This is a genomic window from Enterococcus sp. DIV0660C (genome assembly GCF_017316125.1).
Classification (GTDB): domain Bacteria; phylum Bacillota; class Bacilli; order Lactobacillales; family Enterococcaceae; genus Enterococcus_B.
The window spans coordinates 1-111,729 of record NZ_JAFLWA010000018.1 but is presented as its reverse complement, the minus strand read 5'-3'; the positions used below and the strand labels follow the sequence as shown (position 1 = coordinate 111,729).

95 protein-coding genes, 2 tRNA genes and 1 riboswitch are annotated in these 111,729 nt (G+C 36.8%); of the genes, 14 read left to right on the top strand and 83 right to left on the bottom strand.

All coding sequences use genetic code 11. The annotated features are described in order from the left end of the window. Positions 1-107: 107 nt before the first annotated feature. The 5 genes from DOK81_RS05055 to DOK81_RS05035 form a co-directional block, all read right to left on the bottom strand. On the bottom strand, positions 108-1,673 hold the full coding sequence (locus tag DOK81_RS05055) for a phosphatase PAP2/LCP family protein (protein WP_206909023.1): 1,566 nt from the start codon (positions 1,671-1,673) through the stop codon (positions 108-110). A 43-nt stretch (positions 1,674-1,716) separates the two neighbouring features. Beyond that, complete coding sequence (locus DOK81_RS05050) at positions 1,717-2,868, bottom strand: FtsW/RodA/SpoVE family cell cycle protein (RefSeq protein ID WP_206909022.1); 1,152 nt, start codon at positions 2,866-2,868, stop codon at positions 1,717-1,719. Beyond that, a complete protein-coding gene (locus DOK81_RS05045; RefSeq protein WP_347401435.1) occupies positions 2,846-3,988 on the bottom strand; it encodes an FtsW/RodA/SpoVE family cell cycle protein in 1,143 nt (380 codons plus the stop codon). Before DOK81_RS05045 ends, DOK81_RS05050 begins: the two co-directional genes overlap by 23 nt. A gap of 114 nt (positions 3,989-4,102) precedes the next feature. Then, positions 4,103-4,270, bottom strand: a riboswitch (M-box (ykoK) riboswitch). 328 nt (positions 4,271-4,598) lie between these two features. After that, positions 4,599-7,337, bottom strand: a complete 2,739-nt coding sequence (locus DOK81_RS05040; RefSeq protein ID WP_206909020.1) for an ABC transporter permease — start codon at positions 7,335-7,337, stop codon at positions 4,599-4,601. 10 nt (positions 7,338-7,347) lie between these two features. Then, complete coding sequence (locus DOK81_RS05035; protein WP_206909017.1) at positions 7,348-8,049, bottom strand: ABC transporter ATP-binding protein; 702 nt, start codon at positions 8,047-8,049, stop codon at positions 7,348-7,350. Between the two features lie 159 nt (positions 8,050-8,208). Between DOK81_RS05035 and DOK81_RS05030 the strand changes: the two genes are divergently transcribed. The 3 genes from DOK81_RS05030 (at position 8,209) to DOK81_RS05020 (ending at position 10,163) form a co-directional block, all read left to right on the top strand. Continuing rightward, on the top strand, positions 8,209-8,760 hold the full coding sequence (locus DOK81_RS05030; RefSeq protein WP_206909015.1) for a TetR/AcrR family transcriptional regulator: 552 nt from the start codon (positions 8,209-8,211) through the stop codon (positions 8,758-8,760). A 464-nt stretch (positions 8,761-9,224) separates the two neighbouring features. Further along, positions 9,225-9,839, top strand: a complete 615-nt coding sequence (locus DOK81_RS05025; RefSeq protein WP_206909013.1) for a type II CAAX endopeptidase family protein — start codon at positions 9,225-9,227, stop codon at positions 9,837-9,839. Positions 9,840-9,956: 117 nt separating this feature from the next. Further along, on the top strand, positions 9,957-10,163 hold the full coding sequence (locus tag DOK81_RS05020) for a DUF3955 domain-containing protein (protein WP_206909010.1): 207 nt from the start codon (positions 9,957-9,959) through the stop codon (positions 10,161-10,163). A 490-nt stretch (positions 10,164-10,653) separates the two neighbouring features. Here the strand turns inward: DOK81_RS05020 and DOK81_RS05015 are convergent, their stop codons facing one another. The 3 genes from DOK81_RS05015 to DOK81_RS05005 form a co-directional block, all read right to left on the bottom strand. Further along, positions 10,654-10,836: a hypothetical protein gene (locus tag DOK81_RS05015; RefSeq protein ID WP_206909007.1), complete on the bottom strand. Its 183-nt coding sequence runs from the start codon at positions 10,834-10,836 to the stop codon at positions 10,654-10,656. A 771-nt stretch (positions 10,837-11,607) separates the two neighbouring features. Next, positions 11,608-13,059, bottom strand: coding sequence for a catalase (locus tag DOK81_RS05010; RefSeq protein ID WP_206909005.1), 1,452 nt, complete (start codon positions 13,057-13,059; stop codon positions 11,608-11,610). A 151-nt stretch (positions 13,060-13,210) separates the two neighbouring features. Next, positions 13,211-14,164 carry an alpha/beta hydrolase gene (locus DOK81_RS05005; RefSeq protein ID WP_206909003.1) on the bottom strand — a complete coding sequence of 318 codons (954 nt, stop codon included), beginning with the start codon at positions 14,162-14,164 and terminating at the stop codon, positions 13,211-13,213. A 1,784-nt stretch (positions 14,165-15,948) separates the two neighbouring features. On the opposite strand from DOK81_RS05005, the gene DOK81_RS05000 reads away from it, so the two are divergent. After that, positions 15,949-16,107 (top strand): hypothetical protein, encoded by a 159-nt coding sequence (locus DOK81_RS05000; protein ID WP_206909001.1) that lies wholly within the window; start codon positions 15,949-15,951, stop codon positions 16,105-16,107. A gap of 41 nt (positions 16,108-16,148) precedes the next feature. Here the strand turns inward: DOK81_RS05000 and DOK81_RS04995 are convergent. The 7 genes from DOK81_RS04995 to DOK81_RS04965 form a co-directional block, all read right to left on the bottom strand. Next, positions 16,149-16,222, bottom strand: a tRNA-Ile gene (locus DOK81_RS04995). Between the two features lie 999 nt (positions 16,223-17,221). After that, positions 17,222-18,076 (bottom strand): aldo/keto reductase, encoded by an 855-nt coding sequence (locus tag DOK81_RS04990; protein WP_206908999.1) that lies wholly within the window; start codon positions 18,074-18,076, stop codon positions 17,222-17,224. 170 nt (positions 18,077-18,246) lie between these two features. Then, the gene (locus DOK81_RS04985; RefSeq protein ID WP_206908997.1) at positions 18,247-18,561 is read right to left on the bottom strand and encodes a carboxymuconolactone decarboxylase family protein; all 315 of its coding nucleotides are present in this window, start codon (positions 18,559-18,561) and stop codon (positions 18,247-18,249) included. Between the two features lie 15 nt (positions 18,562-18,576). After that, complete coding sequence (locus DOK81_RS04980) at positions 18,577-18,990, bottom strand: cupin domain-containing protein (RefSeq protein ID WP_206908994.1); 414 nt, start codon at positions 18,988-18,990, stop codon at positions 18,577-18,579. Between the two features lie 31 nt (positions 18,991-19,021). Then, a complete protein-coding gene (locus DOK81_RS04975; protein WP_242589904.1) occupies positions 19,022-19,585 on the bottom strand; it encodes a flavodoxin in 564 nt (187 codons plus the stop codon). A 46-nt stretch (positions 19,586-19,631) separates the two neighbouring features. Next, complete coding sequence (locus DOK81_RS04970) at positions 19,632-20,513, bottom strand: LysR family transcriptional regulator (RefSeq protein WP_206908991.1); 882 nt, start codon at positions 20,511-20,513, stop codon at positions 19,632-19,634. A 246-nt stretch (positions 20,514-20,759) separates the two neighbouring features. Then, positions 20,760-21,974, bottom strand: a complete 1,215-nt coding sequence (locus DOK81_RS04965; RefSeq protein ID WP_206908989.1) for an MFS transporter — start codon at positions 21,972-21,974, stop codon at positions 20,760-20,762. A gap of 280 nt (positions 21,975-22,254) precedes the next feature. On the opposite strand from DOK81_RS04965, the gene DOK81_RS04960 reads away from it, so the two are divergent. After that, the gene (locus tag DOK81_RS04960; RefSeq protein WP_206908987.1) at positions 22,255-23,007 is read left to right on the top strand and encodes a MerR family transcriptional regulator; all 753 of its coding nucleotides are present in this window, start codon (positions 22,255-22,257) and stop codon (positions 23,005-23,007) included. Positions 23,008-23,874: 867 nt separating this feature from the next. On the opposite strand, the gene DOK81_RS04955 is transcribed toward DOK81_RS04960, so the two are convergent. The 6 genes from DOK81_RS04955 to lepA all read right to left on the bottom strand — a co-directional run bounded on the left by DOK81_RS04955 (position 23,875) and on the right by lepA (position 27,904). Continuing rightward, positions 23,875-24,207, bottom strand: coding sequence for a putative quinol monooxygenase (locus DOK81_RS04955; protein ID WP_206908985.1), 333 nt, complete (start codon positions 24,205-24,207; stop codon positions 23,875-23,877). Between the two features lie 31 nt (positions 24,208-24,238). Next, positions 24,239-24,312, bottom strand: a tRNA-Ile gene (locus DOK81_RS04950). A gap of 542 nt (positions 24,313-24,854) precedes the next feature. Continuing rightward, complete coding sequence (locus DOK81_RS04945; protein WP_206908983.1) at positions 24,855-25,310, bottom strand: hypothetical protein; 456 nt, start codon at positions 25,308-25,310, stop codon at positions 24,855-24,857. A 117-nt stretch (positions 25,311-25,427) separates the two neighbouring features. Further along, on the bottom strand, positions 25,428-25,580 hold the full coding sequence (locus DOK81_RS12260) for an N-acetylmuramoyl-L-alanine amidase (protein ID WP_242589903.1): 153 nt from the start codon (positions 25,578-25,580) through the stop codon (positions 25,428-25,430). 112 nt (positions 25,581-25,692) lie between these two features. Next, positions 25,693-25,968, bottom strand: a complete 276-nt coding sequence (locus DOK81_RS04935) for a phage holin family protein (protein ID WP_347401436.1) — start codon at positions 25,966-25,968, stop codon at positions 25,693-25,695. Positions 25,969-26,068: 100 nt separating this feature from the next. Beyond that, a complete protein-coding gene (gene lepA / locus DOK81_RS04930; RefSeq protein WP_206908979.1) occupies positions 26,069-27,904 on the bottom strand; it encodes a translation elongation factor 4 in 1,836 nt (611 codons plus the stop codon). 147 nt (positions 27,905-28,051) lie between these two features. Between lepA and DOK81_RS04925 the strand changes: the two genes are divergently transcribed. The 3 genes from DOK81_RS04925 to DOK81_RS04915 are packed head-to-tail and all read left to right on the top strand — an operon-like array spanning position 28,052 to position 30,457. After that, entirely contained in the window at positions 28,052-29,272 is a 1,221-nt protein-coding gene (locus DOK81_RS04925) for a GNAT family N-acetyltransferase (RefSeq protein WP_206908977.1), read from the top strand. A gap of 25 nt (positions 29,273-29,297) precedes the next feature. Continuing rightward, positions 29,298-29,789 (top strand): nucleoside 2-deoxyribosyltransferase, encoded by a 492-nt coding sequence (locus tag DOK81_RS04920; RefSeq protein ID WP_206908975.1) that lies wholly within the window; start codon positions 29,298-29,300, stop codon positions 29,787-29,789. Further along, positions 29,789-30,457, top strand: a complete 669-nt coding sequence (locus DOK81_RS04915; RefSeq protein WP_206909027.1) for a hypothetical protein — start codon at positions 29,789-29,791, stop codon at positions 30,455-30,457. The genes DOK81_RS04920 and DOK81_RS04915 overlap by 1 nt, the downstream gene beginning before the upstream one ends. A 75-nt stretch (positions 30,458-30,532) precedes the next feature. Here the strand turns inward: DOK81_RS04915 and clpB are convergent, their stop codons facing one another. The 39 genes from clpB to pcrA all read right to left on the bottom strand — a co-directional run bounded on the left by clpB (position 30,533) and on the right by pcrA (position 73,996). Further along, positions 30,533-33,142, bottom strand: coding sequence for an ATP-dependent chaperone ClpB (gene clpB / locus DOK81_RS04910; RefSeq protein WP_206908973.1), 2,610 nt, complete (start codon positions 33,140-33,142; stop codon positions 30,533-30,535). A gap of 172 nt (positions 33,143-33,314) precedes the next feature. After that, entirely contained in the window at positions 33,315-34,373 is a 1,059-nt protein-coding gene (locus DOK81_RS04905) for a lysylphosphatidylglycerol synthase transmembrane domain-containing protein (RefSeq protein ID WP_206908971.1), read from the bottom strand. 10 nt (positions 34,374-34,383) lie between these two features. Then, positions 34,384-34,656 (bottom strand): DUF1294 domain-containing protein, encoded by a 273-nt coding sequence (locus DOK81_RS04900; RefSeq protein WP_206908968.1) that lies wholly within the window; start codon positions 34,654-34,656, stop codon positions 34,384-34,386. Positions 34,657-34,717: 61 nt separating this feature from the next. Then, positions 34,718-35,614, bottom strand: a complete 897-nt coding sequence (locus tag DOK81_RS04895; RefSeq protein ID WP_206908965.1) for a YegS/Rv2252/BmrU family lipid kinase — start codon at positions 35,612-35,614, stop codon at positions 34,718-34,720. A 202-nt stretch (positions 35,615-35,816) separates the two neighbouring features. Then, entirely contained in the window at positions 35,817-37,049 is a 1,233-nt protein-coding gene (gene pepT, locus DOK81_RS04890) for a peptidase T (protein ID WP_206908963.1), read from the bottom strand. A gap of 15 nt (positions 37,050-37,064) precedes the next feature. Continuing rightward, positions 37,065-38,186, bottom strand: a complete 1,122-nt coding sequence (locus DOK81_RS04885) for a Nif3-like dinuclear metal center hexameric protein (protein WP_206908962.1) — start codon at positions 38,184-38,186, stop codon at positions 37,065-37,067. After that, positions 38,183-38,884 (bottom strand): tRNA (adenine(22)-N(1))-methyltransferase TrmK, encoded by a 702-nt coding sequence (locus tag DOK81_RS04880; protein WP_206908952.1) that lies wholly within the window; start codon positions 38,882-38,884, stop codon positions 38,183-38,185. The genes DOK81_RS04885 and DOK81_RS04880 overlap by 4 nt, the downstream gene beginning before the upstream one ends. A 292-nt stretch (positions 38,885-39,176) precedes the next feature. Next, positions 39,177-39,596, bottom strand: coding sequence for a hypothetical protein (locus DOK81_RS04875; protein WP_206908950.1), 420 nt, complete (start codon positions 39,594-39,596; stop codon positions 39,177-39,179). A 30-nt stretch (positions 39,597-39,626) separates the two neighbouring features. Continuing rightward, entirely contained in the window at positions 39,627-40,553 is a 927-nt protein-coding gene (dnaI, locus tag DOK81_RS04870; RefSeq protein ID WP_206908949.1) for a primosomal protein DnaI, read from the bottom strand. Beyond that, positions 40,553-41,935: a DnaD domain protein gene (locus tag DOK81_RS04865; RefSeq protein ID WP_206908947.1), complete on the bottom strand. Its 1,383-nt coding sequence runs from the start codon at positions 41,933-41,935 to the stop codon at positions 40,553-40,555. Before DOK81_RS04865 ends, dnaI begins: the two co-directional genes overlap by 1 nt. 13 nt (positions 41,936-41,948) lie before the next feature. Further along, complete coding sequence (gene nrdR, locus DOK81_RS04860) at positions 41,949-42,449, bottom strand: transcriptional regulator NrdR (RefSeq protein WP_206897794.1); 501 nt, start codon at positions 42,447-42,449, stop codon at positions 41,949-41,951. Positions 42,450-42,717: 268 nt separating this feature from the next. Continuing rightward, positions 42,718-43,050, bottom strand: a complete 333-nt coding sequence (locus DOK81_RS04855; RefSeq protein WP_206908945.1) for a CsbD family protein — start codon at positions 43,048-43,050, stop codon at positions 42,718-42,720. A 201-nt stretch (positions 43,051-43,251) separates the two neighbouring features. Then, on the bottom strand, positions 43,252-43,878 hold the full coding sequence (coaE, locus tag DOK81_RS04850; protein ID WP_206908943.1) for a dephospho-CoA kinase: 627 nt from the start codon (positions 43,876-43,878) through the stop codon (positions 43,252-43,254). Beyond that, positions 43,842-44,678, bottom strand: coding sequence for a DNA-formamidopyrimidine glycosylase (gene mutM, locus DOK81_RS04845; RefSeq protein ID WP_206908941.1), 837 nt, complete (start codon positions 44,676-44,678; stop codon positions 43,842-43,844). Before mutM ends, coaE begins: the two co-directional genes overlap by 37 nt. Positions 44,679-44,702: 24 nt before the next feature. Next, positions 44,703-47,348 (bottom strand): DNA polymerase I, encoded by a 2,646-nt coding sequence (gene polA / locus DOK81_RS04840; RefSeq protein WP_206908939.1) that lies wholly within the window; start codon positions 47,346-47,348, stop codon positions 44,703-44,705. 119 nt (positions 47,349-47,467) lie between these two features. Beyond that, positions 47,468-48,151, bottom strand: coding sequence for a Bax inhibitor-1/YccA family protein (locus DOK81_RS04835; RefSeq protein ID WP_206908937.1), 684 nt, complete (start codon positions 48,149-48,151; stop codon positions 47,468-47,470). Then, a complete protein-coding gene (locus tag DOK81_RS04830) occupies positions 48,144-48,629 on the bottom strand; it encodes a MaoC/PaaZ C-terminal domain-containing protein (RefSeq protein WP_206908935.1) in 486 nt (161 codons plus the stop codon). The genes DOK81_RS04835 and DOK81_RS04830 overlap by 8 nt, the downstream gene beginning before the upstream one ends. A gap of 157 nt (positions 48,630-48,786) precedes the next feature. Further along, the gene (gene murC, locus DOK81_RS04825) at positions 48,787-50,121 is read right to left on the bottom strand and encodes a UDP-N-acetylmuramate--L-alanine ligase (protein WP_206908934.1); all 1,335 of its coding nucleotides are present in this window, start codon (positions 50,119-50,121) and stop codon (positions 48,787-48,789) included. Positions 50,122-50,250: 129 nt separating this feature from the next. After that, positions 50,251-51,012: a YdcF family protein gene (locus DOK81_RS04820; protein WP_206908931.1), complete on the bottom strand. Its 762-nt coding sequence runs from the start codon at positions 51,010-51,012 to the stop codon at positions 50,251-50,253. A 27-nt stretch (positions 51,013-51,039) separates the two neighbouring features. Next, positions 51,040-51,510: a SprT family protein gene (locus tag DOK81_RS04815; RefSeq protein WP_206908929.1), complete on the bottom strand. Its 471-nt coding sequence runs from the start codon at positions 51,508-51,510 to the stop codon at positions 51,040-51,042. A 3-nt stretch (positions 51,511-51,513) separates the two neighbouring features. After that, positions 51,514-53,694 carry a Tex family protein gene (locus DOK81_RS04810; protein WP_206908927.1) on the bottom strand — a complete coding sequence of 727 codons (2,181 nt, stop codon included), beginning with the start codon at positions 53,692-53,694 and terminating at the stop codon, positions 51,514-51,516. A 155-nt stretch (positions 53,695-53,849) separates the two neighbouring features. After that, positions 53,850-54,584, bottom strand: coding sequence for a metallophosphoesterase (locus tag DOK81_RS04805; protein WP_206908925.1), 735 nt, complete (start codon positions 54,582-54,584; stop codon positions 53,850-53,852). Between the two features lie 159 nt (positions 54,585-54,743). Further along, positions 54,744-55,685, bottom strand: a complete 942-nt coding sequence (locus DOK81_RS04800) for a rhodanese-related sulfurtransferase (protein WP_206908923.1) — start codon at positions 55,683-55,685, stop codon at positions 54,744-54,746. A gap of 190 nt (positions 55,686-55,875) precedes the next feature. After that, positions 55,876-56,247, bottom strand: coding sequence for a VOC family protein (locus DOK81_RS04795; RefSeq protein WP_206908920.1), 372 nt, complete (start codon positions 56,245-56,247; stop codon positions 55,876-55,878). Between the two features lie 198 nt (positions 56,248-56,445). After that, complete coding sequence (locus DOK81_RS04790) at positions 56,446-57,837, bottom strand: L-cystine transporter (protein ID WP_206908918.1); 1,392 nt, start codon at positions 57,835-57,837, stop codon at positions 56,446-56,448. 216 nt (positions 57,838-58,053) lie between these two features. Next, on the bottom strand, positions 58,054-58,440 hold the full coding sequence (locus DOK81_RS04785; protein ID WP_067481756.1) for a DUF1149 family protein: 387 nt from the start codon (positions 58,438-58,440) through the stop codon (positions 58,054-58,056). Between the two features lie 55 nt (positions 58,441-58,495). After that, entirely contained in the window at positions 58,496-59,113 is a 618-nt protein-coding gene (locus DOK81_RS04780) for an HAD-IA family hydrolase (protein WP_206909025.1), read from the bottom strand. A gap of 45 nt (positions 59,114-59,158) precedes the next feature. Then, the gene (locus DOK81_RS04775) at positions 59,159-59,827 is read right to left on the bottom strand and encodes a 2,3-bisphosphoglycerate-dependent phosphoglycerate mutase (RefSeq protein ID WP_206908916.1); all 669 of its coding nucleotides are present in this window, start codon (positions 59,825-59,827) and stop codon (positions 59,159-59,161) included. 12 nt (positions 59,828-59,839) lie between these two features. Then, a complete protein-coding gene (locus DOK81_RS04770) occupies positions 59,840-60,289 on the bottom strand; it encodes a hypothetical protein (RefSeq protein WP_206908914.1) in 450 nt (149 codons plus the stop codon). Positions 60,290-60,340: 51 nt separating this feature from the next. Continuing rightward, positions 60,341-61,012, bottom strand: a complete 672-nt coding sequence (locus tag DOK81_RS04765) for a hypothetical protein (RefSeq protein ID WP_206908913.1) — start codon at positions 61,010-61,012, stop codon at positions 60,341-60,343. Between the two features lie 615 nt (positions 61,013-61,627). After that, positions 61,628-61,756: a hypothetical protein gene (locus DOK81_RS12380; RefSeq protein ID WP_067481724.1), complete on the bottom strand. Its 129-nt coding sequence runs from the start codon at positions 61,754-61,756 to the stop codon at positions 61,628-61,630. 274 nt (positions 61,757-62,030) lie between these two features. Then, positions 62,031-62,789: an ETX/MTX2 family pore-forming toxin gene (locus tag DOK81_RS04760; protein ID WP_206908911.1), complete on the bottom strand. Its 759-nt coding sequence runs from the start codon at positions 62,787-62,789 to the stop codon at positions 62,031-62,033. A gap of 1,062 nt (positions 62,790-63,851) precedes the next feature. After that, the gene (rlmD, locus tag DOK81_RS04755; RefSeq protein WP_206908908.1) at positions 63,852-65,219 is read right to left on the bottom strand and encodes a 23S rRNA (uracil(1939)-C(5))-methyltransferase RlmD; all 1,368 of its coding nucleotides are present in this window, start codon (positions 65,217-65,219) and stop codon (positions 63,852-63,854) included. Between the two features lie 119 nt (positions 65,220-65,338). After that, positions 65,339-66,382 (bottom strand): diacylglycerol kinase, encoded by a 1,044-nt coding sequence (locus DOK81_RS04750; RefSeq protein ID WP_206908906.1) that lies wholly within the window; start codon positions 66,380-66,382, stop codon positions 65,339-65,341. Between the two features lie 10 nt (positions 66,383-66,392). Next, entirely contained in the window at positions 66,393-67,823 is a 1,431-nt protein-coding gene (gene gatB / locus DOK81_RS04745) for an Asp-tRNA(Asn)/Glu-tRNA(Gln) amidotransferase subunit GatB (RefSeq protein WP_206897771.1), read from the bottom strand. Continuing rightward, positions 67,820-69,292, bottom strand: a complete 1,473-nt coding sequence (gatA, locus tag DOK81_RS04740; RefSeq protein WP_206908904.1) for an Asp-tRNA(Asn)/Glu-tRNA(Gln) amidotransferase subunit GatA — start codon at positions 69,290-69,292, stop codon at positions 67,820-67,822. Before gatA ends, gatB begins: the two co-directional genes overlap by 4 nt. Beyond that, the gene (gene gatC, locus DOK81_RS04735; protein ID WP_067484390.1) at positions 69,292-69,597 is read right to left on the bottom strand and encodes an Asp-tRNA(Asn)/Glu-tRNA(Gln) amidotransferase subunit GatC; all 306 of its coding nucleotides are present in this window, start codon (positions 69,595-69,597) and stop codon (positions 69,292-69,294) included. Before gatC ends, gatA begins: the two co-directional genes overlap by 1 nt. 99 nt (positions 69,598-69,696) lie before the next feature. After that, entirely contained in the window at positions 69,697-71,739 is a 2,043-nt protein-coding gene (ligA, locus tag DOK81_RS04730; protein ID WP_206908902.1) for an NAD-dependent DNA ligase LigA, read from the bottom strand. 19 nt (positions 71,740-71,758) lie between these two features. Next, entirely contained in the window at positions 71,759-73,996 is a 2,238-nt protein-coding gene (gene pcrA / locus DOK81_RS04725) for a DNA helicase PcrA (protein WP_206908900.1), read from the bottom strand. A gap of 164 nt (positions 73,997-74,160) precedes the next feature. Here pcrA and DOK81_RS04720 point away from each other — a divergent pair, with 164 nt between their 5' ends. Further along, positions 74,161-75,696 (top strand): ClC family H(+)/Cl(-) exchange transporter, encoded by a 1,536-nt coding sequence (locus tag DOK81_RS04720; protein WP_206908898.1) that lies wholly within the window; start codon positions 74,161-74,163, stop codon positions 75,694-75,696. A gap of 377 nt (positions 75,697-76,073) precedes the next feature. Here the strand turns inward: DOK81_RS04720 and DOK81_RS04715 are convergent, their stop codons facing one another. The 5 genes from DOK81_RS04715 to DOK81_RS04695 form a co-directional block, all read right to left on the bottom strand. Next, complete coding sequence (locus tag DOK81_RS04715) at positions 76,074-78,005, bottom strand: fructose-specific PTS transporter subunit EIIC (RefSeq protein ID WP_206908896.1); 1,932 nt, start codon at positions 78,003-78,005, stop codon at positions 76,074-76,076. A gap of 18 nt (positions 78,006-78,023) precedes the next feature. After that, positions 78,024-78,938: a 1-phosphofructokinase gene (pfkB, locus tag DOK81_RS04710; protein ID WP_206908894.1), complete on the bottom strand. Its 915-nt coding sequence runs from the start codon at positions 78,936-78,938 to the stop codon at positions 78,024-78,026. Beyond that, positions 78,935-79,687 carry a DeoR/GlpR family DNA-binding transcription regulator gene (locus tag DOK81_RS04705; RefSeq protein WP_206908892.1) on the bottom strand — a complete coding sequence of 251 codons (753 nt, stop codon included), beginning with the start codon at positions 79,685-79,687 and terminating at the stop codon, positions 78,935-78,937. The genes pfkB and DOK81_RS04705 overlap by 4 nt, the downstream gene beginning before the upstream one ends. Before the next feature lie 166 nt (positions 79,688-79,853). Then, entirely contained in the window at positions 79,854-80,042 is a 189-nt protein-coding gene (locus DOK81_RS04700; protein WP_206908890.1) for a hypothetical protein, read from the bottom strand. Positions 80,043-80,052: 10 nt separating this feature from the next. Then, on the bottom strand, positions 80,053-81,381 hold the full coding sequence (locus DOK81_RS04695) for a hypothetical protein (protein ID WP_206908888.1): 1,329 nt from the start codon (positions 81,379-81,381) through the stop codon (positions 80,053-80,055). A 133-nt stretch (positions 81,382-81,514) separates the two neighbouring features. Between DOK81_RS04695 and DOK81_RS04690 the strand changes: the two genes are divergently transcribed. Further along, positions 81,515-81,679 (top strand): SPJ_0845 family protein, encoded by a 165-nt coding sequence (locus DOK81_RS04690; protein WP_206908886.1) that lies wholly within the window; start codon positions 81,515-81,517, stop codon positions 81,677-81,679. Positions 81,680-81,722: 43 nt separating this feature from the next. On the opposite strand, the gene yihA is transcribed toward DOK81_RS04690, so the two are convergent. From yihA to DOK81_RS04655, 7 genes are all read right to left on the bottom strand, one after another. Then, entirely contained in the window at positions 81,723-82,316 is a 594-nt protein-coding gene (gene yihA / locus DOK81_RS04685) for a ribosome biogenesis GTP-binding protein YihA/YsxC (RefSeq protein ID WP_206897760.1), read from the bottom strand. A 64-nt stretch (positions 82,317-82,380) separates the two neighbouring features. After that, the gene (clpX, locus tag DOK81_RS04680; RefSeq protein ID WP_206908884.1) at positions 82,381-83,631 is read right to left on the bottom strand and encodes an ATP-dependent Clp protease ATP-binding subunit ClpX; all 1,251 of its coding nucleotides are present in this window, start codon (positions 83,629-83,631) and stop codon (positions 82,381-82,383) included. 235 nt (positions 83,632-83,866) lie between these two features. Next, positions 83,867-85,153: a trigger factor gene (gene tig, locus DOK81_RS04675; protein WP_206908883.1), complete on the bottom strand. Its 1,287-nt coding sequence runs from the start codon at positions 85,151-85,153 to the stop codon at positions 83,867-83,869. 161 nt (positions 85,154-85,314) lie between these two features. Beyond that, complete coding sequence (locus DOK81_RS04670) at positions 85,315-86,250, bottom strand: hypothetical protein (RefSeq protein ID WP_206908881.1); 936 nt, start codon at positions 86,248-86,250, stop codon at positions 85,315-85,317. Between the two features lie 253 nt (positions 86,251-86,503). After that, complete coding sequence (locus DOK81_RS04665) at positions 86,504-87,184, bottom strand: RDD family protein (RefSeq protein WP_206908879.1); 681 nt, start codon at positions 87,182-87,184, stop codon at positions 86,504-86,506. A 1-nt stretch (position 87,185) separates the two neighbouring features. Continuing rightward, entirely contained in the window at positions 87,186-88,214 is a 1,029-nt protein-coding gene (sppA, locus tag DOK81_RS04660; RefSeq protein ID WP_206908876.1) for a signal peptide peptidase SppA, read from the bottom strand. Positions 88,215-88,237: 23 nt separating this feature from the next. After that, on the bottom strand, positions 88,238-88,528 hold the full coding sequence (locus DOK81_RS04655) for a hypothetical protein (protein WP_206908874.1): 291 nt from the start codon (positions 88,526-88,528) through the stop codon (positions 88,238-88,240). Positions 88,529-88,941: 413 nt separating this feature from the next. Between DOK81_RS04655 and glmS the strand changes: the two genes are divergently transcribed. Beyond that, a complete protein-coding gene (gene glmS / locus DOK81_RS04650; protein WP_206908872.1) occupies positions 88,942-90,750 on the top strand; it encodes a glutamine--fructose-6-phosphate transaminase (isomerizing) in 1,809 nt (602 codons plus the stop codon). Between the two features lie 189 nt (positions 90,751-90,939). Here the strand turns inward: glmS and glmM are convergent, their stop codons facing one another. The 4 genes from glmM to nifJ all read right to left on the bottom strand — a co-directional run bounded on the left by glmM (position 90,940) and on the right by nifJ (position 98,262). Next, the gene (glmM, locus tag DOK81_RS04645; RefSeq protein ID WP_206908869.1) at positions 90,940-92,295 is read right to left on the bottom strand and encodes a phosphoglucosamine mutase; all 1,356 of its coding nucleotides are present in this window, start codon (positions 92,293-92,295) and stop codon (positions 90,940-90,942) included. Between the two features lie 69 nt (positions 92,296-92,364). Then, on the bottom strand, positions 92,365-93,504 hold the full coding sequence (locus DOK81_RS04640) for a CdaR family protein (protein ID WP_206908867.1): 1,140 nt from the start codon (positions 93,502-93,504) through the stop codon (positions 92,365-92,367). Next, entirely contained in the window at positions 93,501-94,388 is an 888-nt protein-coding gene (gene cdaA, locus DOK81_RS04635) for a diadenylate cyclase CdaA (protein WP_067484300.1), read from the bottom strand. The genes DOK81_RS04640 and cdaA overlap by 4 nt, the downstream gene beginning before the upstream one ends. Positions 94,389-94,578: 190 nt before the next feature. Beyond that, complete coding sequence (gene nifJ, locus DOK81_RS04630) at positions 94,579-98,262, bottom strand: pyruvate:ferredoxin (flavodoxin) oxidoreductase (protein WP_206908865.1); 3,684 nt, start codon at positions 98,260-98,262, stop codon at positions 94,579-94,581. A gap of 204 nt (positions 98,263-98,466) precedes the next feature. Here nifJ and DOK81_RS04625 point away from each other — a divergent pair, with 204 nt between their 5' ends. After that, entirely contained in the window at positions 98,467-98,982 is a 516-nt protein-coding gene (locus DOK81_RS04625) for a DsbA family protein (protein ID WP_206908863.1), read from the top strand. An 80-nt stretch (positions 98,983-99,062) separates the two neighbouring features. Here the strand turns inward: DOK81_RS04625 and whiA are convergent, their stop codons facing one another. The 7 genes from whiA to uvrB all read right to left on the bottom strand — a co-directional run bounded on the left by whiA (position 99,063) and on the right by uvrB (position 109,188). After that, a complete protein-coding gene (gene whiA, locus DOK81_RS04620; RefSeq protein ID WP_206897742.1) occupies positions 99,063-99,998 on the bottom strand; it encodes a DNA-binding protein WhiA in 936 nt (311 codons plus the stop codon). A gap of 32 nt (positions 99,999-100,030) precedes the next feature. Next, on the bottom strand, positions 100,031-101,029 hold the full coding sequence (locus DOK81_RS04615) for a YvcK family protein (protein WP_206908861.1): 999 nt from the start codon (positions 101,027-101,029) through the stop codon (positions 100,031-100,033). After that, positions 101,026-101,910 carry an RNase adapter RapZ gene (gene rapZ / locus DOK81_RS04610; RefSeq protein WP_206908859.1) on the bottom strand — a complete coding sequence of 295 codons (885 nt, stop codon included), beginning with the start codon at positions 101,908-101,910 and terminating at the stop codon, positions 101,026-101,028. The genes DOK81_RS04615 and rapZ overlap by 4 nt, the downstream gene beginning before the upstream one ends. Positions 101,911-102,100: 190 nt before the next feature. Continuing rightward, positions 102,101-102,820: an amino acid racemase gene (locus tag DOK81_RS04605; RefSeq protein ID WP_206908857.1), complete on the bottom strand. Its 720-nt coding sequence runs from the start codon at positions 102,818-102,820 to the stop codon at positions 102,101-102,103. A 2-nt stretch (positions 102,821-102,822) separates the two neighbouring features. After that, on the bottom strand, positions 102,823-104,088 hold the full coding sequence (locus DOK81_RS04600; protein WP_206908856.1) for a D-aspartate ligase: 1,266 nt from the start codon (positions 104,086-104,088) through the stop codon (positions 102,823-102,825). Positions 104,089-104,351: 263 nt separating this feature from the next. Further along, positions 104,352-107,177, bottom strand: coding sequence for an excinuclease ABC subunit UvrA (gene uvrA / locus DOK81_RS04595; protein ID WP_206908853.1), 2,826 nt, complete (start codon positions 107,175-107,177; stop codon positions 104,352-104,354). A 16-nt stretch (positions 107,178-107,193) separates the two neighbouring features. Beyond that, the gene (gene uvrB, locus DOK81_RS04590) at positions 107,194-109,188 is read right to left on the bottom strand and encodes an excinuclease ABC subunit UvrB (RefSeq protein WP_206908851.1); all 1,995 of its coding nucleotides are present in this window, start codon (positions 109,186-109,188) and stop codon (positions 107,194-107,196) included. Positions 109,189-109,446: 258 nt separating this feature from the next. Between uvrB and DOK81_RS04585 the strand changes: the two genes are divergently transcribed. After that, positions 109,447-110,940, top strand: a complete 1,494-nt coding sequence (locus DOK81_RS04585) for an amino acid ABC transporter substrate-binding protein/permease (RefSeq protein WP_206908849.1) — start codon at positions 109,447-109,449, stop codon at positions 110,938-110,940. Position 110,941: 1 nt separating this feature from the next. Then, positions 110,942-111,679, top strand: a complete 738-nt coding sequence (locus tag DOK81_RS04580) for an amino acid ABC transporter ATP-binding protein (protein WP_206908847.1) — start codon at positions 110,942-110,944, stop codon at positions 111,677-111,679. Positions 111,680-111,729: the final 50 nt, after the last annotated feature.

Genomic DNA, 111,729 nt, shown 5'->3' with positions numbered 1-111,729 from the left:
GTCTTTATGCGTTTTATACGTGAATAAATTTTATCTCTTCAATTAATTATTTGTTCCTAATACACCGCGCATTCGTTTTTAATTTGTCTCCTGACTAGGCTCCTTCGTCACAAGTGTAGTTGTTTATGCAATAAATCTTTCACTCTTTGGACTTCTTCTACCGGTATTCTTTGGTAAGATATTCCATCTTGTCCAGTAATTCCATCTCCCGTAAAACCTTCACCTTGGACTTGTTCACTGTCAATGGTTGTTAAACAAGAATAATAACCTGTTAAGATTTTTTGCATTTGGTCGAAGGTCAGATCCGTCTTCCCATTCTCTCCAATGCCATCCATAATTTTCTGATAACTAAAAACACTTTTCGTTGATAGCATTTTATCTATCAGCAATTCCATTACTTCTCGTTGTCTACCTTGACGACCATAATCACCTTTAGGATCTTCATAACGCATTCGCGAATATTGTAATGCTTCCCAACCATCCAAATGTTGCTTCCCTTTTGGAAAATCAATTCCTTCAGCTGAAAAAGCAAAATCATTATCTACAGTGACTCCACCTACTGCGTCTACCAGTGTCTGCAACCCGTCCATATTGACCGACACATAATGATGAATTGGGATATCTAAAAATGTTTCAACAGTATTCATAATCATTTCTGGCCCACCAATCGAATGTGCGTGATTGATTTTATCTTCGTAATCTGCCCCAACGATTTCTACAAACGAATCTCGTGGAATACTTACTAAAGTTGTTTTCTTCGTCTGATTATTCAAAGTTGCCACCATAATCGTATTTGCTCTGTAGTCCGTTTTTCTTTTTGAATCATTTGCAATGCCCAATAGTAAAATGCTCATTGGTTCTGAAGCTTCCGGCGCTTTCGTATTTCCTTTTCGTTCAACGGGTGAATACATTGAGTCTGCCATTTTTTGACTACTGTGGTAAAAGCGCAAAGCAAAAACACTCAAACCAGAAACAATGATAACAAGCACAGTAACTAGACTTAGTAAAACTTTTTGTCCTGTTGAAAAACGACTTTTTCTAGTTTGCAGAATAGTGAATGTTTCTTGTCGTAAGTGTGGATAAAAAAGACCAGCTGTTCCAAAAGTCGTCCCATACCCAAGCAACAATCCAGTAAAAACATCACTGAAATAATGGACACCTAAGTAAATGCGACCACCAGCAATCACAGCTAATAAGAAACAGAAAACCAGTTTGATTGGTAAAGAAATCTTTTGATTGCTGAAAGCATAAATCACAACCATGGAACAAACAAATGTCATGATCAATACGGAGTGCCCACTTGGAAAACTGTAGGACGAACGTGCAAGATATTGCAATTGATCTGGGCGTGTTCGTTGGATCAAATGCTTTAAGACATAGCCAATACCACTAACAAATAGGAGATTCCCCAAACACCAAATTGCTAAAGATTTTCGATTCTTTCTTAGTAAAAAAATTGCTATTACGCCAAAAATAAGTAACATTGTACCAATCGTCGCTACCTTCGCTACCAAACCTATCAAAACAGTTATATTGGCATTATCGGGTACCCGATGTTGGATGAAAATTTGATCCACATGATGAAGCCATGGCGCATCCGTCATAACACCACTTGTAACTACGAGTAGTAAGAACAAAGCAGCAGCACTGTTCAAAAACAATTTCTTTCGCATAAAGTATCCTCACTTTTTATTCTTTTATTTTGTTCATAACAAGCTATTTTTTCTTGAATCCCATCGTGACACCTAACCCAATTCCTAACACAATCAGTGAAGTACCTCCTTGACTTAAAAAGGGTAATGGAATACCGGTTAGTGGCAATATGCCAATTGCTGCACCAATATTTTCAAAAATTTGAAACATCAGCCCAAAAACAAACGCTACTGCAAGATACAGATTCGCTTTGTTATTTGTCTTCAGCGCTGCAGAAAGTATTTGATAAAACAAATAAAAATATAGAAAAATAACAAATGCCGCGCCCATAAAGCCAAAGCCCTCACCAACTACGGTAAAGATCATATCTGATTCTCGAACTGGCACGTACACAGAGATCCCGCTAATCCCACGTCCAAATAATCCCCCGCTACCAATTGCATAAAGACTTTGAACTTGCTGATACGCAATCGTGTCACGATATTGAAATGGATCGATCCACGCGCGAACACGATCTAATTGATAGGTCTTAAAATGTAAGGAGTAGAGCAACTTGTTTCCCCATTCGCTGAACACCAGAACTAACAATGTACTACCTAACATTGCACCGATGCTTGTGATGATCGTCAAGATTTTCCAATGTACCCCAGCAATAATAAACAGCGCACCTAGAATCGCAATAAAAACTAAACTTGTCCCAAAGTCTCGCTGCAGAAACATCAACAAAAAGGTAGGTAAACTGTACATGCCAATTTTTCCTAAATAACCTAAGTCACTTTTCAAATCTCTTGCTAATTTTTTTTGAGGCCATTCCATTTCAAAACGAACTGTCAGACGTACCATAAAAAGAATAAAACTTAGTTTCATCAACTCAGAAGGCTGGAAAGAAAATGAGCCGATTCGCAACCACCGTTTTGTGTTTGTTAAAACATACATTGATGGATCATAAAACCAATATAAGAGAGCCATCAATCCCAGTGACAGCATATACAAAATTGGTGCATATCTTAGTAAAGTTGCTGCAGGAATTCTACTAGTCGCAACTAGCAAGATAAATGAAACTAGACAAAAAATCGTTTGTTTGAAGACAATACGCCTAACATCGACCCCATCCAAATCAGCAGCTATTGCTTGCACGCCGATACTCATCAAATAAAAAAGGAAAATTGGCAAAAACAGAGAATAATTTAACTCATTGCTCAAACGTTTGACCATTTACGCTTACCTCCGAAGAGAATTTTAGACAGATTCCTAAAGCAATCGATAAGAACAAATAACTTGTTCCTCCATAACTGATGAATGGTAATGGAATTCCCGTCATTGGAATCATTCCTAAGATACTTGCAATATTAATACTTGTTTGTAAGAGCAACAAAGTCCCGACACCAAAATAAATCAGGCTAATTTGTTGACTAGTTTCTTTTGCAGCTAACATAAATAATCGAAGAATGATTAAAAAAAGAAGTGCTAACACGATTAGTCCGACGATCATTCCCAATTCTTCTACTAAAATCGAATAAATAAAATCTGTTTCTGCTACTGGTAAATATCCTTTTTTTGTAATACTATTTCCTAACCCGCGGCCAAAAAAACCACCATTATATAACGCATAATAGGAATGACTCATCTGAAATCCTTTTCCATAAGGATCTAAAAAAGGATCTCTCACTAACTGAATACGGTCATAGGTATGCATGAATAAATTTGGCAAAAGATCATGATTACCTAGAAAAAGGATTGTTCCTCCTACCACAGCAACTCCTGCAATTGTTGCGAAAAAAATGGCAATTGAAAACTGATAAGGCAACTGTGCTGTCGTAATGATGACTAGTGCGATTCCCCAAAGAATGATTGCACCTGTCACTTTCGGTTGAAATAAAATCAGCAACCCACTAAATAAAACGAGAGCATAAGGTACCCACATTTCCTCCTTCCTTCGTTCCACCCGAAAAAAATACGCTAGATAAAGAATCAATGCAACGTTTGTTATTTCAGAAGGCTGAAATTGAATACCAACTAACGAAACCCATCGTTGTGCACCGTTGATATTTACACCAATGACATAAACCAAAATCAAACTAACGATTCCCAAACCCAGCAGACTTTTGGCAAGGAGTCCTTTTAATAAAATTTTCTTTTTTAGCCGATAAATGCCAGCAATCACCAACCAACTCATTCCTATAAAAATGGCTTGCTTATAAAACAGCGATAATGCATTCTGACCCTCAACTGTCAGTCTGTACGAACTTGCGCTGAACACAAGTAAGAGACCGACTACGCTTACGCCTAAATATGGTAATAATAATAGCCAGTCGATCGATTTTCTTTTTCTCACAATGTTCTCTCCCCTTTTTAAGCACCTGTTTAAGACGGGAGAGAAACAGTAAATAGCCTCAAAAAAAGGACACCAAACGTTAGCAAAAAAACTAACAAATCTGGTGTCCCACACAATTAATCTCATCGTCTGAGTTTTAGCACTAAACAACGTAAAGAATTACTCTTAGCTATTTTATGAAAAGCCTTAATCCGACAATTCCTATTTTACACATTGGCGTCTTTCGACGTTTCTGCGCAATAGCCTGTGTTTGTTTAGGAGCCTCACCTAACAAGTTTACTTATATTTAATTTCATAAAAATATTACTTTTTTTCTCGAAGAATATCAAAATAAATCGTAAAAAACCGAATCTTCTTTAGAGTTGCTTATGAAATCATTTAGAAAAAATTTATATTTGGCCAAAAATAAGCCAAATTCAGAAGTGAGAGTAAATAATGATAGAGCAGTTTGTTGAAAAATCTGTTTATGTAAAAAGACACAGGTCTATTCTTACCTCGCCATCAGACTAGCTAATCTTGTACTCTTTTTAAGAACTAGGTCAGTACATTCAACTCTAACGTAAAAAAGTTTTGTCAGGCACTTAACAGTGACAGACAAAACTTTTTTGTTTTACTCATTCGATTTCAAAGCACTAATCATATCAATTTCTTTTAACTTTTTGTGCGTGATGAACATCACGATAGCAGAAAAGATAATCGTCAAAGCGCCTGAAACTAAATAGCCCATTTTCGGAATCAAAAGTGGAAAAGCCATATTGTCGGCGCTAGCCATCGTAATAATGAACCATGTCAAGACCTTACCAATACCACAGCCCAATAAGATCCCTACCAAAGTAAAGATGACGTTTTCCCGAATGATATACATCGTGACCTCTCCGTCAAAGAATCCTAAAACTTTGATTGTCGCTAATTCTCGTTCCCGCTCTGATACATTGATATTCGTCAGATTAAACAAAACGACAAAGGCTAACGTGCCTGATAAAACAATAAAAATCAAAACGACTGGACGTAAATTATCACTAGCAAAAGCTTGTTTACTTGCTTGAGTACTCATAAAAGTCGTTGTTGTCACTTGATTGGTAGCTTGTAATTGATTCGCTAATTTCGTTTCATCTTGAGAAGACATTTCATGACTTTTGAAGAAGATCGTATTTTCAGTGAAATCTTTATCCATGACTTGTTGATAGTAGTTTTGATCCATATAAATTGTATTACCTAAGTAATTTTCAACGATTCCACTAATCTTTATTTTTACTTTTTTACCCTCATTATCTTGAATCGTCAGATTACTTCCGACCTTCGCGTTGTAAGCTTTCGCTACACCTTCCGTGACAACTGCTCCACCATTGGGGATCTCTACGGTTGTTTTTTTGTCTGTTTTTTTCAAAGTGAAATAATCTTTAGCACGATCCGTATCCTTAAAAGCATACAACGATGCACTTAAATCACTGACCCCATCTTTTTTGAATTTCACTTGATCAGCAAAAACATTCATACTACCTTTGACTTGGTCATGAGCCCTCAGCACTTCATTCACTTTTTGGACATCTCCCTCATCTTTCATCGTAACGATTCCTTGAAAGTGATTCAATTGCTTGAACTGAACATCCACCACCCCACCAATGGAATCTTGTAACCCGAACCCAGCTACCATTAAGCCCATACAGCCTGCTATCCCAAGAATCGTCAAAATTGCTCGAGCTTTATAGCGAAAAAGATTTCTGTACGTCACTTTTTGATTAAAACTCAATCGGCTCCATAAAGGTGTAATGTATTCTAACAAAATTCTTTTTCCAGGTTTTGGTGCTTTAGGCATCAAAAGCGCCATGGGTTTTTCCCGTAAATCTTTAACCAAGATATAAATAGTAGATACAACAGTTGCAAAAAGTGCCGCAAGTATTGCCACTAAAATCGGCCAAAACCAAAAATCCGTCGGGTAATTTTCAAAAACATAATTTTTTTTCAGCATGGTAAAAACTACAGGTGGCAGTCCTTTGGTTCCGATGATAACGCCCAAAACAGTTCCAACAGTTCCTGTCAATAGAGCATACAATAGATATTTTTGAGCGATTTCACTGTTTCGATAACCCAATGCTTTCAACGTACCAATCTCTTTTCGATCTTCTTCAACCATACGTGTAATGGTAGTAAATGTAATCAAGATGCCAATCAAAAAGAAAAAAACTGGAAAGACATTCCCAATTGCATCGATCCGGTCTGATAAACTAGTAAACTCTGTAAAACCAGGATTTGAACTTCGTTGAGTCAGAAGGTAATTTGGCGTTTTGATAGACTCCACATCTTTTTTTGATTGGTCAATCTTCTCTTGCGCTTTTGATAACGTTTGTTGGTTTTCCATGAGCTCTGTCTGTTTTTCAGCAAGCCCTGTGGTAGCTTTTTCTAACTCACCTTGTGCTGACGCCAATTGTTCTTTCGCGATAGTTGGACCGTAAATCGTTTCAAGTTGCGCTTTTTGTTGTTCCAACTGTTGTTGTTGACTCTTCAATTGTTCTTTCGCTGTATTCAGTTCATTCTGCCCATCAGTCAGCTTTTGTTGGTTTTCTTGTAATTCTTGTTCTCCTTTGATGATTTCTTGATTAGCTATCGCTTGCAACTCCGTTTTTCGTTGCTCTTTACGCTCATCAAAAAGTTTTTGTAATTTTTCCTCGTGAACGATCATTTGATCTTTATACACATCAGACATAATATCTTTCTCTTGTAAATCAGAGAAACGCAAATACAAAATAGAATAGGTTTCACTGGCAAAGGCAGTTTCAGGCAAGTAAACATATCCATCTATTGTCCCATCCCCTACGGTCGTCACACCACGTTCTTTTTTATCAACATATATAGGTGAAGACACATAACCCGTGACTGTAAAGTTCTCATCTTTTAATTGGCTATCTTTGATGGTGATTTTACTGTTGATGGGGTATTGTTCTTTTAAGCTCTCATCTATCAACAACTGTTGATTATTTTCTGGATAATTTCCTTGTAATAGTGTCAATTTATTTTGCTTTTTATCCTCAGCATAAGAATAAACTTGTAAATTACGATCTTGTTGCTCTTCCACATAAGGAAAACTATAACCTAATTCTCCCTTGGCACCAGCTATTTTTTCAGCAATAGCCAAATCTTCATTTGTCAGACCAGCAGTTCCTTGAATTTGTATATCTGAAACGTTATGGTTAGTAACAAATTCTTGGACAGTTTTTTCAAGATTTGGCCCGATGGATTTGATTCCTACAAACAATAAAACACCCATGAAGATAATTAAAATGATTGCGATAAATCGTCCTAAACTTTGTCGAATATCGCGAAATACACTACGAATATAGAGATTTTTCATTTTTGTTCCCTCACCACTCAATCTCTGCCACAGGCAACGGGGTCTTGTTGATTTCTACCGAACGTACTTTGGCATCATTGATGTGAATGATCCGATCTGCCATTGGTGCGATTGCCGAATTGTGAGTAATTAAAAGTACTGTCCGTCCTTGTTTTTTAGCTACATTTTGTAATAACGTCAAGACTTGCTTTCCTGTTTCGTAATCAAGCGCTCCTGTCGGTTCATCACAGAGTAAAATTTTAGGATTTTTTGCTAACGCACGGGCAATTGCCACTCGTTGTTGTTCCCCACCAGAAAGTTGAGCTGGAAAGTTCTTCATCCGTTCGCCAAGACCAACTTGACGTAAGGTTTCCTCTACGCCTAAGGCATCTGGGGATACAGCAGTGGCTAACTCCACATTTTCTTTTGCAGTCAAGTTAGGAACTAAATTATAAAATTGAAAAACAAAACCTACATCCGTTCGTCGAAACTCCGTTAATTGTCGGTTATTGAAATTTGCAATATCCACCCCATCAATGATAATCTGCCCCTCATCAGGTGTATCCATCCCACCCAAGATATTCAATACTGTTGATTTACCGGCACCACTAGGACCTAAAATCACAGCTAACTCCCCTTCTTCAACTGAGAAATTGATGTCGTTATTCGCTGTAATGGTTGTGTCCCCCATTTGATATCGTTTAAACTCATTCTTCACTTCAATATAGCTCATGTTTATTCACCTCGTCATGTTTTCAACACCCTGTTGATTATATACTCTGTTGTTAGTATAATCATTTCAATCACTCATGGCAATAAGCAAAGAACTTGAAGTTGTCATTGAGTAGACAAAATTTATTAATCTGTTCATTAAATGAAAGGAAGCTTACTCATGGCTGGAATCAAAAATAATCGTCGAACTATTTATACAAAAAAAATAATCAATGAAGCTTTTTTAAATTTGTTGTCTGAAAAGGAGCTCCAAAAAATAACTGTTACAGATATATGTAAATTAGCCGATGTCAATCGTGGTACTTTCTACAATTACTATACAGATACCATGGATCTGTTTCACCAAATCGAAGCACAACTTATCGAAAGAATTCTTCCCTTAATCAGAATCGACAGTGACGAAGAGTTGGCCTCATGGCTAAGTCGCCTAATTTCTATTTTAAAAGAAGCACAACCTCTTTCTTCTATTTTGACCCGCAATTACCAAGATAGTCACCTAATCAAAACTATTTTTCAAGAAGTACACGAGGTAGCCATTGAAAGCTTTGCTGCTCGATATCAAGAAGACGATCCCCGATTGCTCGAATATTATTTCACTTATTTTGTCCGAGGTGTTCTAGGAACAGTGGATGAATGGTTGACCAATGATGATGGAACCAGTGCCGATGAGTTGAGCCGAGTGTTAGCTCAAGTCTTACCATCAGAAGACTAAAAATTTTTTTTAGTCTGTTCAATGCTTAACTGCCAATTGTTTAGTATCTTTTTAGTCGCTAAAATCGTTTTATCGATCACGCTATTCATTTGTGTATGAAAATAGCTATCTTTTTTGACTATTCAATTAACGCACATAGGTGAAGAAACATGATACTAATTTAAAAAATAAAGAATCACCATAAAAAGGGCACGAGTAACACTCGGGTCCTTTTTTCTTTTAAAAATTTTATTTAAAGGTTTATTTATGACTAACTAATTCTCCTAAATATCTGATGGAATAAAGTGATCTTTTGTTTTTTACTTTGATCATAACTTGCAATCGATGTACGACCATTCTTGCGCTTTCCCAAAAGTTTAAACAACTAATCCAATTCAATTCTTAGCAAAAATATTTATATTGATTTTTTGTTGTTTATCTATATACTTACTTTATTCTTAATAATTTAAAAAGGTGTGATGCTTATGAAAAAAAAATCTTCTACTTTTCTTTTCTTTACCACGATAATTATTGGTCTGTCTTATTCATTTCTACCCTATTCAGGACTTAACAACACTGTTTTATCTGTACTGGGAACCTTTTGGAATTTATTGTTTGCTGGATTAGCGGGCTATTACTTGTTAAAAAATGATTTTTTATCACAGTTTAAACATTTTAGCTTTAAAGCTCTGCTTTGGGGGATCCCTCTGATATTTGTTTCAGGGACTTTATTTTCATTGGTTTATTCTTACTTTTTTGGTAAAGCAACAACAAACTCTATTGGAGAAACGATTTCATTCGTGATGATTTTTTTTCAAGTACCTTTCATGCTTATGGGAGAAGAATTATTAAGTACAAATATCCTAATTTCTCTTCAAAAAAAAGGCATCTCATTCTTATGGTCAACAATTATTTGTAGTTTTCTTTTTGCTATGTGGCATATCCCGGCCTATGGATTCCATCCTTTACAGCTATTGATAACTTTGATGCCCGCTCGAATCGCTTTAAACTATATATGGAAAAAATCAAACAGTATTTGGGTTAGTTGGATTTGCCATTTTATATACGATTGTATAGGATTTCTGCCCTTCTTTTTTTAATAAACAATCTAAGGTCTTAGCTTTATTCTTGCTAATCAAATGATTCTAACATATTTGTCACTTCTATTTATTCTTAATATTTATCACCTATAATTCAAAAATAAGGAGGAGATATTTATGAAAAAGTATAGCATTTCGATTTTATTTCTTATTGTATCTGTTCTATTGTTTATGACATCTGCAATTGTTGGCTCACATCTTGATGCAAATGGTTGGTTGATTGAGCCTGCATTCTTCTGTATTCCACTTGGCTATTTGTCATTTGCTGTTTCATTTATCACAGCACTCTATGTTTTCTTTAAAAGAAAAATAGTTCGTAGCTAATAGTTTTAGGTAAAAGAACGATCATGTGGTCGTTCTTTTTTTGAACAGTAAAGTTGATTCAACAAACTCTATTGTTCAATCTGGAAGTGAGTACTTTCCAATAAAGAACAAAAAATTTTACAAATAAAAGGTATATAGACCAGACATCTATATACCTAAAAAAATGACTATACTAACTTTTTTTTATTATAAACTGGAAACTTACAAGTTTTGAGCAATTATCACCATCTTTATATCCACTTTCTGAATAGAGTCGACTAGAAGGAGATTCTCTCTTGACAAATTCATGTCCATACTAGACTTACTTATATATCGATTAATTATTCCACCTCTTCATAAAAATTGTACTAAGGTTTGATATATCTACAGTCACTCCTTTATTGTTACGTCCTAAACGAGCTAACTCTGTTAAAACGATGATATCTCCTTGTATAAAAAATACTGAGCGTGAAAAAAAATCCCGACTTACACATTTTATTTAACAATCCCTTTAATCATTCTTTTCTTGTAATCCAATTAAAATATCTGTATATGTTTTATCTTCTATTTGTGTTACAAAATAAAATGGCGGGGTTGACAATTCTGCATCTATTGCGACTATTTCTTCAATAAGTGCCCCGACTCCTTCTGCAAAATCTAATTCATTTTCTCCTGCTACTCTTACACCAATCATATTTTTTACTTCATAAAAAAAATTATGAATCCCTTCTCTTTAATTGTTAAAAAGAGATTGAAATGATCTATTGTACATAATCCTTTGTATTTTTTTGTTAAGTCATTTCAAGTTTCCCAGTCATACATATTTTCAAAATAAAAATACTTTTCTTTCTCATAAAGTTCTCTTTCAAAACAATCAGAAATTATAATATCTGATTGTTCACGATTATCTATGAATGTAATGGAACTTCCAAAGAAATTGGTGAGTGTCTTTCGTATTAACCTATTAGATATATAATTTTTAGTATAATCAATATTTACTTTAATAGGACTAATTGGAAGTTTCCTATATAAAAGTAAAACTAAAACATAGACTAAATTCTTATGATTAGTTTTCTTAACTATCGGAAAAGAATAACCGGATAGTTCTTTCCTAAGAAGTTCTTCTAGTTACTATTCAAGTTTATCAATTCTTCTGTCTTATCTTTAGCATTTATCATCAAAAGATTTTCAAAAAAAATTGGTGTTGAAATACCCATAGACTCTTCTGAAAATACCTACTAATGAGAATTCAGGTTATATGTAATTTACTAAGCAATACTTACCTTATTACTAATAATACAACTGATTTGAATAGAACAGGTCATTCCATTCTTTTATCCTATGCAATTTCATTTTCTTCTGGGATCTCAAAAAATAAATGCATTAAAAAAATAGTTTCAATAAATACTTAATGATGATCTTACATCATATAATATTTTTTATTGAAACTATTTCTTTATATTTTTTAGTTCACAATTTTATCTATTGGTATGTTTAGTACTTCCGCAACTCGGGTACCATACTCTGGGTCTGCTTGATAGAAATGCTTTGTTTGCATAATTTTTATGCTTTCTTTAGAAACTTGTCCCAAATTCAAACCAATTGTCTCAATCAATCTATCTTTTTCTTCATCAGGTAACAAGCGATATAATTTACCTGCTGCACTATAGTAGTCGGGTTTAGGATAAGAGTAGTTTCCACTAATCCCTGTTACCTTATCTCCTTGAATCTTCGCTGATGGCACTTCTTTAGGTCCGTTCTCGCCATTTGGTTCATAGTTCACTTGATCATCCTGACCTTGAACCATTGCACCATCTCTTTCATAACTGTGAACTGGGACAATTGGTCTGTTAACTGGTAGTTGCTCATAGTTTGCACCTATTCTATACCGTGCTGCATCCTTATATGCAAATAGACGTCCTTGTAGTAATTTATCTAAAGATGCTTCTACGCCGGGAACTAAATTAGCAGGTGAAAACGCTAGTTGCTCCATATCTTCAAAATAGTTTTCAGGATTTTTATTTAATGTAAATTTACCTATTTCAATCAATGGAAAATCTTTTTGTGAAACAACTTGAGTAACATCAAAAATATCATGTTTATATGCTAGCCCTTCTTCATACGGCAAAATTTGAACAAACACTGACCAAGATGGAAATTCTCCTTGCTCAATCGCATTAAACAAATCATTCTGCGCATAATCAAAATCTTTTCCAGACAACTCAGTTGCTAACTTATTAGTTAAATTTTTGATACCTTGATCAGTTCTAAAATGATACTTAACCCAAAATTGTTCATTTTTATTGTTAACCCATTTGTAAGTATGACTCCCATAACCATGCATATACCGGTAACTTAATGGAATCCCTCTATCCGCCATCAAAATAGTAACTTGATGTGTGGCTTCAGGTGAATGAGCCCAAAAATCCCATTGCATATCTTGACTACGTGCGTGTGTTTTCGGATTTCTTTTTTGTGAATGAATAAAATCTGGAAATTTTAAGGGGTCATTAATGAAAAACACCGGTGTATTATTTCCCACTATGTCATAGTTTCCTTCTTGAGTATAAAATTTCAAAGCAAATCCGCGTACATCCCTATAAGTATCGGGATGACCTGACTCTCCTGCTACAACTGAAAATCGAGCAATCATTGGTGTTTTTTTTCCAACACCATTGAATATGTCAGCTTTTGTATATTCGCTCATGTCCTTAGTTAATTCAAAAACACCCTTTGCTCCAGCGCCCTTTGCATGTACTACTCTTTCAGGTATACGTTCTCGATTAAAATGTGCGAGTTTTTCTAAAAGCGCGTAGTCTTGTATTAATAGCGGACCTCTTTCTCCTGCAGACAATGAATGCTGATTATCAGCCCAAGGTTGACCTTCTTTTGTTGTCAAATTTTTATCATAATTCATAAACTTACACTCCTTTCATTGCGGGTCATACATTTTAACTTACTAAAAAGTATATTAGGCAGTAAAAAATGATAATATTATCATTTCGCTAATATCACTTGACAAAAAATCTTGTACTATTCTTTGAATGTGTCAGATTACCGATGATTGATTATAAATTATTTCTACGGTTAATCCATTCCGTAGACAACGTCATAGCGGCTCTTGCGGCTTTTGTTTGATCCAATACATTGATCATTACGAAATCGTGAATCATTCCTTGGAATTGGACTTGTGTGACGTCAACTCCAGCTTCACGTAATTTCCGTGCATAAGCTTCACCTTCATCACGTAAAACATCTGCTTCACCATTTAAGATCATTGCTGCTGGTAGTCCCTTCAATTCATCAAGAGTTGCTCGTAAAGGAGACGCAGTGATTTCTGCACGTTGTTTTTCATCAGTCGTATATTGATCCCAGAACCATTTCATGCCTTCTTTTGTTAAATAATAATCTTCTGCAAATTCGTTATAAGATTCCGTGTTAAAATTCGCGTCTGTTACAGGATAATACAATAATTGCTGGTTGATTGTCAGGCCATTACGTTGTTTTGTCATAATCGTCATTACTGTGGCCATATTTCCACCAACAGAATCACCTGCTACAGTTAAACGGGAAATGTCCATTTTTTTTGCTTCTGAAATTGTTGGTAATTGTTGTAAAATTGCGTAGTTTTGTTCAATGGCTGTTGGGTATTTTGCTTCTGGAGATAATGTATACTCTGGAAATACCACAACTGAATTCGTTCGAACAGCTAATTCTCGCACTAATTTATCATGTGTTTTGGCACTACCAAATACCCAACCGGCACCATGGATATAAAAAATTACAGGTAGAGTAGTATAATTGCCAGCTGGTCGAATAAACCGGACATTGATTGAGCCATATTTTCCAGTATCCATCAGTTGATCTTCGATATCTACATTATATTTATTAACAGGAGATTCTTGTACCTCTTCGAGTAATGCACGTCCATCTTTTGGCTCTAATTCATAGATACGTGGATGAGGGGCATTTGCCTCACTGAAATCAACTGCTGCTTTTTCTAATGAAATTCGTTTTGTCATTTTGAGTCACTCCTAAATGTTCTAGTTTTTCATTCAAGGAGTAAAGTATATCAAGTAAAAATTTAGCTAGAAATAAAAAAATGGACAAAATATATACAATTAAATATTTTATTCTTGCGTTATATTAAAAATAATTATTTTAGATATGCATTTTCTAATCATTTAATATTAATTTAACTAAATATTTTGTTTTTTAGTAGCACGGTTTGAAAAATACTTCAAAATAAAGGACGTATCAATTTTTTCTTAATTGATGACATCTGTAGCTGTAGAAGTCACAATGCCAAGCCATTGTCTGGATTTCCATTCTCTTCGGTCATCAAATTTTCTACCTCTTATGCCACTGATTATGCAGAGCCTTCGATTCCCATTTCGTTGCATGATACATCGAATTTCCAGTAAGGTAACCTGTCAACCATAACTAGAAATTTGAATAATTCGTCCTTGTTCTTGTCCTCACATAATGGGAATGACAGAACGAATTAATTAAATCGAGCCAGTCAAATTTGTTACCAAAATATGATTGACTTTTGCATCTGTTAATTCTTTTGCAACTTTCAAAAATTACGCTTTTGGATCAGCTTGATCTAATCCTTTGTCTTTTGCCTACGATTCTACTTTATTGATTCGTTCATTCATTTTAAAAATTTTTTTTAAGTTCAGTTCATTTCTCTAGACTGTTTTTAATAATTTCAACCACAATACGATATGTTTTTGCGTACTTGTTTTCCTCATGTGTTTCTTTCACTGCTAATTCAAATTCCTCTAAAGAGCCTTCGAAACAACCGCGTGTCACTGAAATGCTTCCTTCTTTATCTTTGAATGCTGTTAAAATGCCATTTTCACTACCGATCGGGTAAATAACTATAAAATCAGCATTACCGTAGGCCTTTGCATCACCGTAAACCTTTGAATCGTTGTAGACCCATGCATTACCATAAACGCTTAAATTACCTTCTTTTTCGATATATCCGCCTTTATCACCTTTTCGAACAGTCGAAAAATCCTTCAGTTACACATCATCTACAAAAGGATTAATATCCATGAATATCCATTTTCGGTTATCAATTACTATGGACACTTACACTGATGTTACAAAAAATGAAAAAAGATACAGTAGATCTATTTGAAAGGATGTAAAAAAACAGCATGCTTTAATTTTCCCCATATAGTTGTGGGAAAGTCGTGAGAAAACACAACAAAAAAGACTAGCCAAATGGCTAGTCCTTTGCTACTTCTTAAGCACATCCTCATCCATTTTCAGGACAGCCATGAAGACCTCTTTTCGCTAAATAAACTTTCAGTTCTTCTTAGCTTATTTCAAAATTCCCTTCAATATCCGTCAGTATCTCAAATGGTTGTTTATGCCCTTAAATCGACTTATCTCTCCTGATCATCTGAAAAATCCTTCGCCACTGATGGCAAATCGGCGACTAAATAAAAGTATCTTTATATTCAAAAGTACCTATTTCTCTTTTTGCTAAGTCTTGTATTTTGGGAACCTTAACATACTTTTTTAATTTTAATAGCTATGTTCTTTTTAGCTTGATTAGATATATTCTATTTCTTGTAAAAATCCTATAATACCAGCTTTTTACTATGTATTTTAGAGACAATTTACTACTACTATTTTACAATTCTTTAAAACATTTGCCTCTTTTTCTCCCCTTTATATGACCTCCACGCTCATCAACTCTGGTGGGTTTTTGTTTTATTATATTTTATACATATGATATAGTTTTTTTTAGAACCAAAAAGTAAATCATTTATTGGAGGAATTTATAATGCATACAGAACGTGACGGAGCAAAAGAAAATAGACGCTCTTTTGAAGAAGCCAGAAACAAACGAGATTTTGAATCTAACATTGACAAGGCCGAAGAAAAAGTGAATGAAGAAAAAGAGAAAAAGAAAGAAAAACGCTTTTTACGTGAACACAAATAATAAGATAAAAAAACTAGCTCATCACGAGCTAGTTTTTTTAATGTACCCTGTAGGACTCGAACCTACGACCGGACGGTTATGAGCCATCTGCTCTGACCAACTGAGCTAAGGGTACGTGTGCTGCCGTGGATGAGTCATTCATAAGCTAATGGACAATAAAGATAGAGCCCACGACAACATACCTATTTTACTTGAGTTAAAGTAATATGTCTATAGAAGCAAAAAAGCCTCCGCCAAGGATGATTTGCTGGGATTTTTGAAAATATTTTAACTCTAAAAATAACTAGTTATCATATGGTCATAATATATAGATATAACTATACAGAAATAGTGGACAGGCTATCCAGTTACAGTTTAAACATTGCTGCGAAAAAATCACTTAAAAAAATAAGCCAACTACGAATATCAACAAAATTGCAACTATCCCAACTAAAACGACATATATAAAGTTAGCTTTCAAAAGTTGATTCTACTTTTCTTTTCCCTTACTATCCCAGCTTCTTTATTTAATATCAGTTTATAAATATTCTCAATTTCTTGATTCATTTCTTTCCTAAAAAACATCATACTGTTCCTCATCCATTTATCTTACTTAGTTAGTTTGTCTTCTAAAACTTGTAGCTTTTTCTTAAATTATCATAAAAACTTTTATCTCTAGTTCTAAAGAAGAGAGACTCCTGTTTAACAATATTGAGTATATTAGTCAACTCATCAATTTCTTCAATTTTTCCGCTCTGCGTCCTTTGAATACAAAAACTGCCAAACGCGTGTCGAATGTGGGTTTCCTATGAGTCGCCCAAAAATTCTCCTACTAAAAAATTCATTCAACTCTTTTTGCTTCTATCCCTTTCCATTATTACTGCAATCTAGGAGTGAGCATTTTTCGAAAAAAATAAAAAAGGCATACAGACAAAAATGTCTATACGCCTCACAAACGGTTAAGGCCAATATATTTATCTTACTTTTCATAGATATGTTATATATATCTATGAATGACGATTAACAAACACATGCATAATGATTTTGATTGAACAACTGCCTATAGATTTAACAGCTCGAGCTGATAATTATGATGAAATTCATCATGATTATTCGTAAATAGCAAATAAGTAAATTATTTGCTATAAACGGGAAACGAACTAGAGTCTCCATAATTATCGATTCTTTCCATCTTTATCAACAGCTGTAAATCATCATTTGATACATTAAAATCAAGTTCTCCATTAGCTTTAATATGCTTTTTATTTGCTGATTTTGGTAAAGGTAACAATCCAAGTTCCAAGCAATAGCGAATCGCAAGCTGAGGAACGGAAACGCCGTATTTTTCAGCAATCTCTTTTATTTCTTCATTTTTCATTAACTCCCCATGTCCAACGGGTGAATAAGCTTCTACTAAAATGCCGTTTTCCTTACAAAAATCAATTAGTTCAAATGGCGTGTTGGAAATGTGTGCTAGAATTTGATTGACTGCTGGTTTGATAGTGGCATGTTCCAAGATATTTTCGACATCATGCTGATTAAAATTGGATAATCCAATCGCACGAACTTTGCCTTCTTTCACTGCCTCCTCTAATGCCTGCCAAGCTGCCACATTTCCTTCATCATAATTGGCTTCTCTAAATTCATCCCAAGGTTGGGGAGCATGGATAATCATCAAATCAATTGTCTCTAACCCAAGTTTTTCCAATGATTCATCAATCGATTTTGCTGCTGTCTCATAAGTTTTATGTTCCGCAGCTACTTTACTTGTCAAAAAGATTTCTGAACGGTCAATTCCAGAATTCCGAATAGCCTCACCAACCCCACGCTCGTTTCCGTAAGCTTGAGCTGTATCGATATGACGGTAGCCAATTTCTAAAGCATCCTTAACTGCTTGAACGACTGTGTCATCATCAATCATCCATGTTCCAAAGCCTACTTTTGGAATCAACATTCCATTATTCAATGAATAATTTTCTTGTAAAATCATATTTATTTCTCCTTTGAATTCTTTGTTTAATTTCTAGCTAAAAAATGTTACAAAATCTTGTGAATCGAATGAATTCATCCTATAACCATACAGTGTTCCTTTGATAAATTCTATTCTTTTATTTTAATCCTATTCAAAGTAATAAGATAACCAGCTTCTATCTCCAAAAGCTACTCTGCAAATATTTCTTTCGCCATTGAGAATCCACTCCAAGCTTTAGGCCAACCAGCATAGAAAGCCAAATGCGTAATCAAAGCAGTGATTTCTTCTTTGGTAACACCATTTTCTTTCGCAATTTTCAGATGTGCCTCAAGCTGAGGAGCACCCATCGCTAAAAGTGCGGAACAAGTAATCATACTCCGATCATGTGCAGACAATTCATTTTCTTTCGCCCACACTTCTCCAAAAAGCACATCATCATTTAATGCCGCAAATTGTGGTGCAAACTCACCTAACTGTTCTCTTCCTGCTGTTTGTTTTTTCATCAATATTCTCCTCCTTTATTTTTTTAAATTTTCATACCATTGCTCATCTACAGGTTCCAACCATTCCGGAGTGCCGGCAGTAATCGCAATATGTTCAAACCAACTGTCTTTGGTAGCACCATGCCAATGTTTCACCCCGTCATGTGTGGTAATCACATCACCTGCTTTTAAGAATTCGGCAGATTTTCCTTCTTCTTGATACCAACCTTCGCCCCCTGTTACAAGTAATAATTGAAAACCATCATGATGAATATGCCAGTTATTGCGACAGCCTGGTTCAAAAGTCACATTAGCTACACCCACATTAATTTTTGGATCAGAAATCAAACCTTGTAAGTAACTTTGTCCAATAAAATATTGCGCATAGGCATCATTTCTTTCTCCGATTGGAAAGATCACACCATTTTTTACTTCTTCATTTTTTGCCATTTTACATTCCTCCATGGATTTGATATTTTTTCTATTTATAGGCAAGCAACCAATTTTCAATTGCTACATCAGCTCGTTCAACTCGTGAACCGCGAACAGGAAGTCCACTACGAATATCTGCATTCGGACACTGAGTTTTAAGCTCATTCATGCTACTGCCAAACGCACTACCTTCATGGGTACAAAAGGGATAAATGGCTAGCCCATCTGTATCAAAATCTTCTAAAAATGTTGCGACAATCCTTGGATAACTTCCCCACCAATTGGGATAACCAAGAAAGAGTGTATCTATTTTTGAACGATCCAGTTCGATTTTCTGATAGGCAACTCGCCTATTTTCTTTTTTCTCATATTCGGCACACTTCACGGTTTCGTCGTAACTCTCTGGATAGCATGCCATTTCCTTTAACTGAATCAAAGGGCAATTAAGCCGGTTGACAATTTTATGGGCCAGCACTTCTGTATTACCCATGCTAACTTTTTTTGAAATCCCATTGATGAAATTTTCACCGGCATGGGAGAAGTAGACCACAACTGGATTCAATTTGATTCCTCCTTGACAAATAAAAATGGGTCGTACGATTGATGTCCTCATCGTACAACCCATTTTTATTTACGTCTAATGCTTATTCCATATACCACTATGCTCCAAAAGCATGTTTGAAACGAGTAATAAATTCTTGAACGACTGGTGTTTGAATCCGTTCTTTCCATACTAACATACAGTTCGTTTTGACCTCTGGTTCCATCGGAATAAATGTTGAATTTTTTAATTGCCGTTTGGACACTGCACCTTCAATCGTGAGGGCAGCACCTACTTTGTTTTCCACTAATGAAAAAATATTAAAGATTAAGTTGAAATTGCCGATAATATTTAGTTGATCCAAGGGTTTGCCACTCCAAGAAGTTAATAATTTCTGTACTTCTATCCGATTCGAACATAATAACGGGAAGCCGATAATATCTTTCGGTGTAAGTTTATCCTTTTTTGCTATAAACAATTCATTTGAAACTAAAAATCCCCATCTTTCTTCTCTAGGTAATTTCAAAACATTCACATCATTAAGTGTAATGGGGTCTAATAAAACGACTAAATCAAGGAGCCCCTTCTCCAAGCGATCACTGATATCATCGCTAGTTCCAGTCACAATATTAAAGCGCACATCGGGATAATCACTCACCATCTCTTCTAACATCATCGCCATGGTATCTGAGTTATCGGCCTCCACACACCCTATGACAATCGTTCCTTGCAACTGTTTTTTTCTCTTGTTAGAAAAATCTTGTTCTAACTTATCATTTAACTGAAGAATCTCGGCAGCTCGTTCCTTTAAAAAAATTCCCTCTGGCAAAAGAAAAAGCTGATTTTTTTCTCTATGAAATAATGGCATTCCCACTTGTTCTTCTAATTCACGAATCTGCCGACTTAAAGTTGGTTGAGTGATATTCAATAGTTTAGCTGCTCTTGAAATATTCCCTTCTTGAGCAACTGTCCAGAAATATCTTAATAACCTAATTTCCATATAAAATTGATTCACACCCTTTCGTTTTCATTCTATCTGATTAAAAGTATAACCTAACATCTATTCTTAAAACAAAAACATTTCTTCAGATATACTAATGCTACTTACTTGGGGAAGTTATCTATGCAAAACTACTCATTAACATCAGAATATCCTTAGCAGTGAAATCCAACACCATCATACCAATAAAAAAGCCGTTCGTAAGTAGCTATTGTCTTTCACTTTTGAGTTATATAGTATTCATTTCTATAGCTTTTTCATCAAAATATACAGTCCAAGTAATAGAATCAATCCAGCACAAGCAATCACCATCCACTGGATTTTGAGCACATCAGCCAATGGTCCAAACAACGCCGTTCCTAAGGGCATGAAGCCGCTGTACATAACTCCCAGTAATCCAAAAACCCTTCCCTGCCTTTCTTCTGGTACATTTTCCTGTAGCATTGTTGTGATTGCCGATTGCACCATTGGGATGAAAAAGCTCATCAGAAATATGAATGTCGCAAACAGCCAAAAGGTATACGTGAAGCCGATAGCCAACGAAAATAGCCCAAAACCCAACAGACCTAATGAGAGTACCTTCCTTTTATCCTGAATGCCACCCCAAATACCCAATGAAATACCTCCCAACGCCATCCCCACAAAGCCCACCATTTCGTTCACTGTCAGATACATATAGCTTTCACCAAAAGTTCTCTCAATCATGAGTACCGTCAAAAAACTAGAGGGTACACTGAGGAAGATAAAGGTGCCAAAGGTAAGCAGTCCCTCTCTTACTAGTCGGTCGCTTCCCGCATAGGAAATGCCTGCTTTCATATCGTCAAAAAAGCTATCCTTTTGTTCCTGCCTCAAGTTCTTCTGTACTGGGATAGATACAAACCACAGGATGAAAATACCAATGATAGCCGTTGCCACATCAAACAGCAGTATCCAGTGAAAGGAACCAAGAGATAGTAAAGCTCCAGCTACTGCCGGGGCGGCAAACTGCACAATGGACATCATGCTACTGTTGATGCCGTTGTAGCGCATCAAATGTTCTTCCGGCACGATTTGTGGGATGACCGCGCTAACCACCGGCGTTTGAATACCTGCACCGAGGGAGCGTAGCACCGATACCAAAATAAGCGGCATCAGAACGTTTGAGGTCCCTCCAAGCAAAAATATCAACGCCAGCAAAAGGGTTACCATTGCGATCCCAGCATCGGCTATAATAATCAGTCGTTTGCGGGGATAACGGTCTGCCCATACACCCGCGAAAAATGATATCATCGTTTGTGGGATAGTGGATGCTAGAGTAAGCAAGGTTACCCATAATCCAGAAGATGTTTCCAATGCCACTTGCCAAATAATGGCCATCTGTACAATAGATGATCCAAACAAAGTGATTCCTTGGCTGATAATAAACAGGACAGTATTACACCACCATGTCTGTGACTGTTTTTCGATTTTATTTTGTTTCATTTGTAACCTCCTCATATTTTAATTTCAAAGAGTTCTCTGCTAAAATACCAATTGCTGAAGCATATTTGTGATGTATAAACTTCATACTCATCGAATCATTCATCAACACTGTATAATTTCCAAATGTTTATATTTAGCTCTAAATTTCTTGAATCATAGTCTGTAAACATGCTCATTCCTTCCACATTTCATCCCCTACCTTGATTCTAGCAATCTTGAAAAAGCTGGTGGTATAGTGTAGGGTTGTTTTTAGCAAAAATGTTTAAAGGAGCTACCTTTTATGAATACCTACCGCACATCAGAGGTTGCAAAAATCATTGGCCTTCATCCCAACACCATTCGTAAATATGAAGAATGGGCACTAATTCCGCAGCCTCAGAGATTGCCAAATGGTTATCGCGTATATACAGATTTTCATGTAGACTTAATCAAACTATCCAGAAAAGCTTTTCAAATTGAGTTGCTTCATTCAAACTTACGCAAAACCATGATTGAAATGATCAAAGCTGCCGCTAAGAAAGAATTTTTCGAAGCACACCATCAGCTACTTTGCTACCAGCAAATTATTGATGAAGAACTAAAAAAAGCACAAAAAGCCGCTGAAATCAGCGGTGAACTACTGTTACATATGAATTATCACCTTTCAATAAAATCATTCTCTCGCAAAGAAATCTCTGAACTTTTAGGTGTTTCGGTGGACTCACTACGAAATTGGGAACTAAATGGCTTGCTACGATCACAACGACTAAGCAATGGTCATCGCTACTACACAAATCTAGATGTAAACATTATTCGAATCATCAAAACTCTACGAGATGCGAAATATTCATTAGAAGCCATTCTACGTATGTTAAACGAGGTAAATAAAAATTCAGAAATATCGATTGTAGATACCCTTGATCAACCAGATGAACAAACCGAAATCATCTCTGTTTGTGATCAGTTAATTACTTCTCTTGGGACAGGAAAGAAGAATGCGAGAGAGATCAAAACAATGCTAAATGACTTGGAAAATAGATATTCTTGTGATTAAGTATTAAACGGTTGTCCTTGCTGTTGCACTATCTTAAGCTCCTTTACTCTTCATTCAAAGAGCAAAAAAAGTTGCTAAATGAAGAATTAAATAAGTGTTTTTCAAAGCAGGCACTTTCTGTTATATAATATAAAAGGTATATTGAATTAAGGTTTCCAAATCCTCTCTTCTGCTATATCTCAAAGTGATTCGTTTTACCTACCTGTGACAATAAGTTTTCAAACGGATTTTCGGCGTGTTGAAATCTGTGGTTTGATGTGACAGATATAGACTTCGATAAAAAAATCGAACTGTTGAGTTATGGTTCAAGATGGAAAAGACTTTGGATTAAGAACGCCGAAAACAAAGGTTTCCTATAAGTTGTCGTTATTCACAAAGTTCTATGGTTATCCAATAATATCTATAAATACTATTATATTGAGAACCATTTTCCCTATAAATACTTATAGATACTAGAAAAGTTGTTCTCATCTTTTTTTATTTAGGCGAAAAAATGGTGAAATAAAGATGACTAAAAATAAACAAACTGAAGCTAACAAACGTTGGTAATAAAAAAATAAAGAGTGCAATAAATATCTTAGTCATCGTTCGCACATGCGCTCATTTATTAGAAAACAAGCTATTATAGAAGATATTCAAGAACTAGAACAGTTAATTGCAGAACAAAAAAAGCCCTCAGCCAGGGTTGATTGGTTGAGGTCTTTTAGTAGATTCAAATATCAGTTAATAATGTAACTTTTTACCGTGAAGGTGAATAAAATGCAATAGATAATATATATGTACTGCCCCTCAAAAAATGATGTGCACCCCAAAAGATTAGACTAAAAATCTAATTTAAAGAGGTGCTTTTTTAGTGAAATAAACGCCTTATTTTCTTATAAATGCGGAGTCTTTTGTAGAAATATCGTTTATATCTGTCACATATCTTTCGACTCTCATATGCAAATCATATTTTTCTCTAAGTTTAGTAATATGAGTCATCATTGGAGAATCATGATGTTTGTCTAATGCTTTCTGATCTGTCCAACTATCAATTAGAAGAATTGTTTCCTCATCATCCATTGGAAAAAAGTATTCGTATTTAATATTACCATCTTCTCCACGTATATCATCTACAATTCCAGTTAAAATCATTTCTTTTGCAAATCTTTTTGCATTTCCATTTGTGCCACTATAATAAATATTTACAGTAATAGCCATTCCTCTACCTCCTTAAATATATTTCCATTTATGTCCCCTGTAGGACTCGAACCTACGACCGGACGGTTATGAGCCGTCTGCTCTGACCAACTGAGCTAAGAGTACTTGGGAGTCGCTGCGAGAGACTAGAATTTTTTTGGAATTAGATGATGTGAAAAAGGTTCCCACGGCAACGTCTTTATTTTACTGAACTTCAACTAGAATGTCTACGCCAAGTAAAAAATAGTCAAAACACGGTTAACAGGCTGTTGGCTAGTGGTTATACGACACAAGAAGTTGCTGAAAAACTCTCTGTTTCTGTCGGGACAGTCAATAATTTAACTGTTTATCTAAAAGGTGATTACAATAGAAATAAATAATAGATATACAATCCCTCAGTGAGGGGTTATTTTTTATCGTTTTGGGAATATTTAAATACCAATTGCTTACCTAAGAATTTTTTGAACTTATTTTGTGTTACTTATCAGCTAATTCACTGACACTCTCATCACTTAAAAATTCTTTTAAGGGCTTTATTTTTTGTGATTTTATAGCCTCTCTTTTTTATTTTTCCATGTATCGTCGTATTGATTCTATCGGAAATACCATCCGCTTGCTAAATTCTTTTCCTTCCACATTTAGATATATAATTTCTAAGGTCATTTTTCTTAAATATTTAATCCTTTTAGTACGCTTATATAAATATGAAAGGTGATCATATAGTAATTCACTTTAACTTTCTCTATTTTGGTTCTTTCTTTTGGTCCTAGTGTTTGATACTCAGGAGGTCGTTCTTCGAATGGATTACTTAAAATCAGTTGAGTCTCCGGTATTTTGAAAAATAGTTTATCCAAAATATTTTTCTTAGGTCTGATAGTATAAAAATATACTGAATCTGGATTTTTCGAGAAACTCACTGCGTAAAATTCATAAAATAAAGGTTGTGTAGAGCCAAAGGTTATTCCTTTTTTCTCGTTATTATATAGTGGATATATTACTATTCTAAATTCTCTTCTATTATCATTTAAATAGTATTTAACTGTAAAAAAAATGGTAAGAGCAGTTACAAATATACCTACCCAATCCGCAACAGTACCCATATATTCGGGGTTATACCAATTCATTTCATCACCTCGTTACAATTATACCAAAATATAATGACCAGGAGTTCCCCTCTACTCTTATGTACTGCCCCTCAATGAGTTTTTTATAACGTCAAATAAATATCATCAATACGAACATCATTTAAGGTAACTATTATTACCATCTGAATTCGCCACATGCCATGCACGATTGAACGTGTCTTCTGTGCGAACGATTGTGTTTTCATCTGCATAGTAATGTGCAAATCCAGCTTCTAATTGTTTACCTGACATACAAGCTAAACGATTCATTTCTTGTTCAGCGGTTGTGTTTGTTCAAGTGTTGTGAATAACAACACCTGAACATTTCCCACACGTTTACCTGCTACACCACGACAAACAGAATTATTGATAATTTTAACCATTATTTTTCCCCTCCATTTTCTTCGCCTTGTTTTTCAGATGTGTCTTTTAATTTACTAAAACGGCTTTTCAAAAACTCTGGTACTGGGATTCCCAATTGTCCTAGATTTTCAATGACAGAAATGCCGTACACCGCAATATAAGAAAATACGAATGCTGTTGCTACTCCTTCAAATCCCATAATTTTCAGAGATGGATAAGCAAGCACAACCCAAACAAAAATCTGAATGTATAAATTACTCAATAAACCTCTAAATTCTCTCAAAAATTTCGAAATAACTCTTAAAAATTGCCACCAAAAAAGCCACCGGTAGCAATCCGGTGGCAAACTGATGTAAACTTGCTCTATTTTTTGCAGTATTTTCAAACAACCCTTGCTATTTCTTAGGTTCATCCTCATCCATTTTCAGGACAGCCATGAAGGCTTCCTGAGGGACTTCGACACTACCGATTTGTTTCATTCGTTTCTTACCTTCTTTTTGTTTTTCAAGAAGCTTACGCTTACGTGAAACATCTCCACCATAACATTTAGCCAAAACATTTTTACGCAAGGCTTTGATGTCTGAGCGAGCCACGATTTTTTGGCCAATTGCAGCTTGGATTGGAACTTCGAATTGTTGTCTTGGAATCAGTTTCTTCAGTTTTTCAACAATCGCTTTTCCACGTTCATAAGCAAAATCTCGGTGAACTATGAATCCAAGTGCGTCAACCTTCTCACCATTCAACAAGATATCCATTTTCACTAGCTTGCTCTTTTGATAGCCTGACATTTCGTAATCAAGTGACGCGTAACCTTTTGTACTTGATTTTAATTTATCAAAGAAATCAAAAACAATTTCAGACAATGGGATGTTATAGACAACATTCACACGATAATCATCAAGATAATCCATTGTAATAAACTCACCACGTTTACGCTGAGACAATTCCATAACTGCACCAACAAATTCGTTTGGAACCATGATTTGTGCTTTTACAAAAGGTTCTTCAACATCTTGGATTGTGACAGGTTCCGGGAAATCAGCTGGATTGTCTACTACGATTGTTGACCCATCGGTTTTATTTACATGATAGATTACTGAAGGAGCTGTTGTAATCAATTCTAAATTAAATTCACGTTCCAAACGTTCTTGCACCACATCCATGTGTAACAATCCTAAGAACCCACAACGGAAACCAAATCCAAGTGCTTGTGACGTTTCTGGTTCGAATTGTAACGCAGCATCATTTAATTGTAATTTTTCCAAAGCCTCACGTAAATCATTATAACGAGAAGTTTCAATCGGATACAAACCGCAATAAACCATTGGATTCATTTTACGATAACCAGGGAGAGCTTCTTCAGCCGGATTGTCGGCAAGCGTAACGGTATCCCCAACTCGTGTATCTTGTACAGTTTTGATGCTGGCAGTAATATAGCCTACATCCCCTACCATCAAATAATCTCTGGCAACTGCTTTTGGTGAAAACACGCCGACTTCTGTGACATCAAAAGTTTTGCCGTTACTCATCATTTGAATTTTGTCACCAGGTTTTACTACCCCGTCAGTGATTCGGACATTTAGAACGACACCACGATAACTGTCGTAAACAGAGTCAAAAATCAATGCTTTCAGTGGCGCATCTAAGTCACCAGTTGGTGCAGGAACATATTCTACGATTTGTTCAAGAATATCTTCAATCCCAATTCCAGCCTTCGCACTAGCAAGTACAGCTTCGCTAGCATCAATACCGATCACGTCTTCGATTTCTTTACGCACACGTTCTGGATCTGCCGCAGGTAAATCAATTTTATTAATGACTGGTAAAATTTCTAAATCGTTATCTAAAGCTAAATAAACATTGGCTAATGTTTGTGCTTCGATTCCTTGCGCTGCATCTACAACCAAAACTGCCCCTTCACATGCAGCTAAGCTACGTGAAACTTCATAAGTAAAATCGACGTGTCCAGGTGTATCAATTAAGTGGAAAATATACGTCTCGCCATTTTTTGCTGTATAGTTTAATTCAACAGCATTTAGTTTTATCGTGATACCACGTTCACGTTCGAGATCCATTGAGTCTAACAGCTGATCTTGCATTTCACGAGACGTCACAGTGTGCGTCATTTCTAAAATACGATCGGCCAACGTTGATTTTCCATGGTCGATGTGAGCAATAATCGAGAAATTACGAATTTGCTCTTGGCGTTGCTTCATTTTATTTATATCCATAGCGTCTCCTCTTTTCATTTAATCAGCACTTTCCATTATACCAACGAAATACAGGAATTTAAAGCCTTTTTCATTAGTGAGCGTTTAGAAGTTTTTTTCCCTAACTTTTGTTATACTTATAACAATCAAATAATTGGAGATGAAAGAATGGATCAAAAAGATTTCAGAGAAAATCTTGAATTAAAACCAGTTACAGAAGAAAACGTAGATCAATTTAACGAACTATTGTCTTACGTTTTTCAAGTGACAGAATCTGATATCGAGGAAAGTGGTTTTGAAAGTAAACGAGAATTTATCAAATCAAAACGCCCTATCTTAGAACTATCAGAAGTATTTGGTTGGTTTTATGACAACCAATTAATTTCACAAATCGCTATCTATCCATGTGAAGTCAACATTCATGGTACACCTTATTTGATGGGTGGTGTCACAGGAGTCGGTACGTATCCAGAGTATGCGAACCATGGGTTAATGCAAGACTTGATTGTCGTTGCTTTAGATAATATGAGAAAAAAGAAACAATGGATTTCTTATCTTTACCCTTATAATATTCCGTACTATCGTCGTAAAGGTTGGGAAATCATGTCCGATAAACTTTCCTTTAAAATACGTGATACCCAATTGCCTAAACAAGTACCCGTTAACGGAATGATTGAACGTTTACCAGTTGATCATGAAGATGTTTATGCCGTCTATGAAAAATTTGCACGTCAAAATCACGGTGCCCTTTTTCGCAGTGGTTTTCATTGGGAAGAATATTGGCGCTTTGAAAATGAAGAAGAACGAACTGCTGCTGTTTACTATGGTGCCAATCAAGAACCTCTTGGTGTCTTGTTTTACTGGGTAGCAGAAGAAGTATTCCATGTAAAAGAAATGTTTTACTTGAATCAAGAAGCACGCAACGGCTTATGGAATTTTATTTCTGCACATTTTTCCATGATTTATTGGGTTAAAGGTGATATTTATAAAAACGAGCCACTGGCCTTTTTACTTGAAGATAGTCAAATTACGGAACAAATCGAACCCTATTTTATGGCAAGAATCGTTGATGTCAAAGAATTCTTGCAAGCATTTCCTTTTGCTAGCACGGCCAAACCTTTCCATTTTGTTTTGACAGATCCGATTGCACCTTGGAACAATGGTATCTTTGGCTTGATTTGGGATGAAGAAGATCAAGTACAGGTTCTTGATGAACCTATTGGTGAAGCTGTTTACTTAGATATCCAAACGTTAACTTGTTTGATGATGAATTACCGCCGAGCTGCGTACCTTTCTCGAATCGAACGAATCACAACTGACAAAGAAACTTTACGATCACTTGAGCGGATCATTCCAGATACCGAAGCTTACTTTAGTGATTATTTCTAAAATCTAAAATTAAGGATGATAAACAATGAACATTTATTTTGCTGGACCTATGTTCGCTAAAAGCGACCTTTTATACAACGCTAATCTTGTTGCTCAAATTCGCGAGATTTCACCAAAAATTGCTGTTTATTTACCACAAGAAAATGAAGCAATCAACGATAAAACAGCTTATGCCAATAGTCAAATGATTGCATTGGCAGATACTGAAAAAGTTTTGGAAAGTCAGTTGATGGTTGCATTACTTGATGGATTAACGATTGATGCTGGAGTGGCATCTGAAATTGGTGTTGCTTATGCAAAAGGAATTCCCGTGATTGGTCTATATACAGATACCCGTCAACAAGGTGGAACACATCCTAAAAAAATTGCTGCTTTACAAGAAGTTGCAGAAAACCAATTTCATTATCTGAACCTTTATACCGTCGGCTTAATCAAATTGAATGGTGAAGTGGTCGCTTCAGAAACCGAATTATTGGAAAAAATTAAAGAGTACTTAACTGAGGAGGTCTCACAATGATTATTAATGAGTTAAAAAAAGTGCAAATTGCTCTACTAGCTTTTGGAGTTTTTGTTGTTAGTTACAATATTTTTGAATTTGTTACGCAAAAATATTCTACTACCCAAGGAATCACCTTCATTGTCGAATCTTTAGCTGGTATCGTCTTGATTTTCCTACCACAAATTATTTTCAAACTATTTAAAATAAAAATCCCTGCTGCGATTGTTTTGTTTTATTGGTTCTTTCTTTTCATTTCTGTCTTTTTAGGCACAGGGTTGCATTTGATCAGCATCATTCCCTTTTGGGACAAAATCCTTCATGCTGTTAGCCCAATGGTTCTAACAGCATTAGGTTATGGTTTGATTGGTTATTTAATGAAAGACGCGACGATTGAAAAAACTAGTCCTTGGTTATTTCTATTATTTGGTTTTGCTTTTGCTGGAACCTGTGGTGTTTTTTGGGAATTCTGGGAGTTTCTTTGTGATCAATTCTTAGGAATGAATTTACAACGATTTGCCGCTTCTAACGGAACGTTATTTATCGGGCGAGCTGCTTTGATGGACACAATGGGCGATTTATTTACGAATACAATGGGCGCCCTATTCATGGGAATCTTTGCTTGGGCAAACAGCCGAAAGAATTTAGCTTACTTCAAAAGTTATCGTTTAGAAAAAGTAAAGAAATAACCCTTGTTTACTTGCGCTGATACCATAATAAAAACACTTCAATCATTTCGATTGAAGTGTTTTTATTTCATCCATTTATTCTTCTTCTGGCAATTCTTCTGTTGAAAAGTGAAGTTTTCCAGCAAGAAAGTCAATCGTTACTTTTGATTTTGGTAAAACATGACCAGCAACGATTTCTTTTGCTAAAGGTGTTTCCACTTCTTTTGTGATAAAACGTTTCAATGGACGTGCACCATAAGCTGGTTCATATGCCGTTTCGGCAATCCATGTTCTTGCGGCTTCGCTAATCTCTAACTGAATTTCTTGATGTTCTAAACGACGAGCTAATTGAGCAACCATTTTATTGACGATTCCTTTAACATTTTCCAAACTTAATGGTGTGAATAGAATCGTATCGTCAATTCTGTTCAAGAACTCTGGTTTAAAGTTTCCACGCAAAATCGTGCGTACTTGTTCTTCCACTGCTTCTGGAATCGTGCCTTCCGCTGTCACACCTTCTAACAATAGTTGTGAACCAATGTTACTTGTCATAATCAACACGGTATTTTTAAAATCAACCACTCGCCCTTTGGAATCTGTTAAGCGCCCATCATCTAGCACTTGTAATAAAATATTAAAGACATCTGGATGTGCTTTTTCGATTTCATCAAGTAAAACAATCGTATATGGATTGCGACGAACGGCTTCAGTTAATTGACCGCCTTCTTCATAGCCAACATAACCTGGAGGCGCTCCAACTAATCGTGACACAGAATGTTTTTCCATATATTCACTCATATCGATTCGAACCATATGGTCTTCGGAATCAAACAAGTTTTCTGCCAGTGCTTTAGCTAATTCGGTCTTACCTACCCCAGTTGGTCCTAAGAATAAGAACGAGCCAAGTGGACGGTTTGGATCTTGCAATCCAGCACGTGAACGAATAACTGCATCACTTACAGCATCCACTGCTTCATCTTGACCAATCACACGTTTATGCAATGTTTCATTTAGTTTGATTAGTTTTTCACGTTCACCTTCAACCAATTTGGTTACTGGAATACCTGTCAACCGACCAACCACTTGTGCGATTTCATTTTCAGTCACGGATTCTTGAACCATTTTGATATCATCATTTTTAGCTTTAGCTTCTAGTTCTTTTAATTCTTTTTCTAGTTGAGGAATTGTTCCATGACGTAAGACAGCCGCACGTTCTAAATCATAATTATTTTCTGCGTCTTCTAATTCGTGTTTGGCTTTGTCGATTTCCGCACGCTTTGTTGAAACAGTATTTACTTCTTCTTTTTCTGTTTCCCATTGCATCTTCATCGCATTTGCTTCTTCACGTAAGTCCGCTAGTTCTTCTTGAAGATTTTTCAAACGTTTTTTACTTGCATCATCTGATTCTTTTTTCAAAGCTGCCTCTTCGATTTCTAATTGCATTAATCGACGAGTGACTTGGTCAAGTTCCGTAGGCATTGAGTTCATTTCAACACGAATCGTAGCACTTGCTTCATCAATTAAATCGATTGCTTTATCTGGTAAAAAACGATCTGTTATATAACGATCCGATAAAGTAGCAGCTGCAACCAGAGCATTGTCATGGATATTGACCCCATGGTGTATTTCAAATCGTTCTTTTAAACCACGTAAAATACTAATGGTGTCTTCAACAGTTGGTTCTTTCACCAACACTTTTTGGAAACGACGTTCCAAAGCTTTATCTTTTTCCATATATTGACGATATTCATCTAAAGTTGTTGCGCCGATCAAATGTAGTTCACCACGAGCAAGCATTGGTTTTAGTAAATTTCCAGCGTCCATACTGCCTTCTGTTTTACCAGCCCCTACAATGTTATGAATTTCATCAATAAATAGGATGATTCTGCCTTCACTTTTTGTTACTTCTTTCAAAACAGCTTTCAATCGTTCTTCAAATTCACCGCGGAATTTTGCTCCTGCAATCAATGCGCCCATATCTAATGAAAAAATGGTTTTATCTTTCAAGTTTTCTGGAACATCTTTACGAACGATTCGTTGTGCTAAGCCTTCGACGATCGCAGTTTTACCAACCCCAGGCTCCCCAATCAAAACGGGGTTATTCTTTGTTTTTCGCGAAAGAATTCGGACCACATCTCGAATTTCTTCATCACGTCCGATGATTGGATCCATTTTGCCACTACGGACTTGTTGTACTAAGTCCACACCGTACTTTTCTAATGCTTTGTATTGTTCTTCTTGATTTTTTGAGGTCACTTTTTCCCCTCCTCGCATGTCTTCAATGTTTTTCCGAAGTTCTTTTTCTGTGATTCCTTGTTTAACTAAATAAGTTGTTAAAGGATAATGTTTTAATTTCATCAATGCTAGGATAACGATTTCTGTTGATAGAAATTCATCTCCAAAGCTTTCTTTTAATTGGTCTGCTTCATTTAACAAGCTAAATAAATTTTGACTTAAATTTTGACCATACTGAATATTCCCACCTGAAACACTTGGATATTCATCTAATAAGCGGTCAACTTCGCGGTCAAATTGATCAACGTCAACTCCCGCATCCGTATAGAAATTCCGTCCAAAATGACTTGGTTGTAAAAAGATCTTCCAAAGATGCGCAATATCAATTTCTTGATGTTTTCGCGTCACAGCAACTTGCTGTGCTTCTGCAATCGCTTCTTGAAGCGTAGTTGTCATTTTTTCAATATTCATATAAACTACCTCCTATATTGAAAGTTCAAGGATAATTGTTTCTTACTTATCAATCCTACAACAAACATTATACTCTTTTGGTCAACATTGGTCAAAGAATAAACTCTGACTTTTCAAAAAAAAATCTAAAAGTAAAAGAACAACTGAAACAGGTTCTCTACCTTTAGATTTTTTATATTTCTTCTCGGCTAGACTCACTGACTTTTTTTCGTCTAACCTCATTAATTTCTTGTTTGATGACTGCTCGTCGTTCAACTAGAACGTAGAACATGCCATAGATAAATGGTAATACAAATGAACTAAAGCGATACAACAATAACGAAGATACCGCATCAACGGTTCCAACAAGTGGACGGAATAATAACAAATACACAAATTCAAATGAACCAATCCCACCTGGAGTTGGCAAGACTCCTGCTAAGACTACAGAAAAACTAACAAAAGAAAATGTGAGTAAAAAGTCCACTGATGGGTGATTCTCAACTAGAGTCAAATAAGGAATAATGTACCAAAAGAGTAACTTAACTAAATTCCAAAAATAAATCCAGCCCAATGCTGTCCGATCTTTTACGATTGTTTGAACTGTTTCGCGTAACGAATAAATCTGGATATTCCAATTATCAACTAATGCTCGTGTCTTGTTTCGTTTACACAGTCGATTAGCTAGTTTTACAAACAATACTTGGACATTGAGACTTATTGATAAAACTAACAAAGCACTCACAATAACAATTGTTAAAATGATTCCTGCTAAAATAAAAGGGATCATTTTTGGTGCTTTCGTATAAAACAATGAAAATTGGATCAATAAGCCGATTACTGCGTAGGTGATGACTGCCATCTTGTACATAATCATGTGTAAAGCTGTTACCCCTACCCCTTGCGAAAACCGCATCCCTTTTTTGTTATAAAAATAGACTTCAGAAATCAAGGTTCCTGTACCAAAAGAAACAATTCGATAAAATGCCACGTAGCAGGAAGTCCAAAAACCATCCTTCGTTGAAAACTCTGGAGCAAAAGGCCTCGCAATTTCTTTAATGGAACGACCTTCCGCTATCTGGTAAATTGTTCCCAACAAAAGAACACCAAGTAATACAACAAAACTTGTTGATAATAATTCTGCTAAAATGTCTGCTAATGAATGTTGAATCAAATAGTAGATGATACCAAGAATCAATAATAATAATAGTAAGTTTAAAAATAATTTCGTTTTTGTTCGTTTATTCGACATCCGTTACTCCTTAATGGAAAAAATAAATCAAAATTACATCAACAATCACACCTGCAGTAAAACCAATCGTGAATTTTTTCTTTAATGTCTTATGGTGAAAAACTTTACGAGCAATCAATCCACCCAATCCACCACCAAGCAGGCTAACAAAAATCAAATTGCTTTCAGGAACGCGCCATGCGCCAACTCTTGCTTGGTGTTTATCATAGCCCATCAAACAAAACAAATACAAATTAACAATAATCAAATAGAACCATAAAGGGTTGTGTATCAAAACTTCCATCTTTTCTCCTTTTCAAATCGTACTTTTTAAGATTACCCTAAACTACTATTGAATGTAAAGGCTATTTATTGATTGGTACATAAACAGTCAACCCTTTTGGTACCACTGTCATCTTAATTGGTAAATCATCTGTCGTGTCTCCATCTGTTCGCGTGCCTACTTTCTTTTCACTGTCAAGCTGTAATTCACTCGTTGTGTAATAATCAATTCCCGGAACAGTGTAGAATTTTCCTCGAATAATCCGTGGTAAGTAAAAGATGTAAGAAAAGAAATTCAATTTAGGAATGATCGTCACGTGAAATTTCCCATCATCAGGGCTTGCTAAATCATCAAAATTTGTATATCCACCTACTGAGTTCGTCATGGTAACCGTTAGTAGTTGCGCTTTTTGTTCCCATTTTTTGTCATCTGTTTGGATTTTTAAACGGTAGCGACGTTTTTGCACGACCAGTTTAATGAATCGTTTAGCAAATGCCCACGGCCCAAATTTTTGCTTTTCTTCTTGGCTCACACGCATTGCTGTATCAGCTAATAAGCCAACTGTTAACGTTGAGATAATGACTGAATCATTGACCGTTCCGTAATCTATAGCTCTCGTCTGTGCTGCTAAAATGACAGCAGCAGCTGCTTCTTTTTCTAAAGGAATTTCTAATACGCGAGCGAGATTGTTCACCGTTCCTCCTGGTAACAAACCAATATGATAATTTCCGATCGTTTTTTTAAAAGCTTTAACAATATGATGAATCGTTCCGTCACCACCAATGATAACCAATGTATCTGCATCAAAAGATTCAGCTTTTTCAATCAATGTTTCATCACGAATTTCAGGTCCAGTTTGAGTTAACCGAACGTCTAAATCGGGCTGTTTGTTCTTCGCATATTGTTGAAACCATTTAGCCAACTCCTCTCCTTCATCTTTTCCTGAACTTTTGTTATAAAAAACTAGTAAATTTTTCATAGTTATCCCCACCTTCTACTCTATTTTACTTTTTTTTGCCAAAAATGAAAAAAATTGCGATTGTTGATGTGATTTTTATTAACAAACTTGAATAAGGTAGCTTCAACAGCACACAAAAAAGGTTGGGACAAATGATTCACTCACTTGTCTCAACCTTTTAAAAAAATTTTTGATGTCTTCAATTGATATCAAAAATTGTTTGTTACTTTTTTGTATTCAACTCAGCAATTTTTACAATTACATCAGTTGCTTTTTCCATCACTTGTAACGAAACAAATTCGAAACGTCCGTGCATATTTTCGCCACCGGCAAAAATATTTGGTGTTGGGATACCCATATAAGAAATTTTTGAGCCATCTGTTCCACCACGAACGGGTTCAATCACAGGCTTGATGTCTAAATCCAACATTGCTTGTTTAGCTAGTTCAACAATACTCATATCTTTTTCGATGATTTCTTTCATATTGTAGTATTGATCAAACATGTCCACCTTGATTCGTTCTTGATCAAATGCTTGATTCATTTTTTCTTGAATGCTTGAAATCAAAGCTTTACGTGCTTCAAATTTTTCACGATTGTGGTCGCGGATAATATAACTCATTGTAGCTTCTTCTGGGTTACCAGTTAGTGCCATTAAGTGGAAGAAACCTTCATAACCATCTGTTTTTTCAGGAACTTCATCTGCAGGAAGCTGGTTGTGAAAATCAATAGCTAATTGTAAAGCATTGATCATTGTATCTTTCGCTGTTCCAGGGTGAACATTTTTCCCAAGAATCGTTAAGTTCGCTTGAGCTGCACTAAATGTTTCATATTGCAATTCCCCCAATGGACCTCCGTCAATCGTATAAGCAAAATCTACATTAAACTGATCAACATCAAACTTATCTGCGCCGACACCAATTTCTTCGTCAGGACCAAATGCTACTTTGATTTCGCCATGTGGAATCGTCGGATTTTTAAGCAAGATTTCCATAGCTGTCATGATTTCAGCAATCCCTGCTTTATCATCCGCACCAAGCAATGTACTGCCGTCTGTTGTAATCAATGTCTGTCCTTCATAATTTTTCAAGTTGGGAAAATCTTTGGTATTCAACGTGTATTGTCCTGCTTCGTCCAAAACGATCGTTGACTCACCATCATAATTTTCAATGATTTGTGGATTAACACCAACTGCATTGAAATCTGCCGTATCCATGTGGGAAATAAAGCCTATTGAACGAACAGGATAATCTACATTACTGGGTAAGGTTCCCATTACAAATCCATTTTCCTCATTGTAAAAAACATCAGATAGGCCTAGTTCTTCTAATTCTTTTTTGAGTTCTTGTGCAAAAGCAATTTGCGTAGCTGTTGAAGGTGTTGCTGTACTTGTTGCATCTGAGCGTGTTTCAGTTTTCACATATTTTAAAAAACGTGGTAAAAGATTTTCGTACATATTATCTGCCCCTTTTTAATGAAATTGGAATGGATTTGTATTCGTTTCAGAAACAAAAAAATCAAGATCCCATTGTTCTTCTTGTTTCCAAGATTCAAATTTTTCAACAAATTTTTCTTTACATAATGACTCAATATAATGTCCAGGATCAATCGCGATCAGACCAGCACTTTGCATGTCTTGTGCTGTATGATAGTAGAGATCCCCCGTAATGTAAACATCTGCGCCTTGCTTCAATGCAGACGGATAAAATTTTTCACCGCTTCCCCCACAAATCGCAATCCGCTGAACTTTTGGCTCAGTTAGTTGAGGTGGTAAAACGACACGTAAGTCATCAACTTGAAGTCCCGTTTTGACTTTTTCAATGAACGTTGTTAGGTCTAATGGTTGTGGCAATGTTCCGATACGTCCTAATCCAAAACTTTCTTTTGGTGCATCAATTGAAAACAAGTCATAAGCGATTTCTTCGTATGGATGATGCGCTCTCATGGCTTGAAGAACTGTTTGCTCAATTGTTTCTGGAAAAATCACTTCCACTTTTGCTTCTTGAACTTTTTCTGCTTTACCAGGTGTTCCAATCGTTGGATGTGCTTGTTGTGAAGGCGTAAAACGACCTTGCCCGACTGAGGTAAAGCTTGCGTTTGAATAGTTGCCTAATTGACCTGCACCAGCAAGTCCAAGAGCTTCACTCATAGTTGTTGCATTCTCGACAGGTAAATAAACTGCTAATTTTTTATATCCTACTTCATGTGTTTTTACTAAATAGTTTTCAACCTGAATACCTAGTTGCTCACAAAACCAGTCATTTAATCCGTCCCAAATAATATCCATATTTGTGTGCGCGGCGTAAACGGTAATCTCATGTTTCAGTAAATCTGCATACATTTTTTCTTGCGGATCATCAGTAGTCAACTGCTTGATTGGACGAAAAATCGGTGGATGCTTGGCAATTAGTAAGTCGATTTTTTTAACAATTGCTTCTTCGACTACTTCTGGACGAACATCTAACGTCATCATGACTCTTTGAATTGGTTTATTCAATGTGCCAATTTGTAGACCGACTGGATCGCCTTCTTCTGCAAGCCATTGAGGACAATACTGTTCAAAACGATTAATGAATGTTTGTGCATTAATCATTTCAGCACCTCCTGGATCTGTTTGATTTCAGCTTCAAATGTTTGTTGGCGTTCGCTGATTTCGGCACCTTTATTTGCTTGAATCATTTGCCGAACGATAGCTTCACGTTGCGTAAGTTCTCTTTGCCATTTTGCTTTGAAAATAGCATTCTTTGTTTTTCGTAAAATAGGTCCAAACATCAGATCTTCTGGAGAATAAGTTACTGGACTAGTCGCTTTTTCCGCCACGATAATCTCGTAGATTTTTTTATTTTCTTCCAAAATAACTTCTTCAATAATCTGATATTGGTTTTCTTGCAACCAAACTCGAAGCGTACGCTCACCAATATTTGGTTGAAGGATCAAGCGCTCCTTTTGAGTTAGACGTGTTTTTCCTGCTTCTAAAATATCACGAATCAATGCGCCACCCATACCAGCAATCGTGATGGCGGTAATTCCATCTGATGGTTCAATTGCTGCCAGACCATTCGCCAAACGAACAATAATACGCCCTTCTAAGCCATCTTTTCTAACTTGTTTTTGCGCGGACTCAAATGGACCTTTCACCACTTCACCAGCAACTGCAAACTCAATTTTTCCTTTTAGCATCAATGCAACCGGCAAATAGGCGTGATCTGAGCCAATATCTGCTAAACGCGCTTTTGCAGGAACAAATTCTCCAACAGCAGCTAAGCGTCGCGATAAATCTAAATGGTTCATAACCTCACTCCTTTTCCAATCATTATAGCATTTCCTCCATAAAATAAGGAGAGGGATAGGACAGAAAATCCTTTTTCTCGATATCCCTCTTTCAAAATTTTTATTCTTTTCACTTGAACATCGTACTATGATATCGTTCATAAGTAAGTGCACTATTTCGTTCCTTCACCCTATTGTATCTGACAAAGTACAAGTGAAGAATTCAAGTTATCTTACTACGCTAACATAAAAACCGATTTCCCAACTTCGCCACTCCTGCGAAATTAAAAAATCGGTTGCTTAGCTCATTCAGTTATTGGATAGCCAAAACTTGAATAATTGAATTCCCTGGAATTTGTGGTGGCAACGACATTGTCATTACAGGTGTCTTAGCCAAGGTCAACTCGATCTCTGTACCTTCTGACAAAGCATCCACGCTGGGTTTGATTTTCTCTGCTGGTGCATTCAGAATGACACCGTCATGCTCAAATGATGTTCCAATATTCTCAGGATCAATCTTTGCCTTGACGTCAACTAATTTTACGCGAATGATTTGATCCTCTTCGTCGCTTTCAGTTACTTCTTCGACCGTCCCAGTAAAAACACTTTGATCATGTGTCGATGAATTAGAAGTCGTTTCAGTTGTTTGTCCATCATTCGTAGGCTGATTGCCACAAGCAGTCAATAATAAAAATGTTGTCGCTAAGGTCAAGCAAGATACTATTCGCTTCATAAACCACATCTCCCGTTCTTTTATTCACTTTTAGCTGTTTCTACGGTTCTTTCCAGTCATCTCGATTTCTTTTGTTAAATAACGAATTCGTTCCATAATACGTTTAGCTTTTAATGGTTCTTCATCACCACGTTGTGTAACAGACAAATGTTTTTCTAACTCATCCATTGTAAAATTTGATGAGAAAAATGTCGGTAATTGTTCTTGCATTCGATATTGCAAAATAACACCAAATACTTCATCACGAATCCAACTACTCATTGCATCGGCTCCAATGTCATCCATCATTAAGACGGGCGAGCGCTTCACCGCATCTAGTTTGTCCGAAACTTGGTCTTTTCCAATTGCTTGCTTCATTTCAACTGCAAATGTCGGAAAATGAACAAGCGTAGTTGTATACCCTGCAACTGCTAGGTCATGTGCAATTGCACCTAATAAATACGTTTTACCAATTCCAAAGCTTCCGACTAAATATAGCCCTTTGTGGTAACCTTTAGGATCATTTGTGTATTGCTCCACAAAATTGAATGCTTCAAAAAAGGCATCACTACGGCCACTTGTTTGCTCAAATCCTTCAAATGTAGCCGTTTGTATATCTTTCGGCATATCCATTGCTTTCACACGACTACGGATTTCTTCTTGTTTTTGTCGAGCAATCAATGCTTCAGTCGGCACATAGGTGACATCCACATAATGAAAGTTCAACACCAGTTTTGGCTCGTAGCCTGGTGCAATCATTGTTGGATCATTTTTCTGATATTTTCGCTTTTCTTGAACAAACTCATAAAGTTTTGCATAGCTTTTTTCAATATCTGCTTGTGTTAAACGCTCTTGGTGTTCTGCCAAAAAAGCTTGAACATCTGAATCATTCAATACTTCTTGAATCATTTCGGCATACTTTTCTTGATAATTACGTTTGCTAATGATCTTTTTTAGCTCTCTTCCAACATCTTCCATTAGTTGTCACCCTCCTTTTTAGCAAGATATTCTTTAAAGCGACGATCAATTTCTGCTTGTTTTTCTTGACTGATTTTCTTCTCATCTTTTGGTTGATTTACCCAATCAGGTAATTTTTCTCGGCGCACATTTCGACGAGTATTTGAGTAGTTTCTCGTTTGCTTTTTCTCTGCGCTTTCTTGGCTTTTCTTTTTAATATGAGCAATAGCATCTTCCGCTGTCATGATTTTCTGTTGTGCCCATTCGTTAGCAATTGTGTTGACATAGTTTGTCCCCAAACTTGCTTGATTTTTGATGACCAATACGTAATTCAATAGCACATTGATGACACTACTTGGAAGCCCTGAGCGAGAAACAAGCTCTTGCATCAACCACGTTTCTGATTTAGATACATACCCATTTTTTTCTTTTTTGATTGACTCTAAATATTTCATTGGCGGAACACTTTGGGCCTCTTTGATTAACTGCACAGAGGCTGCAGACAGTTGTCCATGATTAGGCGCTGATTCCACCTTTTTGATTTCGGTGCTGTCTAGATTTTCTGCAGGTACCTTTAGCGTAGATGATTGACTCACAGGGTTTGCCAAAAAGATTTTTTGAAGTTCTTTCAAAGAAATTTTTTGCTCTGTGAAGTCGTACGCTTCAACGATTTTCTCACCTAAAGCTAAATCATCCAATCCATACAATTGTTGGTACATTTCGAGTTGTTTGATGGTTGGTTCATCTGGTTTGTCAATATGTTTTTTTTGCAACCAGTTTGTCAAAAAAGACCAGTCAATCGTGCTTTTTTCAGGTAACCGTTTCGTTATTGCTTGCTCAGTAAATGTTTCTTCCAGCTTCTCGATTTGCTGTTTGTCAGCGGCAAAGGATGCCTCGTTAAATTGGTACACTTCTAAAAATTTTTTAGTTTTTTTCTGATAGCCTTCTGTTGAAAGTTTTTTTGGTTCGAAATGTTTAACTAACTGATCAAAGCGACGTTGACCAACCTTTTCTAATAGTAAAAAACTTAAAACAGAATCCATAAAGAATTGTTTCACCGACATCGGTTCCAGTAATTCATACAGGAAACATGCACCTAGGCTAGGGTCTTCTTTATAATAAACATCTAATAAGCCAATTCCCTCAAGTTTTTTTCGTGCTTCGTAAAATTGAGGAATACCACAACCAAGACTACTCAATAAATCTGCGTGAAGTCCTTCTGGTCCTTGGCCAGTCTCTAAAGAAATTTCTGTCAAAAGAGTAAGATAAATACTAAGTGCTTCTCCACCAATCAAAGGTTGGTAAAGATAGAGCAACGCATTTCGATTTTCTTCTTTTAAAGGACTCCGCTTTCTTCCTTGGTAGATATTTTTTGGTTGAAGCTCTTTCCAAGCATTTTCCAAGGAAATGCCCCCTTTATTCTGTACTTTCGTCTTCGGTATCTTTAGAATTGTTATTTTCTTTTGCCTTCTCTACGATATCTTGCAACTCTTTTAAGAATACAGACATATCTTTAAATTGGCGATATACACTTGCAAAACGAATATAGGCAATTTCATCCAAATTTACAAGATCTTCCATGACATATTCCCCAATTAAATTGGTTGATACTTCGTTTTCGCCCAAACTTCGGACACGATTTTCTACATGGTTCACAATTTGCTCCATTTGCTCCATAGCAACTGGACGTTTTTCGGCTGAACGAATCAATCCTCTTAAAATCTTATCTCGATTAAACTCTTCACGCTCACCGTTTTTCTTGATAACTAGCAGTGGTGCAGCTTCGATTCTTTCAAATGTTGTAAAACGAAATGAGCAATTTTCACACTCACGTCGACGACGAATCGCCCGACCATCATCTGCTTGACGACTATCAATAACACGGGAATTATTATGTTGACATCTTGGACATCTCATTTAGTTCACCTCATGTATCATTTAAGTTTTATAAAAAGAACATTCTGCTCTTTCATAGTTAGTTGCATTATAACATGAAACTTTTATGTTAAGCGACTTTCTCAACTAAAAAGATGCAGTTTTCATCGGCCATAAAGCGTTTTTATCCATTCATCGCAAAAAAATGAGTTGTGACAAAAGTTTATCACAACTCATTTGACGATCAAAACGAAACTGTGAAAGATTTTCAACTGTTTCCTTTTGAAAACATGACTCATGTTTTCAAAAACTACAATTTTTCTTCAATACCAGTGTAATGTTTTAACCGTTGTTCTTCAATTTTTTGTTCATCAGGGATGTGTTCAGCGTCTGGGAGTGGCTTTTTTGTTCGATCAGTCATTTCTTTTTTTCGTTCTTGTGTCAGATCTTGTTGACGTGCTTCTTTTTCTGCTTGTTGATCATCTAGTTCAGCAATTCGTTCTTTATATTGGTCTGCTTTCTTTTTCCCAATCTCGGCTTGTACACGACCTTCATTTTTTAATTCTTCTTTATCAAGTAACTCACCAATTTTTTCTTTGGCAGATCCGACGACTTTATCTTTTTGATTCTTGATATTTCCCATACAAATCCCTCCCCTTTTCTTATCTTTAGCATAACAAAAATGAACAAGATACTCAAAATATACGACTAATTGATCATTCTCATAGATGTAAAAATACTTGTTTCACGTCTTTGATGACTTGTAAGCAAAAAAAGCATTAAACTAAAAAGCAAAGCACTCCGTTTAGCTAACGAAGCACTTTGCTTTTGTATTTTTAATCTGTTATAAAGATTGTTGCTTTAGCCATGACTCGACTTGTTGGACTAATTCTTCTTTTGTTCGAGTATTATCAAACAAAATATCCGCTCGTTCTTTTTTCACTTCGATTGACCACTGCGTCTTTATTCGTTTTAATGCTTCAGTTTCTGTTAATTGATTTCGTTTCATCAATCGTTCAAGCTGAATCGCTTCTGTGGTATAAACAACTGCTACAGCATCCATGTAACGTTCATAGTGCCTTTCAAACAGCAAAGGAACATCAACAACAACTAAGGGATTCTGTCGTTTTTTCTCAGCAATTTGTTGTTTGATACGTCCACGGATAAACGGATTCAATACACGATTTAAGGTTTGCCGCGCTTCATCGTTTGCAAATACGACAGTACCTAATTTTTTACGATTTAGTGTACCATCTTCATTCAAGATTTCTTTGCCAAATACTTCAACGATTGCCATCAAACCATCAGTTCCAGGTTCGACAACTTCTCTTGCCACTACGTCACCATCAATTACTGGAATCCCATGTTTTTTAAAAACTTCAGCTGCTGTACTTTTACCTGTTGCAATACTTCCAGTTAAACCTAAAACGAAACCTACTTTGGCAATTTTAGTTGCTGACATTTTGGACAATAGTGAGTCCCCCTTTGTGCAACTTTTATTTTGACAATTGGTGTTTGACAACGGACACATGGTTGGCCTGTTTGACCATAAACATGAAGGGCCATTTGAAAACTACCCGCTTCTCCAAGCGCATTGAGATAGCTACGAATCGTTGTTCCACCAGCTTCCACTGCTCGCCCCAATACATCAATAATTGCTAATCGAAGTGTCTCGATCTCTTTTCTTTTTAATGTATTGGCAGGCTGTTCTGGGTGGATTTTCGCTTCCCATAATGCTTCATCCACATAAATATTTCCTAAGCCCGTTACTAAACGCTGATCTAACAGTAACGGTTTGATTGCTTTGTGTGATTTTTTAAGACCTGATTCAAATGCTGACAAAGTAAATAAATCTGGTAGTGGTTCTGGACCTAATTTCATGATTCCACGATAAGTATCACTTTGTCCTTTTGACACTAACGTCATCCGCCCAAATTTCCGAACATCATTATAGCGAAGCTGACTGCCATCATCAAAAAAGAAAATGACATGAGTATGTTTATCTAATGGTTGATTTTCTTCTACAAAAGAATATTTTCCTTCCATTCGCAGGTGAGAGATCAACTCATAATTGGTTAAATGAAAAATCAGAAACTTCCCTCGGCGTCCAATTGATTCAATGGTTTCGCCAATCAATGTTGCCTCAAAAATCGGTGCTTCTGGTTGTTCAATAATTTTGGGCCACAAGACTTGCACTTTTTGGATCTTTTTTCCTGTGACCAAACGTTCTAGCCCTTTACGGACCGTTTCAACTTCTGGTAATTCAGGCATGTTTCTTCTTCACCTTTTTCTTTTTTATTTTGCTTCGTACCATGTTTTTCCCCAACTACTATCAGTAATCAATGGCACATGAAGCGAAACAGCATTTTCCATCACTTCTTTGACTAATCGATCTAATGTTTCTAATTCGTGTTCTGGAACTTCAAAAACTAATTCATCGTGTACTTGTAATAACATTGTTGCTTCTAGTTTTTCATCTTTCAATCGTTGCGCCAAATCAATCATCGCGATTTTTAAAATATCAGCTGCACTACCTTGGATTGGTGTATTGATAGCCGTCCGTTCTGCAAATGACCGCAAGTTAAAGTTTCTTGAATTGATTTCTGGTAAATAGCGCCGACGATGATACAGTGTTTCCACGAAGCCTTGATCTTTTGCTTCACGAACAATACGCTCCATGTATGACTTCACACCAGGATATTTTTCAAAATACGTGTCGATATATTGTTGTGCCGCTTTTCGAGAAATACCAAGATTTTGTGACAAACCATAATCTGAGATGCCATACACAATTCCAAAGTTAACGGCTTTTGCTTGGCGACGCATATTTGGTGTTACATCTTCTGCTTTTTCAATCCCAAAGACACGCATTGCCGTACTTGCATGGATATCTTGCCCTTCCAAAAAGGCTTCTTTCAGATGTTCATCATCAGAAATATGTGCTAATACACGTAGTTCGATTTGAGAATAGTCAGAAGAATAAATCAACCAATCTTTTTTTCTTGGAACAAATGCTTCACGAATTTTCCGACCTTCTTCTAAACGAATCGGAATGTTTTGCAAGTTTGGATCAACCGAACTCAAGCGGCCAGTTTGGGTTAGTGTTTGAACATAACGAGTATGCACTTTCCCATCTGATTGAATCACTTTTAATAGTCCTTCTACATAAGTAGATTGAATTTTTGCAATTTGACGATAGACCAAGATGTCATCAACGATTGGTGCTTGTTCTCTTAATTGTTCTAACACATCAACCGCTGTTGAATAACCCGTCTTAGTTTTCTTAATAACGGGAAGACCCATTTTTTCAAACAAGATAACACCTAATTGTTTAGGTGAATTTAGGTTGAATTCTTCGCCAGCTTCCGCATAAATTTTTTCTTCAATTTCTTTTAGACGTTCTGAGAACTCGATCTTCATTTCCTGTAGACGAGAAGCATCGACTTTGATTCCACTGATTTCCATTTCTGCTAAAATCTGTGACAATGGCAGCTCCATTTTATAAAACAAATCTGCTTGATTTTTTTCTTCTAATTCTTTGTTCAAGATTGGTGTCAGTGCGTTGATTGCCGCCACTTTACGTGCAAGATGCGCAAAGAAAACTTCTTCCTCTTCTGGCAACCCCTTTTTCGCACCTTTTCCATAAACTGCATCATCTGATTGGATCTCTTGATAACCATAATGTGCAGCTACACCTTCGATATCGCTACTTTTATCATTAGTATCTAACAAATAAGAGCCCAAAAGAACATCGAAATCAATCCCTTGTGTCTTACCCGTGTAACGATTTAAAGCCACATACGTCCTCTTTGCATCGTAAACTTTTTTCAGACGTGTTCCGTCACTCAACCAATCTTCAAATGCTTCACTTTCGAAAATACCGAGGTCATTGGTCACATAAATTTTTTCTTTTGTTCCCCAAGAAACACCAACAATGTCTTCTGTATGATAATTTTCCCCTAACATTTCGACATAAAGTGCCATATCTGTGGTAAACATTTCTGGTTGATAATCTGTCACTACTTCAAATAGAACATCTGATAGCTCTGGTTCTTCCTCATGAATATCAAGCTTAGCCAAAAATTGCTTAAATTCCATCTCTTGATAGAATGGTACTAATTTTTCTAAGTTTTTTCCTTCATATTTCAATGAGTCAATTGCAACATCAACAGGTGCATCCGTATTGATTGTCGCTAATTTTTTGGACAGAAAAGCTTGTTCTTGATCATTGATCAGATTTTCTTTCATCTTGCTTTTTTTCATTTCAGTAATATGTTCATAGATTCCTTCAACCGAGCCATATTCTTTGAGTAATTTGATCGCTGTTTTTTCACCAATTTTGGTTACACCGGGGATATTATCAGAAGCATCACCAGCTAACCCCTTCATGTCAATGATTTGTTTAGGTGTCAATCCGTCATACTTTTCAGCAATATGTTCGGGTGTATAACTTTCAATGTCGCTAACACCCTTCACAGTAATATCTACCTTGACATCATCCGTAGCTAATTGTGTCAAGTCTCGATCCCCTGAAAGAATAACAACATCAAATACTTCTTTATCTACTTTTTCTGCCAACGTACCAATAATATCATCGGCTTCATAATTTGGTAGTTCATAATATTTTACACCGAGCCCTGTTAACAATTCACGAATGTAAGGCATCTGTTCTTTGAATTCACCAGGTGTTTTTGAACGTCCACCTTTATATTCAGCGTACATTTCTGTACGGAAAGTTGTTTTTCCTGCATCGAAGGCAACTAATACGTGTGTCGGTTGTTCTTTTTGCATCACATTCTCAAACATTGTATTAAAAGCGTAAATTGCATTGGTATGCAATCCATTTCGATTTTTAAAACGTTCTAGTGAATTATGCAACGCAAAAAATGCGCGAAAGGCGACACTGTTCCCGTCGACCAATAATAATTTATTTTTTGTCATGTCAATTAGCTCCTCATCCGTAAAGTTCTTATTTATTCTAACAAAGAATGTCTTGGAAAGCGAAAAGAAAAAACGGATAGGAGAAAATGTTTATCTCCTACCCGCCTCAATGTTAAAAATTAATTGTTTCTTCCGAAAATTCGTAAAAATGCAAGGAACAAGTTGATAAAATCTAAATACAATTGAAGAGCCATAAACACTGCCACGCCACTGTTTGCAGTTCCATTACTTTGAATATAGACTTTACGAATATTTTGATTATCATAAGCAGTGATTCCAGCAAAGATCAAAACTAACAAGATTGAGATGAAGAAATCTACTGCACTACTATGAAGCAAGAAAATATTGACAAACATGGCAATAATCACACCGATCAATGCAGCTAATCCTGCACGACCAACCCCACTCAAATCTTTTTTAGTAACCATGCCTACAACTGACATACCGATAAACATACCTGTTGCCGTCAAAAATGCTTGCGTAATTGTTCCTATATCATAAAAAGCAAGTGTCACAGCTAATACCAATCCATTTAGTAATGAGTAGGCGATGAAACCTCCAATCGCTAAACTTGGATTTTTTTGTGCCTTCGCACTTAGCACCAACACTAAAATGATTTGAACAATCCAAAGTCCTATAAAACCTAATGGAAAACCATTAATAAATGCTGCCACTTGTTGTGGAAAAACGGATAGTGCTAAATATGAAGTCAATGCACTTAACGCCAATCCTACTCCTAAGTAGCCATACACTTTAGAATAGAAACGATTGATTCCTTCATTTGCTACGCTTTGATTATTCATTTAATTCACCTTCACTTTCAAATTCAATTTCTAGTTCTGGATCAGCAGGTGGCTGAACCATCACCACAGCGTCGAGTACGCGATTGCCTTCGCTATTTTCTGCTTCAACAGAAATCGTAACGACGTCTTTCATTTTGTCTACTTTTATGACCTCAAATTGGAAAGTCAATGTTTCGTAGTGGAAAACTGGTTCAATAAAATTAACAGAAAAATTCACAACGTGCGAGCCTGGACCAGGTAAATGCTTAGAAACAGCACTTGTAATGATACCCATTAACATCACAGATGGCACAATTGGTTGTTGATACTCTGTTTTTTGCGCAAAATCATGTTGAATATATAATGGATTCGCATCATTTGTTAATCCTAAATAAAGCAACAGCTGATTGTCTTCAATTGATTCTGTTAAAGACAACGAGTCGCCTTCCTCTAACTCATTTATTGTTTTTCCTAATTTTCTCGGTTTACCTATATTCAAAATAGAAACCCTCCAGTTTTATTTTACTCAAGAACAATTGTACCAAAACCAAGCAAAAAGGCAAGTTATGAAAACTACGCTTTTTGTATACAAGAAAGCAGCCAAAAAGACAAAACTTTTTTGGCCGCTTTTGATTGATTTCGTCATTTGTTAATGATTACAAGACGTTTCTTGTCGTGTTGCTCAATAGTTTTTCATAGGCTTGTTCAAATTTTTGAACATCACCAGCTCCCATAAAGATAACAACTGCATCATGGTAATCTAACAATGGTGAAACGTTATTTTCTTTCAGAACTTGGCCACCCTTTTGAACTTTTTCACCAAGGTCTTCGATCTTAACATCCCCTTGTTTCTCACGAGCTGAGCCAAAAATATCACACAAGTATACGCGGTCAGCTAAGTCTAATGCTTCAGCAAACTCATCCATCAACGCAATAGTTCGCGTAAATGTATGTGGTTGGAAGACAGCAATAATTTCTTTATCTGGATATTTTTGACGTGCACCATCAATCGTTGCACGAATTTCTGCTGGATGGTGTGCATAGTCATCAACAATTGTCATATCTGAAACGATTTTTTCACTAAAGCGGCGTTTTACACCAGGGAAAGTCAACATTTCTTCTGATACTTCTTTAAGATCTAAGTCTTCAAAGTAAGCAACTGCAATGACACTTAAAGCATTTAAAATATTATGTTTTCCAAAAGCTGGAACCACAAAATGGCCAATAAATTCATCTTCATGGTACACATCAAATGCTGAACCAGTTGTTGTACGCTCAATATTTCGTGCTTGGATATCATCGTTATCACTAATACCATAGTAATAAATCGGCACATCTGCCTCTAATTTTCTTAGATATTCATCATCGCCATACGCAAAAATGGCTTTTTTCACTTGGTGCGCCATTGTTTGGAATGCACTGTATACATCTTCAATGCTTGTATAGTAATCAGGATGATCAAAATCAATATTTGTCATAATCACATAATCAGGTGAGTAAGCTAAAAAGTGACGACGATATTCGCAAGCTTCAAATGCAAAAAATTCTGCACGTGGATCGCCATGTCCAGTACCATCACCAATCAGATAACTAGTTGGGCGAACACCTGTCAATACATGCGAAAGTAACCCAGTTGTACTTGTTTTACCATGTGAACCAGTTACTGCAATACTTGTATAGTTTTGAATAAAATCACCAATGAAATCATGGTAACGAATTACTTCAAGTCCAAGTTCTTTGGCACGTTGGATTTCTTCATGTGTGTCAGGAAACGCATTCCCTGCGATGACTGTCATACCTGATTTAACGTTATCTGCACTAAATGGCAAAATTGTTATATTTGCTTTTTCTAAATCTCTTTGTGTAAAGAAATATTTTTCAATATCTGATCCTTGGACATTTAGTCCTTGCTCATGTAATACAAGCGCTAATGAGCTCATACCTGAACCTTTGATACCAACAAAATGATATAATTTTTCTTGTTTTGTCATTTGAATCCTCTTCTCTTATCTATCATCCATCATTCATTCACATATTCAACACGATTTTCATTATCTTATAAACAAATAAAAATTTCAACCAAATTTGTTCGCAAATGCTTTTTCTTGCAAAATAATGAGTTAAGAACGAGAAAATTGCCATTTTGTCTGGCCCAGAATGGCTTGATAAGTTGTCCAAATCTCTGTCGGAATTTCGACATGGTTGAGATAGCCTTTTCCCTTGGGACCATAACCGTATTCATCATCATGTAAGCGAGCGATTTCTCCTAAGACTAATGATTTAAAGTAATCCGATGGCCATTGATGGTTTAATTCTGATTGCGTAAACGCCATGCTAGTATTTGTTTCTTCATCAGACCAACGTGCTAATTGTGGAACGATCGGTACATAGTTTTCAAATTCAACAGTTGTGTTCTCCCATACTTTTTCAAAAGTTGCTCTTGTTCGTCGCTGTAATATAGGATCATTCATCAATAAAATCTTTTGTGGGAATAACTGTATCTCTTGCAATTTATCTAACGCAAATCGAGCATTTTCACCAGAATTTGTGGAGTACGATTCAATGACTAACTGCGCATCTGAAAAATGATATTTTTCTTGTAGATAACAACGATACATCTCACTTTCACTAAGTGTTTCTGAAAATAAAAATCCTTGCTCTTCAAAGTTTCTTCGAAGTATTGGTGTCGCATGACCTATTCCACCTACTAAAAAAATTTGTTCAATCTGTTTTTTTTGCAAAAGATCAGCTGCATGATCAACCAAAACTGGCAATCCGTTCCCTGCAAGGATTAGGAGCGGAGCCGTTTGTCTATGTGTAGCTACATCCATAGCTGGTTGATCCGCTAAAAATGTTAGTAGCTGATTCCAATTATCAATCATCCGAACAATACTCCTTTCCTTATCTATTTAGTCGTTATCGTTATTTAGCCGTTTTGTTTCCTGCCAAACTAAATTCCCACGACAGCGCCCACAACGAAACCGTTTTGTATCAATTTTCCGTTTTCGATAAATCATTGTCTGACAACCTACGCATTGATAACATTCAATTTTACTGCTTTTTTTTGCTACAGTTGGCGCATAACGCAATCCACCAGTTTGTTGTAACAACTGTTTGAAGTCATTATCTCGGTGATGATAGCCTTTACCAGCTAAATGCAAATGGTAATGACATAGTTCATGTTTAATGATTCCGACAACTGTTTGTTCATCAGATTGAGCAAACATCGACGGATTGAAGTCTAAATGATGATCATTCAAATGATAACGTCCGCCTGTTGTTTTCAGGCGTGCGTTAAATATAGCTTCATGTGTAAACGGCTGTTGAAACCACTCAATCGAAATGGCTTCAACTAGCATCTGTAATTCCTCTTGTGTCACTTTTTACTCCTTATAAGGTGAAAGCATGGTTAAACTAATACGACCTTTCTTCACATCGACTTGTTCTACCCATACGGTTACGACATCCCCAACAGAAACTACATCTGTTGGATGCTTAACAAATTTTTTACTTAATTTTGAGATGTGAACGAGGCCATCTTGCTTTACACCAATATCCACAAAAGCACCAAAGTCGATAACATTTCGGACAGTTCCTTTTAATTCCATACCTGCCTTCAAGTCTTCCATACTTAAAACATCTTGGCGCAATAACGGTGCTGGCATTTCTTCCCGCATATCACGTCCTGGCTGTGTCAAACCTTCTAAAATATCGGTCAATGTTTCTTCACCAATCTCCATAGTTTTCGCTAGAGTTTCTGGATTTAATTGTTTTAAGACTTCTGTTGCTTCAGAAGTGCCCAGATTTTTTTCAGTTAATTGGTTCATAGCTAAAATTTCTTTTGCTACCGCATAACTTTCTGGATGGATACCCGTATTGTCTAATACATTTTTTCCATCTGGTATCCGCAAAAATCCAATGGCTTGTTCGTATGCCTTTGGCCCTAATCTTGGAACCTTTTTCAATTGCGTACGTGCGTTGAATGCACCATTTTCATCACGGTAAGTAACAATATTTTGTGCAATTGTTTTATTCAACCCAGAGATATGCTGTAACAGTTGGGGGCTAGCCGTATTTACATCCACACCCACTTGGTTAACAACTGTTTCAACAACAAAGTCTAATTGCTCTGCCAATCTTTTTTGGGAAACATCATGTTGGTACTGCCCAACACCAACTGCTTTCGGATCAATTTTGACTAATTCTGCCAATGGATCTTGCAAACGGCGTGCAATTGATACAGCACTTCTTTCTTCAACCTGCAAATCAGGAAATTCCGTTCGAGCGACTTCACTTGCAGAGTAAACAGAGGCACCAGCTTCATTGACAATGGCATAATATGCTGTGTGATCCACAGTTTTTAATTGTTCCGCTACAAATAATTCTGATTCTCGGCTAGCAGTTCCGTTTCCGATTGCGACCATATCCACTTGATATTGATTGATTAATTTTATAAATTGTCCTTTTGCTGCTTCACGTTTTGTTTGAGAAGCTGGTTTGTGTGGATAGATGACTTCAATTGCTAGGACTTTCCCTGTAGCATCAACTACCGCTAATTTACAGCCCGTACGATAAGCTGGATCGAAGCCTAACACAACTTTTCCTTTTAAAGGTGGTTGCAATAGTAAGTTTCGCAAATTTTCACCAAAAATCGCAATGGCTTGTTCATCCGCTTTTTCAGTTAACTCATTGCGAACTTCACGTTCAATCGCTGGAGAAATAAATCGCTTATAACTATCTTGATAAGCTTCACGCACATAACTTGCTGCAGGTGAAGCTGGATTGCCAACTAATTGACGTTCCAAATAATCCATTACTGCTGTTTCGTCTACTTGCAGGTTGACTTTCAGAATATCTTCTTTTTCACCACGATTTGTTGCTAAAATACGATGAGAAACCATTTTATGAACAGGCTCTGAGAAGTCGTAATACATCTCATAGACACCTTTTTCGTCTAAGTCCGCATCTTTTACTAAACTTACATAACTCCCCTTATTATAAGTATAAGAACGAATCCAAGTTCTGAATTTAGCGGTATCGCTGACTTGTTCCGCAATGATTTCATGCGCTCCTTGTAGTGCATCTTCTACGGACAAAACTTCTTTTTCTTCATTAATAAATGTTTGCGCATAGGTTTCCACTTTTTGGTCATTCAATTGCAATAACCATTCTGCAAGTGGCTCTAATCCTTTTTCTTTGGCAATCGTTGCTTTTGTACGGCGTTTTTGTTTATATGGACGATACAAGTCTTCTACTTGTTGCATTTTAACTGCTTGAAGGATCCCTGCTTCTAATTCAGGCGTCAATTTTCCTTGTTCGTCAATTAAGCGTAAAACTTCGACTTTTCTTTTTTCTAAATTTTCTAAGTATGCGTAACGTTCTTCGATTTCCCGAATTTGGACTTCATCCAAGCTCCCTGTCATTTCTTTTCGGTAGCGTGCAATGAAAGGAACTGTATTTCCTTCACTCAATAAATGAAGAACCGTTGTTAATTGTTTTGTGTTATAGCTTGCTAATTCTTTTTGTACAAGCTGGATAATTGTTTGGTTGAGTTTTTCTGTCATCGAGATGTTCTCCTTTAGTTTGTTAGTCGCTTGTCTATTTTAGCATACTTTTTTTATGGAATAAAAAAAGGCGGAATGACAAAATAAAAAGCATAGAACAAGATGTCTACACTTTTTAGAAAATTTAGTTTCGCTCTTCGTTTACAAATCTCAAATCAAAAATCTGGTTGCCATGGTCCCTGATTATTTTGATACTCAATGTCTTGGACGATCCCTTGCTCGTCAAAAATCACGCCATGGATGGATCCGCCAAACACTGCACCGCCATCAATCCCAATCTTATTGTCGTTTAGCCATAAATCTGTTGTTTGCATATCGCCATGCAACATTGGCGTAATTGTGTGGCCAAAAACAATGGTCTTCCCCGTTTGATTTTTTCCGTTATGAAAAGGTTCACGAATCCAAATAAAATCTCTTGGGCTGGTTTCTCGCCAATCTTTTTTCGTTAAATCTACTCCTGCGTGAACAAATAAATAGTGTTTCCATTCGAAATATAAAGGTCTCTCCACTAAAAATTGAATCAGTTCATCATATCTTGAACGAATCATCATTGCGATTTCTGTTGGAGAATACTCTTCTGTCGCACCTGGATGTAATAAACTTTCAAAGGTCTCTTTACCACCGTTACGCAAATACGCATTATACCAATCTTCAGGCGATTGTAAAAATTGTAAGAAATACTCCTCGTGATTGCCACGTAGATAAATGGCGCCAGTTTCTTTCGCTAATTTCATTCCAAGTAAAAAACATTCTTTTGTTTTCGGTCCGCGATCATTTAGATCACCAATCAAAACTAATTGATGAATTGTTGGATCATAGTCACGTACTAATTCTTGAAACAATTCATATTCTCCATGGACATCACTAATTGCATAGAGCAAAGATTTCATAACTACCACACCCCTTCTTAAAAAGTATAGCGTAAATTTACAAGTGATTCCAACAAAAAAAAGCTAAAAGAAAAACAGGTTTTTGCTTTTCTTTTAGCGACTATTTAGTGGCAACGGTTAAGGGTAACCATTGTTTTCTTAACGATTTGAACCTTTGATTTATTTGAAATTTGCCACCAAGATTTCTGCAATTTCTGTATCTGTTAACGAATGTTCTTTAAGGTAACGATTATGTGGATGTTGCGCACATTCTTTTGAACATGCTCCAAGATGTCGCGCTTCATTTTCTACCGAAGTCAAAAATTGACGATTGCATTCAGGATTTGCACAATTCACATAGCGCTCACAAGGTGTTCCGTCAAACCAGTCTCTACCAACTACTCGTTTATCGACATGATTGATTTCAACCGCAATTCGTTCATCAAAGACATACATTTGTCCATCCCATAATTCACCTTGAACTTCGGGATCTTTTCCATATGTCGCAATCCCACCATGAAGCTGCCCAACGTCTTTGAAGCCTTCTCGAACTAACCAGCCAGAAAATTTTTCACAACGAATCCCACCTGTACAATAAGTAACGACACGTTTGTCCATAAATTCTTCTTTGTGGTCGCGAATCCATTGAGGTAGTTCTCTAAAACTACGGATCTCTGGTCGAACAGCCCCACGAAAATGACCTAAATCATATTCATAATCATTTCTTGCATCAATCACAACAGTTTCTTCATCAAGAATCGCTTCTTTAAATTCTTGCGGTGATAAATAAGCTCCTGTAGTATCTTTCGGATCGATGTCCTCCTCAAGTTTGAGAGAAACCAGTTCCGAACGTGGACGAACAAACATTTTTTTAAATGCGTGTTCAGGACTTGGGTCGATTTTGAAGAAAGTATCAGCAAAACGTACATCTGCTTTCATTGCATCCATATAAGCAGTCGTATCTGCAATTGTTCCTGACAACGTGCCATTAATTCCTTCCGTTGCGACAAGAATCCTCCCCTTCAAGTTCAATGACTTACAAAAGGCTAAATGTTCCTTCGCAAACATTTCTGGATCTTCAATCGTTGTGTAATTATAATAAAGTAAAACTTGGTAATTCATACTGTGACATCCCTTCATTCTAATGATTCCCAAATAGTATAAGAAAGGATCAGTTATTTGACGACTTATTTGCTTGTGTATTTTTACGCAAGATTGAATAGTAAACGCACATAAGTTTACATAATAATTTTATAATCAAAAAAAGTAAACTTTTGCAGATTCTATGATAGCCCTCTACAAAAGTTTCAATTTATTTGCCAGTCACTGCAAAATAATTACCATCTGGATCAGCAAAATTAAAAACGTATTCTTCACCGATTTGGACTAAATCACCCAGTGTGACATTATTTGTTTGCATTTTTTTATATAAACCAAAAACATCTTCACTTGCAAACATTAAAGAAGGTGAATTTGAGGCAACCTCTGGTGAATGTGCCTCGATAAATTTGCGATCATACAAAACTAATTTCGCTTGTGCGTCAACTGCTGGACCAATCTCAACAATCAATGTGCCATCCATTTCTTGTCGATCTAATTCTGCAAAACCGTTATTTGTCCAAAATGCTGCATTTTTTTTAACATCATCGACATAAAGCATGATTTTTATTTCATTTGTAAACATTTTGTTCCTCCTAAAGCCATTTTAAATGGTGAATAATCGTTGCTAGTTTACCATATCCTCCTCATAATCTCTAGACTTGTCTATTTAAATGAATGTTTTTCGTTTGTATTTTCTCGTTTTCACTTTTCGGAATATTTACTTTTATAAATAAAAAGCTAACTATCGAAACGATAGCTAGCTCTAATTTTTTCTTAAGCTTTATGCATTTACATCAATGACTTTAGTTTCATCATTGATGACATCACGATCCAAATCATGGATACGAGCACTTGTAACAATCCCAGCTACCATACTACCACTAACGTTTGTTGCAGTACGAGCCATGTCGATCAATGGTTCTACAGAGATAACTAAACCGACGATTGCTACCGGTAAATTCATTGCGCCTAGCACGATTAATGAAGCAAATGTTGCGCCCCCACCAACGCCAGCGACACCAAATGAACTGATCGTTACGATCGCTACTAGCATTAAAATAAATTCTAAGCTAAATACATTAATACCTGCAGCTGGTGCAACAATTGTTGCTAACATTGCTGGATAAACTCCCGCACAGCCATTTTGCCCAATTGACAAACCAAAGCTTGCAGAGAAGTTCGCTGTTGCATCGTCAACCCCAAGAGCTTTCGTTTGTGTTTCAATATTTAACGGCAATGCACCTGCACTAGAACGTGAAGTAAAAGCAAAACTCAATACTGGAAAAGCTTTTTTGAAGTAATTAATTGGATTCACTTTGACTGACATCAAAATGAGCGAATGAACAATTAATACAGCAAGCAAAGCAATATATGAAGCTAGTACAAATTTACCTAAGTTCACGATTGCTACAAAGTCACTTGTAGCCATGACGTTTGTCATCAACGCAAGTACGCCATATGGTGTTAAGCGTAGAACTAGTGTCACGATTCGCATAACTATTTTATATAAACTATCAATCAAATCTGAGAAAAACGCTGCTTCTTTTGGTGCTTTACGTTTAATCCCAAGATAGGCAACACCAACAAATGCAGCGAAAATCACGACACCAATTGTACTTGTTGGTCGACTCCCCGCTAAATCAGCAAAAACATTTTTAGGAATAAATGATAAAATTTGTTGAGGAATAGATAAGTTCTCAACCGTTTCTTGTCTAGTAGCTAATTCAGCAATACGTGCTGTTTCAGCTGCTCCTTCAGTAAATTTTGCCCCTTGTAAATTAAAGAGCATCGTTGTCCCAATCCCAATTAGTGCAGAGATTGCTGTCGTCGCTAACAAAGTTGTTAAAACTGTGGCGCTGATTTTACCTAATTTTTCCGAAACTTTCATTTTGGTAAATGCACCGACAATCGAAATGAAAACCAATGGCATAATTAACATTTGCAAGAAAGCAACGTAGCCATTCCCAACAATTCCAATCCAATCCATTGATTGAGTAACAATTTGATTATCGACCCCAAAGATAAGTTGCAGTAGACCGCCAAATACGATCCCGATACCTAACGCTGTGAAGACGCGCGTTGAAAATTTAGTATGGCGCTTTTGCATACGATAAAACACATATAATAATGCCGCAAAAACTAGAACCACTAAAACTGTGATGAGTGTTGTCATTTTTTTCCTCCTTAAAATTTTTTAATGACAAGTCCATCAAAGGAAGTAAAGGTTCCCGGGAATGATTCTTCAACCATTCCCCTGAAAAAAACTTGTATTTTTTCAGTGACTCGTTCATTTTAGCTCATTTTTTGCCAAATGGCATGCCTTTTGCTTACATTTAGTAATAGAAAAAGAGCAGTAGCGATAGTTTTAAGCTATCACTATTGCTCTTTCTTATGCTTCTTTTTCTGATTGAAAATTCAATTTGACACCTGGTTCATCTAAAGCAATCTCTGTAATTTCGTATGCCATACGACTAACAATGTCAAATAAAGGTGCGACTAACTCATCCACTTCTTCTTGTGTAACATCTGCCTGTCCTTGAACTTTACGATTCAAGATGTGATTGATTTGACTAACACTTCCAGATAGTACATATTGGTCAAATACTAAGCGGAACTCTAAACGAGCACCTACAATACTATGTTCTTCTGGGTAATTTTCAATCGTTTCATTCAACGGCGAAAAACCAACTTTTAAGTCAGTTTGGATTTCTTGATCTTTAGGTTTTTGATCGTAGTGAAAAGCCTCAACCACTTCTTTTTGTCTTCTAATTTCCATATCATCACTCCTCTATAAAAATTATAGCATATGAAATTTGAAAGCGGACAATATTTTAAATAATCTCTGGTAATCCAATGATTTGCTTCAATTCATTCACCACATAGGTTGCAGGAATATCACCTAAAAAATGATCGATATCATATAAGCAAGTGGCAATTCCCGCGTTATTCCCTGCTTCAATGTCTAAGCGACGATCACCAATCATCATTGCTTCTGTTTTTTGTAAATGAAATTTTTTAATAATCGCATGCAATGAAGAAGGATCCGGTTTTCTAGGAAATTCTTGATCTATTCCAACAACTTCTTCAACCAATTCGTCTAGCCCAAAGTCTTTTAAAAGTTTCCAAGTTGAATGAGTTAAACGATGTGTCAGGATAAAGTGTCGTCCGCCGTGTGCTTTCAACTTTTCTAAGACCAATTTCGTATCTTGAAAAGGTGCTGATACTTCTTGACTCTCTGTTTCATAGCGATGAAATAGTGGAGTAAATTTTTCCTCAGATAACTGATAGCTTTGCCGTAATTGACTCGTTGAATACTTTTTCATCACAAAATAGATTTCTTTTTTATCCGCTGTAATCCCAAAATCTTGTAAGGCACGCCAAGCACCATCAACCATTGCAGGATATGTATCAAATAATGTACCATCAAAGTCCCAAATAAAATTCTTTATCATTGCTCCTACTCCTCTTTTTTTCGCACAAAGTATATCAAGTCTTTATAAAATCTTTTTATCAATGATCGTTAACTGTTCGTCAAATGTGTATTGGATTGGTTGCGCATTGGGAATATCAATCGTATCCATTAGATTTTCTGGTACATTCTCCAAGTATTTTGTTAACGCACGTACACTGTTTCCGTGCCCGACCACTAAAAGGTTTTGTTGCTCACGAAGTTTTGGTGCAAGTGAATCTTCCCACAACGGTATCAGACGTTTGACCGTCATTTCTAAGCTTTCTCCATGAGAAATCAAACGAGGATCCAAGAAATCGTATCTTCGATCCAAGTGGTTTTCTTTAGCAAGTGGTGGTACTTCACGATAGTCACGACGCCAAATTTTGACTTGTTCTTCTCCATAGATAGCTTTCATTTCGTCCTTGTTTTTACCAACTAGTTCACCATAATGACGTTCATTTAAACGCCATGTTTTAGTAATTGGAATCCACAATTGCCCCATTTCTTCTAAAGCGAATTGAGCTGTTTTGATTGCTCGCTTTAAAACTGAAGTGTAGACAGCATCAAACGCTAAACCAGCTTCCTTCATTTTGTTCCCTGCTTCACTCGCTTGCTGCGCACCTTTCGCAGTCAATGCTACATCCAACCACCCCGTCCAATAATTCTCGAAATTCGCTTCACTCTCACCATGACGCAACAAAACCATTTTCATTTTTTTCACTCCCTATACATTTGTTTCAAATCGTGTACCGCATTTTTTACAAGTTACTCGAATTTTTCCACGACCTTGTGGAGCACGTTGCTTTTGTTGGCAATTTGGGCAAGAAAAATACGTGTACGTTTGGTAAGCCGTTTCCTTGTTTGTCTTTAGTTTTCTTTTGGTGACCGTTTGAAAAAAGTTCCGTACTGTTCGCCAGTTTTTTAAAAAACGTTGATTTTCATTCAATCTTGGATAAATTTTAGTTGATAAGAAACGATAAAACAAAATTCCTAAAAACAGTAAAGAGAATACTCTGCCAGACCCATAAGGCAGCCAGCGACTTAATAGACTAAACAGAAGCGACAAGATCAGTAAAAAGCGATTCAATTCGTCAAATTTTGCATATCTTCCTTTCATGAGTTGTTGATATTTTTGATACATTTTAATCATTCGTTGTAACCAAACTTGAGCCATTTTCTCCTCCATTGACTATTTAATAGAATAAAAAGTGCAAAAGGAAAAGCCCTAATTGGCTTTTCCCATAGTTACTTGATGCAACATATTTCGATTTTTTGTAAAGTCGATTACGATTACTTTTTTCTCTTCAGCTCGTTTAACTACCCGAAACGTGTCTGCTAAAGGCAATGAAAGTTTTCGCGATGGTAATTGTTGAACTTGTAAATAACGATGAACCAGTGACAAAATCTGGGGAAATTGAATAGATGTATGCATCAGATTAGGATACTTTTTCAAAAGTTGTGTAGTTTTCAAAAGATTTCTTTTTTTGCTCAGTCGTCTCAAAAAACTTTTCAAAATCTTTTGTTGCCGTTTGAAAATCGAAAAAGAATTCTCCTCATCCACTCGATAACGCATCTGATGTTGCAACTCAGCTGTACTTAAATGCACAGTGCCCTCCTCATTTTCCACATCAAGACCTGTTGGAAATAAATCTGTGGTTACTCGATCCCACTCTGTCAATGAGATTTCGATAAATTCTTTGACTGGTAAGTCAAGCTCCTTTTCAAAAAAATCTAGGATAGCTGACATACCTTTTGTTTGATAAACTTCCCCTAAGGTTAATCCCTCTAAATGGAATTCTGGTGAAAAATGCAGTAACGTTTTTTCTTCATTTAATTGAACATAAATAAAAGTGGAACGTTCAACTGATTCATCTTTTAAAACAACTAAAAAATTCATTTTTCTCCTCCTTTACTTCCTTTTTAAAATAGCATACTTCTGCTAAAATGTCAGACAGATTCTAGGATTTTTCCAAAATTTTATTTTTTCGTAATGAGTTGCTAAAGATCAATAAAATTCTCTTTTACTTATGAAAAATTCACTCATTTATTCTTTCCAACACTGATGATATTATTAGATTCACCTACACAATCTCACGATAATGCCGCCCACAGTTCAACTAGATAAGTCCAAAAAATAAGACTGGAAAAAGGGTAAATCCAAATTGTGGTTTCAAGATCATCATTATCGGCACGATTCCAACCAGCACAACATTCAATAGACTGATGTACCATTTTTTCAATGCCACATATATAGCTACCTTGAGAATCGACCTAACAGATGCTTTGGGATTCTTGACCTGAAAATAATAACTATTTAACTGAACGGCTACAAGCATAATGAATAAAAGAAGCAAGAAGGGAATGAGTACGTTCAAGAAGTAAGAAAACTTTTGGCCGAGTGCTCCGCCAATTTTGAGTATATTCTACTTAATTTTAAAGGAGTAGTTTCAACCTGTTTATACAAAAAGGAGTGATGACAATTCAATTGTCATCACTCCTTTTAATTTATCGATTATTTATTAAAGATTTTAGGTCCTTTACGCATGTTTCGGCGATCATTTTTAGGTGTATCTTTTTGTTCTGATCTGCCTCCGCCTTGTTTCTTTTTAATTAGTTCTAACATTTTTTCTTTTGAATTCATTTTTATTCCACCTTTATTTATCTTGCAATAGTAGCAACTTTCTCCTTGTTTAATATACAACAAAAAACAAGTAAAATCATTCTTTTTTTCGGTGTGGCTAAAAAAGAAGTGCAAATCAATCAACTACCTTTGCTATTGACGAACCATAACTCTTGTTAACGTAACATAAGTAGTTCTGATCACATACTTACAAAAAAAGCTTTGTTTGATGAAAACTATTGTACATTTTCTCGCATGTACCCAAGCAACTCGGTGAAATAATTTTTCACAAAAATTATTTCACGTTCGTGACGTCAGCAGGAACCCTTGTGACAGTCCCACTAGTTAAGTCGTGAACTTCTAAAAAGAAACCTGAGCCATAACTAATCTCATAGTTACCTGCTCCGATCTTATGATGGGCAGAATTGCTACTGGCTCTTTCCCAATTTGAACGATCCTCAGTTATGTATTTTTTCCAATAACTATTGTAAAAAATATTGGTATTACCTACGACATCTCCTAAGCCATATCCTAGACGATTGCCAGTAGAAGTTTTCTTATAAGGAATCATCGCACTAACCTTTTCCTGTAATTTTACCGTTCCTGTCGCTTTGCCAGTATAAAAAATCCAATTTACAACCACCTTATGTCCAGCTTTGACTTTGATTGGTTGGCCAGGCACTGTCCAAGATTTAAGAACGGTCTGAGTTTCTGAATTACTATTCGTAAATGTATATTCAGCCGATACCTCTACGGATGTTTCGCCAATCATCGGTAACTCAATTTTGGTTGAAGCCTTAGTTCCTACTTTCGATGAATGTGTTGTTGTTGTAGTAACCGAATTTGTATGAGACTCCGTATATGACGGTGTATAGAATGTCTGATCTTCCGAAGTATTATTATTAAAAGTACTGCTATTCACTGTCCTAGGCGTATGTTTCACGACAAGGTCATTATTATTTCCGACAAGATAAGTATCACTCGAAACATTCCAAGGATTTGTCTCATCACCTGATAACTTCTCACTGTAGGAAATATCTCCCCACTGGTACATTTGAAAAGAAAGCGCGTATGACATGACCGAAAATTTATCGTGATCTGCTTCACTGAGTCTCTCATTCAGCTTAATGCTCTCTCCACTAACAGAGATAGCGCTTACATCATTATTTATAGTAATAGTAGATAACAAACCAACAGATATAATCCCAATTTTAGTTATTTTACTCAACATGTTTTATTTCCTCCATTTTTTGATTACTTTAAACGAGTCATTCAAGTATTATTTGATATTTCTTACACCACTCCTCTACTAAATTCCCTCAATTTTTTAAGAATAACTATGTATAAAAAATAATTGAACGCTGTTCATAATCATGTGAATGAACGTTTCTTTCGTCCATGATCAACATCTCTTAAACATTATTTTATCACACGTTTCTCTTTTTTATTAAAGCAATACTTCTTCCAACGCTCGTTATTTAATTAGGTGGATATTTCTTACTTGATCATTCTTATTTTATTTCTTCACTCTTCTCACAAAATAAAAAATGTAGTTATGGAAATTGATATTATCTAAACGTTTTGCTAACTTCACTGCAAAATTTTTTGAATGATGTTATGATATAAATATTTTTTCTTAAGCTCTGGATTAGTTCAATGGGTTTCCCTGGACCATTAGTTCATCATAAGAAACTTTATTTGATATTGAAAACATAGGATCTTTAGATCGACGATGAACTTAAAACGGAATTCCAATCCAATTATTCTCATCTCTCCAAAATCTATTTGACGTATTGCGTCAACTAAAGTTTGAGTAGATGATTTTGAAGAAATAAACTGTTTTTTGTTTGTAGTGTAAGAAAAAAGCTTTGATTGTAAATTACGATACTCTTTAGTAAACCGAAGATTATTTTTTAAAGATATGCATATTCTTGATTAAAATCCAAAGTATCACATAGAGATAGTTTTCTTTTTCATTCATACGAATTTTGTTTTCTAAATCCTCTAATTGTTCCATACTTTTTTCTAGCCAACACAAAAAAGCACAGAATTGATAACCTAGGAAAGTTTCCCTTAATTATCCTTCTGCACTTTAATTAGTGAATATTTTTAAATTTTACTTGTGAGTAAGTAACGCCACCAGCTCCACATGATGCGTTTGTGGGAATAAGTCAACAGGTTGTACTTTTGTTGTTTCATAACCTGCTTCTGCAAATAATTTTGCATCACGCGCAAAAGTTGCTGGATTACATGAAATATAAACAATTCGAGAAGGGTTCATTTCAATTGCTGATTCAATGAAACTTCCATCTAATCCTTTACGTGGTGGATCAACCATAATAACAGAAGGCTTAATTCCTTTATCTTGCCACTTTTTCATTGCTTTTTCAGCTTTACCCACTTCGTAATGAGCATTTTCGATTTTATTAGTTAATGCGTTAAACTGTGCATCTTCAATCGCTTCAGGGATGATTTCCATTCCATAAACTTCCGCAACACGATCAGCTAAGGATAAGCCAATGGTCCCGATTCCTGAATAAGCATCGATTACAACATCTTCTTTGGTTAAGTTCGCAAAATCAATTGCTGTTTGGTAAAGATATTCTGCTTGTTGTGTATTCACTTGATAGAATGATTTCGCAGAAATTCTGAATGTCTTTCCTAATAGTTGATCTTCAATGTAATCTTTTCCAAATAAAACAACTTCTTTTTTACCAAAGATGACATTTGTTTTCTCTTCATTGATATTTTGAATGACTGAAACAACTTCTGGTAATTCTTCATGAATCACTTTAGCAATCTCTTTTGCTTTGAAGAATTTTTCTTTACGTGTCACTAAAACAACCATCATTTCATGTGAGTAATGTCCACGACGAATAACGATATGACGAATTTGTCCTTCATTTTTAGCTTCATTATACGCACGAACTTGGAAACGTTCTAAGATGTCACGCACAACAACGATTGCTTTATCGATTTCTGGATCTTGAATATAAAAATCTGTAATCGAAACTAAATCATGGCTGTTTTTCTTATAAAAACCGGTAGCCAAATGACCATCAATTTTCCGAACAGGGATTTGTGCTTTGTTTCGGTAAGCAACTGGTGAAGCCATACCTACTACTGGCAGAACAGGTACTTCTGGTAACTTCGCAATTTTTTCCATCACATTTTCAACTTGGTGTTGTTTGAACACTAATTGTTTTTCATAACTCAAGTGTGCAAGCGGAGCAATACCTGTACGAATCAACGTTTTATCTTCAACAGGTTGACGATCCGGTGAAGTCGTTAACCAGTTTTCTACTTTTGCATAGCCAAATTTATTTCCTGCCTTTAATACAAGAACTTCTACTTCTTCTCCAGGTAGCGCATTTTCGATAAATAATGGGTAGCCGTCAATTTTCGCAACACCCATTCCTTCATAACTCAAATCAATAATTTTTACGGTATAACGTTCATTTTTTTTCACTGTTTGTTCGCTCATTGTTTACTCCTTTAACTTCTTACTTTTCTAATTCTGACTCTACTATAAATTATTGTTTTTCACAATAACTAAAACCGGTACTGACCTCTAGGTTCCTAGTATCAGTACCGGTTGTCTGGCTATTTTTCCTCGTCAGCAATCTTACCATCGCCGTCAATATCTTCGTCTGTTAATCGTTCGACTTCTTTCACGAATTCTTTGCCAACCTCTTCGAATTCTTCTTCTTCTACACCCGTGATAGCGGCATCGGGAATCTTATCCGTATTCGCAAAAAATTCAATATGTTGATGTAAATTTGAGAAATGCATTGGTGCATCGCCACCGTATTCACCATCTAAGTTGATCATTACCGGACGATTTGTATCATCTTCCGTTTCAACATATAACTCACTTGTCTTTGTATAAATCACTCGATGATCTTCGACATGACGGCCACCATTCAACATCAGTGCTGCAATGTGTAAAATTTCAAAAATATTGGCTGTTTTGACGATAATCAATGAAAATTTCCCATCGTCAAGCTTTGCATCCGGAGCAATTTGCTCAAAGCCACCGACTGAATTCGTTAATCCTAAGAAAAACATGGACGCATTTCCAATATATTCTCCTTCATCGTACTTCAAACGCATTTTGATTGGCTTCACTCGAGGTAACATCTCTGCTCCTTTTGCGAGATAAGCCAAGTAACCAAAAATACTTTTTAGTTCAGATGGTACTTCATAAGTTAACTCCGTTAAGTAGCCACCTGCTGCAATATTGATGAAGTAACTGTTTTCGGCATGACCAATATCCATTTTCACAGTCTGGTTTTTTTTGATGACTTCGGCAGCTGCCTTAATATTGTCACGAGGAATTTTTAGTGCTCGTGCATAATCATTCGTTGTTCCAGCGGGGATAATCGCCATTTTAGGTCGTTTCTTCAATGGTGCGATTCCATTCACAACCTCATTGATTGTTCCATCTCCACCTGCTGCTACAACCAAGTCAAAACCTAATTTTCCGACTCTGGTTGCTTCATTTTTTGCAGAGTTTTCTTCGGGAGTTGTTGCATAAGCACTTGCTTCATAACCTGCCTCTTCCAGTGCTTGAAGAATATCAGCGAGGTTTTTTTTCAGCAATTCTTTACCTGAAGTTGGATTATAAATGACACGCGCTTTTTTCATGATTTTCCTCTTAACGTTTCGTCAATTCATCTTTTAGTAGTTTGTTCACAACGCCTGGATTTGCTTGTCCTTTTGTTGCTTTCATGATTTGTCCTACTAAGAAGCCGACTGCACGATCCTTTCCGTTTTTAAAGTCTTCAACAGATTGTTCGTTATTATCTAAAATTTCATTGATAATTGGCAGTAATTGACTTGGATCAGATAGTTGGATCCAACCATTGGCTTCAACGACTCCTTGCGCGTCGCCACCTTTTGCAATCAATTCACGGAAAACTTTTTTTGCGATTTTTGAACTGATTGTTCCATCAGCAATCAAACGGATCATGCCTGCTAAGTTCTCTGGTGTCAATTGTGTTTCTGCTAATTCTAGTTTTTCACTATTTAAGTAGGCAGAGACTTCACCCATCAACCAGTTAGAAGCTTGTTTTGCATCTGCGCCATTCTCTAAAGTTGCTTCAAAGAAGTCAGACATTTCTTTCGTTAACGTCAAGACCATTGCATCATACTCAGGTAACCCAAAGTCACTGATATAACGTTGGCGACGTGACGCTGGTAATTCTGGCAATGTCGCTTTAACACGTTGAATCCATTCATCATCAATCACAAATTTTGGAATATCTGGTTCTGGGAAGTAACGGTAGTCACTTGAGCCTTCTTTGACCCGCATCAAAATAGTTTTATTCGTTGTTTCATCAAAACGACGAGTTTCTTGTTGGATTTCGCCACCAGAAAGTAAAACTTTTGCTTGACGTTTTTCCTCAAAAGCTAGTCCTTTTTTCACAAAGGAAAGTGAGTTCAAGTTTTTTAATTCTGCTTTTGTTCCAAATTCTTCTTGACCATAAGGACGCAAAGAAATATTGGCATCACAACGCATAGATCCTTCTTCCATTTTCACATCACTAACTTCAGTGAACTGGATGATTGAACGCAATGCTTCAAGATAAGCATATGCTTCTTCTGGTGAACGCATATCTGCTTCTGAAACGATTTCGATTAGTGGTGTTCCTTGACGGTTTAAGTCAACGTATGAATAACCACCGATACCGTGCATGTTTTTCCCAGCATCTTCTTCTAAATGAACACGTTCGATTCTAATTTTTTTCTTTTGTCCCTCAACTTCAATCTCGATCCAACCATCGTGACCGATTGGTTGGTCAAATTGTGAAATTTGGTAAGCTTTTGGATTATCAGGATAGAAATAGTTTTTGCGGTCAAAATGTGTATCTTTTGAGATTTCACAATTCAATGCTAAAGCAGCTTTCATTCCAAACTCTAAAGCTGCCTTGTTCATTACTGGTAGCACACCAGGATAACCCCAGTCAATCACGTTCGTATTGCTGTTAGGTTCTGCTCCAAAATGCGCAGGCGCTGGTGAGAAAATTTTAGAATTTGTTTTTAATTCAACGTGGACCTCAAGTCCAATGACTGTTTCGAAGTTCATTCGCCTTGCCCCCCTAGAATAGCAGGTTGTTGCTTATGAAATTCAGTTGCTTGTTCAAAAGCATACGCTGCTTGATACATTGTTTTTTCTTCAAAATAATTACCGATTAATTGTAAGCCAACAGGAAGACCTTCTGAAAGCCCAGCCGGAATGGACATACCAGGAAGTCCTGCTAAGTTCACAGGAATCGTTAAAATATCGCTCATATACATCGTAATTGGGTCATTGATATTTTCACCGATACCAAATGCCACAGTTGGTGAAGATGGTCCAATGATTAGATCATAATCAGCAAAAACTTTTTCAAAGTCTTGCTTGATTAATGTCCTTACTTGGCCAGCTTTCTTGAAATAAGCATCATAATATCCTGCACTCAATGAGAATGTTCCTAGCATGATTCGACGTTTTACTTCGTCACCAAAACCTTCTGAACGTGAGTTAACATACACATCTTCCAAGTTTTTCACATTTTCAGAACGATAGCCGAATCGAATACCGTCGAAGCGTTGCAAGTTTGAACTTGCTTCAGATGAAGCGATGATATAGTAAACTGCTACACCATATTTTGAATGTGGCAAGCTTACTTCTTCCACCGTTGCACCTAATGAACGGAATGTTTCTGCTGCTTTCAACACAGCTTCTTTGACGCCAGGCGCTACACCTTCACCAAGGTATTCCGTTGGCAAAGCAATTTTCATTCCTTTGATATCACCAGTCAAACCTTCAGCAAAGTTAGGTACAGAAACACCTGATGAGGTTCCATCTTTTTCGTCATAACCGCTGATGGCTGTTAATGCTAATGCATTGTCTTTAACAGTTCTTGTCATTGGTCCAATTTGGTCTAATGAAGAAGCAAATGCAATCAACCCGAAACGTGAAACACGTCCATAAGTCGGTTTCATCCCAACGATCCCGTTAAATGCAGCCGGTTGGCGAATACTTCCACCTGTGTCGCTTCCCAGAGAAACAGGAATTTGACCAGAAGCAACTGCTGCAGCAGAGCCACCTGATGAACCACCGGGCACTTTAGAATGATCCCAAGCATTTTTCGTTTTCTTAAAGTAAGAAGTTTCTGTACTTCCGCCCATGGCAAATTCGTCCATGTTTAGTTTACCCACAGGGATCATATCTGCTTGATATACTTTATCCATGACCGTTGCATCATAGATTGGATCAAAATTATAAAGGATTTTTGATGCAGCTGTTGTTAACAAATCTTTTGTTACAATGTTGTCTTTGATCCCAATTGGAATACCTGCTAACACATTGTTTTCATCGATTCCTTTTTCATCTAATGCTTTTGCTAATTCAAGTGCTTTTGCTTCATTCAACGTAATAAATGCTTCGATTTCTGGTTCTGTTTCTTTGATACGTTCAAATGTTGCTCTCACTAAATCTTGAGCAGTAATTTCTTTAGAAACAAGCATATCATGCAATTCTTCTAATGAACGGTTGTATAATTCTGTCATTACGCGCCAGCCTCCCCATTATCAATAATTGCGGGTACCTTAATGAAACCATCTTCAGATTCTGGCACATTTTTTAATAATTCATCGCGACTCCAACCTGCTTGTGCACGGTCTTGACGCATTACATTCACTGTTTCTACTACGTTTGATGTGAATGGAACACCTTCTGTATCTACTTCTTCAAGCATTTCCACCATATCAATGATCTTACCTAATTGGTCTGTAAAACTTGCAAGCTCTTTTTCATCAAATGCAAGTTTTGCTAATTTGGCAACGTGTTTGACTTGTTCTTCACTAATCGCCATACTACCCCTTCTTTCTTAAACGAGTTAAAAACTTTGCTCTCTATTCTACCACAAGTGTGCAACCTCTGAAATTATTTATTGAAATTTATCTGAAAAAGCTTAGTTTTCGACTTCTACAGAATGACTTTGAGCTAACGCTTCTGCCATCTTCTCTTCCGTCCAAATGTCAATCCCTAGTGATTCTGCTTTTGTCAGCTTACTTCCAGCTTCTTCACCTGCTACAACGATATCTGTTTTTTTAGAGACACTTCCAGTTACTTTTCCACCAAGATTTTCGATTGTCGCTTTCGCTTCTTCTCGCGTAAATTGAGTTAACTTTCCAGTTAGAACAACTGTTTTATCTTTAAAAGGTGAGTCGACTTCAGCTAGCTGTTCCAATCGAATACCTTTGTATTCAAAATTGACCCCAGCAGCTTTTAATTCATCCATCAATTCGTGTACTTCTTCATTACTAAAGTAGGTCACGATGCTATCTGCAATAATAGATCCCATGCTATCAAGCGCCACAATTGATTCAAAATCGCTTTGACTGATTGCCTCTAGATTACCAAAGTGTTCGGCCAAAATTTTCGCCGCTTTTGCTCCGACGTGTCGAATCCCCAGACCAAAAATCAAACGTTCGACTGAATTTCCTTTACTATTGGCAATCGCCGTTAAAATATTATTCGCCGCTTTTTCTTTGATCTTATCTAATGTCAACAATTCTTCTTCTGTTAATTTATATAGATCTGCAACATCTGCGACTAACTTTTTATCATACATTTGTTCAAGCACTCTTGGACCTAAGCCTTCGATATTCATCGCATTTCTGGAGACAAAGTGGTTGAGCCCTTCTTTCATTTGTGCTGGGCATTTTGGATTGATACAGCGAAGAGCCACTTCTCCATCTAGATGGACTAATTCACTTTCACATTCAGGACAATACGTTGGTAATGGATAAGGTTCACTGTCTTGTGGTCGTTTGTCCTCAATCACTCGAGCCACTTCTGGAATGATATCTCCTGCTTTGTAAATCAATACTGTATCATGCAGCCGAATATCTTTCATTTTGATGTAGTCTCCGTTATGCAGGCTAGCCCGACTCACTGTTGTTCCAGCCACACGAACGGGGGTCATGACTGCTGTTGGTGTAACGACACCTGTTCTTCCTACCGTCCATTCAATTGTTTCAATGATTGTTTCAACTTCCTCAGGTGGAAATTTATATGCAGTTGCCCAACGTGGTGCTTTAACGGTAAAGCCAAGCTGATCTTGAAGTGAAAATTCATTGACTTTCACTACGATTCCATCAATTTCATAAGGTAGCCTAATTCGTTGGTCATGAAATTTTTCAATATACGCCCAAACTTCTTCGATTGAGTGACACAACTGTGCTTCATGATTTGTATGAAAACCAAGTTTTGCTAGTTCTTGCAAAGCTTCGTACTGTGTCTTTGCTTTCATTGGTCCAAAATCTGCTACTGTGTATAAAAAAGTATCCAGATTACGTTTAGCTGCAATCTTTGAATCAAGTTGTCTTAATGAACCAGCGGCAGCATTCCGCGGATTAGCAAAAACATCATGCCCTGCGGCTTCTCGCTTTTCATTCAATTCGACAAATGACTTTTTCGGCATGAAACATTCGCCACGAACTTCGATTGAAACCGGCTCATTCAAACGTAATGGCACAGAACGAACTGTTTTCACATTTTCAGTAATATTTTCGCCTACAGTTCCATCACCACGAGTGGCGCCCCGAACAAACAGTCCATTTTCATAGCGTAAAGAAACTGAGAGTCCATCAATCTTCAGCTCACAACAATAATCCACTGGATGACCAATCGCTTTTTGCACACGTTGATCAAAAGCAAACAGTTCTTCTTTATCAAAGACATCATTTAAACTATAGAGTGGAATATCATGTGTGACTTTCTCAAACCCTGCAAGAACACCGCCACCTACTCTTTGAGTTGGTGAGTCTACAGTGATTAGTTCCGGATAATTTGCTTCGATTGCTACTAATTCTGCATAATTTTTATCGTAAACAGAATCTTCTACCGTTGGCTGATCTTCTACATAATATTCTCGGGACCAACGATTTAATTGTGCACGCAGCTCTTCTGCTCTTTTTGTTGCGTAATCAATCGTCATCTCTTGTGTCATCGTTTTCCCCCCACTATTATTAAACTTTTTCGATTGGTGCAAATGCCGCTAATAAACGTTTGACTCCTTGTCCTTGAAAAGCAACATCCAATTCAAGATCTGCAGCTGTTCCATTTACTCGAACAACCGTCCCTGTCCCCCATTTCTTATGTTTGACTTTGTCGCCAGCTTTCCAGCTATTATTTTCGCCGCCAGTCGCTGTTTTTGATGAAACAGTCGTCACTTTTGGTTGTTGATAGCCAGGTGTAGTAGTTCTTGTCGTAAATGGTGAAGTTTGTTTTGATGTTGGTCGCATTCCTTGAGTTTCTAATAACTCTTGATCAATTTCGTCGATAAATCGTGAAGGACGATTGTATTGGGTTCGGCCATATAATGTTCTTGAAAAGGCATTGGTCAAGTACAACACTTCTTCAGCTCTAGTAATTCCTACATAAGCTAAACGACGTTCTTCTTCAAGTTCACTTTCTTCCATCAAAGCACGAGAAAGTGGAAAGACACCTTCTTCTAGTCCAATCAAAAAGACCACTGGAAATTCCAATCCTTTGGCTGCATGTAACGTCATTAAAGTCACTTGCGTTGTCTCTTCTTCTAAGCTATCGATATCTGAAACCAAAGCTAAGTCATTTAAGAAAACCGTTAATTTTTCTTCAGGTGCATCTGCCATTTCTTCATTTTGTTTTTCAAATTGTTTATCGAATTCTTGCGTAACACTTAAGAATTCTTCCAAGTTTTCTAGTCTAGCCTGTGCCTCAAGTGTATTTTGGATCTTCAATTCTTCTTGATAGCCACTGCGTTCCAAGACTTCTTTTGTTAAGTCCGTAACAGATAAGTAAGGAACCATTTGTGTGACTTCATCAATCATTGCTCCAAATTCTGCTAATTGACGACCAGCTTTCCCACCAATGTTCGCTAAATCCACGTTTTGAGCTGCTTCTAACAAAGCCCATTCATGAATTGAGGCAAATTGACGCAACTTGTCAATGGAACCAGGGCCTATTCCTCGCTTAGGTGAATTGACCACTCGTTCAAAACTAATTGAGTCTTGTGGATTGGCAATCACATTAAGATACGCCAAAATGTCTTTGATTTCTTTTCGATCATAGAATTTGTGTCCGCCAACCATTTTATAAGGTATATTAGCTTTTAACAGCGTTTCTTCCATTACACGTGATTGCGCATTTGTTCGGTATAATACCGCGAAGTCACCGTAATCTCGACCATTTTCACGCATTTCCTGTTGCATTTTTTCAATAACAAAACGTGTTTCATCACGTTCATTATCGCCACGATAATAAGTGATTTTAGCGCCTTCTTGATTTTCAGTCCATAGATTTTTTGGTTTGCGGTTGGTATTGTTTTCAATCACTTGATTGGCCGCATCCAAAATTGTTTTGGTTGACCGATAATTTTGTTCAAGTAAAATAACACTCGCATCCGGATAATCTTTTTCGAAGTCCAAAATATTTTGCATATCTGCACCACGCCAGCCATAGATACTTTGATCGGCATCTCCGACAACACACAAATTACGGAAGCGCCCTGCTAATAAATTGACTAATGTATATTGAGCATGATTGGTATCTTGATATTCATCTACATGGATATATTGGAATTTATTTTGATAATAAGTTAGTGAGTCTGGATGTTCCTTGAACAAGCGAATCGTATTCATAATCAAATCATCAAAATCCATACATTGATTGTATTGCAATTCTTTCTGATAAGCTTTATAGCACTTAGCGGCAATCTCTTCATAATAGCTACCTTGCATTTTTTCAAAGTCTTCAGGCATTTGCAACTTGTTTTTGGCTTGAGAAACTGTTCCTAAAATCCCACGAGGATCGTATTTTTTTGGATCAATATTAAGCTCTTTTAGAATACGTTTCATCAAAGTAAGTTGTTCGGAAGAATCAATAATCGTAAAATTTCGATTGTAACCAATAAAATCAACATCTCTTCTCAAAATACGAACACACATTGAGTGAAATGTTGAAACCCAGACATCTTCGCCACCAAATTTCAAAATTGCGTTCACACGTTCTTTCATTTCTTTTGCGGCTTTATTGGTAAAAGTAATCGCTAGGATATTCCAAGGATTCACTTCTTTTTCTTCAATCAAATAGGCAATTCGATGCGTAAGTACGCGGGTCTTCCCACTTCCTGCACCAGCCATCAATAACAGTGGTCCTTCCGTATGAAGAACAGCCTCTTTTTGGCGAGGATTCATCCCCTGTAATAATTCTTGCTTGGATGACATTCACAACATCCTTTCTTTTATCAATCTCATCAATTATAGCATTTTACCACTCTTCATTAAACTAGCTAGCTGAAAATCATCAGAATTTCTGAAACAATTTTTTTGTAGCTCGTCAGCACGTCAAATTCATGCTAAAGTAAAGGAAAGTGAGGGATAATTTTACTATGGAAAAAAGCTTTAAACGAATAACATTCGATGATACACGTATTCTTTTCATTTTAAAAGGGATACTTATCGGTTTATTTGCTGGCCTCGTGGTTAGTTTGTTCCGATTAGGAATTGAAACATTAAGCAAAAAAATCCAATTGTTTTATCAACAAAGTCAGCAAACACCCGCCATTCTCTTAGGATTATTACTTTTTTCAGTGGTTGCTGCTTTTTTAGTTGGACAATTGATCAAACATGAGCCTGCGATCAAAGGAAGTGGGATTCCACAAGTCGAGGGCCAATTGCAAGGTGAATTGACCTATCATTGGTTTTCTGTTTTGTGGAAAAAAATGGTTGGCGGAATCCTTTCTGTGGGCTCAGGTCTTTTCTTAGGTCGCGAGGGTCCTTCAATCCAATTAGGAGCGACAGTTGGGCAAGGTATGAGCCGACTTTTCCGTTCATCTAGTTCCGAAGAGAAAATTTTGATTTCAAGTGGTGCTAGTGCTGGTTTAGCCGCAGCATTCAATGCACCTATTGCTGGATTACTATTTGTCATTGAAGAAGTCCATCATTCATTTTCACCTTTAGTTTGGCTGACGTCTTTTACTTCAGCAATCGTCGCAAACTCTGTTTCACTTTATTTTTTTGGGCTGAAACCTGTACTTTATTTAGGGGCGTTGCCTTCTTTACCTTTTCATTATTATGGTGCTTTGATTGTTTTGGGCATTATTCTAGGACTCTTTGGTTTTATTTATCAAAAAACATTACTCGCTTTGCCACGATTTTATCAAAGAGTCCTCTTACCTGAATATTATCATGGATTCGTGCCCTTCATTTTGGTCTTACCGATTGGTTACTTTTGGCCAACGATTTTAGGTGGAGGTAATCAAATTGTCGTCCATTTAGGACAAATTACACCCCCACTTCAAGGAATTATTTTATTATTAATCATTCGCTTTGTTTTCTCCATGATTTCATATGGTAGTAGTTTACCAGGAGGGATTTTCTTGCCTATTTTGACACTAGGCGCTCTGATTGGTAGTCTGTATGGAAAATTGCTTGTTCTTTATTTTGGAATGAATCCTGTTTTTGTGAAAGATTTCGTTGTGATTGCTATGGCAGGTTACTTTACAGCAATCGGTAAAGCACCTTTGACTGCAATTATCCTTGTGACTGAAATGGTTGGTTCCCTCAATCATTTGATGCCACTTGGCATTGCTTCTTTGGTTGCCTATATCACTAATGATTTATTGGGTGGGCATCCGATTTATGAATCTTTGCTTGAACGACTAGTTGGTAATCAACCCAAGCATTTATCTGGGAAGAAAACAACTTTTGATTTTCCTGTTACAGCTGAAAGCCAACTGGATGGGATGATGGTTCGTGATTTTAATTGGCCTAAAAATATGTTGCTTATTTCAATTTATCGAGGAAAGAAAGAATTGATTACACACGGTGATACTGTAATGAAAGTTGGAGATATTCTAGTCATTTTGACAGATGAAGCAAATATGGTATCAATCAAAAAAGAAATCAAAATGAAATCAACTTAGCTTTTCATCATGAAACGAGTGACTATGAATTTTCTATTCATAATCATTCGTTTTTTATATGCATAGTTGATATCGATTACTATAAAAACCAAAATCATGCCAAGTACACTGAAAAAAACGCCTAATCTATTCTTTATTTTTTGGATAGCTTCCATCATTCTCGTCTCTGATCAAAAAGCAGTTGTCGCTTTTTCATTTTTTTGTTTGATAGACAAGCTTTCAGTTTCAATTCAATTGAATTGTTGTTTTTGCTGTATCCATAGTTTTCAAAGATGCAATCGAAGAAACAACTATTAATAATCCTGACAAAAAAACTTCTTATCGCTCTCTCTAAGAAAGAGTGATAAGAAGTTTTCATTATTCGTCTATTTTAAAAATTAAGCTTCAATAGCTTCTGGCGTTTTTCTTAATAATCCATAAATCACACCTGAGACAACTGCACCAATCGCAATAAAGACTAAGTACAATACAGGATGACTAAGTAGGAAGACTACGAAAATCCCACCATGTGGTGCTAATAATTTGATACCAAAAGCGCCAACTAAACCACCAGTTAAAGCAGAACCCACGATGAAACTTGGAATTGCACGAACTGGGTCAGCAGCAGCAAATGGAATTGAACCTTCTGTTACAAAGGATAGCCCCATGACAATGTTTGTTAAACCAGCATCTTGATCTGCTTTACTAAATTTATTTCTGAATAATACAGTAGCAACGAAAATGGCTAAAGGTGGAACCATCCCACCAGCCATAACAGATGCCATAACAACACTACCACCAGTTGCAACAGTTGTTGCAAGTGTTGCGGTACCAAATACGTAAGCTGCTTTATTGATTGGTCCACCAAGATCGGCAGCCATCATTCCAGCTAACAATGCACCAAGTAATGCGGCATTTGAACCACTCATGCTTGTCAAGAAACCGTTCAATCCATCATTGATTGCTTTCATTGGTACATTGACCATTAACATCAAGAACCCAGTGATCAATAGTCCAAAGACTGGGTAAAATAAAATCGTTTTGATTCCATCTAATGATTTTGGTAAGTTCTTGAAGATTTTGCGTAAGAAAACAATGACATAACCAGCCAAGAAACCACCAATCAATGCACCTAAGAAACCAGCTCCACCAGCATTAGCTAATGCTCCTGCAGCAAACCCAACAACCAATCCAGGACGGTCACCGATACTTGATGCAATAAATCCAGCTAAAACAGGTAACATAAACCCAAACGCTGCTTGTCCAATTTGATTGAACCAGCTTGCTATTTGATTATAATTCCCTAAGTTTGCCAATTGATCTTGCGGTACACCCATAAATTGGTCAATCATGAAGGAAAGTGCAATCGCAATCCCACCACCGATTACAAATGGTAACATATGCGAAACGCCATTCATCAAATCTTTATAGACTCGTTGACCGATCGTTCCATCAGCATTTCCTTCATCTGATGAATCATTTTTGCTATCACCATGGAAAACTGGTGCATTTCCCTCAACCGCAAGATTAATCAATTCTTCTGATTTACGGATACCATCACTTACTGGACGATTCACTAGTTTTTTCCCATCAAAGCGATTCATTTCAACCTTTTTATCTGCTGCAACGATTACGCCGTCTGCGCGTGCGATATCTTCTGCAGTCAAACGATTTTTAATTCCTTCAGAACCATTTGTTTCAACTTTGATATCTACGCCCATCTCTTTTGCTTTTTTCTTCAAAGCATCCTCTGCCATGTACGTATGCGCAATTCCAGTTGGGCAAGCTGTTACCGCTACGACAAATTTTCGGTCTGAATCAGTTAACGTTTCAATTTGTTGAGCAGCTTGTTCTGCCTTTTCTTCTGCTTCTTTTTCGTCTTCAGCTGTTTGGAAAAGTTCTTGCACTTCATCAGGTGTTTGAACTTCTTTTAATTTTGCCACAAAATCCGGATTGATCAACAAACGTGATAATGCTGCTAAAGCTTGCAAGTGAGTATCATTTGCGCCTTCTGGAGCAGCAATCATGAAAAAGAGATAAGTTGGTTGACCATCGAGTGCTTCATAGTCAACACCTGATTTACTTTTTGCAAATAAAACAGTTGCTTCTTTCACAGCAGCATTTTTTGCATGTGGCATGGCGATTCCATCACCTAAACCTGTAGATGTTTGCGCTTCACGTGCTAAAATTCCTTGTTTATATGTGTCGATATCTGATATGCGTCCAGCATCGTACATTTTTTGGACCATTTCATCTATAGCCCCTGCTTTATCAGTTGCTTGCAAATCCATGATCATTGCTTCTTTGACCATCAAATCTTTAATATTCATGGTTATCCTCCTTAATATTTAGTCGATTTTTGTAATTTCAACTTCAGGTAATAGTGAATCAATCATTTCACGAGATGCTAAGTCATCAGAGAATGCTGTTGCACTTCCGCAAGCAACACCCCATTTGAAGGCTTCAACTGCATCATGATGTTTACTAAATGAACCAATAAATCCAGCAATCATCGAGTCTCCGGCGCCTACTGAGTTTTTCAAAGGTCGCACTAAAACATTCGACTGATAAGCTCCTTCTTTCGTAAACAACAATGCGCCATCCCCAGCCATTGAGATCAATACATTTTGTGCACCTTCTGCCAATAATTTGCGACCATAAGGGATAATGTCTTCAACTGATTCAAAAGTTGTTTGGTAAAGCTCCGCTAATTCATGGTTATTGGGTTTGATTAATAACGGTTCTTTTGACAGAGCATTTTTTAAGTCTTCTCCCGTAGTATCAATCACGAAATCAGCACCTTTGTCACGAATAATTTCAATCAACTCTTGATAAAAACCTTTTCTAAGACTTGCAGGTGTACTTCCAGATAACACGACAATGTCACCTGCTTCAACCGTACTTAACGCTTGTTTCAATTCATTGATTTCTTCATTAGAGATAACTGGACCTAAGCCATTGATTTCTGTTTCAGCATCTGATTTCAATTTGATATTGATACGTGTATCTTCATATACTTTAGTAAACAAAGTATGAATGTGTTCTTTTTTCAACCAATCAGAAATAAATTCTCCGGTAAATCCCCCTAAAAAACCAAGAGCAGTTGAATTTGAATCAATACGTTTTAATATGCGAGAAACATTTATTCCTTTACCACCTGGTAATTTAAAATCTTCTGTCATGCGATTCAAATCGCCTAATTTTAATCCATCCACACGAACAATAAAGTCAATTGATGGATTAAGTGTTACTGTATAAATCATTGAATAGCCTCCTTAATTGTTGTCAGGTCACGATAATCTGCGACAAATTCTAATGGACAACGCTCGGTTACGATTGTGGCTGCCGCTAAAGGAGCAACAGAAGTGAAAGATAACTTATTAAATTTCGTTTGATCAATCAAAACAAATGCTTCTTCGGATTGTCTCATCGCAATTCGTTTAAGTGCTGCTTCTTCGGGATCTGGTGTCGTAAAGCCTTGGACCAAATGTGCGCCGTTCATTCCCATAAATGCTTTGTTAAAATGAAATGCACTCAACTGTTCCACACTACTTGAACCCAAAACTGCATTCGTTGATAGCTTGACTTGACCACCTAAAATGATTGTTGGTATTTGTAAGTCAACTAGATTAGCAGCATGCTTGACTGAATTGGTAACAACCGTTACGTTTTTCCCTTGTAAAAACGGAATCATCTCTAGCGTTGTTGAGCCTGCATCAAGATAGATAACATCATCCGGTTCAATCAAATCAGCAGCTAAACGAGCAATTTGTTGTTTTTCTTGAACGTTTTTGAGCGTTTTTTCACTCATTGCTTGTTCAAAACCCAAAAGTTGGTCTTTTTTTGCACCACCATGGATTCTTTCCAAAAAGCCTTCATTCTCCAACTCTTGTAAATCCCGACGAATAGTTGATTCGGAAGCATCTAGCAAGGTTACAAGATCTTGCGACTTAACAATTTTATGCTGATCTAATAAGTCTAAAATTTTCTGTCTGCGTTCTTCTGTAAGCATTTCCACAACCTCCTCACGACAAATAGTAACATATTAATTATTAGCTTGCAATATAAAACATTCAAAAACATTCAACAAAATTCTAAAACGTTCAACGGGAGAAATATTCTTGAAAAAACTAAAAAAAGAGGCATCTCAATGATGTCTCTCTTAGAATTGCTATTTTTTATTTCTCTTTCTTGATATAAATCGGTTGAACTTTTACTTTTCGTGACAATCGATAGTAAGTCCCTAAACCAGAAAATATAATCAAAAAGCCAACCAACGAACGAATCGAAAAATTTGGGATAAATAAAACGAATGCGGCTAAAACAACTGTTGGTCCCATCACACGATAATATAATTTTTTATCCATTTTCTCCACCTCATGCTCTCTGTATAGTTGTTAATGCTTCTAATTTACGATAGTCCAAGAAAACGACTCTTAAATGATTGTCTCCTTTTTTCAAGTCAAAGAAGATTGTTCCTTTTTTCTTTTTTTGTCGACTTATTTTGACATCGGCTAATTGCATCTTCATCTCAGCAATTGGTAACTTTGCTAAAGCTTCTGGGGGAATGTACAATCTCAAAACAACTTGAAAATCTTGATACTTTTCATCTTGGACTTCTACTTCTAAATATTCACGAATGTAATAACAGTAGGCTTGAATTCCTTCGTCCACTGCGACAGTTGGATCAATTACTTTATAGCACATCATTTGTGCGCGATTTTCATCTACCCAAGGAAAATAAGCTTGAGCGTTTAAAGCTCCTTTTACGCGACGTTCACGATACTGATTTTGTTCGATATCATAACTTCTTGTTACAAAAAATGTTGCTGCTTTTTTAGGTACAGGTTGCATATTTTGATTTTGATATTGAACAGACTGGATTAGTCGATCAGTGTACGCGTATTCAATAAAGGGTTCTTTCAGTAAGCCTACACCATTATCCCAAGCCAAGTGATCAAACCCCAGTTGATCACGATAGTAAGATTGAAAACGAAGATTTTCTTTTTTCCGCCAGTTAAATGGATTTTTATAAAGCTGGATCCTCAGCACCTGATTTTCTAACTCAGCAATACTTTCCACTTGCTGGATGTCAAGAAAAATTGGTTTCGGAATAACTTTGAAGTAAGCCGCACTGTAATACATCTCCCAACAAGAAGTGAAGCACAAACCACGATAAAATAAATCATAACCAACAAAATGATTACAATCCACGATTACTTCTCCGTGTTGTCCTTTCATCTTAGGAAGGTCAGCAATTTCTTCTTTTGTTTCAAATATTGTTCGTCGATCAAGTTCTTTTGTATTATGTGCCAAAAATTCACTGTAAGCACGCAGATAGGCAAACACACCATGCTTTGCCATTTTCATCCGAAGATAGTCACGAATCAACGTTTCTTTACCATTGAAAACCTGCCGATCGATCACATTTTTAATCAATAATTGTTGATTTTCATAATGAAAGCTGCATTCATTTTCTTCATCCCCCACGACAAAAAATATTTTTTCATTCTCTACTGCTAACTCTAACGCGGATTGAAATTTTTTTAAATGAAAGGGTTCGGTTGCTCCGTGAAAAGGTCGAAAAAATGTCGGCTGGATCAATAAACGAACCAATATACTCCAGTCTGTTATTTCCTGTAATTTATCGTGTTCCTTTAAGTTATTCATCTGCATAGTCATTAATAGTTTTTCTTCGCCAAGCATTTTTCTCACCTCTTTCAAATCTTTTTATAATCTAATTATAACCAATAAATGTCAAAATCCCAAATTTTTCGACTTCATAAATTATAGTAGATTTTTAAGAATTACATGGTACACTATCAATGAGGTGATAGAAATGGGACTAAAATTCGAACGTACGGATAATCTCGATAAACTTTTCGAGTCATTTGCAGTTGATCCAGAGAAAAAAGTAGCTTCTAATGAAGATATCAACCGTTTTTTAAAACCAGAAACTCTTGACACAAACAAAGCGAAGAAAGCTACTAAAACGAAGAAATAGAACGAAAAGAACCCCCGCAACTTAACAGTTGCGGGGGTTCTTTTTATGCTTGGTAGCCAATTGCATCTTCAATTGCTTTCCAAGCTTCATCTTTTCCTTTTTTGGTTACGGAAGAAAATAAAATAAATTGGTCATTATGGTCAAAATCAAGCGCCTTCTTGATTTCACTCTCATGTTTATTCCATTTTCCTCTTGGAATTTTGTCAGCTTTAGTTGCCACTACAATGACAGGAATATCATAATACTTTAAAAATTGATACATTTGGATATCTTCTTGTGAGGGCTTGTGGCGCACGTCGACTAAGGAAACAACAGCTCGCAATTGTTCTCGCGTCGTTAAATAAGTCTCAATCATTTTTCCCCACTTTGCTCGTTCCGTTTTCGAAACTTTCGCATAACCATATCCAGGTACATCCACGAAGTGTAACGCATCTTCAATCAAATAAAAATTCAGCGTTTGTGTCTTTCCTGGTTTACCTGAAGTCCTAGCTAAGTTTTTTCGATCAATCAGCGTATTGATAAAGGAAGATTTCCCAACATTTGATCGTCCTGCTAGCGCAATTTCTGGTAATTGCGTTTCAGGATATTGTTTCGGAGCAACCGCACTGATGACGATATCGGCTTGATGAACTTTCATAATTTCTCTCCTTTAAAAAAAGGCTAAGACATAGCTCGAAAGTTATGTCCCAACCTCTTTCACATTATCCAGCTTTTTTCTCTGTATCTTTATAAATGATTGTCGGCTTACCCGTCAATTCAGCTGCTTCTTTGGTGATAATCACTTTCTCGATAGTTTCGTCTGAAGGAATATCGAACATCACGTCCATCATGATTTCTTCAATGATTGAACGCAAACCACGTGCACCTGTATTACGTTCGATTGCTTTGTTAGCAATTGCTTGTAATGCATCTGGTTCAAATTCTAATTCAGTATCATCTAAAGAAAGAAGTTTTTGGTATTGTTTAACTAACGCATTTTTAGGTTCTGTCAAAATACGGACTAAATCAGCTGTTGTTAATTTTTCTAACGCTGCCATCACAGGTAAACGTCCAATAAATTCTGGAATCAATCCAAATTTCAATAAATCTTCTGGGATAATATGTTGCATGACACTTTCCTCATCAGAGATTTTTTGATTATTGGTACCAAAACCAATTGTTTTTTCACCCATTCGGTTTTTTACAATCGTTTCAATTCCATCGAACGCACCACCAACGATAAACAATACATTTGTTGTGTCGATTTGGATAAATTCTTGATGCGGATGTTTACGCCCTCCTTGAGGTGGTACGCTCGCAACTGTTCCTTCTAGAATTTTCAATAATGCTTGTTGAACACCTTCACCAGATACATCTCGAGTAATTGACACGTTCTCGCTTTTGCGTGCAATCTTATCAATTTCATCGATGTAAATAATTCCTTTTTCAGCGCGCTCAACATTGTAATCAGCTGATTGTAATAGTTTGAGTAAGATGTTTTCAACATCTTCTCCAACATAACCTGCTTCTGTTAAACTTGTGGCATCTGCGATAGCAAATGGCACATTCAATGTTTTGGCTAATGTCTGTGCAAGAAATGTCTTACCAGAACCTGTTGGACCAATTAAACAAATATTACTTTTTTGTAATTCTACATCTTCTGAAGTCTCGCTTGCTTGTTGATTGACACGTTTATAGTGATTATAAACTGCAACCGCTAATGATCGTTTTGCACGATCTTGTCCAATCACATAATCATTCAAGACATCAAGAATTTCTTGAGGTTTAGGTACTTCTGTGAACTCACGTACTGCTTCTTCATAAAATTCTTCGTCAATTATTTCTTTACATAGGTCGATACATTCATTACAGATGTAGACCCCAGGACCTGCTACGATTTTTTTTACTTCTTCTTGGGTCTTGCCACAAAAAGAACAACGTACGGTCTCATTACCACTTGGATTATCATACATGGTCTTCACCCCTTAGCTTGCAAAAAATGCAAGAAACTATCAGCGACTTTGCAGTCTTCAATTATCATAACATAAAATAAAAAAAAGCAAAAGCACCGAAAATCAGCCTTTTTTTGCGTCTTTTATTAAAAAGGAAAGCTGGGACATAATTTAAAAAAACTAAATCAAGTCCCAGCCTTTTCAGCAAATTTTTACATTTTTGACCGATGGATCAAATCTGTTACATCTTTAATTATTACTTAGCTTCTGTTGCAGTTCCAGTAATCAAATCAATTGCTTTTTTCATTGTTACGTCATGTCTTAACATGTCTTCAGTCAACACGCGTTTGATTTGTTCGATTGGCATATTGTAAGATTCAGCCAATTCGTTGATTTCTGCAGTGATTTCTTCTTCAGTTGCTTCTAAGTTCTCAGCAGCTGCGATTGCTTCGATTACAAGATTTGTTCTTGTACGCAAGTCAGCTTCACCTTCGAATTGTTTATGCAAATCGTCTTCTGTAGAACCAGTTAATTGGTAGTACATTTCAGGAGAGATTCCTTGACGTTGCATGTTGTTTAAGAATTCATCCATTGAACGGTGAACTTCGTCATGAACCATTACGTGTGGTAATTCAACGATTTCAGCATTTTCAACAGCTAAACGAATAGCAGCTTCATCTTTTGCATCTTCAGCAGCTTTTTCTTTAGCTTCTGTTAATTCTTTACGGATTTTTTCTTTTAATTCTGCTAATGTTGAAACTTCATCATCAACATCTTTTGCAAATTCATCGTCTAGTTCAGGAACTTCTTTTGATTTTACTTCGTGAACAGTTACTTTGAATGTTGCATCTTTGCCAGCTAAGTCTTCTGCTTGGTATTCAGCAGGGAAAGTTACGTTTACATCTAAGCTGTCTCCTGATTTGTGACCTACTAATTGTTCTTCAAATCCTGGAATGAATGAACCAGAACCTAATTCAAGTGAGTAGTTTTCGCCTTTTCCGCCTTCAAATGCTTCGTCACCAACGAATCCTTCGAAATCGATTACGACAGTGTCACCGTCTTTTGCAGCTTCATCTTCTTTGATAACTAATTCTGCTTGTGCATCTTGTTCTTGTTTAAGACGTGCATCAACATCAGCATCCGTTACTTCACGGTCTTGTTTTTCAACAACTAAATCTTTGTATTGACCTAATTTAACTTCTGGTTTCACTGTTACTTCAGCAGTGATTGTCCAGTCTTGGCCTTTTTCCATGCTTTCAACGTCGATTTTTGGTTGAGATACTGGATCGATTCCAGCTTCTTTTACAGCAGCTTCATAAGCTTCTGGTAATACAGCGTTCAATGCATCTTCATACAAAGCTTCTTCTCCGTACATACGGTTGAAGACTTGACGAGAAACTTTTCCTTTACGGAAACCAGGAACGTTTAAGTTTCCTTTAACTTTATTAAACGCAACAGTTAGTCCTTTTTGGATTTCTGGTTGCGCAATCGTAAATGTTAAAACACCATCATTTGTGCCTTTTTTTTCAAATGTTGCAGTCATTTATTTCCCTCCGAGTTTTGAAATTCATTTTATACATCAAAAGCGTTTCATGCATACCACTAAATAGTACACTAACGCTTTAAAATTGTAAACATATTGAATAGCCTGAATCCCTGATTTTCACTAGTTTTTTCTTTCTTTTGATGTTTGTTCATTCCTGTCTAAAGAAATTGTTGCATCAAATTTAAGATTTTTTCTCGTTTTGCTAAAAATTTTTCTTTTTCTGCTTCAGTGAAACAGTTTTCTGTTGTTTCTTGATACACATTGATCGTTTCCTCAAACCACTTTGTAGCTTCTCCAACATAAGTATCAAAAACTGGATACGTGATTGCCGCTTGCATCATGAATTCTTCTTTTAACCCTGCACTCAACAATGCATCTTGATTTTCATAAGCTTGGGCTAACTTCTTTAAGCAGCGATAGCTTTTTTGTTCGGCTGGTTTTGGTAAGCTTTGTGGTACGACTTCAATCAATTGCTCATCAATTGTTAAAAACGCTACTGGCTTGCTTTCTCCAACTTGTACTAGAAGCTCTAAAAGTTTTGCGCGAACAAATAAATGGATATCCGTACGGATCAATATTTTTTTCGTTGCTTGGATAAATTCGTGATAAGGTAATTGCTCAAGCTCACTAATCAATGTTAATTGTTCCGTTGGCGACATTTCTGCGATGTTCGCCAATTTCTGATGCGTTTGGCGTATTTTTTGCCTCGCTAATTGTCCAGAAAAGTTTTCTGCTTGCTGGATTTTTTCAATCATTGCATGTTCAAATTGATCCGAAAAATTAGTCGCTGCAATTAATTTGCGTGCATATAACCAATCTTTTGCACCAATCAATAAATCAAAATAAAAAGTGGCAAATTCTTCTTGCTTCAAATATTCCGCTTCATGGATCACTGCTTGGCTCAAAGCCTCTTGCTTCTCATCTAATTCATATAAGCAATAAACAAGCAAACTGTTTGCTTCAAACGTTGGCTCCAATTCATACGCGCGGGTGAACAATTCTTTTGCTTTTTCCAAATTTTGTTGTGCGAGTGCTTGTTGAGCAACACGCATTAAATTCTCATATTTTTCTGGAAAATCAACTGGTCCAACCATGTCACTCCTCCTAACCTTTTCCATTTTAACAAAACAAAAAAAGCGTGACAATCAAAATTATAATCATCACGAAAGAAAGAATTTTTCAAATTAATTTTTTGATTTTCCTGTATCTTTTAATTTTGTCTTCAAAAACAATACTTTTATTTCGCCATTTCATCGCAGCTACTACTCAAAGAAAGACTAGGACATTTTTTGCCCTAGTCTTTCTTCCTTTTAACTATTCTCAAACAAAAATAACAAATTTTAGAAATCAAGCATTTATTTCTTGATTAAATGCTTTGATTAAATTAACTGTTACAACACTCGTATTTGAGAAGTAGTCACCTAAATGTTGTTTTTTCTGACTAAAAATCGTCGGAATGTATCCAATAAAGAGTAATGGAAATTTCAAAATAAATCGACAAGCCGCCTCACGCACCAAAACAGTTGACCAGCTCAATTGCATTTCATCGAAACTGATGACTCGAATGCCGAAAATCATTTTTCCTAATGTCTGCCCATGATTTAATTTTGTCAATAAAACAAAATAACTTAGATAAATCACTAATCCTAAAAAACCATACACACTTAGATAAGAATCATTGATTGTTATCCAGCCTAAATGGCTCATCACGCCAAGCGTTAAGCGTGTAATTGCACCAATAGATAGCAAATCAATCAAAAAAGCAAAGAAACGAATCCAAAATCCAGCGTAAAAATATGTTGGAAAATCATTCATTTTTTTCTTTTCTGTAGGGCTTTCTGTATATTGTTGCCATTCCGCTTGCTTTTCTTTGATTTGTTCTTCTGTCAGTTCTTCTTTACGAAAAGAATTCAGTACCTTTTGAGAAAATCCTTTATCTGGTCCAACAGCTGGTTGCGGATTCACTTTTGGATCATTTGCTGTTTCAGACTGTTCGTTTATCGTTTGTTTTTCCGGAGTTTCTGTCATTTTATTCACCTCCGTAGTAATACATCGCTTTAGGAGATTCTGCCGTACCAAGATTTTCCAAAACGGACAAAATTTGGTTCGTTTCAGAAGCCTTGATTCCTTGGAACTCTGCTAATTTTGACCCAAACCAAGTACTGGCAAATCCAGTGCCAGAAGCACTATATTCGATTAGCTGTGCATCTTCCAGTTTCTGGTCTTTTCTCATTGCTGCTAGTGCTTCATCTGGAAATGCTAATTCGTCAACCAATCCATTTTCCTTCGCTTGAACACCATCATAAATGCGGCCATCAGCGATTTTTTTCACTTCTGCCTCTGGCATGTCGCGTCCTTCGCTGACTACCGAAACAAAGCGACCATACGCACTATCAATATAAGCTTGTAATACCGCTTGGTCCTCTGCTGTTTCCGGACGAGTACTTGATCCCATATCTTTCAGTGCACCACTTTTGACTGTTGTGTCTTCTACACCAAGTTTTTCTAATAAACCAGAATAGTTTAACCCAGACATGATCACACCAATTGACCCAGTGATCGTTTCTTCAGTCGCATAAATTTTATCTGCGCTAGCTGAAATGTAATATCCACCACTTGCAGCCATGCTTCTCATGCTCACGTACAAAGGAATCTTGCGTTCGCTTTGGATCTTCTTTAGTTCTTTCGCGATTTCAGCACTTTCATAAACGCCTCCTCCAGGAGAATTCACTTCTAAGAAAACGCCTTTGATCGTATCATCTTCTTCGATTTCTTTTAATTGTTTCATAAAATTGTCATGGTCATACCCTTCGGATGCAAAAATACCAGAAGACCCGCCACCTTGAATCGTTCCATCAACAGTTAACTTAACGATCTGTTTGGATTCATCACCAGGTTCAAGAACATTTGCTGTTAAATCATCCTCCCCATACAACAAACGATTAAAACTATCCAACTGGATTTCGTCACTTACAGGTCGCGTCATACTTGAAGCTACCATCGAAACCACTAACAAGCCCGCAGCAATTGCTACAGCGATCCATCGTTTTTTATTCATTTTTTTCTCCTTACTTCACAAGTTTAATATAGATTTTTAATTACGATTACTGCTTCTGTTGCTTCTTCTGCATTCATTTTTTCCGCTTTTTCTTCTAGTGCGTAGCCCGCAAATGCTTCATTAGTCAATTCATCATGAACAACAAATTTTTGTGCTGTTGCCACAGCTACCGCATCCGGCGCTAACTCTTGGATACTGTCCCAACCAGTATCTAAGAAAATTTTTGTTTCATCCGTTACTTCTGGCATCTCTTCTAGTACCTTCAATTGTTTTTTTAACTCACCCAACGTAAGAATTTCTATTTTGGCTTCCATCTTTTCCTCCTATAAATTAGACATCTATGATTGTTTCCATTGTACCGAACTACTAGAAAAGATGATAGTCAATTTCAAATAAAATTCTGACAACTCTTTCTCAAAACTTGGCAATTAGATATATACCAATTATACAAAAAAAGATTTTCATTGACAAACACACCCGATAAAAGTTATTATTTTAAATGTTTCCAAAACTTTTTAAGAAAAGAGGATAGTAGACCATTAAGGATAGCGCCAGATCTGAATAACCAGATGACGAGGAAAGGGTTTATCGAAAGTTTCGGCGGATGACCCTAGGGAGCTGCACTCTACAGAGTATGAAAAAAACGATTTGTGAGAATCGAACAAAAACATACTCATGCAGTTGGAAACATCAGACAAATTTATTGAAGAAAGTAGGATGTTTTTTTATGTGTGGAATTGTTGGAATGATTGGATTAGAAAATGTTACTCCTGGATTAGTGAATGGATTGGAAAAATTAGAGTATCGCGGGTATGACTCTGCCGGTATTTTTGTTGCAAATGACTCTGCTGATTATTTGATTAAGTCACAAGGACGAATCCAAAATTTAAAAAGTCGATTAACACCAGATGTTACTGGAAGCATTGGGATTGGTCATACACGTTGGGCAACTCATGGCATTCCTTCAGAAAAAAATGCCCATCCCCATACTTCTCAAAGCGGTCGTTTTGTTTTGGTTCACAACGGTGTGATTGAAAATTTTGAAGAACTAAAAGAAACGTATTTAGCTGACCATACATTTATCGGCGAAACTGATACAGAAATCATTGCGCACTTAATTGAAGTATTTGCTAATAATGGATTGTCAACAAAAGACGCCTTCTTAAAAACACTTCAACTAACAAAAGGTTCTTATGCGTTTGGTTTAGTAGATCGCACAACGCCTGATGTCATCTATGTTGCCAAAAATAAAAGCCCTCTATTGATTGGTTTAGGCGACGGATTCAACGTCATCGCCAGTGATGCAATGGCCATGTTAGCTCAAACAAAAACATTTGTTGAAATCGAAGATCAAGAAATGGTTCTTATCACAGCAGATGACGTAATCATTCAAAATTATCAAGGAGATGTAATCACTCGTGATTCTTTTGAAGCACAAGTTGATGCTTCTGACATCGAAAAAGGAACTTATCCTTATTACATGCTCAAAGAAATTGATGAACAACCAATTATCATGCGTAAAATCGCGCAAACGTATGTAACGACTGAAAATCAGATTGCACTTGACCAAGAACTAGTAACAACACTTGCTGACAGCGACCGTATTTATATCGTTGCTTGTGGTACTAGCTACCATGCCGGTCTTGCTGGAAAGCAAGCTTTAGAGACATTGACAGAAATACCAGTTGAAGTCCATTTAGCAAGTGAATTTGGTTATCACATGCCTTTGCTTTCAAGAAAACCCTTTTTCATTTTTCTAAGTCAAAGTGGCGAAACTGCTGACAGTCGACAAGTATTAGTGAAAATCAATCAGCTTGAGCTTCCTTCGTTAACAATTACAAATGTAGCTGGATCTACGTTATCAAGAGAAGCTTCCTTCACTGTTTTATTACATGCTGGACCAGAAATTGCTGTTGCTTCAACGAAAGCTTATACTGCTCAAATCGCTGTTTTAACATTGTTAGCAAAAGCTGTTGGTGATCAAAATAAAAACATGCTTTCTTTGGATTTCGATGTAGCTCATGAACTAAGTTTAGCAGCAAGTGCGATGGAAACAATCATCACTCAAAAAGAATACTTGGAGCAACTGGCTACTATATACTTGAATGATGCACGAAATGCTTTTTATATTGGACGTGGCTCTGATTATTACGTTTCTCTTGAGGCAGCATTGAAATTAAAAGAAATCAGCTATATTCAAGCAGAAGGTTTTGCTGCCGGAGAATTAAAACACGGAACGATTGCCCTAATTGAAGAAGGAACTCCAGTAATTGGAATCATTAGTGATCCTATCACTGGTGCTCATACTCGTGGAAATTTAAAAGAAGTTGAAAGCCGTGGTGCAAACACGCTAGTCATTTCAACCGAAGCGTTAGCAAAAGAAAACGATCAGTTAATTTTACCAACCGTTCATCCATTCTTCACGCCGTTAACAACAGTTGTCCCTACTCAATTACTTGCTTACTATGCGACCTTGTTACGCGGATTCGATGTTGACAAACCACGTAACTTAGCAAAATCTGTAACCGTTGAATAAGATATTCTACTTTTAGTCTCCCCAATCAACGCAAAAAAGAAGTAGCCGTGAATTTCTCACGGCTACTTCTTTTTTTGATAGTCATCCACAAAAGTGGAAAAATACTTTGCATTTTGTGGATGGAACTTTCTTTTAGGAAAGAGCAAAAAAAGGGTCAAAACGAAAATCCGCTTTGACTCTTTTTTTCAATTAATCGATCCCAATTTCTGCTTTAACGACTGCAGCAATTTTATCAACATAGTAATTCACTTTTTCATCCGTTGGCGCTTCTGCCATGACACGCAACAACGGTTCTGTTCCTGAAGGGCGAACTAAGATACGGCCTTCCCCATTCATTTCAGCCTCTGCTTCATCAATCACTGCCTTGATTGCAGGAACTTCCATTGCACCATTTTTATCGCTGACACGAATATTCACTAATTTTTGCGGATAAATCGTTACTTCACTAGCAAGCTCTGATAATTTTTTGCCTGTTTGTTTCATAATATTCAACAGTTGAATACCAGATAACATGCCATCACCAGTTGTATTAAAATCTAGGAAAATCATGTGACCAGATTGTTCGCCACCAAAGTTATAGTCATTTTTACGCATTTCTTCCACTACGTAGCGATCACCAACTTGAGTGATTACATCTTTCAAACCGATTCCTTCAACTGCTTTATGGAAACCTAGGTTACTCATAACAGTTGTTACAATAGTATCTTTTTTCAATCGATTTTTTTCTGCTAAATATTTCGCACAGATAAACATGATTTTATCGCCATCAACAATATTTCCTAATTCATCAACCGCAATGATTCGGTCGCCATCACCATCAAACGCTAAACCAACATCTGCACCTTTTTCAACAACCATCTCAGCTAATTTTTCTGGATGTGTTGAGCCGACGCCGTCGTTGATATTCAAGCCGTCTGGTTTTGTTCCCATCGTGTAGAAATCCGTTTCCAAGTCTGCAAATAAACGATTGACAGAAGTTGCTGTTGCTCCATTTGCTGCGTCAACACAAACCGTTAGTCCTGATAAATCACCATTGATTGTTTGGACTAAAAATTGCGAATACTTCAATAATCCTTCTGGAAATTCTTCGACAGTCCCTAATCCTTCAGCAGAAGGTCTTGGTAGCTCATCCGTTGGCGCATCAAGCAAAGCTTCGATTTCTAATTCTTGGTCATCGACCAATTTGAATCCGTCTGCTCCAAAGAACTTGATTCCATTATCCTGTGCAGGATTATGTGATGCAGAAATCATCACCCCCGCACTTGCTTTTTGTAAACGAGTCAAGTAAGCTACACCCGGTGTTGAGATTACACCTAATTGGAAGACTTCAATCCCTACTGATAACAAACCTGCAACTAAAGCCGATTCAAGCATTTGTCCAGAAATACGAGTATCACGACCAACTAAAACTCGAGGACGTTTTCCTTCAACTTCGTGTTGGCTTAAAACATATCCTCCATAACGTCCTAATTTGAACGCTAATTCCGGCGTTAACTCCTTATTTGCTTCTCCACGGACACCGTCCGTTCCAAAATATTTACCCATAACGATTAACTTGCTCCTTTAACTTCATTTTCTAAGAAATTTTCCCATTCAATTGTTCGCTTCCATCCATCAGTTTTGGGTTGAATCAACCGTTTCATTCGTCGATTCTTCAGTACTCGAAGTCTGTGTATCTGAACTTGTCGAGGTATCTGACGTCGACGATGTGGTCGTTTTCGTTGTGTTTGTTCCAGATTGTGTGGTTGATGAACGATCTGTAGTACCTTCTGAACGTGAAGACGAACTTCTACTTGTCGTTTCTTCTAACACTGGTGTGATTTCAACACTCACTTTTTTTGGCGAAACACTTAACCCATCACTGACCGGGATCTTGTATTCTCTCGTCAAGCGATGTGTAATTCCTGACACGTCGATTGGAACGGTAATGCTATCTCCCAGTTGTTCCAATAACTCACTCGTTCCTGTTACTTCTGCTTCTAGTTTCGCAAAATTAAAGTCATAGCTTTTCACACCATCCGCTCGAACTCCTTGTTGCGTCCCGTAAAGTCGAACCGTTTTTGTCGGTTTGATTGCATCTGCTTGGACTTTCACATTCACTGGATCAGCAATGATACTTAACGCTTCTCCCGCACTGTTTAAAGCTTGCACAGCTACATTACTATTGATACCATCATCTGTCACGTCAGATGCATTGACTTTAGCAACTACTTGATTGATTTCTGCCAACGTTTTATCACCTGTGGTAATCGTCACTTTTTCTGGTGTTTCTGAAACTGTGTCCAATCGATAACCTGCAGGTGTTGTTTCAGATGGTAAGATTGTTGTTACTTCAAAATCTTTTTTCACCCTTTTTTCGATCGTCACCGTGATTGTAGTTGGCTCAACTTTTGCATTCACTGCGCTACTAAGATTTCTGACTCTTAGTGAAACTTCATGGGTTCCTTCGTTTAGCTTAGTTAAATCCGCGCTCAAACGGAATGTTCGCGTATCAATATTTGATTCCGCATTTAACTGAACGCGATTGGCGCTAGTAAGTTTCACTTTTGCCGTAGTGACAAAACCGTGAATATAATATTTTTCAGAATCGTAAGATAACTGAATAGGCACATCACTCACAGTTTGCGTGTAGGATTCAGAACCAGAAAGGACACTTTGAGTTGATTGATTGTTTGCATTGAAATACAAAACGATACTAAACATTAAAGCAATAAATCCATAAAAAATACTGGTTCTTTTTTCTTTTGAGATCATTTACGACCCCCTCCCTTAGTCATGCCATCTAGGAAGGATTGAAGAACATTTTTTCTGTTCTTTGTTTTTTCATCTGCAATCAATTCACGACGCAAGATTGCTAAATATTCTTCTTGAGATAAACCAGTAATCAATTCGTTATCTAAAGTGATACTGACATCTCCTGTTTCTTCAGAGACAACGATCGTAATCGCATCACTGACTTCACTGATACCGACAGCTGCGCGGTGACGAGTCCCAAACTCTTTTGGGATCAACATACTCTCAGATAAAGGTAAATATGCGCTAGCCACTGCAATTTTACCGTCTTTTACAATAACGGCCCCATCATGAAGTGGCGTGTTTGGAATGAAGATATTAATCAGTAATTCCCCCGTAATATCTGCATCTAACGCAATTCCAGTTTCAATGTACTCATCTAATCCTGTATGACGTTCGATTGTGACCAATGCACCAATTTTTCGCTTGGACATATATTGGATCGCTTTATCGAATGACAAAATCATTTTTTCATCTTCTTGTTGTTCACTCTTCGTTTGCTTAAATAGCGAACTTCTTCCAAGATGCTCCAATCCGCGACGAATTTCAGGTTGGAAAATGACAACTGCTGCGATAACACCATAGGTAATGACTTGATTCATCAACCAGGATAGTGTATGAAGTCCAATTATTTCTGCTAAAATCCGAATCACGATAAAAATCGCAACTCCCTTTAGCAACTGAATGGCCTTCGTTCCTCTTAACAGCTGGATCAGCTTGTACACTAAGTACCAGACAACCAGAATATCAAGTATGTTCACAAAAAAGTTTAGTGATAAAAAATCACCAGAAAGCATTTGCTGCCAATAATTCAAATTAAAAAGTTCCCCGATTTGAAATGACATAAAAAGCCTCTCTTCTCTTTTGAGATTTCTTTCCTATTATATCATATGTTTGTTCTTTAAAGAGTTTTCTGCCTCGTTTTTCCAGATAAAAACACATTTTTTTCAAGAAAGTTACAATTTATTTTCTTGTCAAAAAAAAAGACTTGCTAATTTTTACCGTTGAGGTGTCATTAGCAAATCTTTTATTTTATTATTCTTGTTCTTTCCGACGTTTTGCACGTTCTTCGCGTCGTTTCGCTCGTCTTTCTTGCGCTTCAAGATCAACAGGGCGTTCTTTTCGTACACGTCTTTCTTTTTGTTCTTTCTCGGATCTATCCGAAACCGATTCAGGTTCTAACTTCGCTTTGATTTTTTCTAACTCACCAGACATCAATGCATAACTATAAAAGCGATTTTTTGCATCGTGAACAGTTTTTTCAAATAGTTCCTTAGCCATTAGCGGATTTGTATTTTCTAACGAAGAAAAACGAACTTGTTTACGCATAAACTCTGCCATCGTTGAAAAATCTGGTTTTTTATAGTCCAATGTCATTGGATTTTTTCCTTTTTCAAGCAAAGTTGGATTATAACGATACAGTGACCAGTAACCTGAAGAAACAGCTTCTTTTGCTTCCTTGATAGATTCTTTCATCCCACCAAACAAGCCATGCGTGATGCATGGTGTATAGGCAATGATCAGAGATGGTCCAGGAAATTTTTCAGCTTCTTCGAACGCCTTGATTGTTTGCATTTGGTTTGCGCCCGATGCGATTTGCGCAACATAAACATTATTATAAGTCATCGCCATTTTGCCTAAATCTTTTTTCGCTGCATATTTCCCACTAGCAGCAAATTTAGCAATTGCTGAAGCTGGTGTTGCTTTCGATGTTTGTCCACCAGTATTGGAGTAAACTTCATTGTCCAAAACCAAAATATTGACATCTGCCCCGCTAGCAATCACATGGTCGATGCCGCCAAAACCAATATCATATGCCCAACCATCGCCACCAATCATCCATTGGCTATTTTTTACAAACAAATCTTTTTCGCGATAAATCATTGCTAGCTCTGGTACAGTTTGAAGTTCCGCTTCTATTGCAGCTTGAAGTTTTACCGCCCGTTGTTGTGTGCCTTCGCTATCAAACAAATGATTCAACCAGTCTTCCATCAATAGACGTAATTCTGACGAAACTTTTGGTAAAACTTCACTCATCGACTTAGCTAAGGCTTCACGTCGCGTTTGCGCAGCCAATAACATACCATAACCAAACTCAGCATTATCTTCTAATAAGGAATTTGACCAAGCTGGTCCTTGACCGCATTCATTCGTCGTATAAGGCGACGCAGGCGATGCTCCACCCCAAATTGAAGAACAACCTGTTGCATTAGCAATCATCATTCGATCTCCAAACATCTGAGTCAATAATTTCACATAAGGTGTTTCACCACAACCAGAACAAGCACCTGAAAATTCCAATAGCGGTTGATTGAATTGAGTTGATAATACAGTATTTTTTCCTTTAACCGGATTTTCTTTTTGACGTAATGTCATGGCAAACGCCCAATTGACCGCTTGTTCTTTTTGTTCTTCGTAAGGTTTCATCACTAATGCTTTTCCTTTAGCAGGGCAAGCTTCGACACATAGTCCACAACCTGTACAATCTTCCACAGAAACTTGGATCCGATATTTCTGTCCATCTGCCCCTCGCATTTCGCGAACGATGAACCCTTCTGGTGCTTCTTCCATCTCTTCTTCATCTGCTAAAAACGGACGAATTGCTGCGTGTGGACAAACAAATGCACATTCATTACACATAGTACAACGGTCACTGATCCATTCAGGAACTTCAAGCGCTACACCACGTTTCTCAACAGCACCTGTTCCTACTGGCATTTCACCTGCTGTCATTCCATTTCTCACTAACGTTCCTACTGATAATTCATTACCTTCTTGCGCATTCACAGGTACGAGAATTTCTTCTACATAGCTTGACTGTTTACGAACGACTTTTTTAGGTAATTCAAGGGTTTTCCAGCTTTCTGGAACAGTCACTTTATGAAGAAGTTCCACTGTTCGATCAATCGCTTGCGTATTTTTTTCCACGATCGTCATTGATTTATGACCATAACTTTTTAGCGCTTCTTCTTTTAAAATTGGCAAGACCTCTTCAAAATCAATAATATTGGCTAATTTAAAAAAGGCTGTTTCCATTGCTGTATTGATTCGGCGACCAAGGCCTACTTCTTGTGCAAGTTTCATTGCATTGATTGTATAAAACTGAATGTCATTTTGTGCTAAATATTTTTTTAGTTTTGTTGGTAAATGGGTTTCAAGTTGTGCATCGTTCCAAATCGTATTCAATAGGAAAGTTCCGCCAGGTTTCAATCCCTTAACCAAATCATAACTATGCAAATATGCTGGTGTGTGACAGGCGATAAAATCAGCATGCTCAACTAAATAGGTCGAACGGATTGGCGTGTCACCAAAACGAAGATGTGAAACCGTCAAGCCCCCCGATTTTTTAGAATCATAATGAAAATAACCTTGTACATACTTATTCGTATGATTGCCAATGATTTTTATCGCAGATTTATTTGCACCGACTGTTCCATCTGAGCCAAATCCCCAGAATTTCGCTTGATAAGTTGTTGGGTTTGTTAAATCAAGTGTGTCTCGTTTTTCAAGTGAGGTGTAAGTAACATCATCAACAATCCCTATCGTAAAGCGTGTCTTCATTTGCGATTTTTCTTTTTGTAATTCGTCAAAGACAGCAACGATTTGATCAGGAGTAACATCTTTTGAACCCAGACCATAACGTCCACCAATAATTGTTGGGCGAATTTCTGCGTCATACATCACACTTTGAACATCTAGTAGTAATGGTTCTCCGCCAGCCCCTGGTTCTTTGCTTCGATCAAGAACCGCAATTGATTTGACCGTATTTGGTAATTTTTCCAGCAAGTTTTTAACGGGGAAAGGACGATACAAATGAATATTCAAAAAACCAACTTTACGTCCGTTTTTGTTTAGATATTCAACTGTCTGTTCAATAGTCTGCGCAACAGATCCCATGGAAATGATGATTTCTTCTGCATCTTCCGCACCATGATACGTAACCAAATCATAATTGGTATTTCTCAATTGATTGATTTCTTGCATATATTTTTGAACGATTTCCGGAAGTTTTTCATAATATTGGTTAATCGTTTCTCGTTGTTGAAAATGGATATCTGGATTTTGATTAGTTCCACTAACTGTCGGATGATTCGGATTCATTGCCCGTTGACGGAATTTCGCTAACTTTTCTTGATTAATCAACGGAGCTAACTCACCATATTCCAATACTTCGATTTTTTGAATTTCATGACTCGTTCGAAAGCCATCAAAAAAATTCATGAAAGGAATTTCTGCTTCGATTGAGGCTAAGTGAGCTACAGGTGCTAAGTCCATTACTTCTTGGACGCTACTTTCTGATAGCATGGCAAATCCCGTTTGTCTAGCAGCCATCACATCGCCATGGTCCCCAAAAATATTTAACGCATTGGTCGTTACTGCTCGACTTGCCACATGGAAAACGCTTGGCAATAATTCCCCAGCTATTTTGTACATGTTTGGAATCATCAATAATAAACCTTGTGATGCTGTATAAGTAGTCGTCAAAGCCCCCGTTTTTAAGGAGCCATGAACCACGCCAGCAGCGCCGGCTTCTGATTGCATTTCAACAACTTTAACTGGTTGCCCAAATAGATTTTTCTTTCCTGCTGCCGACCATTGATCGACTAATTCTGCCATTGTTGAACTTGGTGTAATTGGATAGATAGCAGCTAACTCGGTAAACGCATAGGAAATATATGCTGCGGCTGTGTTCCCATCCATGGTTTTCATTTTTCGCATTTATCATCATCCTTGTTCAGTTTCTCTCGAGTAATCTGCTTCATTATACCGTAAATTCGATGGGAATAAAAATAAATTTCGAGCATTTATTCACATACTTCAACAAAACGTTATTTTAATAAGAAATATTTTGTGAAATTTTTCTAAAGCAAAACGCTATCTTTTTTTATTTCGAATCGGTAAAATGTATTTGGAGGTGTTTCTATGGATATTTCAGTAATCGATGCAACGAAAACAAACAAAACAACAGGAATTTACTATGGAGATGCAACAGCGCCAAAAACAACGATTGAGTTCCTCAACCTTGCTTGTCCTTATTGTAAAAAATGGTTTGAAGAATCTTTTTCAACTCTCGAATCATCGGTCCAAGAAGGAAAAGTGAATCGCCTAATTAAGCTCTTTGATAAAGAAAAAGAAAGTTTACAACGTGGAAATGTCATGCACCATCACATTACTACTAATGATGGCAAAAAAGCTTTAGTAGAAATCAAACACATTTTTGAAACACAAGAGCAATGGAAGAATCTTTCTTTAGAAGAAGTTGCGCAATACGCAACAGAAGAATTAGGATTGACTTATCAACCTGATATGGAAATGGCAAAAGCAATTATTGATGAAGCAAATACTGCGCACATTCAATTTGTCCCAACGATTTTACTCGATCAAACTATTTTTGACGAAGCAATCACGTTAGATGAATTAACATCTTTACTCAACTAATAAAAAGGTGAACCAAGACGAAATTTCGTCTTGGTTCACCTTTTTTGGCCGTGCAATCCATCCAATTTTTTCTGGAACAATCACACAGCTTCTTCCCTCAACTTGTCAGCAAAATCATTAATCTTTCGTATTCGGTGATTGATTCCTGATTTTGAGATTGCTCCTGAAGGTATCATCTCACCTAATTCTTTCAAACTAACTTCTGGATGCTGTAACCTTAATTCAGCAATTTCTTGCAACTTTTCTGGTAAAGCATGCAAACCAACTCTCGCTTCAATGAATTCAATATTCTCAATTTGTTTAGAAGCCGCATCGATCGTCTTGTTTAAATTCGCCGTTTCACAATTTACCAAACGATTCACCGAATTTCTCATGTCACGAACGATACGAACATCTTCAAAACGCAACATTGAATTAGTCGCACCAATCAACGTTAAAAAGTCGGCAATTTTTTCTGCTCCTTTTAAGTAGGAAATATAGCCATTACGTCTTTCAAGCGTTCGTGCATGCAAGCCATAGTAATTCAACATGTCACAAATATCTTGATTGTGTTGTTCATAAATGGAAAAAATTTCTAAATGATAACGGCTCGTCTCTGGATTATTTACTGAACCCGAAGCCATAAATGCACCACGTAAGTAAGAACGCATTTTTTGTGCATTTCCCATGATTTCATCGGACACATGGCCATTAAACATCAAGCCATCCATGATATCCAAGTCCATTAATACATTTTTCGTTCCCTGCTTCAAGCGAACGATGTAGACATTATTCTTTTTTAATTTCATTTTTTTTCGAACAAGTAACTCGCTTCGAACATTATAATGATCTTTTAAAAGAGAATAGATACGTCGGGCAATCGCAGCATTTTCTGTTTGAACATTTAAAATGAACTGCTGATTGACGATGCCTAAAGAGCCGTTCATTCGCAACAAAGCAGCAAGTTCTGCTTTTGCATGTTCACGATGAACTTCTAAACCAGTCAACTCTTTTTTTACATCCGATGCAAATGACATTCTATTCTCCTCCTTTCTTTCACAATCCTAATCTAATATTTCGACCCAAAAACTAATCGAAAAAGTTCTTCAACTACTTTTTCACCGTCATGGAACACACCGCCATTCTTCAACTCCAAAAAATCAGTTGAAATGACACGACAGCCTTCATTTCTAAGTCCATTGAAATCATGCTGAACCTGAACAAGATACTCATCATAGACTTCCGGATCCATGTAATCTTCTGGTACTTTTTCTGTATTCACCAACACCGTATCAATAAATTTTTCATGTAAGTGTTCGTGCAACACACGTATGTGATCCGCATCAGTGAAATGCTCTGTCTCACCTTTTTGTGTCATGATATTACAAATGTAAACAACTTCTGCCTTTGTTTTAACGATTGCTTCACCAATCTCGGGAATAACTAAGTTTGGTAAAATACTCGTAAATAGGCTTCCCGGGCCAAGTACAACCATATCTGCTTCAGCAATAGCATTCACAACTTTACGTGCTGCTTTCGCTACTTGATCATCCGTCGTATTTCGCACAAAGACATGGTCAATCGTTTTACGATCTAACGCAATTTTTGATTCACCAACCGCGGTTGTTCCATCTTTAAATACCGCATGAAGTGTCAAAGGTGTTTCAGAGGATGGGTAAATATGTCCATCTACATGCATCATTCTTGACAACAACTGAATCGCATCATAAGTGCTGCCTCTCATTTCTGAAACAGCTGCAATGATCAGATTCCCAATACTATGGTTGGCTAAGAACTGATCCTCTTTCTTAAAACGATATTGAAAAATATCTTCATAAAATTGGGGCATATCAGAAAGTGCAACTAATACATTTCGCAAATCACCCGGCGGTGCCATTGAAATAGATTCACGAATGGCGCCACTACTTCCTCCATCATCTGCCACTGTCACAATTGCGGTTAAGTCAGCTCCTTGATTACGTAAGCTTTTCAAAATCACTGGAAGACCAGTTCCTCCGCCAACGACTACAATTTTTGGTTTTCTAATTCGATAGGTCTTCATATTCAAGAACGATTCACCGTCTCTTTCCGTTTATCTTTGTCACGGTGTGTAACGTTCACTTTATAATTCTCACTTAACGCTTTTGATAAACGCTCTGTTAAAGCAACTGATCGGTGTTGTCCACCAGTACAACCAATTGCAACAGTTAAACTGCTTTTCCCTTCTTTGACATAGCCAGGCAAAATAGTCTCTAATAAATGAAGAAATTGACTATAAAAATCCTCTGTTTCAGTAAATGACATCACATAATCATAAACAGGTTGATCCAATCCGGTTAACGGACGCAACTCTGAGATATAATGAGGATTTGGTAAAAAGCGCACATCCATCACAATATCTGAATCAATTGGTAACCCATATTTGAAGCCAAAAGAAACGAATTCAATTCGGAATCCTTGATCTTCTTGTGTCTTGAACGTATCAATGATTTTTTCCCTTAATTGACGTGGTGTCATCGTTGTTGTATCAATCACAACAGACGCTTGCACCTTTAGTTCATTTAAAATTGCACGTTCTTTACGGATTCCTTCAGTCACTAAACCGTCCATTGCCATCGGATGGGTACGACGAGTCTCTTTGTAACGAGCTACTAATTCTTCATCAGACGCATCTAAGAACAGAATCGATGTGTCAATGAAATCTGTATTAACAATTTCAATCAACATTTTTTGAATTTCTTCAAAGAATGAACGGGAACGTAAATCAACGCCCAATGCCATTTTTGTTACTTTTCCAGATTCTTTGATTAGTTCCCAAAATTTAGGAATCAATCGTGGAGGCATGTTATCGATACAAAAATATCCCATGTCCTCAAAACTTTGTATCGCCACAGTTTTTCCTGCGCCGCTCATTCCTGTAATAATTACGAGTTGTAAATTTTCAGCCATCTTCACAAGCTCCTCTCTCATTGTCTTTTAAATTATATCATTCCGGGCGTATCATCGCTAGCCATATCTTCCCTAATTATGGAATTTTCATGGAAAAATAAGTTTTTCTTACAAAAAACTTGGACCAAATACCACAAATGATGATACTTGCTCCAAGTTTTGCTATCGTTAGCGATTCAATTAATTGTTACTACTGTTTAGAAGACTGTTTCCGAAATTTCTCTGCTAACTCGATTGTTCGATCAGCCAAAATCGATTGTGCGTCTATGACTGGGTACGTATTATCCGAAGCAAATTCTTGCATCAATGATAATTCGGTACATCCCAAAATGATTTTTTCACAGTTTAACCGTCCAACCACTTCTTCTAAAATCTCATAGTATAAAGCTTCATTCAAGTAGTCTGATTCTTTGATATCATGATAAATCAAATGACTGATTTTCGCTTGTAACTTTTCATCAGGAATCACTACATCAAATCCTAATTGTTTTACTTCACGCTCGTAAATCCCTGCCTTCATGCTGCCTTCTGTACCTAGCAAGGCTACTGAACCAGTTGTTTGTTGACGAACTAATTCATTGGCCGCTTCTCTTGGCATATGCAAAAGGGGGATAGCCGTTGCTGCTTGTAGCTCATCAAAAAAATAATGCGCTGTATTACATGTCAATACGATAAAATTGGGCTGTAGTAGGTTTTGCTTTTCAATATCATCGAGCAAATAAGGAATTGGATTTTCCTTTTCACGATCCAAAATATAAGCAGTTCGATCAGGCACCGTTGCATGATTGAACAATACATAGTTTAGATATTCTTGGTCCTTAGTTGCATTTGTGCGGTGATTGATCAAGCGGACAAAACTTTCCGTCGCCATTGTTCCCATACCGCCCAAAATACTGAAAAAATTTTCCATGACTAGCCTTCTTTCACATGAAAGTATTTTTTGAATCGAGGAATATAGTTATGGAACATATATTTCATTAACACCCAACGTTTCAATGAACGATCGCCATCATAAAATACGGTTGTGCCAAAACGTTTTTCCTGGATCATTTTTTCTGCAATTTTTTTATCTTCATTCTCTCTTGCATACGTTAAGAAGATTTTTTTTGGTACGCCCATCCACAGTTTTGCATCTGAAGAATCTTTTGTACCATAAATAGTTTCTGTAAATGGTTTGTGGAATACTCTGTCTTCGGTAACAAAACGTGCTAAATTAAGCCCATTCAATGTAACAAAGAAGCTACTACGTCCTTGGCGTAAATTAATTTCAAATAATTTATATTCACCATCACGTGGATCATACTTCATGTCAAAATTCGCAAAGCCAGTATACTCGATTGTTTCTAAAAATTTCTTGATTGTCTGATAAATTTTTTCATTGTAATCTGGCATAATTACCACATAATTACCAATTGACGCAGGTGTTGGATCTTCCAAGAGCGGATGTCCCAAGCACATCATACGAACCTGATGATTTTCATCAACATAAGCGTTTAACACACGCATGTTGCTATCATCTCCAGGAATGAAGTCTTGAACAATCATCTCACTCGTATATCCAGCTTCGTAAATTCGTCCTAAAATCAAATCAAACTCTTCACGATTATCGATAATAAATGCTTTTTTTCGTCCTTCAAATTGGACAGAAAGATACTCGACACTATTCGCTGGTTTTAATGCAACTGGAAATTCAAATGGCAGTTCTTGTTCCAAACGACCATCCACTAACATTGGTTCTCTAACAATCAATGTTTTTGGATAAGGAAGTTGATATTTTTCGCAAACTTCATAGAAACTTACCTTATTGATTAACCGTTTGAATAATGAATAATCAATATACGGACAAATAAAGTATGCCGAGAGTTCTTCTTTATGCTGAGATATCAACTCTGCATATCCATCGCCACAAGCAATCAATAAATATTTTTTGCTTTGGTCGGAATATTTTTCTTTTGCCAAACGTAACATTGTTTCGATAAAAACTGGATCCTTATCAAAACCGGGAATCACTTCGACACTCACGATGTTACTATAACGGGTTGGTGCAAGTTGGTTTGAAGCATAGGCTTGGCACACTTTTCCATAGGCTTCATTAAATGAACGAGCCATACCATAGACGTTCATATCACTTCCCAATAATATAGGAATAAATTCTTCATTTACATTACTATTCATCACAATCTCTCACTTACTCATTAATCTACTGATTCTTTATTTAACTACACAAGGAATATCATACCATAAAGAAAAAAGCAATCAAAGGAAACTCCTCCGATTGCTCAATTCTTTTTTGAACGGATTGAACTTATAGGAAGTTTTATCTATACCAATTCAGTGTAGAAAGAACTACCTTGTAATGTATTTTAGAAGATGCTATCTAAAAAAACAAGTGTTTTATCATCTTTTAAAGTTTTTTTAACCATATCACCATTTTTTAATTTTTAGACCTTTTCTTCCATTACTTTTTCTAAATATCGTCCAGTGTAACTCTCTTTTACCTTAACAATATCCTCTGGTGTCCCAGTGGCTAAAATCGTTCCGCCACCATCGCCTCCTTCAGGCCCTAAATCAATGATATAATCCGCAGTTTTGATGACATCTAGATTATGCTCGATTACTAATACCGTATTTCCTGCATCCACTAGACGTTGTAAAACATCTAGTAAACGTGCAATATCATCTGCATGTAGCCCCGTTGTCGGTTCATCAAGAATATAAAAGTTCTTACCATTGGATATTTTATGCAATTCACTGGCCAATTTCATCCGCTGTGCTTCTCCACCGGATAATGTCGTCGCTGGTTGCCCCATCGTAATGTAACCTAATCCGACATCCACGATTGTCTTTAATTTACGATGAATTTTAGGAATGTGTTGGAAGAATTCTACAGCGTCTTCAACAGTCATTTCTAAAATATCAGCAATATTTTTTCCTTTATACCGTACTTCCAACGTTTCAGAATTGTATCGTTTGCCATGACACACTTCACAAGGAACATAAACATCAGGTAAAAAATGCATTTCGATTTTGATGATTCCGTCACCACGACAAGCTTCACATCGGCCACCTTTTACGTTAAAGCTAAAGCGTCCTTTTTTGTAGCCACGCATTTTAGCTTCATTTGTTTGTGCAAAAAGATCACGAACATCATCAAAGACACTTGTATAAGTTGCTGGGTTACTTCTTGGTGTACGGCCAATGGGGCTTTGATCGATATCAATGATTTTTTCGATATTATCATAACCAGAAATTGTTTTGAATTTACCCGGTTTAGCTGAATTTCGATTCAATTTTTGGGCAAGAGCTTTTTTCAAAATACCATTAACCAAAGTACTTTTTCCAGAACCAGAGACACCAGTGACTGCCACGAATTCTCCTAGAGGAAACTTCACTGTCACGTTTTTCAAGTTATTTTCTGCTGCTCCAGTAATTTTAATTGCTTCACCATTTCCTTGGCGACGTGTTGTTGGTACAGCAATCTTCTTTTTCCCTGATAGGTATTGTCCTGTTAATGAACGTGGGTCTTTCGCAACTTCTGCAGGCGTTCCAGCTGCAACGATTTGTCCACCTTGCTCACCAGCACCTGGTCCTACATCAATCAAATAATCCGCTGCTCGCATGGTATCCTCATCATGTTCCACAACAATCAAAGTATTGCCTAAGTCTCTCATTTTCTTCAGTGAACCAATCAAACGATCATTATCCCGTTGATGTAACCCAATTGATGGTTCATCCAAAATATACAGAACACCTGAAAGATTTGATCCAATTTGGGTGGCTAAACGAATTCGTTGTGCTTCCCCACCAGATAGTGTTCCAGAAGCCCGACTCAAGGTTAAGTATTCCAACCCAACATTTTCTAAAAATGACAATCGATCGTTTACTTCTTTTAAAATCGGTTTAGCAATCATCGTTTCTTGTTCAGATAATGTTAAACCTGAGAAAAAATCAACTGCTTTTTTGATCGATAATTCATTTGTTTCACCAATATTTGTTCCATTAATTTTGACAGATAAGGCTTGCGGATTCAAACGTAATCCTTTACATGTTTGACAAGTTAATTCCGTCATATATTGACGCATTTGCTCTCTCGTAAAATCACTGCTTGTTTCTTGATAACGACGAGCAATATTCTTTAGCACGCCCTCAAAAGATGCTTCCACGTCACGCACACCGCCAAAATCATTTTCGTAATGGAAATGGAATAATTCATCTGTCCCATTCAAAACAATTTCTTGATGTTCTGCTGGTAATTCATCAAACGGTGTGTTCATATCAATTCCATAACTTTCACACGCTTGTGCCAACATTTGAGGATAGTATTGCGAACTGATTGGATTCCATGGAACAATTGCTCCTTCAGCCAAGGTCTTGGTACGATCAGGAATAACTAAATCTTGGTCTACTTCTAGTTTCAAACCTAGTCCATCACAATCGGGACAAGCTCCAAATGGCGCATTGAATGAAAACAATCGTGGCTCCAGTTCGCCAACTGTAAAGCCACAATAAGGACAAGAGTAATGTTCACTGAACAGCATTTCTTTTTCACCAATCACATCAACCAAAGCATAGCCATCTGCCAAGCGTAATGCTGCTTCAAAGGAATCGAACAAACGTGAACGAATGCCCTCTTTTACCACTATTCGGTCAATAACGATAGCAATATCATGCTTTTTGTTTTTTTCCAGTTCAGGAACCTCAGTAATGTCGAAGGTATCACCATCCACTCTTACACGAACATACCCTTCTTTTTGAATTCGTTCAAACACTTTTTTGTGCTGACCTTTTTTCTTTGCAACAATTGGTGCTAAAATTTGGATCTTTGTCCGTTCTGGTAACTCTAATACTTGGTCAACCATTTGTTCAACCGATTGACTGGTGATCTCAATGTGATCATTAGGACAGATTGGATGGCCCACACGTGCAAAAAGCAAACGTAGATAATCATTGATTTCTGTTACTGTTCCTACCGTCGAACGAGGATTTTTACTTGTCGTTTTTTGGTCAATCGAAATCGCCGGACTTAAGCCGTCGATACTGTCAACATCTGGTTTATCCATTTGCCCCAAAAATTGGCGAGCATAAGCAGAGAGACTTTCGACATATCGTCGTTGTCCCTCTGCATAAAGTGTGTCGAAAGCTAATGAGCTTTTCCCAGAACCAGATAACCCTGTAATCACTACAAATTTATCTCTTGGAATTGTTACATCTACATTTTTTAAATTGTGCGCTCTGGCACCATGAATAATAATTTTATCGTTAGCCATCTCGTCCTCCTGCTCTTTACTCCGCTGCCTTCAATTCTAAAATTGTATCGCGTAAATTAGCGGCAGTTTCAAAATCTAAAGCTTTCGCAGCATCTTTCATTTCTTTTTCTAATTTCATCAATAAATCAGCTTTTTCTTTTCGACTCATTTCATTATAAGAAACTTGGACTGTTCCTTTGGCATCATCTTTTGCCTCTTTTGTAATAGAAATCAAATCACGAATTTCTTTGATAATCGTTTTTGGCACGATTCCATGTTCTTCATTATATGCTTCTTGTATCGAACGTCTCCGTGCCGTTTCATCCATTGCTGAACGCATCGAGTCCGTTACTTTATCAGCATACATGATTACTTTTCCTTCTGAATTTCGTGCTGCACGCCCAATTGTTTGGACAAGCGAACGTTCACTTCTCAAGAACCCTTCTTTATCAGCGTCTAAGATAGCAACCAAAGAAACTTCTGGAACATCTAATCCTTCACGCAATAAATTGATCCCAACTAAAACATCAAACTCACCTAAACGTAAGTCACGAATAATTTCCGTCCGTTCAAGGGTTTTGATATCACTGTGCAGGTATTTTACTTTGATTCCCAGTTCTTTAAAGTAATCAGTCAGATCTTCAGACATTTTTTTCGTCAACGTCGTTACAAAGACACGTTCATTTTTCTCCACTCGGTCATTGATTTCACCAACCAAATCGTCAATTTGACCCATGATCGGACGAACTTCAATCACTGGATCTAATAAACCAGTTGGACGAATAATTTGTTGGATAACTCTATCCGTTTGTTCATTTTCATAAGGCCCCGGTGTAGCTGAGACGTAGATAATTTGATGGACATGTTGCTCGAATTCTTCTAATCTTAATGGCCGATTGTCAAGCGCTGAAGGCAAGCGGAACCCATAATCAACTAACATTTGTTTACGCGCCCGGTCACCATTATACATTCCGCGAATTTGTGGCATCGTTACATGTGATTCGTCAATGACAATCAAAAAATCTTCTGGAAAGAAATCAAGCAATGTATAAGGTGGCTCTCCTTCTTTTCGACCATCCATATGTCGCGAATAGTTTTCAATGCCTGAAGTGTAACCCATCTCTAGCATCATTTCGATATCATAGTTTGTTCTTTGTTCTAAGCGTTGCGCTTCTAGTAACTGATTATTATCTCGTAACACTTTTAAGCGCATCTCTAGTTCGGCTTTGATGTTCGCAACAGCCTGTTCCATATGTTCATCATTTGTCACGAAGTGAGTAGCAGGGAAAATAGCAACGTGTCCTGTTTCACCAAGCACCTCTCCAGTTAGCGCATCTACTTCCCGAATTCGTTCGACTTCATCCCCAAAAAATTCGACTCTCAAAGCACGTTCGTCGCGTGAAGCCGGAAAAATCTCCACCACGTCACCGCGCACTCGAAACCGACCACGCTGAAAATCAATATCATTTCGTTCAAAATTGATTCCCACTAGATTCCGAATCAATTGATTACGATCAAGTTCTGCTCCTTGTCGAATTGAAACAACTTGTTTCTGATATTCAAATGGTGAACCTAATCCGAAAATACAAGAAACAGAGGCAATCACAATTGTATCGTTCCGCTCTAGAAGGGAACTTGTAGCCGAATGGCGCAGCTTATCAATCTCGTCATTGACACTTGAATCTTTTTCAATATAAGTATCACTAGATGGAACATACGCTTCTGGTTGATAATAATCATAATAAGAAACAAAATATTCAACCGCGTTTTTGGGAAAGAATTCTTTAAATTCTCCATATAATTGTCCAGCTAAAGTTTTATTATGTGCAATAATCAATGTTGGCTTATTTACTTCCTTAATCACATTTGAAATCGTATAGGTCTTCCCCGTACCGGTTGCACCTAATAAGATTTGTGCTTTCTCCCCACCAACCACACCATCCACTAATTGGCGTATCGCTTCAGGTTGATCCCCTGCTGGTTGGTACTTCGAGACAAGCTCAAATTGTTGAGAGGTATCTCTTTCAATCATTTTTCGTCCCCCTTTTCATTCATTCCTTTTCATTTTATGACTTGCAAAAAGAAAAGGAAAGCAAAGGCATTCCTTACTAAAAAATTATAACACACCGAACATACTTTCGCCACTCCTTCACCTCGGCATTTCATGTTAGAACTTCTTACATAGAATGTTAGATTTTATTGTTTTTTTCATTTTTTTAAGTTTCAGAACTTGTCTGATTCATTACTTTTCACCTATAATAAATAGATATTGAGAATTTAGGAGGTAATTATGAAAAGAAAGCATTTATTCTACTCGTTCATTTTCATAATGGCAGGATTTATCACACTTGCAACTAGTAATCCTGCCCATGCAGAAACAAACAATACGGAATCAAGTACCGCCGAGTCGATGCAGATGGCTCAGCCAAAAAAAGACAAATACGTCGTTGCTAGCGACTCTGCCTTTGCACCCTTCGAGTTTCAAAACACGGATGGTAAGTATGAAGGAATCGATGTTGAGTTAATGAAACAGATTTCCGAGCTTCAAGGCTTCAATATCCAAATGGACTATCGCGGATTTTCCGCTGCGTTACAAGCATTAGAGTCTGGACAAGCTGATGGCATGATTGCCGGAATGACCGTCACAGATGAACGTAAGCAAAGTTACGATTTTTCTGATACTTATTTTGATAGCGGAATTCAGTTGGGCGTAAAACAAGGTGATACATCAATCAAATCCTACAAAGATTTAAAAGGGAAAACAGTTGGTGCCAAAGTCGGAACCGAAAGCGCTGAATTCCTGAGCAATCATGAAGAAGAATATGGCTACAAAATCAAGTACTTCGACGCTGCTGACCAATTATATGACGGTTTGAAAGTTGGTGCGATTGACGCAATCATGGATGACTACCCTGTTCTTGGTTATGCTATCAAACAAGGTCAAAAAATTGATACCCCAATGCCAAAAGAATCTGGTGGTAAATATGCCTTCGCAGTTAAAAAAGGTGAAAACCCAGAACTTTTAACGATGTTCAATGAAGGACTTAAAGAGTTAAAGCGCACAGGCGCCTATGACAAAATCATTGATAAATATGTAGCTACTTCAAATGAGTCAGCAGACTCAACCAAAGACGAATCAACAATCATCGGTTTAATCAAAAACAATTACAAACCATTATTACGTGGTTTTTGGATGACAATCGTTCTTGCTCTAGTCTCTTTCGCTTTGGCACTAGTAGTGGGTGTTATTTTCGGATTATTCAGTGCTTCACCTATTCGCGCACTACGCACAATAGCAAGCATTTACGTTGATATCATCCGTGGAATTCCAATGATGGTACTTGCCTTCTTCATTTTCTTTGGCTTACCTGGAATTGTTGGATTTACAATTCCAGATTTCATTGCTGGCGTTATTACATTGACCTTAAACGCGAGTGCGTATATTGCAGAGATCGTTCGTGGCGGTATCAACGCCGTTCCCGTTGGACAAATGGAAGCTTCGAGAAGTTTAGGGTTGTCTTATAACCGAACAATGCAAAAAATCATCTTGCCACAAGCTATTCGAATCATGCTTCCTTCATTCGTTAACCAATTCGTTATCTCATTGAAGGATACAACAATCATCTCTGCAATCGGAGTAGTCGAATTACTACAAGCTGGTAAAATTATTGTTGCCCGTACCACACAAAGTACGTATGTTTACTTAATTATCGCAGTCATGTATTTAATCTTGATTACCGCTTTAACAAAATTAGCGAAAGTTTTAGAAAAGAAGGTGAAGTAAGATGTCAGAAAAAATCTTAGTAGAACATCTTGTAAAAAAATATGGTGAAAATACTGTATTAAATGATATCAACGTCTCAATCAACGAAGGCGATGTCGTTTGTATCATCGGCCCTTCTGGTTCAGGAAAAAGTACTTTCCTACGCTGCTTAAATCGTCTAGAAGAGCCAACGGATGGTGACATCATCATCGACGGCGCTCATTTAATGGATAAAAACACAAATATCAATCTTGTTCGTCAGCATATCGGAATGGTGTTCCAACACTTTAATTTATTCCCTCACCTTTCTGTTTTAGAAAATATTATTCTTGCGCCAATGGATTTGAAAAAGGAATCTCGCGAAGAAGCAGAAAAAAAAGCCATCAAGCTATTAGATACAGTTGGCTTAGCTGATAAAAAAGATATGTCACCAGAAATGCTCTCAGGCGGACAAAAACAACGTGTTGCGATTGCCCGTGCATTAGCAATGAACCCAGACATCATGCTTTTTGATGAACCAACCTCTGCACTTGATCCAGAGATGGTCGGTGATGTTCTGAACGTCATGAAAAAACTTGCAAAACAAGGAATGACCATGGTTATCGTTACTCACGAAATGGGCTTTGCCAAAGAAGTCGCTAATCGTGTCATGTTCATTGACGGCGGAAACTTCCTTGAAGACGGAACACCTGAACAAATTTTTGAAAATCCACAAAACGAACGCACAAAAGATTTCCTAGATAAAGTTTTAGATATTTAACCAGAGAACCTGAAACAGTTTCAAAACATGAAAAGCATCGTCAAAATCTT

Coding starts and splice junctions, on each gene's coding strand:
- DOK81_RS04885 (WP_206908962.1), bottom strand. CDS start 38,186: ATGATTAATGCACAAACATTCATTAATCGTTTTGAACAGTATTGTCCT.
- DOK81_RS05030 (WP_206909015.1), top strand. CDS start 8,209: ATGGCTGGAATCAAAAATAATCGTCGAACTATTTATACAAAAAAAATA.
- DOK81_RS04905 (WP_206908971.1), bottom strand. CDS start 34,373: ATGTCGAATAAACGAACAAAAACGAAATTATTTTTAAACTTACTATTA.
- DOK81_RS05025 (WP_206909013.1), top strand. CDS start 9,225: ATGAAAAAAAAATCTTCTACTTTTCTTTTCTTTACCACGATAATTATT.
- DOK81_RS04775 (WP_206908916.1), bottom strand. CDS start 59,827: ATGAAAATGGTTTTGTTGCGTCATGGTGAGAGTGAAGCGAATTTCGAG.
- DOK81_RS04980 (WP_206908994.1), bottom strand. CDS start 18,990: ATGGCAAAAAATGAAGAAGTAAAAAATGGTGTGATCTTTCCAATCGGA.
- DOK81_RS04670 (WP_206908881.1), bottom strand. CDS start 86,250: ATGGTTGGACCAGTTGATTTTCCAGAAAAATATGAGAATTTAATGCGT.
- DOK81_RS12380 (WP_067481724.1), bottom strand. CDS start 61,756: ATGAATTCAAAAGAAAAAATGTTAGAACTAATTAAAAAGAAACAAGGC.
- DOK81_RS04835 (WP_206908937.1), bottom strand. CDS start 48,151: ATGAATAATCAAAGCGTAGCAAATGAAGGAATCAATCGTTTCTATTCT.
- DOK81_RS04760 (WP_206908911.1), bottom strand. CDS start 62,789: ATGTACCAGTGGGGAGATATTTCCTACAGTGAGAAGTTATCAGGTGAT.
- DOK81_RS04605 (WP_206908857.1), bottom strand. CDS start 102,820: ATGGAAAATTTTTTCAGTATTTTGGGCGGTATGGGAACAATGGCGACG.
- DOK81_RS04665 (WP_206908879.1), bottom strand. CDS start 87,184: ATGACAGAAACTCCGGAAAAACAAACGATAAACGAACAGTCTGAAACA.
- DOK81_RS05020 (WP_206909010.1), top strand. CDS start 9,957: ATGAAAAAGTATAGCATTTCGATTTTATTTCTTATTGTATCTGTTCTA.
- mutM (WP_206908941.1), bottom strand. CDS start 44,678: ATGCCTGAATTACCAGAAGTTGAAACGGTCCGTAAAGGGCTAGAACGT.
- DOK81_RS04580 (WP_206908847.1), top strand. CDS start 110,942: ATGTCAGAAAAAATCTTAGTAGAACATCTTGTAAAAAAATATGGTGAA.
- DOK81_RS04985 (WP_206908997.1), bottom strand. CDS start 18,561: ATGAAAAAACAAACAGCAGGAAGAGAACAGTTAGGTGAGTTTGCACCA.
- DOK81_RS05015 (WP_206909007.1), bottom strand. CDS start 10,836: ATGATTGGTGTAAGAGTAGCAGGAGAAAATGAATTAGATTTTGCAGAA.
- DOK81_RS04800 (WP_206908923.1), bottom strand. CDS start 55,685: ATGAATTACCAAGTTTTACTTTATTATAATTACACAACGATTGAAGAT.
- DOK81_RS04820 (WP_206908931.1), bottom strand. CDS start 51,012: ATGATTGATAATTGGAATCAGCTACTAACATTTTTAGCGGATCAACCA.
- tig (WP_206908883.1), bottom strand. CDS start 85,153: ATGACTGCAACATTTGAAAAAAAAGGCACAAATGATGGTGTTTTAACA.
- DOK81_RS04960 (WP_206908987.1), top strand. CDS start 22,255: ATGAATACCTACCGCACATCAGAGGTTGCAAAAATCATTGGCCTTCAT.
- yihA (WP_206897760.1), bottom strand. CDS start 82,316: ATGAAAGTTCATCAAGCCGATATCGTCATCAGTGCGGTTGCTCCGAAA.
- DOK81_RS04805 (WP_206908925.1), bottom strand. CDS start 54,584: ATGAAATCTTTGCTCTATGCAATTAGTGATGTCCATGGAGAATATGAA.
- dnaI (WP_206908949.1), bottom strand. CDS start 40,553: ATGGAAGATGTTGGAAGAGAGCTAAAAAAGATCATTAGCAAACGTAAT.
- lepA (WP_206908979.1), bottom strand. CDS start 27,904: ATGGATATAAATAAAATGAAGCAACGCCAAGAGCAAATTCGTAATTTC.
- DOK81_RS04795 (WP_206908920.1), bottom strand. CDS start 56,247: ATGTTTACAAATGAAATAAAAATCATGCTTTATGTCGATGATGTTAAA.
- DOK81_RS04895 (WP_206908965.1), bottom strand. CDS start 35,614: ATGAAAAATTTACTAGTTTTTTATAACAAAAGTTCAGGAAAAGATGAA.
- nifJ (WP_206908865.1), bottom strand. CDS start 98,262: ATGCGAAAAATGAAAACCATGGATGGGAACACAGCCGCAGCATATATT.
- DOK81_RS04765 (WP_206908913.1), bottom strand. CDS start 61,012: ATGAATTTTTTAGTTGTTTTAAAAGATGAATCAGTTGAACGTTCCACT.
- rlmD (WP_206908908.1), bottom strand. CDS start 65,219: ATGAGCGAACAAACAGTGAAAAAAAATGAACGTTATACCGTAAAAATT.
- gatC (WP_067484390.1), bottom strand. CDS start 69,597: ATGGCGATTAGTGAAGAACAAGTCAAACACGTTGCCAAATTAGCAAAA.
- DOK81_RS04770 (WP_206908914.1), bottom strand. CDS start 60,289: ATGGCTCAAGTTTGGTTACAACGAATGATTAAAATGTATCAAAAATAT.
- gatA (WP_206908904.1), bottom strand. CDS start 69,292: ATGACAGAATTATACAACCGTTCATTAGAAGAATTGCATGATATGCTT.
- DOK81_RS05035 (WP_206909017.1), bottom strand. CDS start 8,049: ATGAGCTATATTGAAGTGAAGAATGAGTTTAAACGATATCAAATGGGG.
- rapZ (WP_206908859.1), bottom strand. CDS start 101,910: ATGGCTGAAAATTTACAACTCGTAATTATTACAGGAATGAGCGGCGCA.
- DOK81_RS04920 (WP_206908975.1), top strand. CDS start 29,298: ATGAACATTTATTTTGCTGGACCTATGTTCGCTAAAAGCGACCTTTTA.
- glmM (WP_206908869.1), bottom strand. CDS start 92,295: ATGGGTAAATATTTTGGAACGGACGGTGTCCGTGGAGAAGCAAATAAG.
- DOK81_RS04655 (WP_206908874.1), bottom strand. CDS start 88,528: ATGGAAGCCAAAATAGAAATTCTTACGTTGGGTGAGTTAAAAAAACAA.
- DOK81_RS12260 (WP_242589903.1), bottom strand. CDS start 25,580: ATGAATCGTTTAGCTTGTATGTCAGGTAAACAATTAGAAGCTGGATTT.
- DOK81_RS04990 (WP_206908999.1), bottom strand. CDS start 18,076: ATGATTTTACAAGAAAATTATTCATTGAATAATGGAATGTTGATTCCA.
- DOK81_RS04720 (WP_206908898.1), top strand. CDS start 74,161: ATGGAAAAAAGCTTTAAACGAATAACATTCGATGATACACGTATTCTT.
- DOK81_RS05055 (WP_206909023.1), bottom strand. CDS start 1,673: ATGCGAAAGAAATTGTTTTTGAACAGTGCTGCTGCTTTGTTCTTACTA.
- ligA (WP_206908902.1), bottom strand. CDS start 71,739: ATGACACAAGAGATGACGATTGATTACGCAACAAAAAGAGCAGAAGAG.
- DOK81_RS05005 (WP_206909003.1), bottom strand. CDS start 14,164: ATGACAAAACGAATTTCATTAGAAAAAGCAGCAGTTGATTTCAGTGAG.
- DOK81_RS04790 (WP_206908918.1), bottom strand. CDS start 57,837: ATGACAACACTCATCACAGTTTTAGTGGTTCTAGTTTTTGCGGCATTA.
- gatB (WP_206897771.1), bottom strand. CDS start 67,823: ATGAACTTCGAAACAGTCATTGGACTTGAGGTCCACGTTGAATTAAAA.
- DOK81_RS04640 (WP_206908867.1), bottom strand. CDS start 93,504: ATGATCTCAAAAGAAAAAAGAACCAGTATTTTTTATGGATTTATTGCT.
- DOK81_RS04585 (WP_206908849.1), top strand. CDS start 109,447: ATGAAAAGAAAGCATTTATTCTACTCGTTCATTTTCATAATGGCAGGA.
- pcrA (WP_206908900.1), bottom strand. CDS start 73,996: ATGTCATCCAAGCAAGAATTATTACAGGGGATGAATCCTCGCCAAAAA.
- pfkB (WP_206908894.1), bottom strand. CDS start 78,938: ATGATTTATACAGTAACACTTAATCCATCAATTGACTTTATTGTTCGT.
- DOK81_RS04880 (WP_206908952.1), bottom strand. CDS start 38,884: ATGAACCATTTAGATTTATCGCGACGCTTAGCTGCTGTTGGAGAATTT.
- DOK81_RS04855 (WP_206908945.1), bottom strand. CDS start 43,050: ATGGGAAATATCAAGAATCAAAAAGATAAAGTCGTCGGATCTGCCAAA.
- uvrA (WP_206908853.1), bottom strand. CDS start 107,177: ATGGCTAACGATAAAATTATTATTCATGGTGCCAGAGCGCACAATTTA.
- DOK81_RS04945 (WP_206908983.1), bottom strand. CDS start 25,310: ATGAATTGGTATAACCCCGAATATATGGGTACTGTTGCGGATTGGGTA.
- DOK81_RS04715 (WP_206908896.1), bottom strand. CDS start 78,005: ATGAATATTAAAGATTTGATGGTCAAAGAAGCAATGATCATGGATTTG.
- DOK81_RS04695 (WP_206908888.1), bottom strand. CDS start 81,381: ATGCTTGGCGAAGAAAAACTATTAATGACTATGCAGATGAATAACTTA.
- DOK81_RS05010 (WP_206909005.1), bottom strand. CDS start 13,059: ATGAATTATGATAAAAATTTGACAACAAAAGAAGGTCAACCTTGGGCT.
- DOK81_RS04690 (WP_206908886.1), top strand. CDS start 81,515: ATGGGACTAAAATTCGAACGTACGGATAATCTCGATAAACTTTTCGAG.
- DOK81_RS04785 (WP_067481756.1), bottom strand. CDS start 58,440: ATGGAAATTAGAAGACAAAAAGAAGTGGTTGAGGCTTTTCACTACGAT.
- clpX (WP_206908884.1), bottom strand. CDS start 83,631: ATGTATGATAATCCAAGTGGTAATGAGACCGTACGTTGTTCTTTTTGT.
- DOK81_RS04970 (WP_206908991.1), bottom strand. CDS start 20,513: ATGGAAATTAGGTTATTAAGATATTTCTGGACAGTTGCTCAAGAAGGG.
- DOK81_RS05050 (WP_206909022.1), bottom strand. CDS start 2,868: ATGGTCAAACGTTTGAGCAATGAGTTAAATTATTCTCTGTTTTTGCCA.
- sppA (WP_206908876.1), bottom strand. CDS start 88,214: ATGAATAAAAAACGATGGATCGCTGTAGCAATTGCTGCGGGCTTGTTA.
- DOK81_RS05000 (WP_206909001.1), top strand. CDS start 15,949: ATGCATACAGAACGTGACGGAGCAAAAGAAAATAGACGCTCTTTTGAA.
- DOK81_RS04700 (WP_206908890.1), bottom strand. CDS start 80,042: ATGGATAAAAAATTATATTATCGTGTGATGGGACCAACAGTTGTTTTA.
- glmS (WP_206908872.1), top strand. CDS start 88,942: ATGTGTGGAATTGTTGGAATGATTGGATTAGAAAATGTTACTCCTGGA.
- DOK81_RS05040 (WP_206909020.1), bottom strand. CDS start 7,337: ATGAAAAATCTCTATATTCGTAGTGTATTTCGCGATATTCGACAAAGT.
- DOK81_RS04875 (WP_206908950.1), bottom strand. CDS start 39,596: ATGAAGCGAATAGTATCTTGCTTGACCTTAGCGACAACATTTTTATTA.
- DOK81_RS04975 (WP_242589904.1), bottom strand. CDS start 19,585: ATGAGGACATCAATCGTACGACCCATTTTTATTTGTCAAGGAGGAATC.
- murC (WP_206908934.1), bottom strand. CDS start 50,121: ATGACAAAACAAGAAAAATTATATCATTTTGTTGGTATCAAAGGTTCA.
- DOK81_RS04955 (WP_206908985.1), bottom strand. CDS start 24,207: ATGGCTATTACTGTAAATATTTATTATAGTGGCACAAATGGAAATGCA.
- whiA (WP_206897742.1), bottom strand. CDS start 99,998: ATGTCATTTGCATCGGATGTAAAAAAAGAGTTGACTGGTTTAGAAGTT.
- DOK81_RS04705 (WP_206908892.1), bottom strand. CDS start 79,687: ATGCTTACAGAAGAACGCAGACAGAAAATTTTAGACTTATTAGATCAG.
- clpB (WP_206908973.1), bottom strand. CDS start 33,142: ATGAATATTGAAAAAATGACAACTACGCTTCAAGAAGCGATTGCAGAA.
- uvrB (WP_206908851.1), bottom strand. CDS start 109,188: ATGATTGAAAGAGATACCTCTCAACAATTTGAGCTTGTCTCGAAGTAC.
- DOK81_RS04925 (WP_206908977.1), top strand. CDS start 28,052: ATGGATCAAAAAGATTTCAGAGAAAATCTTGAATTAAAACCAGTTACA.
- DOK81_RS04900 (WP_206908968.1), bottom strand. CDS start 34,656: ATGGAAGTTTTGATACACAACCCTTTATGGTTCTATTTGATTATTGTT.
- DOK81_RS04965 (WP_206908989.1), bottom strand. CDS start 21,974: ATGAAACAAAATAAAATCGAAAAACAGTCACAGACATGGTGGTGTAAT.
- nrdR (WP_206897794.1), bottom strand. CDS start 42,449: ATGAGATGTCCAAGATGTCAACATAATAATTCCCGTGTTATTGATAGT.
- DOK81_RS04625 (WP_206908863.1), top strand. CDS start 98,467: ATGGATATTTCAGTAATCGATGCAACGAAAACAAACAAAACAACAGGA.
- polA (WP_206908939.1), bottom strand. CDS start 47,348: ATGACAAAAAATAAATTATTATTGGTCGACGGGAACAGTGTCGCCTTT.
- DOK81_RS04810 (WP_206908927.1), bottom strand. CDS start 53,694: ATGACAGAAAAACTCAACCAAACAATTATCCAGCTTGTACAAAAAGAA.
- cdaA (WP_067484300.1), bottom strand. CDS start 94,388: ATGTCATTTCAAATCGGGGAACTTTTTAATTTGAATTATTGGCAGCAA.
- DOK81_RS04750 (WP_206908906.1), bottom strand. CDS start 66,382: ATGAAAAAAGCGCGTGTCATTTATAATCCAACTTCAGGTAAAGAATTG.
- pepT (WP_206908963.1), bottom strand. CDS start 37,049: ATGTACGAAAATCTTTTACCACGTTTTTTAAAATATGTGAAAACTGAA.